Below are 112105 nucleotides of genomic sequence, written 5' to 3'. Positions count from 1 at the left end.
CACGCCCATGCGGCCGGCGTTGCCCGGATCGCGCTCGACCTGGGCCACGACCTCGTTGAGCAGGCGCTTGAGCGGGCGCAGCCGCGCGGGCGCGGCGCCAGCCTCGCGCGCCAGTTCCTCGAACTGGCTGCGGTGATCATAGGCCAGCACGCACAGCGCGGGCCACTGCGGCCGCGCGCGGCTGACGCGGTGCAGGTGGGACAGCTCGGGGTCCTGGTCGGGGCGTGGATGGCGGTGGCCCGAGAACCAGTGCGCCAGCTCGGCCTGGGTGGGCATGGCCGGCGCGCAGCCATGGCGCGAGACCACGATGGCGCCGCAGGCGTTGGCGATCGCCGCCGACTCGGCCAGCGTCTTGCCGCGCAGCAGCCCGGACAGCAGGCCCGAGGCAAAGGCATCGCCCGCGCCCAGCACATTGAGCACTTCGACGCGCTCGCCCAGCACCATGGGCGCATCGCCGATCGCATCGGGCACCTCGCCCTCGATCAGCGAGCAGCCCAGCGGCCCGCGCTTGACCACGAAGACGGCCCGGCTGCAGGCGCGCACGCGGCGCAGGCTGGCGATCAGGTCGCCCTCCACGCCGCCGGCGATCAGCCATTCCTCTTCGGTGCCGATGATGAGTTCGAATTGGCCCAGCTCGGCCTGCAACCGGCGGCTGACCTCGGCGCTGGCGACATACCGCGTCTCGCCATCGCCGCGCGAGGCCAGGCCCCACAGCACGGGCCGGTAGTCGATGTCCAGCACGCGCACCAGGCCGTGGCGGCCCGCGATCTCCAGGGCCTTGCGGCTGGCGGCCAGCACGCCGGGTGCGCTCAGGTGGGTGCCCGTGATGGCCAGGCAGCGGCAGCGGGCCAGGAAGTCCTCGCTGATGGCGTCGGCGTCCAGCGCCATGTCCGCGCAGTTCTCGCGGGCGAACAGCAGGGGAAAGCTCTCCTGGTCCTTGATGCCCAGCAGCACCATGCCGGTCAGGCGCCGCGGATCGACCTGCACCTGGCTGGTGTCGCAGCCCTCGCGGCGCAGCGTCTCCACCAGGAAACGGCCGTTGTGCTCGTCGCCCACGCGCGAGATCATGGCCGAGCGCAGGCCCAGGCGTGCCGTGCCGAAGGCCATGTTGCCCGAGGAGCCGCCCAGGTACTTGGCGAAGCTGCCCGCCTCTTCCAGGCTGCAACCGATCTGCTGGGCGTAGAGGTCCACGGCCAGGCGGCCCAGGCAGGCCACGTCCAGGGGACGGTCGGAGGGAAAGTTCAGCGTGCTCATCGGTGTGCGGCCCTGTCCATAATCGTTGTGTGAGCGCGATCATAGATCGAAATAGAAAAAAATTTCCAATCAAATGAAAAATAGAAAATCACCATCGATGACCGAGGCCGGACCGGCGGCGGGCCCCTTCGCGGACCGCGAGGCCTTTCTTGCCGTGCTGCGCCAGGGCTTCGAGGGCCTGAGTCGCCAGCTCAAGGCCATCGGCAAGCATGTGGAGATGCACGGCGACCGCCTGGCCTTCGACGGCATACAGGCCACGGCCGAGGCCTGCGGCGTGCAGCCATCGGCCGTGGTGCGCTTTGCCAAGCACTTCGGCCTGTCGGGCTATTCGGAGCTGCAGGCACTGTTCCGCGCCGAGGCCGCGCGCCAGCTGTCGGTGGGCCACGACTACCAGGACCGCATCCGCGGCCTGATCGCCACGGGCAGCGAGCCGCGCAGCGGTGTGCGCCTGGCGCACGAGGTGATCGAGGGCAGCATCGAAAGCCTGCAGGCCCTGCAGCGCGGCCTGTCGCCCGCGCAGTTCGAGGCCGCCGTGGACCTGATGCTGGAGGCGCCCGCGCTGTGGCTTGCCGCCTCGCGCCGCGCCTTCCCCGTGGGCGCCTACCTGGCCTATGCGCTGCAGCACACGGACAAGCCCGTGCACTGGCTGCACGGCCTGGGTGCCATGCAAAAGGGCGAGCTGCGCGCGCTGGCGCCCGGCGACGTGATGCTGGCCGTCTCCTTCGAGCCCTATGCGCCCGAGACACTGGAACTGGTGGACACGGCCCTGGCACGCGGCGCGCGCCTGCTGGCGCTGACCGACAGCCAGCTCAGCCCCCTGGCCGCGCGCGCCACCGTCACCTTGCTGGCCCAGGATGGCGCGACCTTCGGCTTTCGCTCGCTGACCAGCACGCTGACCCTGGCGCAGTCGCTGTTCCTGGCGCTGGCGTACCGGCTGGAGCTGGCGTATGAGCCGGTGGTGACGAAGTCCTGACGCTGCCAGCACTTCTCCCGTGCCTGGCTCTCCCATAAGCCAGCCCAATGTGCCGCATTGAAAAACAGAATTTTTCGAATGGGGCACCGGCTTCTATAACTCATGCCATTCCAACCAGATGGGCGCATCCAGCCCGGGGGAGACAGGTATGAGTGGACACACGGCGACAGGGCACCAGCCCGTGCGCGCATCGGCTGCGGCCTTCGTCGGCACCATGATCGAGTGGTACGACTTCTACATCTACGCCACGGCGGCCGCGCTGGTGTTCGGCAAGCTGTTCTTTCCGGCCACCACGGGCTTTTACGGCACGCTGGCGGCGCTGGGCACGTTTGCCGTGGGCTTTTTCGCGCGCCCGCTGGGCGGTGCCATCTTCGGCCATATCGGCGACCGCATCGGCCGCAAGAAGTCGCTGGTCATCACGCTGGTGATGATGGGCGTGGTCACCGTGCTGATCGGCCTGCTGCCGACCTATGCGCAGATCGGCATCTGGGCGCCGGTGCTGCTGGTGCTGCTGCGCATCGTCCAGGGCATTGCCGTGGGTGGCGAGTGGGGCGGCGCGGTGCTGATGGCCGGCGAGCATTCGCCCGAACGCAGCCGGCGCACCTTCTTCGCCTCGTTCGCGCAATTGGGCAGTCCGGCGGGCCTGATCCTGTCGATGCTGATGTTCAAGCTGGTCACGGGGCTGGACGACGCTGATTTCCTGCGCTGGGGCTGGCGTGTGCCATTTCTGTTCTCCGCGCTGCTGCTGGTCGTGGGTTTCGTGATCCGCCTGAGTGTGAACGAGTCGCCCGACTTCGTGCAGGAGCAGCAGGCGCGGGCCCGACAGGCCCGGGCCGCGCAGGTGCCGCTGTGGCAACTGCTGCGCGGCGCGCCCGGCCTGCTGGCGCTGGCCGTGGGATCCAACGTGCTGGGCATCGCGGGGTTCTACTTCACCAGCACCTTCATGATTGCCTACACCACGCAATACGTGGGCCTGAACCGCGCGGTCATCCTCGATTGCCTGCTGGTGGTCTCCATCATGCAGTTCTTCATCACGCCGCTGGCCGCCTGGGTGGCCGGTCGTGTCGGCAACCTGCGCTTTCTGGGGCTGGCCGCCTTTGCATCCATCTTCACCCCTTACGCCATGTTCACGCTGGTCGATGCCGGGTCGCTGGTCAGCATCACCCTGGGCATCGGCCTGGCCGTGCTGTTCATCGGCGCCTATTACGCGGTCATCGCAGGCTATGTCAGCGACAGCTTTCCCACGGGCATCCGCTACACCGGCATTTCCATGGCCTATCAGCTGTCGGGGGCCATCTTCGGCGGACTGACACCGCTGCTGGGCACGGTGCTGGCCGAGAACTTCAAGGGCCAGTGGTGGCCGCTGGCGCTGTTGTTCTCGGCGATTTCGCTGCTGTCGCTGGTGTCGGTGCTGATGCTGGGAAGGCACCGGCGTACCGGCATCTCCACCATGGCCTCAGAGGCGTATTGACATCATGAAAGCCTACTTCCACGCCGATCAGGCGCTGCACCACCCTCAGACCTATCTTTCGCGGGGCCGGATGCGCAAGCCGCAGGAGTTGCCCTCGCGGCTGGACGGGCTGCTGCAGGCCGTCCACGCATCGGGCTTCGACCTGCGGGTCCCCATCGACCATGGCGCAGGCGCCCTGGCCGCCGTGCATTCGCTCGACTATCTGCGCTTTCTGCAGGACGCCCATGCCCGGTGGAAGCAGTTGCCCGAGGATTGGGGGGACGAGGTCATCTCCAACATCTTCGTGCGCGAGCCCAACGCGCTGCGGGGCGTGCTGGCCCAGGCCGCGCGTTACCTGGCTGATGGCAGTTGCCCCGTGGGGCCCCACACCTGGCATTCGGCCTACTGGTCGGCGCAGTGCGCGGTGGCCGGCGCGCAGGCGCTGCTGGCGGGCGAACGCCAGGCCTATGCCCTGTGCCGCCCGCCGGGCCACCACGCCCGGCGCGACGCGGCAGGCGGCTTTTGCTACCTGAACAACGCCGCCATCGCGGCCCAGGAACTGACCGCCAGGTATCCGCGCGTGGCCATCCTGGATACCGACATGCACCATGGCCAGGGTATCCAGGAGATCTTCTACCGGCGCAGCGACGTGCTCTACGTGTCCATCCATGGCGATCCCGAGAATTTCTACCCGGTGGTCGCGGGCTACGAGGACGAACGTGGCGAGGGCCAGGGGGAGGGCTTCAACATCAACCTGCCCATGCCCCACGGCTCGCCGGAGCGGGTATTCTTCGAGCGTCTGGTCCAGGCACGCCGCGCCATCGACCTGTTCCAGCCCGATGCGCTGGTGCTGTCGCTGGGCTTCGACATCTTCGAGAAGGATCCGCAGGCCCAGGTGGCGGTCAGCGAGGCCGGCTTCGAGCGCCTGGGCCGCGAGGTGGGTGCCATGGGACTGCCCACGCTGATCGTGCAGGAGGGTGGCTACCATGTCGAAGGCCTGCAGGCCGTCTCCACCCGCTTTTTCACGGGCCTGGCCCGCGCCTGAAGGCAGCGCCGGGCGATGCGGCCCGCCACCTTTCTGACGCAAAGCCATGGCCCAGACACCTTCCCGCAACCCCACCCGGCTGTCGCTGGCGCCCGAGCGCATGGACTGGAACCTGTTGCGCACCTTCATGTTCGTGGTGCAGGAGCGGGGTGTGGGCCGTGCGGGCGAGGCACTGCATCTGAGCCAGCCGGCGGTCAGCCAGGCGCTCAAGCGGCTGGAGGAGTCGGTCGGCGGGGTGCTGCTGCTGAGGCGCAACGGCGAGTTCCGCCTCACGGCCCTGGGCGAGGAGATCCATGCCATTGCGCGCGACATGTACGGCACCATGGCCCGCATCGAGGGCGCCGCCGTGCACAGCCAGACCGAAGTGGCCGGCACGCTGCGCCTGCTGATGATGAGCAAGGTGCAGAGCACGGCCTATGACGAATTCCTGGCGCAGTTCCACCGGCGCCACCCCATGGTCGAGTTCCATATCGACGTGCAGCAGAGCGCGCACATCCTCGATGCGCTGTCACGGCGCGTCCCGGCGCTGGGCATCTGCCTGTGCCGCCAGCCGGTCGAGGGGCTGCAGCGCCGCCTGTTCCTGCGCCACCGCTATGCGGTGGTATGCGGCCGGCGCCATCCGCTGTTCTCCCGCCGCCGGGTGGGCATGGAGGACCTCTTGCAGCAGAACTTCGTGTGCTTTGCCAGTGACCAGCTCGGCGATACGCTGTCGCCGCTGACCATCTTCCGCGACCAGCAGGGCTTTACCGGCCGCATCGTCGGCACTTCGCCCTCCGTCGAGGAAATCCGCCGCATGGTGGTGGCGGGCCTGGGGCTGAGCTTTCTGCCCGAGCACCTGATCCGCCAGGACGTGATGGAGGGCGAACTGCGCCGCCTGCTGCCCGACGATTGCGTGGCCGAGATCGACGTCTTCCTGACCTGGCACGGCCTGCGCAAGCTGCATCCTGCGGAGCAGGCCTTTCTGAACGCCTTCGAGCGCTTTGCGCGCCGCACGCCGCTGGAGATGCGGGCGGGGTGACGCAGCCATGCCCGAATGATCCCCACCCTGCCTGCTCACCGGGCTGCGTCCACCGGCCCCACCTTGAACGGCCGCTGCATACCGTACAGCGTGGCGGGGCCCAGCCACCGGTCGAAGAGGGCCTGCATCTCGCCCTCGGCCTCCATGGCCTGAAGTGCCTGGTTGACGGCCTGCAACAGCGCGCCTTCCCCCTTGCGCAGGCCCAGGCCCCAGACCTCGCGGCCGATGGCCGGCTGCAGCACGTGGTACTGGCGGCCCGCAGGGCCGAGCTTGTGAAAGAGCTTGCGCAGCACTTCCTCGGAGGTGCTGATGGCCTGCACCTTGCCCTGGACCAGGGCGGTGAAGGCCGTGGGCACGTCTTCGTAGCCCACGGGCGTGGCCGTAGGCAGCGCAGCCTGGAGATAGGTCTCGCTGATGCTGCCTTTCACATAGCTCACGCGCCGGCCAGCGAGGTCCGCCGTGGCCGCATGGCTGCGGGAGGATTTGACCGCCAGCACGTTCTCGCTGACGTAGTAGCCCAGCGAGAAATCCACCTGCCGTGCGCGCAGCGGCGTGTAGGCCAGTCCGGCTGCCAGCAGGTCCATGTGGCCCTGCTGCAGGGCGGGGATGCGCGCCTCGATGGACACGGGCTTGATCTGCGCCTTCACGCCAAGGCGCCGTGCCAGCGCGTGGCAGATGTCCACGTCGTATCCGGTGGTGCTGCGGTTGGCTGGGTCGGTGAAGCCGAAGGGCTCGAACACGTCGAGCACGCCGCAGCGCAGGCTGCCGCGTGCCTGGATGTCGGTCCACTGGTCGGCATGGGCCGGGGCCAGCAGCAGGGCGCAAAAGGCGGTCGCCAGGGCGAAGGTGTTGTGCTTCATATCCATGTCCTCCAGGAGCGCAGGGTCGGTGCGGCTCAACGCACCAGGAAGCCATGGCGCAATGGGTCTCTCTCGTCGATGAGCCACTGGCACAGGCCGCAGACATGGGCCGTGCCGGATACCTCCGCAACGACGGCGCGAAACCCGCCGACCTGCGTTTCGGCCAGGACCCGGGCGCTGAAGCGGCTGCCGATGATGGACTCGTTGACCACGGTCTCGCCCAGTCCGATGTGGCCGCGCAGGTAGAGTTGGGCCACGCGGCCCGCCGTGCCTGAGCCCGTGGGCGACCGGTCCACCTCACGGTCTGCGAAGACGCAGCAGTTGGCCTGGTCCGAGCCTGCGTGCCGGGGTGCGCCGTCGATGATGGTTCCGTAGATATGGTTGATCTCCGGGATCTCGGGATGGACCACGGCAAAGGCCGCGTTGGCCGCCTGCTTGACCTCGGATCCGAAGCGCTTCAATGCCTCGGCCGAGGTCTCGCGTATCTCCAGGCCGTGGGGCACGCCGCTGGTGTAGAAGTAGAAGGCTCCGCCATAGGCGATGTCGCCGCTGACGGCGCCGAATCCGGGCGTGTGCACGGTGACGTCGCGCCGGTAGATGAAGGAGGGGACGTTGATGAAGCGTACGCCGTCCGCGTGGTTGCCGTCCCAGCGCACGAAGGCCTCGATGAAGCCGCAGGGCGTGTCCATGCCCACGCGGGTTTCGGGCATGTGGCGCTGCACCCAGCCCAGTTCCACAGCGGCGGTGGCCAGCGCGATCACGCCATGGCCGCAGTGGTCGCTGTAGCCCTCGTTGTGCATGAAGATCACGCCGAAGTCCGCCCCTGGCGTGACGGGCGCCGTCAGCACGCCGCCATACATGTCGGCATGGCCGCGCGGCTCCAGCATCAGCGACCGGCGGATCTCGTCGGCATGCTCCCCGAGCCAGCGGCGGCGCTCGACGATGGAGTCGCCGGGCAGGCGGCCCAGCCCCGAGGTGACGATGCGAAACGGCTCGCCCGCCGTATGGACTTCGACAGTGCTGATGGTGCGTGATGGCTGCATGCGGGACCTCGGGGCGGTGAAGGGATTCAGGTCAGGCCGGGGGCGTGGGCTGCTTCGTGCAGCCATGGTGGCGCAGTACGGCTCGTGCGGCCATCACAGGCCGCCTGCACGCATTGCGCCAGCCCCGCGAAGTGCACGCTGCGGCCGACCAGCCCTGGCGCGTAGTGGGCGAACTTGGCCGAGTTGGTCATGAGGGTGCGGGCCGTGGGCGCGACCACGGGCTCGCCCAGCATGCACCAGCAGGTGTCGTTGAGCACGGTGGCGCCGAAGCGTTCAAGCTCGGCGACATGCCCCTGGCTTCGCGCCTGCTCGTAGACCGCGCGGCCACAGGTGATGACCAGGGCGGTGGCGGCATGCCTGCGCCGTCCCCGGCACAGCGCGGCCAGCCGTGCGAACTCCTGCAGCGAGAAATGCGGGTTGCCCAGCGAGACCAGGTCCACGGCGTCGTCACGGGCGCTGTTGAGCGTTGCCCAGCTGTGCGCGAGGTCGGCGGCATCGATGTGCAGCGGCTGTGCGCTGCAGTCCTGCCCCATCGCATCCTCGGGACGCAAGGCCTCTGGCGTGATGCCCGCCATGTGGAACATCGGCGCGCCCGAGGTGGTGCCGAAGGCGGCCGAGAAGGCCTTGAGGTCGTCCTGGCTGGGGGCCGCATCTTCCAGGCCGGTGACCAGCGGGATGCGCCGGCCCGCCAGCAGTCCGACGTGGTAGCCGAGCAGCGGATAGAACGCGTCGTCGGCTGACGCGGGCCTGCGCACCACGATGCGCAGCTGCGCCTTGCGGTGGCTGTCCAGGTGGCAGCCCGCCAGCGGGGCGCGCCCGCACAGGGCGATGCACAGGTCCAGGTAGTCGGGGTACTTGAGCGTGCGCGCGGCCAGCACGCTGTTGGCGAAGACGACGGCATTGGACTCGGCCCAGGCGATCTGCTCGCCCGCGGCGGGGGCCGAATCCAGCAGGTAGGGCGCGCAGGTATAGCTCATGCGCGCGCCCATGGCCATGTAGGCCTCGCCCAGCGCGCTGGCCGGTTCGCCCAGTGCGGCGGGCACGCCCAGTTCGCGCCAGCGGCGCTGGTCCACCGAGATCGCGTTGAGCGTCGTGGGCACGGCCACGCGCGCGCCCCACTGCACCCATTGCCGCGCGAATTCGAGGCTGGAGGGACCCGTGTAGATGCAGCCGTCGATATGGACCTGGCTGACGCTGACCAGTTCCCGGGCGCCCTGCAACTGCGCCATGCGCACCACGATGCGCAGGGCCATCTGCGCGGCCTTGCCGTGCCGGCCCGCGAGTATGGCGCGGTCGTGGTCGTCCAGCCGCAGCGCGCCCTGCGGCGCCTCCTCTTCGGGCCCCGGGCTTCTGGCGGAAAAGCCGTCCTGCGGCCTGGCGCTGTGCGCCGTCACGCGGCCCCCGTCGACGCGCACGAATGCGCTGCCGCGCAGCCCGGCGAAGGCCTGCGGGCCGATGCAGACCACGGGCAGCGACTGGCCATGCATCCTCTGCGCCAGCACCACGCCCAGCGTCAGGATGTCGTCGGCCTCGGCCAGCACCAGTGCGGCCGGCGCATGGCCCGAGCGGATCAGCTCCAGCATCACGCTGCTGCCCGTGCACGATCCCCGGCCCGAGGGAATGGCCAGCACACGGCCCGCCAGGCATCGGCCGTGCAGGGGGTGATGGCGGTCGATGACCCGGCCCGTGGCAGGGTCCACGCCACCCCAGAAGCTCAGGCCCGTGTCGGCGTGCAGCAGCTCGCCCTGCGCGGCGCCGTCCACCAGGACGCGGACCGTGCCGCCGCGCATGCCGTCATGGATGCCGCCGCTCATGGGATGGGCCGCACGGTGAAGGTCCGCGACATGCCGTACAGCGTGCCCTGGCCCAGCCAGCGGTCGAAGATGGCCTGCATCTCGCCCGAGGCCTCCATGTCCTGCAGCGCGGTGTTCACGGCAGCCAGCAGGCGCTTTTCTCCCTTTCGCACGCCGATGCTCCACAGCTCGTTGCCGATGGGCGTGCCCAGCACGGCAAAGCGCGCGGCATCGGTGCCCAGGCGGTGGACCAGCCTGCGCACCGCTTCCTCCGAGGTGCTGAAGGCCTCGACCTTGCCTTGCAGCAGGGCGGCGAACGCGGTGGAAACATCGTCGTAGCCCACGGGCCGCGCCGTGGGCAGGGCCGCACGGATGAAGGGCTCGCTGATGGTGCCCTTGACGTAGCTGATGCGCTTGCCAGCCAGCTCGCCCGTGCTGCGGTAGCCGCGCTGGCGGTTGACGGCCAGCACGTTGCGGCTGGTGTAGTAGGCGTGGGAGTAGTCGACCTGCGCGGCGCGTTCGGGCGTATGGGCCAGGCCTGCGGCCAGGAGGTCGGCATGGCCGCGCTGCAGTTCGGGAATGCGCGCCTCGTCGGCCACGGGCCGGATCTCGGCCTTCACGCCCAGCCTTTGGCCGACGGCATGGCAGATGTCCACGTCGTATCCCGCCACGCCGCGGGTCTGGGGATCGGTGTAGCCGAAGGGCTCGAAGATGCCGAGGACGGCGCAGACCAGGCGGCCCCGGGCCTGGATGTCGGCCAACTGGTCGGCGTGGGCATGGGGGCCGAAGGCGGTGAGGGCTGCCATGGCGAAGGTGGGCAGGAGCAACCGGATTCTGGGCGTCATGGTGTCACTCTCCAAGGGGATGCTTGTGGGCTCGGGATTGCAGCTCAGAGGCGGCCACACGGGCGGCGGCGAGGTCCCATGCGCCCGTGCCCACGCTCTTGAACACGAAGGGGGCGGGCGTTCCCGGTCCGTCGCGCAGCAGGCTGGCCAGCGAGCGCAGGCGGTCCCAGGCGATGCCGGCGCGCAGCAGGTCGCCGGCCTCGTGGCGCGCGCCCTGGGGGTCGTCGCAGAACAGCGTGCTGCCGGCCAGTGTCGCGGGGCCGATCTCGGCCATTTCGGGCCGGAAGGCGCCCACGCCGATGACCAGGCGGCCCGCACGGGGTTTGTCGTCGTAGACCGGTTCGGTGCTGGTGGTCACGGTGATCACCACGTCCACGCTGTCGGGGATGGGGCCGTGCAGGGGAACGATGCGGTCATGGACGGCCCCCAGGCTGTCGCAGAACGCCTGGGCCGATGCCGGGCTGCGGCCGCGCACGCGGATGCGCGCCTGCGGGTGCAGGCAGGCCAGCGCCTGCACATGGTGGCGCGCCTGGGTGCCGGTGCCGATCAGGGCAATGTCCTGCGGTGGCCCAGCCGCCAGGGCGCGCAGGGCCAGCAGCGTGATGGCGGCTGTGCGCCGGCCCGTGACCTCGGGGCCGTCCAGCGCGAACAGCGGCCTGCCGGTGCGGGCGTCGCAGGCCGTGACCAGCCCGTGGATGGTGGGCAGACCCAGGCGTGCGTTGCCCGGTTGCACGCAGACCAGCTTGTGCACGCCCAGGTCCGCGGCGGTGGCGGGCATGCTCAGCAGCACGCCGCCCTGGCCCAGGGGCATGGCCGCGCGTTCGGGGCTGAGGATGGAGCCAGCCTCGTACTCGCCGGCCGCCTGGGTCAGCGTCTGCAGGAGGGCCGGATAGCCGAGCAACTGCGCTGTGCGGGCCGCGTCGAAAACCTGGAAGGGACCGGTGCAAGCAAAGGGCGTGGTGTCCATGGGCAAGGTTCCGCAAGGAGGTTCAAACGCGCCGGATGTCCGGCGCCAAGGCCTGTACACGCAGCTGGCGCGCCTCCAGCACGCGTGCCAGCTGCGTGAGCGCGAAACACAGCACGAAATACATGCCGGCCAGCAGCAGGAACACTTCGAAGGGCCGCGTCAGCAGGCTGCTGTTGACCTGGGCGGCGGCATAGGTCAGCTCGTGCACGCCGATCACATAGCCCAGCGAGGTGTCCTTGATGGTGGTGACGAACTGGCCCACCATGCTGGGCCGCATGCGGGTCAGCGCCTGGGGCAGCAGGATGCGGTGCATGCGCAGCCCGTAGCCCATGCCCAGGGCGGCGGCGGCCTCGGCCTGTCCGCGCGGCAGGGCCAGCAGGCCCGCGCGCACGATCTCGGCCAGATAGGCGGACTGGAAGACCACCAGCGTCGCGGCCATGGTGGCAAAGCCTGCCACGGGGCGCCCCAGCAGCAGGGGCGCGATGAAGTAGACGCCGAAGACCAGCATCACCAGCGGAATGCTGCGCAGCAGGTGGCATGCGGCCTGGGCAGGGTGGCGCACTGCGCCGCGCGGGCTCAGTTGTGCCAGCGCCAGCAGCACGCCCAGCGGAAAGGCCAGCCCTATGCCGATCAACGACAGCGCCAGGGTGGCCGCCAGGCCGCCCAGCGGCCCGTGCGGATAGGCCCCGATGAGCAGCAGCAGGCCGTGGTCGCGCAGGATGTCGGCCATGGTTCAGCGCTCCCCGGGCCGCAGGCGGCGCTCCAGCCAGGCGGCCGTGGCCAGCAGGCACAGCGCGACGGCGGCATAGAGCGCGGTGCTGATGCCGTAGGTCTCGAAGATGCGGAAGCTCTGGTTGGCGATCTCCTTGGTGGCATAGGTCAGCTCCATGGCGCCGATGACCATGGCCAGGCTGGTGGTCTTGAGCAGCATCACGCCGGTGCTGGCCAGCGCGGGCAGGGCGGCGCGCAGCGCCTGCGGCAGGATCACGTGGCGCAGTGCGTCCAGGCGCCCCATGCCCAGGGCTAGCGCCGCCTGCATCTGCCCCGGCGCGATGCTGCGCAGTCCGCTGCGCAGGTCTTCCGCGACATAGGCGCCGTAGTACAGGCCGATGGCGATGGCGGAGAAGACGATCTCGCCATGGTGGTCATTGGCCCAGTCCTGCAGTCCCTGGGCCAGCAGGCTGCTGACGCCGAAGTACCACAGGAAGATGTGCACCAGCGGCGGTACGTTGCGCTGGAACTCGATGAAGCCGGTGACGGCGAGCCGCAGGGGCCAGGCTTGTGCCAGCCGCGCCAGGCACAGCGCGAGGCCGCAGGCCAGCGCCAGCATCCAGGCTGCCGCCGCCAGTGCCAGGGTGGCTGCGAGGCCGCGCAGCAGTTGCGGCCCATGCTCGATCAGCAGGGACATGGCGTTCCCGTTCTCCGCGTCGGGGCGACGCACCACATGCAAGCGACCATGGATTGCTTCCTTCGTGATGTCCTGATGCTGGTTAGAAATGGGACCGATTTGGTATGAATTGGTTTTTAAAAATACCAATCAATGAGCACTTTATGATCCGGTTCGACTATTGCAACAGGGTATCCACTGAGGTGTTCCGAGAGGGGGTTCATCATTGGCGCGACGGAAACGCTTGCATGGGCGCTAGACTGGCCGCCATGCCATCCACGAAAGGTGGTCTGGAAAAAGAACCATATGACCAACGAATTCCGCCCCAAGCAGGTCTATGAGCAGGTGGCCGAGCAGATCCGCTCAGGCATCGCGGGCGGCGCGCACCCCCCCGGTTCGCGCCTGCCGTCGGAGCGCGACCTGGCCCAGCGTCTGGGCGTGAGCCGCCCCGCGGTGCGGGAGGCCATCGGTGCCTTGCAAAACGAGGGGCTGGTCGTGACGCGCCCCGGTTCGGGCACCTATGTGGCCGAAGCCCTGCCGACGGCTGCGCCAGGCGTCGGATTGCCGCCGCAGCAGGCGGACTTCAGCCCGCTGAGCATCCTGGAGGCCCGCCTGCTGATCGAGCCTGCCGTGGCCCGCCTGGCCGCGCGCCAGCGCAGGCGCGATGCGCTGGCCGAGCACTACCTGGACCAGATGGGCGCGGTGCAGGACATCGGCGACCCGCAGCAGCAGGCGCTGTGGAGCGAGTGCGACCGCCTGTTCCACCGGCAACTGGCCGTCATGACGGGGCAGGCGCTGATGGCGCGCATCGCCGACGAGATCGCCGCCAGCATGGACCAGCCGCTGTGGCAGCGCCTGCGCGACGATGGCATCTACGAGGCCGAGCGCATCCGGCTGTATGTGGCCGAGCACCGGCTGATCTACGAAGCCATCGTCTCGGGCGACGAGGATGCGGCGGCCTTCTACGTGGAAGGCCACCTCAGGCGCGTGCGCAAGGACATCGCCACGCGCGAGTGAGGCAGGTCTACGCCGCAGCCGCCGCGCGCTGCAGCCGGTCGCGCACGCCTTCCCAGTCGGCGGTGTCGGGCGGGGTCTCGATCCAGATCAGCCGGGCGCCCAGCTCGTCGAAGTCGCGCAGCGTGCCGAACAGCTCGCGTGCGGCGCTGGCGGCATCGGCAGGCATGGCGCGCAGCGTGATGGCCGGCGAGGCGGTGCGCAGCGGCGCGCGGTGGTAGACGGCCAGGTGCTTCGCATCGGCGCCCAGCACGTCCAGGCCGGCCTGCAACTGCTTGGAGTCCATCAGGCGCACCTTGGCATTGGGCGCGTAGTGGGCCAGCAGCGTGCCCGAGGCGCGCGGCGTGTCCTTGAGCATTTCGTCCCTGGACAGCGGGCGCAGTCCGCAGGCGCGCTCGATGTCGTCGCGCGTGATGGCGCCGGGGCGCAGCAGCACGGGCACGCCGCGCGTGCAGTCCACGATGGTCGATTCAATGCCAACCTCGCAGGCACCGCCGTCCAGCACCAGCAGCGTGTCGCCGAACTCGCCGGCCACATGGGCCGCCGTGGTGGGGCTGACGCGGCCGAACTTGTTGGCGCTGGGCGCCGACACGCCCCAGACGGGCGGCTGCAGCTGCTGGCAGGCGGCCAGCACGGCATGGGCGACGGGGTGGGAGGGGCAGCGCAGGCCCACGCTGTCCTGGCCGCCAGTCGAGGCCCGGGCGGCCTGTGGCAGGCGCGGCAGGATCAGGGTCAGCGGACCGGGCCAGAAGGCGTCGATCAGCTGCTGCGCGAACAGCGGCACTTCACGCGCATAGCGTGTGATGGCGCCGCTGTCGGCCACATGCACGATGAGCGGATGGTTGGCTGGCCGGCCCTTGGCCGTGAATATCTGCGCGACGGCCGCGTCGTTGTCGGCATCGGCCGCCAGGCCGTAGACGGTTTCCGTCGGCAGCCCCAGCAGTTCGCCGCGCCCCAGCGCCTGCGCCGCGGCCTGGACGGCGTCCGGCCGGGTTCCATCGAGAATCATCGCGCGGCCTTCAGAACGGTGCGATGCCCAGGATGGCGGCGGCCTGCAGCGCCGTGGCGCGCACGGCCTCGGGCGTGGCGCCCGTGACGTTCAGGTGGCCCATCTTGCGGCCGCGCTTGGCGTCGTGCTTGCCGTACAGGTGCAGGTGGCAGCCGGGCAGGGCCAGGACCTGGTCCCAGGCGGGGGCCTGGGCCTCGCCGCCCTCCTTGAACCACAGGTCGCCCAGCAGGTTCAGCATGATGGAGGGGCTGTGCTGGCGCGGCTGCGTCAGCGGCAGGCCGGTCATGCAGCGCACCTGCAGCTCGAACTGCGAGACGTCGCAGGCGTTCTGGCTGTAGTGGCCGCTGTTGTGCGGGCGCGGCGCGATCTCGTTGACCACGAGCATGCCGTCCTGCAGCACGAAGAATTCCACGCACAGCACGCCCACGTAGCCCAGGCCGTCGGCCACGGACTGGGCGGCGGCCAGGGCCTGCTCGACCTGGGCCTGGGGCAAATTGCCCTCGTAGACCTCGGTGACGGCCAGAATGCCTTCGCGGTGCAGGTTGCGCTGCACGGGCAGGTGGACCATGGCGCCGTCGCGCCCGCGCGCCACGATGACCGAGCATTCGTGGGCCAGTGGCAGCATCTTCTCCAGCACGCAGGCCACGCGGCCCAGCCCGTCCCAGGCAGCGGCCAGCTCGGCGGCATTCTTCACGCGGACCTGGCCCTTGCCGTCATAGCCCATGCGCGCGGTCTTGAGAATGCCGGGCAGCAGGCTGGCGTGCACGGCGGCCAGTTGCTCGGGCGTCTCGATCACGGCATAGGGCGCGCAAGGCACGCCGCAGCGCACGAAGTGGGCCTTTTCCTGGGCGCGGTCCTGGGCGATGGCCACGGACGAGCCGGCCGGCGACACCGGCCGCTGGGCGGCCAGCAGGTTCAGCGCCGCAGCGGGCACGTTCTCGAATTCGGTGGTGACGGCGGCCGACAGGCGCGCCAGCTCGGCCAGGCCCTGGGGGTCTTCGTAGCCGGTGCGGATGTGGTGGTGGCTGACCAGGCCTGCGGGACTGGTCGGGTCGGCATCAAGCACGGCCGTGAAGTAGCCCATTGCCTGGGCCGACTGCACGAACATGCGGCCCAGCTGGCCGCCACCCAGAACGCCCAGCGTGGCGCCGGGCAGGATCACGTCGGCGTTCATGCGGCCACCGGGGGAAGCGTCATGGCGCGCGCCGCAGCGGTCTGCTCGGCGCGGAAGGCTTCGAGCCTGGCGCGCAGGGCCGGGTCCTCATTGGCCAGCAGGGCCACGGCGAAGAGGGCCGCATTGGCCGCACCGGCCGCGCCGATGGCGAAGGTGGCCACGGGCACGCCCTTGGGCATCTGCACGATGGAGTGCAGCGAGTCCACGCCCTGCAGGTGGCGGCTGGCCACGGGCACGCCCAGCACGGGCACCACGGTCTTGGCGGCGATCATGCCGGGCAGGTGGGCAGCGCCCCCCGCACCCGCGATGATGGCCTTCAGGCCCCGGCCGGCGGCGGCCTCGGCGTAGGCGAACATGTCGTCGGGCATGCGGTGGGCCGAGACGACCTGGGCTTCGTGGGCGATGCCGAACTGCTGGAGGATGGCAACTGCGTGCTGCATGGTCTCCCAGTCGCTGCTGGAGCCCATGACCACGCCGATCTGGATGGAGTTCATGTGGAGAGGGCGCCTGCGGCCCGGCCTAGTGGAACCCGCGATTTTACTTTTTTAGTCCGGATCGGCCCGCATCCCCGTCCTAATCACCGCACGGCCGTATGCTGCTCGCGCGCGAAACCGAGCACGCGCTGGCGGAAAACATGGGCCAGCCAGGCCAGGGCCAGTGCCACCTGCACCCCCAGCGACAGCCACAGGCCGGTGCCTGCAGGCCGGGCCAGGCCCGCCGCCAGCGGCTGGGCCAGGGCAGCGGCATCGGCGCCGGCCACGCCGAACACCAGCAGCGGCAGCACGATGTTGACGAGCAGCCAGGTCACGGCAAAGGCCGCCAGTGGCGACTTGATGCGCCCGGCCAGCAGCGAAAACCCCGTGGCCAGCGCCGCATCGCGCAGCAGTTGCGCCGTGGCCAGGGCTGACAGCTGTGCCGATCCGGGCAGGCTGGGCTGGCCGCCTGAGGGCCACAGAAGCCACAGCGCACAGGCCAGCGCGGCCAGCAACCAGCTCACGGGCCACAGCGGCAGGGCTTCGAGCGCACCGCGCCAGCGGCCCTGCAGAACGCACCACTGTACCTGGCGCCAGCTGCGCAGGCCTTCGTCCATGCCATGCAGGCAGACATAGGCGGTGCCGGCCAGCGCCAGCCAGGTGGTCCAGGCGAAGAAGGAGGCCGCCCCCGGGCCCGGTGCCGGGGAAGCTTCCAGGGGAATGCCTCCCAGGGCCAGGGCGGTCACGCACAAGCCCGCCGGCCAGGCCCAGGGCAGGGTGCGCACATCCAGGCGCGCGCACAGCAGCCGCCACAGGGCCAGCAGTCCCAGGCCCAGCGTGATGGCACCGAAGAGGTAGATGGCGCCGCGTCCGCCCAGCGGCAGCGACCACCAGAGCATGGAGCGGCCTTCTTCGTTCCATAGCTGTTCGGTCAGCCGGGCCAGGATGGGGCCTGGCAGCACCAGCACGAACAGCAGCGGGACCAGCACGAAGCGGATGCGCCGCGCGGGCTGCTCCTGCGGGCCCCAGCCCATGAGCACGGAGTGCATGCTCCAGGCCTGCAGTGCCAGCCCCCACAGCACGGCCTGCGCCACCGCGTGCACGCCCCAGGACAGCCCGCCCGGATGGGCGGCGGAGCCTGCCAGCACCGCCAGCGCGCACCACAGCATGTACAGCCATGCCTGCAGCGGTGCGCCCAGCAGCTTGCCCCAGGCCATCTGCCAGGGTGTCAGCGCCGACAGGCGCTGCCAATCCCAGGTGTGCTGGCGCGCTTCCTCGTTGAGGCCGCGCCCGGCCAGCACGCTGCCCAGGCCCGCCGCGGCGATCCACATGCCCACCAGGGAGGCGATCAGCAGCGTGTGCATGCGGTCGGCGGGCTGGACCAGGGCCAGCGGCGTGGCCAGGAGCAAGGCGGTGAGCAGCAGGCTCCATCCCAGTTGGGAGGGGCGCCAGTTGAGCCACAGCTGGCGCTGGAATTCGGGGTTGTGCGTCATGGCTGCTCCTGGGCGGCGGGCTGCGGTTGCGCGCCGCGCGCATAGCGGTCTTGCAGGCGCTCGCGCAAGGGGGTCAGGCTGGCGACCGGCAGGCCGGCCCGCACCAGGCGCGCCAGCAGGTCGGCGCGTTCGCGCGGTTCGCCGGGCAGCCACAGCCGCACGGGCCGGGCTGGCGTGATGGCATCCGGGGGCAGGGCCGCGTCGGGCAGCAGCAGTTGCAGGCGCTGTCGCAGATCGGCGTCCGTGGCGTCCGGCGCGGGTGCCAGCTCCAGCGCGTACAGGGCCAGCGGCGCACCCGCGGGGGCGGTGGGCGCGATGCCGGTATTGCCTTGCAGCGGCTCGTGGCTTTCCACGCGGCCGCCGCGCAGGCTCAGGATATGGGTGCAGTACTCGTCGAGTTCGCTCAGGATGTGGCTGGAGACGATCAGGGTCATGCCCTGGGCCTGCAGCTGGCGAAACAGCTGCGACAGGCTGGCGCGCGCCTCGGGGTCCAGGCCGCTGGCGGGTTCGTCCAGCAGCAGCACGCGCGGCTGGTGGACGATGGCCTGGCCTATGGCCACGCGCTGGCGTTGGCCCCGGGACAGCTCGGTGGGTCGGCGCTCCAGCAGTTCGGCCAGGCCCAGTTTTCCGGCCACATGGGCTGCCCGCTGTGGTGCCTGCGTGGTTTCCACGCCCATGGACAGGGCTGCGTACTGCAGGCAGCGCCGCACGCTCAGGCGGTCGTAGAGCCCGAAGAAGTCCGACAGATAGCCCAGGTGGCGGTGCACCTGGCGCGGCTGCTCCTGCACGGGGATGCCATGTACCTGGATCTGGCCCGACAGAGGCTGCTCCAGCCCGGCGATGCAGCGCATCAGGGTGGATTTGCCCGCGCCATTGGGGCCTACCAGGGCCGTGACGCTGCCCGCGCCGATCTGGACGCTGACACCGTCCAGCGCGCGGTGGCCCGGATATTCGAACACCAGCTGCGAAACCTTGATCACGGCGAGCCCTCTCTCGTTGTGGGCGGCGGCATCGCGCGCTCCAGCGCGCCAATATAGCCGAGCCCCCATCGCCACCGGGTGGCTTGAAATGCAGGCGCCGCACTCCCAACTGGGGTGGCTGCGGTCCATGGCGCCATGGCCATGGAATTGCTGGAGAATCACACCGTCCGCATCGGCGGCTAGCCGCCGCCGACCCCCGAACCGCCAAAAAGTCCGCGCGCCCTGGCCGCGCGCCTTGCCAGAGGGCCTGATCACATGATTGATGTCACCATTGAGAATTTCGAAGCCGAAGTCGTTGCCGCCTCCATGCAGGTGCCGGTGCTCGTCGACTTCTGGGCGCCCTGGTGCGGCCCCTGCAAGACGCTGGGCCCCATTCTCGAAAAGCTGGAAGTCGCCTATGAAGGCCGCTTCAAGCTGGTCAAGATCGACTCGGATCAGGAGCAGCAGCTGGCCGGCATGTTCGGCATCCGTTCCATCCCGACCTGCATCCTGATGATGGGTGGCCGCCCCGTGGACGGCTTCATGGGCGCCCAGCCCGAGAGCAAGCTGCGCGAGTTCCTGGACAAGCACCTGCCTTCCGAAGGCGAGCTGGCCGCCGAGGCCGAGGCCGACGAGGCACATCAGCTGCTCGAGGCCGGCGACACCCACGCCGCCCTGCAAAAGCTGGCCGATGCCCTGGCCGCCGATCCGAACAACGACGATGCCCGCTTCGACTATGTGCGCCTGCTGATCGCCACGGGTGGCTACGAGGAGGCGGGCGCCCTGCTGGTCGAACCGCTCAAGCGCATTCCCCAGCCCACGCGCTTCGAGGCGCTCAACCAGTGGCTGCAGTGCATGCTGTTCGTGCAGAACGACGAGCGCGGCAACTGGGAGTTCGCGCAGTTCGACGCCGCCATCGCGCAGAACAAGCGCGACTTCGACACCCGCTTCGGCAAGGCCCGTGCCCTGGCGGCCGAAGGCCAGTGGGCGGCCAGCATGGACGAGCTGCTGGAGATCATCATGCGCGACAAGGAATGGAACGGCCAGGCCGCGCGCAAGCTCTACGTGGGCATCCTGGAGCTGCTGACCCCTGCGAAGCCCAAGAAGCAGGATGCCATCCCCGGCAAGAGCAGCGGCGGCATCGAGCTGCTGGGCAAGGCCGGCGCCGAGCAGGACGAGGCCACGCAACTGGTCAACGGCTACCGCCGCAAGCTCAGCATGGCGCTGAACTGAGGCGGCAGCGCGCCCGCAATGCACAAGGGAGCCGTGGGCTCCCTTTTTGCATGTCATGCAGCGGCGGTTTCCTGCGCCTGGGCAAAGCGCATCAGCCCCCGCACCACGGCCAGCATGGCCGGATCGTCCCGCCAGGCGCTGCGGCAGGCCAGGCCCAGCGGTCGCGTCAGCGCCGGGCTCAGTTCGCGTTGCTGCAGCGTGCGGCTGATGGCGTCCATGGGCTCTTCGCGCGGCAGCACCGTAGGACCGTGGCCTGCGGCGGCCAGGGCGCGTATGCCTTCGGGAAAGCTCATCTCCATGCGCGGCTGGGGCAGCAGGCCGGCCTGGGCGAACCATTGGGACAGCAGGCGGTGCATCTGGGTGCCGGCGGCGAAGCCTATCCAGGGCTGGGCGTTGAGCCAGTCGGGCGTGATGTGTTCGGGCAAGGTCCAGCGGGGCGGTGCGAACAGCAGCATGGGGTCGTTGCGCCAGGGCAGCATGTCGAGTCCCGGCGGCACGGGCTGGGGCAGGCCGACCAGGGCCAGATCCAGCTGGCCGGCCGCCACGCGCAGCATGGCCTGGGCCGAGCTCACGACTTCCAGCCGCAGCTCCACGCCGGGCGCATGTTCGGCCAGCCACTGCAGCAATTGCGGCAGCAGCAGCGGGCTGACCCCGGCCGAGGCGCCCAGGCGCACGCTGGCGCCAAAGCCCTCGGCGCGCTTGCGCACCTGGCGCAGCAGGGCCTCGCTGTCGGCCAGCAGGCGGCGTCCACCCTCGGCCAGCAGCTCGCCGGCGGCCGTCAACCGTGCCTGGCGCTTGCCGCGTACCAGCAGTGGCGTGTCCAGGCGTGCTTCCAGTTCCTGGATGTGCAGGCTGACGGCCGGCGGGGACAGGTGCAAGGCCTGGGCGGCGGCGGCCAGCGTGCCCAGGTCGGCCACGGCCACCAGGGTCTGAATCTGGTCGAGGTTCAGGCGTCGCATCAGTTTTTCTGAAGATGATGTTCCAAAGATTCGACTTTATCTAATCTGACGGCGAACCCATCATCCCGTCCCGTATCAAGAACGGGACGGAGCCAAGGATGGAACTGAGCAATGCGGTGCTGGCCGCCGCCCTGGGGGCGGCCCTGATGAATGCGGGCTGGAACAGCGCGATCAAGCTGGGCGGCGACAAGATGGTCGCCATGGCGCTGACCACGGGGCTGGCCAGCCTGTGGTCGCTGCTGGTGCTGCCCTGGCTTCCCTGGCCCGCCATGGCGCAGTGGGATGCGGCGGTGTGGTGGTGGCTGGCGGCCTCGGTCGTGGTGCACACGGTCTACCACTTCGTGCTGCCGCATGCCTACCAGCATGGGGAGTTCGGCGTGGTCTATCCCGTGGCGCGTGGCAGCGCCCCGCTGTTCGTGACGCTGGGGGCGGCGCTGCTGGCTGGCGAGATGCCGGGAGCGCTGGGCTTGGCCGGTGTGCTGTGCCTGTCGCTGGGCGTGCTGGCGCTGTCGGTGCGCAGCGGCGCGGCCAGCGGCTTTCGGGGCAGCGGCTATGCGCTGGCGGCCGGAGCCATGATCGCCGGCTATACGGTGATCGACGGCATGGGGGCACGGGCCGCGGGCGCGGCCCTGGTCTATGCGGCGCTGCTCACGCTGGGCGATGGCGTGGCCACCGTGCTGATCCTGGCCTGGCGGCGCGGGCCGGCCGTGCTGCGCGCCGATGCGCGCACCTGGCGCCTGTGCGCGCTGGCCGCCGCCATGCAGGTGTCGGCCAGCTGGATGGCGACATGGGCGCTGTCGCAGGCGCCCATGGGGCTGGTGTCGGCGCTGCGCGAGAGCAGCGTGCTGTTCGCGGGCTGGATCGCCGCCTGGCTGCTGCGCGAGCGCCTGGGCCGCGTGCGCATGCTGGCCTCGGCCCTGGTGTTCGGCGGCATCGTGCTGGTGCGCTGGGGGAACTGAGCCCCCGCTGAGCACCCGATGCTCAACCGTGGCTGATGCGGGTACCCAGCAGCGCCAGGAACTGGGCGATCCAGGCGGGGTGGGCGGGCCAGGCGGGGGCGCTGACCAGGTTGCCTTCGGTGTGCGCCTGGTCCACGCCGATGTCGGCATAGGTGCCGCCGGCCAGCTCGACCTCGGCGCGGCAGGCAGGGTAGGCAGAGCAGGTGCGACCCTTGAGCACGCCGGCGCCGGCCAGCAGCTGGGCACCATGGCAGACGGCGGCCACGGGCTTGTCGTTGTCGAAGAAGTGGCGCACGGCGGCGCGAACGGCGTCGTGGTTGCGCAGGTATTCGGGGCCTCGTCCGCCAGGGATCACCAGGGCGTGGTATTGCTCGGGCTTGATGTCGGAGAAGCTGGCGTTGAGCGTGAAGTTGTGGCCGGGCTTCTCGCTGTAGGTCTGCGCGCCCTCGAAGTCATGGATGGCCGTCTTGATGTGGTCGCCCGCCTTCTTGTCGGGGCAGACCGCATGCACCGTGTGCCCCACGGCCTGCAGGGCCTGGAAGGGAACCATGGTTTCGTAGTCCTCGCAATAGTCTCCGCAGATCATCAGAATCTTCTTGCCGGCCATGTGCCTGCTCCTTCAAAAAAGTCAGAGGGAACAGGCATTGTGGCAGCGTCGGTGACGCCGGCGTGACCGGCGGGCGCGTGCAACGAAAAAGAGAGCCGGAGCTCTCTTTCTTCAGGGAAGGGTGAAGCCCTCTCAGGCTGTCAGGCGCTCCAGCGCCTCGCGGTACTTGGCAGCCGTCTTCTCGGTCACGTCCTGGGGCAGGCGCGGTGCCGGGGCCTTCTTGTCCCAGGGCTTGCCGTTGACCTGGGCCTGCTCCAGCCAGTCGCGCACGAACTGCTTGTCATAGCTGGGCGGATTCTCGCCATGGGCCAGGGCCTGGGCATAGCCTTCCACGGGCCAGTAGCGCGAGCTGTCGGGGGTGAGCACCTCGTCCATGAGCACCAGTTCACCCTTGTCGTCCAGGCCGAACTCGAACTTGGTGTCGGCGATGATCATGCCCTTGTCGAGGGCGATGGCGGCGGCTTCCTTGTAGATGCGGATGGCTGTGTCGCGAATCTGGGCGGCCAGCTTTTCACCGACCATCTCCACGGTGCGCTCGTAGGTGATGTTCTCGTCATGGTCGCCCATCTCGGCCTTGGCGGCCGGGGTGTAGATGGGCTCGGGCAGCTTGGCGGCGTTGGTCAGGCCCTCGGGCAGCGGCACGCCGCACACCGAACGCGATTCCTGGTACTCCTTCCAGCCACTGCCGGCCAGGTAGCCGCGCACCACGGCCTCGATCAGCACGGGCTTGAGGCGCTTGACCAGCATGGAGCGGCCGCGCACCTGGGGCACTTCCGCAGGCGTGACCACGGACTCGGGCGCTTCGCCGGTCAGGTGGTTGGGGCAGATATGGCCCAGCTTGTCGAACCAGAACAGCGCCATCTGCGTGAGCAGCTCGCCCTTGCCGGGAATGGGCTCGCCCATGATCACGTCGAAGGCCGACAGACGGTCCGAGGCCACCATCAGGATGCGGTCGTCACCCACGGCGTAGTTGTCACGCACCTTGCCGCGCGCGAGCAGCGGCAGCGAGGCGATGTTGGAGGTGTGCAGGGCGGAGGGACGGGACTGGGTGGTCATGTGAGGCAAGGGGCAATCTGGCAAGGGGCCGCGGCTGCCTGACGGCTGAAAGGGCTGAAAACGGCGTGCAGGAGCGCGATTCTAACGGGGCCGGAGCGGCAGGTGCCCGGACGGGGCTTGCCGCCCCCGGCGGGCTGCTTCCGGCTGGCGGACTGCTCCGGCAAACCTGCCCATTGTGCGCCCAATCGCAGGGTACGACAAACGCCCCTCCAAGGCCCTGCGCCACCCTGCGCCATCGCCCGGCGGCGTTGCTTTTGGGCGGGGGGCGGCGCATAGTGGGTTCGCAAGCAAACGAATGCGCATTCCAGCCTGCAAGCACCTGTCCCGGCGGATCGTCCTGCCGACGGATCGGGCTGTTCCCATCCAGAGCAAGGAGTGTTTAGATATGAATCTGACGATTAGTGGGCATCACCTGGAGGTCACTCCCTCGCTGCGCAGTTACGTCATGGCCAAGCTCGAACGCATTCTTCGGCACTTTGACCAGGTGGTGGATGTCAAGGTCTTGCTGACCGTCCACAAGCAAAAGGAGAAGGAAAAACGCCAGCGTGCCGGTTGCACGCTGCGCGTCAAGGGCCAGGATCTTTTTGTCGAAACCTCTCACTTCGACCTCTACGCCGCCGTCGATGCGCTGGCCGACAAGCTCGACCGCGTGGTGGTGCGCTACAAGACACGGCAGCAAGGCAGCCGCTACGGCTCGGCCAAGCGCCTGGGCGATGCCCAGCCGGTGATGGCGTCAGTTGGATGACAGGTAAGGCGCCGGCCCTGTGCGGGCGCTTACAATACCCTTCTTCCTGTGGCTGACGCGCCACGTACGACCACCGCCCTTCGGGGCGGTTTTTGATGGGGGTCAGGGTTTCCCCACGGTTTTCGGCACTGCGGTGCATAATTGTTTCCCGAACCATGAACCGTCTCGCCTCCATCCTGCCCGCCGCTCAAGTGCTCGTGAGCGTCGATGTCACCAGCAAAAAGCGCGCTTTCGAAGAAGCAGGCCTGCTTTTCGAGAGCCTGCACGGCCTGTCCCGCGCCCTGATCACCGACAGCCTGTTCGCGCGTGAACGCCTGGGCTCGACAGGACTGGGCCATGGCGTGGCCATTCCTCACGGTCGTATCAAGGGTCTGACGGCCCCCATGGCGGCCGTGTTCCAGCTGGACCGTCCCATCGGTTTCGATGCGCCCGATGAGCAGCCCGTGGGCCTGCTGATCTTCTTGCTGGTGCCCGAGGCCGCGACCCAGAAGCACCTGGAGATCCTTTCGGAAATCGCCGAACTGCTCAGCGACAGCCAGTTGCGCGAGCGGCTGAAGTCCTGCGGCGACGCCGCCCTGCTGCATGGGATGATCGCGGGCTGGCAGTCTTCTGCCGCCCCCCTGGTCTAGCCCTTTCTCCTTTCTTTTTCACGGGCCTTGCCATGAGACCCAGTGCCATCAGCGCCGATGTGCTGTTCGAGGAGTTCCGCTCCAGCCTGCGCTGGGAGTGGGTGGCGGGCCTGGGTGCCTCCGAGCGCCGCTTCGACGAGATGGCCGTGCGCTCGGCGCGCTCGGGTGCCGATCTCGTCGGCTACCTGAACTACATCCATCCCTACCGGCTGCAGGTGCTGGGCGAGCGCGAGATCGCCTACCTGACCAATGCCACGCCCCAGGACTGCCAGCGCCGCGTGGCGCGCATCGTCACGCTGGAGCCGCCGGTGCTGGTATTGGCGGATGGCCAGACGGCGCCCGAGGCACTGCTGTCCATGTGCGAGCGTGCCCACATCCCCATGTTCGCCACGCGCGAGCAGTCGGCCTTCGTGATCGACGTGCTGCGTGCCTACCTGGCCAAGCATTTCGCCGACCGCACGACCATGCATGGCGTGTTCATGGACATCCTGGGCATGGGCGTGCTGATCACGGGCGAGTCGGGCCTGGGCAAGAGCGAGCTGGGGCTGGAGCTGGTGACACGCGGCAACGGCCTGGTGGCCGATGATGCCGTGGACCTGTACCGCATCAACCAGACCACCATCGAAGGCAAGTGCCCCGACCTGCTGCAGAACCTGCTGGAGGTGCGCGGCATCGGTCTGCTGGACATCCGCGCCATCTTTGGCGAGACGGCCGTGCGCCGCAAGATGCGCCTGAAGCTCATCGTGCACCTGGTGCGCAAGGAGACCATGGAGCGTGAGTACGAGCGCCTGCCAGCCGAGCCGCTGACCCAGGACGTGCTGGGCGTGCCCGTGCGCAAGGTCGTGATCCAGGTGGTGGCGGGCCGCAACATCGCCGTGCTGGTCGAGGCGGCGGTGCGCAATGCCATCCTGCAGCTGCGCGGCATCGACACCTACCAGGAATTCGTGCAGCGCCACCGCCGCGCCATGGAACGCGGCGATACCTTCTAGCGACTGCCTGTTGCGCAGCCCCCACTGTTTTTTCGGCGATTGTTTGAGGGCGGTGCGACCACGTTTGCGCGCGGGGCGTTGTTGCTGGAGTGTTAATAAGAATAATTCTCAATTTCTATAATCCGGGCAAACGCCATGTCCGCGTCGCACCGGGCCGGACATGGCGCGTTCATTTCCGTCTCGAAAGCCCTCCCGGATGTCCCGAATCTGCCGCCATGGCCTGCTGCACGCAGGCTCCGTCCACCCGTTCGCCCCCGTGGCCCGAATCCATGCCCTTGGCGCGATCGCCCGGGTCTGCGCCATGGTTGCCGCAGCAGCGCTGCCCGCCGCATCCTGGGCCGCCGACGCCGAACTCGCCGAGGTCACGGTGCGCAGCGCCACCGATCCCCAGGCCCTGCCTGCCGTGGCGCCTGGCGGGCAGGTCGCCAAGGGAGCAGGCCTGGGCGTGCTGGGCCAGCGCGATGTGATGGATACGCCGTTCAACATCACCTCCTACACCGCCGAGGGCATGGCCGACCAGAACGCGACCACGCTGATGTCGGTGCTGGAGAACGACCCCTCGGTGCGCTTCACGACCAATACCGGCCATGCCTATGAGAACTTCACCATCCGCGGCCTGGGCGTGAACTCCACGGAGCTGGGCTTCAACGGCCTGTACGGCCTGGCGCCCGACGGCCATGTGCCCACCGAGATGGTCGAGCGCGTCGAGGTGCTCAAGGGGCCGGGCGCGCTGATGAACGGCATGTCGCCGGGCGGGGCCGTGGGCGGCACCATCAACCTCGTCACCAAGCGCCCGCTGGCCCAGGATCTCACGCGGGTGACCACGATGTTCAGCAGCACCTCGCAACTGGGACTGCAGGCGGACGTATCGCGCCGCTTCGGCCCCGAGCGCCGTCTGGGCATGCGCGTCAACGGCAGCACCTCGTCCGGCGATACCGAGATCGACGGCCAGAGCCGCCGCCACGGACTGGGTGCGCTGGCCTTGGACTACCAGGGCGACGGCTTCACCGTGGGGCTGGACGCCTACAGCTACCGCTCCACCATCCGCGATGGCAGCCCGATGATGGTGAGCCTGCAGAACCTCAAGCAGATGATCGCGGCACCGGATGCCACGACCAACCTGTTCAAGGGCATCCACGCCAGGCAGCAAAGCGATGCACTGATGCTGCGTGGCTCGGTGGACCTGGGGGCGGACTGGACGCTGTTCGGCTCGGTGGGCACGGCCGGGCATGCCTACGACGGCATGCTCAACGGCACGCGCGTGGTGCTGCGTGCCCAGGGCGACGGATCGGCCGTGGGGCAGACCTACAACCAGTACGGCTACACGGACACGACGGCGGCCGAGTTCGGCGTGCGTGGCCGGCTGCGCACGGGTGGCGTGAACCATCTGCTGGTGGCTTCCGTCAACTGGATGAATCAGAAGGGCGGCCGTGCGGCCGTTGCCACCAGCGCCAGCTATATCACCAACATCTACAACCCCGCACCCATCACGCTGGCCGGCCCCTACGGCGCCATCAAGCAGGAGCGCGACGATGTGCTCAGCAGCCTGGCCCTGGCCGACACGCTGAGCTGGGGTGGCGATGCCGTGCAGCTCACCGTGGGCGCGCGCCTGCAGCGCGTGAACCAGAAGATGGCGCGCTACGACGAGCAGGCCGTGTCGCCGGCGCTGGGCCTGGTGGTCAAGCCCTGGGGCGATGCGGTCTCGTTCTATGCCAACCATGTGCAGGGGCTGAGCGCGGGCTCCATCGTCGGCCCCACCTACGCCAATGCCGGCGAGGTGTTCGCTCCGTACAAGACCAAGCAGTTCGAGATCGGTGCCAAGTGGCGCATGGGTGATTTCACGCAGACGGTCTCGTTGTTCCAGATCGAGCGGCCGTCTTCCGTGGTCGAGACCGCGACCAACCGCCTGCGCATGGATGGCGAGCAGCGCAACCGCGGGCTGGAGTGGAATGTGTTCGGCGAGCCGGTGCGCGGCGTGCGCGTGCTCGGCGGCGTTGCCTACACACAGGCCATCCAGAGCAAGACCCAGGGCGGCGCACGCGATGGCTTCGGCGTCTTTGGCGTGCCGCGCTGGACGGCCAACCTCGGCGGCGAATGGGATGTGCCGGCGCTGCCCGGCGCCGCGCTGACGGGTCGCCTGATCTACACGGGCGCGCAGTGGGTGAATTCCGCCAACACGCTGAAGATGCCAGGCTGGACCCGCGTGGACGTGGGCGCGCGCTATGCGACCCGCATCGCGGCCCGGCCCGTGACCTTCCGCGCCACGGTGGAGAACCTGTTCGACAAATCCTACTGGGCCGGCAGCTTCAACGACAACTTCGCGACCACGGGCGGCCCGCGCACGGTGCGCGTCTCGGCCACGGTGGACTTCTGACGCCATGGCGCACGCTGCACGCAAGGGCCTGTGCATGGCCGCATCGCTGATGTACCTTCTGGGAGCCGGTGTCCATGCCGATGACGATGTGAAGAGCACACAGGCACATCGGATCGCTGCCGCGCAGACCGGCCTTCTGGCGCCTGGGCAGGCTGCCAGGGGGCTGCTGCCCGTCGGTGGCGCCCAGGCCTGGCGCGTCGACCTGCCGGCCGGTCACGTGGTCCAGGGCGAGTTCGATGGGCAGGGCGTGGCCCTGGACCTGGAAGATGCCCAGGGCCGCCATCTGCGCCGCCTGGCGCGCCCCGACGGGGGGGCCCAATCGCTGATGTGGGTCACGCAAGGCGCCGGACGGCAAAGGCTGGTGGCGCGCCGCATCGCTTCGGATGCGCTGGTGGCCGACGAGGCGAAGGCCGAGGCCGGCCGCTTCTCGCTGCGGCTGGGCTCCAGTCTGGCACCCGTGGGCGCCAAGGCAGCGCAGACCTCGGACGGGCCCGTGCTGGAAAGCCCGCGCCTGCGGGCCCTGGCGCAGGCGATCCAGCGCGGCGCGGGTTCGGGCGTCGCGGCCGAAGCCTTCTGGCGGCGCGTGCAGCAGGAGGGCTCGCCCATGGTGGAGCCGCTGGCGGATGGGCAGTCGCTGGTCACCTTCCTGTGGCGCGGCCTGCCGCGCGAGGGCATGCAGGGCGTGCGCCTGTTCGGCAGCCCGGCCGGCAACCATGATCCCCTGCAGCACCTGCCGGGCAGCGATGTCTGGTGGGCGAGCTTTCGCATGGCGGACAATGCGCGGCTCAGCTACCGGCTCGCGCCCGATGTGCCGCTGATCCAGGGCTCGGCCATGGAGCAGCGGCGCGCCTTGCTGGCCACGGCGCAGCGCGATCCCCTCAATCCCAAGGTCTTCCCGCAGCCGCCCGAGGGCGGATTCATCGACGCCTTCCAGGGCGCTTCGGTGCTGGAGCTGGCCAAGGCGCCGCCCCAGCCCTGGGTGGCTGCGCGTGCCGGCGTGCCGCAGGGGCAACTGGTGCAGCATCGCCTGCCCAGCCGCGTGCTGGACAACCAGCGCGATGTCTGGACCTACCGCCCGGCCGGCGCCCGAGCGCCCGAGGCGCTGCTGGTGCTGTTCGACGGCAATGCCTACACCAGGCAGGTGTCCACGCCCACGATCATCGACAACCTCATGGCCGATGGCCTGATCCCGCCCACGGCCGTGGTGCTGGTGGACAACGCCAGCCCGCAGGCGCGTGGCAGGGAGCTGCCACCCAACACGGCCTTTGCGCGCTTCCTCGATGAGGAGCTGATGCCCTGGGTACAGGCCCGGGGCCTGGGCCAGCCGGCCGCACGCACGGTGATCGGGGGCTCCAGCTATGGCGGGCTGGCCTCGGCCTATGCGGGCCTGGTCAACGCGCGCTGGTTCGGGAATGTGCTGAGCATGTCGGGCTCGTTCTGGTGGTCGCCGGCCGGCGAGGTGCCGGGCTGGGTGCAGCGCCGCTATGCCGAGGCACCGCGCCAGCCCGTGCGCTTTTATCTGGACGCGGGCCGCCATGAGCGTGCCCGCGGCGGACAGGACGGCATCCTGGAGACCAACCGCCACCTGGCCGATGTGCTGCGCGCCAAGGGCTACGACGTCACCCAGGCCGAGCACGAAACCAGCCACGACTACCTGCAGTGGCAGGGCTCGCTGGGTTGCGGCCTGGTGGCCCTGCTCAATCCCGTGCGCTTCGCCCAGGGCCTGCCGGCCTGCGAGCGCATGCCGGACAGCACGCCGGAGCTGAACTAGGTTTTTTGCCTGAACTTTCCGGCCATACAGCAGTCATTGAAAGCATGAATACCGTGAACGCAAATCATTCTCGTCGCCATCTCCTGGCGAAGATGGGCCAGGGCCTGGGCGTGCTGGTCACGCTGCCGCTGGCGGCGCAGTTGTCCCATGCGCAGACGGCCGCGCCCGGCAAGACCGTGACCGTGCCGCATGCCAAGGGCGAAATCCAGGTGCCCTTCAAGCCTTCGCGCGTGCTGGTGTTCGAGCTGGCGGCACTGGATACCTTGCAGGCCCTGGGCGGCGAGGTACGCGGCGTTCCAGAATTCAAGATGCCGCCGCTGCTGTCGCGCTATGCCGATGCGAAGTACGCGCGCATCGGCAGCCTGTTCGAGCCGGACTACGAGGCCATCAAGGCGCTGTCGCCCGACCTCATCATCGTGGGCGGGCGCTCCGAGGCCAAGTCCAGGGAGCTGCAGCGCTTCGCGCCCGTGCTGGACCTGAGCGTCAGCGACCAGCACCAGATGGCCGACATCTACCGCAACATCCGGACGCTGGGGGCCGTCTGCGGCCTGCAGGACAGGGCCGAGGCCGAGGTCAAGGGGCTTGAGCAGGCCGTCGCCGCGCTGCATGCCAAGGCGCAGTCGGCGGGCAATGGCCTGGTGCTGCTGACCTCGGGCGGCAAGCTCAGCGCCTATGGCCCGGGCTCGCGCTTCGGCATGCTGCACGATGTGTTCGGCGTGAAGCCCGCGGCCGACAAGCTCACCGTGGCGCGCCACGGGCAGGTCGTGTCCTTCGAATACCTGCTCAAGACCAATCCCGACTGGCTGTTCGTCATCGATCGGGACGTGGCCATCGGCCAGGACGGCAAGACCGCCCAGCAGTTGCTGGACAACCCGCTGGTACGCGCCACCAAGGCCTGGCGCAACAAGCATGTGGTCTACCTGAACGCGGCCAACTGGTACATCCTGGCCAATGCGGGCGCAGGCGCGTTGAAGGCCAACATCCAGCAACTGTCGGATGCCTTCGAGCGCGCATGACGCAGGCGCTCTGACGGCGGCGGCAGGGACCGTGCGCTCCCGCCGGGCCTTGGCCTGGCTGGCGGCGCTGGCGGCCCTGCTGGCGCTGTCGCTGGCCAGCCTGATGGTGGGCGCGGGCGACATGCACTGGAGCGTGCTGTGGTCGCGCAGCGAGGACGACCTTGCCTCCCAGGTGCTGGTCTTCAGCCGCGTGCCGCGCACGCTGGCGCTGTTGCTGGCCGGCGCCTCCATGGCGGTCTGCGGCCTGCTCATGCAGATGCTGGCGCGCAACCATTTCGTGGAGCCATCCACCGTGGGCACGGTGGAGTCGGCCAGCCTGGGCATGCTGGCGTCCTTCCTGTTCGTGCCGCATTGGCCGGTGATCGCCAAGATGGGCATTTCGGCCGTGGCGGCGCTGCTGGGCACGGCGCTGTTCCTGGCCGTGCTGTCACGCATACGGTTGCGCTCGTCTTGGATGGTGCCCCTGGTCGGCCTGGTGCTGGCCGGCGTGCTGGACGCGGCGGGCAGCTTCGTGGCCCTGCAGTTCGACATGATGCAGGCGCTGAAATCGTGGTCCAACGGGGACTTCTCCCTGGTGGTGCAGGGGCGCTACGAGCTGCTGTGGCTGTCGCTGGGTGCCACGGCCCTGACCTGCCTGGCGGCGGACCGTTTCACCGTGGCCGGGCTGGGCGAGAGCTTCGCCACCAACCTGGGGCTGAACTACCGGCGCCTGGTCTGGCAGGGCCTGGTGGTGGTGGCCGTGGCCACGTCGGCCGTGGTGGTCACGGCCGGCAGCCTGCCCTTCGTGGGCCTGATCGTGCCCAACGTGGTGCGCCTGGTGCTGGGCGACAACGTGCGCCGCAGCGTGCTGTGGGTGGCGCTGATCGGCGCGGGCCTGACCCTGCTGTGCGACCTGGTCGGGCGGCTGCTGATCGCTCCCTACGAAATCCCCGTGGGTACGGTGCTGGGCGTGCTGGGTAGCGCCCTGTTCCTGGCACTGATCCTGCGTCGCCGCAAGGAGGGTGCATGAGCAGCCTGCCGCAGACTCCGCCCTCTTTCGCTGGCCGGCCGCGCGCCTGGGGTCTGGGGACACGCCTGGCGCTGCTGGGCGTGCTGGCGCTGCTGTGCCTGGCGGCCTTCATGACCGTGGGCGTCAAGACCGACTGGGCCTTCGTGCTGGAGCATCGCGGTACCAAGGTGCTGACCATGGCCCTGGTGGCGTGCGCCATCGGCCTGTCCACCGTGGTGTTCCAGACCGTGTCGCACAACACCATTCTCACGCCCTCGGTGATGGGGCTGGATGCGCTGTACCTGTTCGTGCAGGCCGCCCTGGTGCTGTTGCTGGGGGCGGCTGGCGTCTCCGGCATGGGCGAGATCGGGCGCTACGCGCTCAACATCGCGCTGATGATGGGTTTCAGCGTGCTGCTGATGCGCTGGCTCTTCGTCGGTCACGCGAACAGCCTGCATCTGATGCTGCTGGTGGGCATGGTCGGTGGTATCTTCTTTCGCAGCCTCGCGGGCCTGGCCATGCGCGTGCTCGATCCCAACGAGTTCACGGCGCTGCAGGACCGCCTGTTCGCCAACTTCAATGCCGTGAACCTGCCACTGCTGGCGCCTTCGCTGCTGCTGATCGTGCCGGGCAGTGCCTGGATCTGGTGCCAGCGCCGCGTGCTGGACGTGATCTCGCTGGGGCGCGACGCGGCCATCAGCCTGGGCGTGGACTACGAAGGCCGCGTGCTGCGGCTGCTGGCCGTGGTGGCCTGCCTGGTGGCCGTCTCCACGGCCCTGGTCGGGCCCGTGGTCTTCTTCGGCCTGCTGGTCAGCAACATGGCCTACCACGCCATGGGCACGCGACGCCATGCCTGGGTGCTGCCGGCGGCCGTGCTGTGGGGCTGTGTGTTGCTGCTGGGCGGCCAGGTGCTGCTGGAGCAGCTGTTTCATTTCAATACCGTGCTGAGCATCGTGGTGGAGTTCCTGGGGGGGATCGTCTTCATCGTGCTGCTCATGCGCAAGGGGACCCCATGATCGAGGTGCGTGATCTGCTCAAGCGCCATGGCGGCACGACGGTGCTGCAAGAGCTCAATTTCGAACTGCCCGAGAAGGCGCTGACGGCCATCATCGGGCCCAACGGGGCCGGCAAGTCCACGCTGCTGTCCCTGGTCAGCCGCCTGATGCCGATCACCGCCGGACAGGTGCTGGTGGCCGGCAGCGACGTGGCCACCACGCCCACCGACGCGCTGGCGCGCATCATGGCCATCCTGCGCCAGGACAACCAGAGCGCGCTGCGCCTGACGGTGCGCGACCTGGTGGGCTTCGGCCGCTTTCCGCACAGCAAGGGGCGCCTGGGCCCCGAGGACCTGCGCCATGTGGACGAGGCGCTGGCGTACCTGCAGCTGACGCCGTTGGCCGAGCGGTTTCTCGACGAACTGTCGGGCGGCCAGCGCCAACGCGCCTACATCGCCATGGTGCTGTGCCAGGACACGCCCTACATCCTGCTGGACGAGCCGCTGAACAACCTGGACATGGCCCATGCCGTCAGCATGATGGGCCTGCTGCGCCGCGCCGTGACCGAGCGCGGCAAGACCGTGGTGATGGTGCTGCACGACATCAACTTCGCGTCGTGCTACGCCGACCACATCATCGCCCTCAAGGACGGTCGCCTGGCCATCGCCGGCACCCCCGCCGAAGTCGTGCAGGACGATGTCCTGAGCACCCTCTACGGCATCCCCGTCAGCGTCCACGAGGTCCGGGGCCGCCGGCTCTGCCATTATTTCGGCTGAGGCGGTGAGAGCCGGTTCCGCGCGTGGCGCGTGAAACTGGCGCGGCCCAAGTCAGGGGCACCGAGCAAGGGCCGCCCCGCCGCGAGGGTGTCGTCCCCCTCCCGCGAAGCGAGAGAGGGGGAAGGCGCGTCAGCGCCTCAGGGGGTGACCTTTTTCTCCAGGATCATGGAGTCACCGTAGCTGAAGAACCTGTACTCCTGCGCGATGGCATGGCGGTACAGCGCCATCACGTGCTCATAGCCCGCGAAGGCGCTGACCAGCATCATCAGCGTGCTCTTGGGCAGGTGGAAGTTGGTGATCAGCAGGTCCACCACCTGGTACTGGAAGCCCGGCGTGATGAAGATGCGCGTGTCGCCGCAGATGTGGCCCGTCTGGGCCCAGGACTCGAGCGTGCGCACCGTGGTCGTGCCCACGGCGACGATGCGGCCGCCGCGCTGGCGGCAGCGTTCCAGCGCGGCAAGCGTGGGCAGGGGGATCTCATACCACTCGCTGTGCATCTGGTGGTCGGCGAGGTTCTCGGTCTTCACGGGCTGGAAGGTGCCGGCGCCCACATGCAGCGTGACGCTGGCGCGTTCGATGCCGCGCTCGGCCAGGCGGGCGAGCACCTCGTCGTCGAAGTGCAGGGCGGCCGTGGGCGCTGCCACGGCACCGGGGCGGGCCGCGAAGACGGTCTGGTAGCGTTCGCTGTCCTCGGCGGCATCGGGGTCGTTGCCGCCGTCCTGGTGGCGCTCGATGTAGGGCGGCAGGGGCAGGTGGCCGAAGCGCTCCATCAGCTCATGGGGCGTCTCGCCGCGCGGGCCCTCGAAGCTCAGGTGGAACAGCGGGCCGTTCTCGTCCGGCCAGCGGCCCCGCAGCACGGCATCGAAGCCGCCGCGGTTCTTGCCTCCGCACAGGTGGATGCGCGAACCGGGCAGGGGCTTCTTGCTGACGCGCATGTGGGCCACGACATCGTTGCCTTCGAGCACCCGCTCGACCAGCAGCTCCAGCCGGCCGCCGCTGGCCTTCTCGCCGAAGATGCGCGCCTTGAGCACGCGCGTGTCGTTGAACACCAGCAGGTCGCCGGGCTGCAACAGGTCGGGCAGCTCGCGGAAGATGCGGTCGGTGGGAGAGGCGGCATCGTCACGGCCATCGAGCAGGCGCGAGGCGCTGCGCTGGGCCGCAGGATGCTGGGCGATCAGGTTCTCAGGAAGCTCGAAGTCGAAGTCGCTGAGCGAAAACACACGGGACAGGGAAGACATGCAGTGCTTGAGGGCCGGACAGGGCCCGTTCCAAGTTCGTTGAACGGAAGTCCGCCATTGTCGCAAACCCTGGGGTTGTCCCTGGAATTCTCCCGGGTCACTTGGCCATGCCGGCCTGGGGCTGGCGCTCGAATTCGAGCCACAGCGACTCCAGGTCCGGGAAGTCCCAGTTGGCGGGATCCTCGCGCGAGACGATGCGGTCATTGCCCAGGCTGTCGGACAGGTCCTCGACCTCGGGCGTGATGCGGCATCCCTGGCGCAGCGAGTAGAAGACCTTGACGCGCGGCGCCAGCAGGCTGGTGGGCGAGGCATCGATGACCACCGCCAGGCGCTGCGAGTGCAGGCGCACCAGCGAGCCCAGCGGATAGATGCCCACCGTCTGCACGAACTGTTCGAACAGGCGCTTGTCGAAATGCCTGGGGCTCCATTCGGCCATGCGGCGCAGGGCCTCCGACGGGGGCCAGCCCTTCTTGTAGGGGCGGTCCGAGGTGATGGCGTCGTAGACGTCGCAGATCGCCGTCATGCGGGCCAGCAGGCCGATGTCGTTCTGGCGCAGTCCGTCGGGGTAACCTGTGCCGTCCACCTTCTCGTGGTGGTGCAGGCAGGCATCGATGACCTCGTCGTCCAGGCCCAGCGGGCGCAGCAGCCGCTCGCCATGGCGCGGGTGGGCGCGCATCAGGGCCCACTCCGCATCGTCCAGCGGCCCGGGCTTGTTGAGCACGGCCACCGGGATCGCGGTCTTGCCCAGGTCATGCATGAGGCCGGCCATGCCGGCCTTGCGCAGGCTGTGGTCGTCCAGGCCCATGCGCTTGGCCAGGGCCACCATCAGCGCGCACACGGCCAGGCTGTGCATGTAGGTGTAGTCGTCGGCGGTCTTCAGCCGCGCCAGTCCGATCAGCGCATGCGGATTGCGCGCCACCGAGGCCGTCACATCGTCCACCAGCTGCCCGGCGGCCGCGGCATCGACAGGGCGACCCAGGCGGGCATCGCTGAACAGGCGGCCCAGCAATTGCCTGGCCTGGGCGCAGGTCTGGGCGGCGCGGCGCAGCTCGGTGGCCGTGGAGATCGGGGCCGTGCTCTGCTCGGAGGCCGGCCGCGCGCTGTCAGGGATCTGGTGGCGCAACTCGTCCTGGGGATCGAAGCGCAGGCAGGGGACCTGCACGCCCACATCCAGGCCCTTGCGCACGTCGATCCAGACCTCCTGGATGGAGGTGGCGCGCAGGCGCTGCAGGTCGGCCTCGGAATTGAGCAGGAACCGGGTTCGCCAGAATGGATGCTCCATCCAGGAGCCGCAGAACTCGTGCAGGAACATGCCCAGAGTGACATGCTGGACATTGATACGCTTCAACATGGCATTCGGTGGCGGGTAACACTACGTAACGTTGCCTGCATGGTAGCGGCTTCCCCAGAGACCCGGGGCATCAAGGGTGCATTGGACGGCTGGCGCCGCGGTGAACGTGGCGTGTTGCCTACACCTGTATATTCATACACTATGCTGCATGCTCTGAAACAGGACGGCCCATGCCTTTGAACGCCTCTTCCGCCTTTCCCGACCTCGGGCGCGATGCACCCGGCGCCAAGGCTGCGCGTCCGGGCAAGGCCAAGGCCGCGGACAAGGCCGGCGGCAAGGCGGCCAGCGCCGCACAGCAGGCGCTGCAGAAGATGGGCCTGGTGCGCGACATCGACCTGGCGCTGCACCTGCCGCTGCGCTACGAGGACGAAACCCGCATCACGCCGCTGCGCAACGCGCGCGAGGGCGACACCGTGCAGATCGAGGCCACAGTCACCCACAGCGAGGTGCAACTGCGCCCGCGCCGCATGCTCAAGGTCACCGTGGACGACGGCACGGCCGAATGCGTGCTGACCTTCTTCAGCTTCTATCCCTCGCACCAGAAGACGCTGTCGGTGGGCGCGCGTCTGCGCATACGCGGCGAGGTCAAGGGCGGCTTCTGGGGCCGGCAGATGCTGCACCCGGCCTTTCGCGCGGCCGGCGGCGACCTGCCCACGGCGCTCACGCCCGTCTACCCCACGGCGGCGGGCCTGCCCCAGGCCTACATCCGCCGCGCGGCCGCCACGGCCATGCTGCGCGCCGACCTCTCCGACACCTTGCCGGAGGGGGAGCAGCCGCCCGTGGCCCAGTTCCATGGCAGCGGTGGCCTGCCACCGCTGTTCAGCCTGCGCGATGCGCTGCAGTTCCTGCACCACCCCACGCCCGATGTGGCCCTGGCCACGCTGGAGGACCATTCGCATCCTGCCTGGCAGCGCCTGAAGGCCGAGGAACTGCTGGCCCAGCAGCTGTCCCAGTACGAGGCCAAGCGCGAACGTGCGCGGCTCAAGGCACCCGTGCTGCGCGCCGAATCCTCGCCGCAGGGGTTGACCCGGCAGTTCCTTGGCCAGTTGCCGTTCGGCCTGACGGGCGCCCAGCAGCGCGTGGTCGCGGAGATCCGGGACGACATGGCGCGCAGCATTCCCATGCACCGGCTGCTCCAGGGCGATGTGGGTTCGGGCAAGACCGTGGTGGCGGCGCTTTCGGCCGTGGCCTGCATCGATGCCGGCTGGCAGTGCGCGCTGATGGCGCCCACGGAAATCCTGGCCGAGCAACACTTCGGCAAGCTGGTCGGCTGGCTCGAACCCCTGCTGGCGCCACTGGGCAAGCGCGTGGCCTGGCTGGCCGGCGCCCAGAAGAAGAAGGAGCGCACCGCCATGCTGGAGCTGGTGCGAAGCGGCGAGGCCGCCCTGGTCATCGGCACGCATGCCGTGATCCAGGAGCAGGTGCAGTTCAGGAATCTGGCGCTGGCCGTGATCGACGAGCAGCATCGATTCGGCGTGGCCCAGCGTCTGGCGCTGAGGCAAAAGCTCGCGGCCACGGGAATGGAGCCGCACCTCCTGATGATGAGTGCCACGCCCATCCCGCGCACGCTGGCCATGAGCTACTACGCCGACCTGGACGTCTCCACCATCGACGAGCTGCCGCCGGGCCGCACGCCCATCGTCACCAAGCTCATCGCCGACAGCCGCAAGGACGAGGTCATCGAGCGCATCGGCGCCCAGGTGGAATCGGGGCGTCAGGTCTACTGGGTCTGTCCGCTGATCGAGGAAAGCGAGGCACTGGACCTGTCCAATGCCACGGCCACCCACAGCTATCTCAGCGAGATGCTGCCCGGCGTCATGGTCGGATTGCTGCATTCGCGCATGCCCACGGCGGAGAAGAAGGCGGTGATGGAGCTGTTCTCGGCCGGTGTCATGGGGGTGCTGGTCTCGACGACGGTGATCGAGGTCGGCGTGGACGTGCCCAATGCCTCGCTCATGGTCATCGAGCATGCCGAGCGCTTCGGCCTGTCGCAGCTGCACCAGCTGCGTGGCCGCGTGGGGCGGGGCGCCGCTGCCTCCGCCTGCGTCCTGCTGTATTCGGTGGGCGACAGCGGACGCCTGGGCGAGACGGCCAAGGACCGGCTGCGTGCCATGGCGGAGACCAATGACGGCTTCGAGATCGCCCGGCGCGACCTGGAAATCCGTGGCCCCGGTGAATTCCTGGGGGCGCGGCAGTCGGGCGCGCCCATGCTGCGCTTCGCCGACCTGGAGCAGGACCTGATGCTGCTGGACTGGGCGCGCGAACTGGCCCCGCGCATGCTGGAACAGCACCCGCAGCTGGCACAGCGCCACGTCAGCCGTTGGCTCGGTGGCAAGGCGGAGTTCCTCAAGGCATGAAAGTGCTGGAATGCACTATTTCTGTTACATATTATTACGACTCGGGATTCCTTCTGCCCGCCACCGGCCGTCTGCGCGGGCAAGCCGCGCCAGCCAAGGCTCCCAGGGCGCAGTGGGCCCTTGCGCATGGCGTGTTCCGAGAGGGCGGTGACGTCGTGGCAGCGACAGTGTCGTCCTGCCGATGCATTGAATATTTGTGACCTTTTGGTACATTGAGTCACACATAACAGGGTAGCGCCATCCCGCACGGATGGCTTGCTCCCACCTCCCCCACGGGGAGGGCGGCCGCGATCACGCTTGTGTTGTCCCATCTGTTCTGCAAATGAGGAGCCGTCAACATGAATGAAGCCGTTCCAGCGCATGAGATCGTCGAGACTTCCTACCGCATGGGGCTGGTGGCCCTGTCCTACGGCATTGCCGTGCTGGGGTCCTTCGTGGCCCTGACCGCGGCGCAGCGCATCCGTGGGCGCGAGGGCATCAGCGGACTCAACCTGCTGGCTGCGGGCACGGCGCTGGGCGGCATAGGCGTGTGGTCCATGCATTTCACCGGCATGCTGGCGCTGAACCTGGGCATGGGTTCGGGCTATTCCATGGTCGAGACCCTGGTTTCCCTGTGCGCTGCCGTGGCCGCGACCTCGGTGGCGCTGGCCTTCGTCGCCCGCAGGCCCGACAGTGGTGCGCGGATACTGGGCGCGGGAACGCTGCTGGGCCTGGGCGTGGCCTTCATGCACTACCTGGGCATGCATGGCATGCGCTTTCCCGGATTCATCGTCTGGTCCGTCCCCACCGTGCTGCTGTCCGTGGGCATTGCCGTGGTGGCGGCCAGCGCCGCGCTGTGGCTGTCGTTTCGCACCAGTTCCATCGGCATGCGTGCGCTGGCGGCCGCGGTGATGGGGGCTGCCGTGTGCTCCATGCATTACACCGGCATGGCGGCGGCGGACTTCGTATGTGTTTCCGAAACCCAGCGCTATGCCAGGCCGCAGGGCTTTGCCGTCATCAGCGCGCTGGACCTGCCGGTCTTCACCGTGATCGTGGCCATAGGCCTGGCCGCATTGATAGGCATGGACCAGCTTCTGCAGCAAAGGGACCGGATGCACCGGCCGCTGCCGCGTGGGTGACAATAAAAAACCGGCGAGTCGGGGAGCGCGCAGCGACCGTGCGCGGGTGAGGACTGGCACAATCGAAAATAGGAATTTTCTTAGAGTCAGTGCAGTATCTCTGGTGGTGGCATCCCCAGGGCAAGGCCCCGGGGTCCGGCCATGAGGCAGAAACTGCACGGGCTCCGGCTGCAAAAACATCGTATCCCCGAGGCTCCCTCCCAGACACAGCTCGCCAATGACACTTACCGAACTCAAATACATCGTGGCCGTGGCACGTGAAAAGCATTTTGGCCGCGCCGCCGAAGCCTGTTATGTGTCCCAGCCGACGCTGTCCGTGGCGATCAAGAAGCTGGAGGAGGAGCTGGACGTGAAGCTCTTCGAGCGCAGCGCCGGCGAGGTGTCGGTCACGTCCTTGGGCGAGGAGATCATCCGCCAGGCGCAAAGCGTGCTGGAGCAGGCCGCCGAGATCAAGGAGATCGCCAAGCGCGGCAAGGATCCGCTGTCGGGCGTGCTGACGCTGGGCGTGATCTACACCATCGGCCCCTACCTGCTGCCGGACCTGGTGCGCAACTCCATCCTGCGCACGCCGCAGATGCCGCTGATGCTGCAGGAGAACTACACCATCAAGCTGCTGGAGATGCTGCGCACCGGCGAGATCGACTGCGCCATCGTGGCCGAGCCCTTTCCCGACACCGGCCTGGCGCTGGCGCCGCTGTACGACGAGCCCTTCATGGCCGCCGTGCCCAGCACCCATGCGCTGGCCCAGAAGGACCATGTCTCCACCAGCGACCTCAAGAACGAGACCATGCTGCTGCTGGGCTCGGGCCACTGCTTCCGCGACCATGTGCTCCAGGTCTGCCCCGAGTTCGCGCGCTATGCGAGCAACGCCGAAGGCATACGCCGCACCTTCGAGGGCTCGTCGCTGGAGACCATCAAGCACATGGTGGCCGCCGGCATGGGCGTGACCCTGGTGCCGCGCCTGTCCGTGCCCGCCGATGCACTGGAGACCACCGCTCGCCGCCGAAAGACCGACGAGCCGCATATCCGCTACCTGCCCATCCTCGAGGACGACGGCTCGGCGCCCCCCTCGCGCCGCGTGGTCCTGGCCTGGCGCCGCAGCTTCACGCGCTACGAGGCCATCGCCGCGCTGCGCAACGCGGTCTACGCCTGCGCCTTGCCCGGCGTCAAACGCCTTTCCTGATGACCGCAACGCCACGGCGGCCGCGCCACCGCGCGCGCCGGGCTTGCGTTATCGTTGTCCCTGGTCCGCGGGCGGTCTGCCCGGGACATGTTCCATCCGTACGAAGCTGAAAGGGATCCCATGGCCAAAAATGCCAGCAAAGACAAGTCCGGTGCCAAGAAGCCAGAGGCCGCGCCGGCCGAGATCGCACCTGCGTCCGTGCGCCCCACGGCCATCCACATCGGCATCAGCGACAAGGACCGCGCCGCCATCGCCAAGGGTCTGTCGGCCCTGCTGGCCGACACCTACACGCTGTACCTGACCACGCACAACTTCCACTGGAACGTCACGGGTCCGATGTTCAACACCCTGCACACCATGTTCATGGGGCAGTACACGGAGCTGTGGAACGCCGTCGATCCCATCGCCGAGCGCATCCGTGCGCTGGGCCACTTCGCGCCCGGCTCCTATGCGGACTTCGGCAAGCTCACCAGCCTGGCCGACGTGCCCCACGATCCCCCGAAGGCCCTGGAGATGGTGCGCATCCTGGTGGCCGGCCACGAGGCCGTGGCCCGCACGGCCCGCAGCCTGTTCCCGCTGGCCGACAAGGCCAGCGACGAGCCCACGGCCGACCTGCTCACCCAGCGCCTGACGGTGCACGAGCAGACCGCCTGGATGCTGCGCGCCCTGCTGGAAGACTGATGCGCCTGATCCCGCCACCCCCCATGGAGGCCATGCCCGCGCATGCTCTGGGACTGGATTGACGCACATGCCGCCCTGGGCGGCCTGTGCCTGGTACTGGCCGCCCTGTGCGGCCTTTTTTTCCATCTGCGCAGGCAGGGCGCGGCCACCGGGCTGCGCATGCCCGTGGCCGCCTGGCGCGCGCTGGGCATGGCGGGGGCCATGGCGGCCCTGGCGCTGGCGGTCATGGCGCGCGACATGCTGGGCCTGGCCGATCCCGCAGGCTGTGCTTCCTGCAACGACTGGCCCGCCATGGACGAGGCCCTGCACCAGTGGCTGGCCGGCCATGCCACCGATGCCTGGGTGCGTCCCGTGGCCGCCTTCACGCAGCTCGGCCACGTGGGCTGGATGATCGCCCTGTCATTGCTGGTGATGCTGGTGCTGCTGTGGCGGCGCGACTGGCTGCATGCCGGCGCCTGGCTGGTGGCCACGGCCGGCGTGGGGCTGTGGATCCGCGCCATCAAGACCAGCGTGGGGCGCCCCCGTCCGCAAGGCGGCTGGGTGCCCGAGGGCGGCTTCAGCTTTCCCAGCGGCCACAGCGCGGGCACCTTCGTGCTCTATCTCATGCTGGCCTGGCTGCTGCTGCCGTACCTGCGTCCCGCCTGGCGCTGGCCCGCGGGCCTGGCCGCCCTGACGGTGGCGCTGGGCGTGGGGGGCAGCCGCGTGGTGCTGCGCGTGCACTTCGCCAGCGACGTGCTGGCCGGCTGGCTGCTGGGCCTGGCGTGGATGGCGCTCGTGGTCTGCGCTGTGGAGTGGGCGCAAACCCGCGCTGCCGGCAGGCGCTGCTGAACCGCGCTTGGGGGGCTGGCCATCGTCCGGCGACAATGCGGTCATTCCGAATGCTGTCCGTGGGCGGCGGGTCATGGCCCGCCCCCACCTCCGTCGCCATGTCCACCACGTCCTCGCCCCTGCCCACGCCCGCTCCCCGGCGCAGCAAACTGTCGCTCTACCTCGATCTGGTCCGCTTCAACCGCCCGGCCGGCTGGCTGGTCCTGGTCTGGCCCACGCTGGCCGCCCTGTGGCTGGCATCGGACGGGTTCCCGGGCTGGCATCTGCTGGCGGTCTTCGTGCTGGGCACGGTGCTGATGCGCAGCGCGGGTTGCTGCATCAACGACATCGCCGACCGCGATTTCGACCGCCACGTCAAGCGCACCACGCAGCGCCCCGTCACCTCGGGGCAGGTCTCGGTCAGGGAGGCCGCCCTGCTGGGCGCGGCCCTGGCCCTGGTCTCGCTGGGCCTGGTGCTGACCACGCGCTGGGAGGCCGTGGCCTGGTCCGTGCCTGCCGTGCTGTTCACCATCCTCTACCCGTTCACCAAGCGCTTCTTCGCCATGCCCCAGGCCTTCCTGGGCATTGCCTTCAACTTCGGCATCATCATCGCCTTCGCCGCCGTGCAGGGGCAGGTCCCGGCCACGGCCTGGATCCTGTGGTTCGCCAACATGTTCCTGGTGCTGGCCTATGACACCGAATACGCCATGGTGGACCGCGACGACGACCTGAAGATCGGCATGAAGACCTCGGCCATCACCCTGGGCCGCTTCGACGTGGCCGCCGTCATGGGCTTCTTCGTGCTCTGCGGCCTGCTGACGGTCCGGGCCGTGCAGCCCTGGGCGCTGGGCTGGCCCTTCTGGCTGGGCCTGGCCGGGGCCGCGGCCCAGGTGGTCTGGCACTTCACGCTGATCCGCCACCGCACGCGCGAGGGCTGCTTCACGGCCTTCAGCAAGAGCCACTGGATAGGCGCCAGCCTGTTCGGGGGGGTGGCGCTGGGGTTCGCGTTGCGTTGAGGGAGCGGGGCCGGGCCGGGCGCAGGCCACCCCGCCCCTGGCTCCCTCAGTGCGGAATGCCGCGCCGGCGCAGCCGTATGGCGCCCAGGGCGGCGGCCAGCGCGCCCAGCAGCGCCAGAGGCCAGGCGGAGAGTACGGGGACGGGCGTTACGTGGCCGGAGCCAGGACCGGGGCCGGGACCGGGACCGGGATTAGGCCCGGGCGGCGTGGTCACCACCAGCAGGATGCTCTGCGGCACATCGGCCGCCGCCAGCCACAGCGCATTGCCCGGCTGGCTGGCGACCAGGGTGCAAAGGCCCGCGCCGACCATGGTGACCGTGCTGCCGGACACGGTGCAGAGGCCCGGCGTGGTGCTGGCGTATTGCACCGGCAGGCCGGAACTGGCCGTGGCGGGTGCAACGAGGAGGAAGCTGCCCCCGGCCGTGAAAGGCTGGTCCGGCTGTGCCGGGAAGGCGATGGTCTGGGGCCTCTGGATGCGGACGTCGACGAAGACCCCGCTGGCGGCCAGCCACTGGCCGGGCACGCCTGGCTGCTGGGCCTCCAGCTGGCAGGTGCCTGCGTCCAGCATCGTGACCGTGGCGCCCGCGACCGTGCAGATGGCGGGGGTGTGGCTGACATAGCTCACCGGCAGGCCCGAGCTGGCCGTGGCGGCGGGGCTGATCGTGAAGGTGGCGCCCACGGTGGCGAGGACCTGGTCGGCCTGCGGTGGGAAGCTGATGGTCTGGGGCGAGACGGCGCGCAGGTCGGGAGTCAGGCGGGAGATGAAACCATGAAGCGTGCCTGCCGGCGCGGGCGGGACGGGTCCTGAGGCGGCGGGAAAGTCGGTGGATCCGGTGAAGCCGGCCACCACGACCTCGCCCGACGGCGCGAGGGCCAGCGCGGTGACATCGTCCGGGCCCGCCCCTCCCAGGTAGGTGACTTGCCACGTGCTTCGCAGATCGCCGGCCAGGCGTGCGACAAAACCATCCTGGTCCCCGCCGCTGGCAGCTTGTGCACCGTGGACCGTGCCGAGAAGGTTGTCGGATTGGGCGAAGCCCGCCACCAGGATCTCTCCCGCGCTGTCGATGGACAGGGCTCCGATGTAGTCGTTGAGCACGCCACCCAGGTAGGTGCTCTGTTCCAGCGTGCGCAGATCCAGGGTCAGGCGAGCGATGAAGCCGTCGTTCTGCCCCCGGTTGTCGGGCTGTACGGCCCCCGCCGTGCGGGGAAAGTCCCTGGAATAGGTCTGCCCGGTCACCACCAGTTCGCCCGACGGAGAGAGGGCCAGGGCCGTGACGTTCTCCCACTGGCTGCCGCCCAGATAGGTGGTGCGCACCAGGGAGCGCAGATCGTCGGAAAGGCGTGCCACGAAACCGTCGGCATCGCCACTGTGCCGCGGCCGCGCCGCGCCCGTCGTCTGGGGCAGGTTGGTGGAATAGGTCTGCCCGCCGGCCAGGATCTCCCCGGAGGGCAGGATGGCCAGGGCGGTGACGTAGTCGGACTTCGCGCCTCCCAGGTAGGTGCTTTGCAGCGGGGTGCGCAGGTCGCCGGACAGGCGTGTGATGAAACCATCGACCGCGCCGGAGAAGCTGGCCTGGGCCCCGCCCGCGATTTGGAGCAGGTCCGGGGAAATCGTGTACCCGGCCACGACGATTTCGCCCGAGGGTGCAAAGGCCAGGGCCGTGACAACCTCCCAGCCGCCGTTGCCCAGGTAGGTGCTCTGCACTAGTTGGCGCAGGTTGTCTGACAGCAGCATGACAAAGCCGCTCGGGCTGCTGGTGGAGGCGGGCCGTGCGCCGCCCGCCGTACCGGGGATGTCCCTGGAGTAGGTCTGGCCGGCCACCGCCACTTCCCCGGTGGCCGAGATGGCCAGTGCGTTGACGGGGCTGTAGTCCGAGGTGCCCAGGTAGGTGCTTTGCTGGAGGGCGAGATGGCCGGACAGCCGTGCCACGAAGCCATTGACCCCCGGGTTCGTGGACTGTGCCCCGCCTGCCGTTCCGGGGAAATTGGTGGCAAGCGTGAAGCCGGCTACCAGGATGTCGCCCGACGGCGGGTCGATGGCCATGGTTTCGAGCACGGTGTGCCCCGACCCGCCCAGGTAGGTGCTTTGCAGCAGGGGGTCGATCACCAGCGGCAACGAACGGTCATAGTCGCCCAGCGCAAAGCCGTAGGCGTGGCCCTGGCTGTCGAGTGCGTACCGCACGGGCACGTCCACGCGCCGGCCCGCGACCTCCTGGAATGCGACGGGCGCCGTGTAGGCCACATCGCCATGGCCCGTGGCCGCCACCAGCGTGCCGTCGTCGCCCAGGCGCAGCGACAGCGCCCCGTCGAGCTGCACGCGGATCTGCGCGGTATCGGCATGCGGGGCCACGTGAAAGAGCTTTTCCATGTTGGCGCCGCGCGCGGCCAGTTCCACCCGCACGCCGGGCCAGGCCTGGCCCAGGTGCAGGTTGCGGTAGGTGGCGGGCTGGTAGCTGGCCTGGCCGACGAAGTGGGTGACGCGGCTGGCCGCGACGTCGCCGCCTTCGGGCGCCAGTGGCAGTGCGCCGACCAGGGTTTCGGTGAGACTCCAGCCGGCGGGGGCGGATGGCATGGCCGGCATGGCCGGGGAGATGCGCGCGGCCTTGGACCGGGGCGCCTGCGCGGGGCCCGCCAGGCTGTAGACGATCTGGCCCCGGTGCGTGATGTGGACCGGGCCCGCGAAGGTGCGGCCCACGAAGGCCACGGCCGGGTCGAACTGGCCGCTGTTGGCCTCGAAGGGCATGGCCAGGCCTTGCAGCGCCTGCTGTGCGCGCAGCATCTGTCCTGCCTGGTCGACGGGGGCGGGTGATGCCAGGGTGATGCCGGCGGCGGCTGCGAGCAGGCTTGCCGTGAGCGCAAGCCGCCAGCCACAGGGCAGGGGGCGGGAATGGGACTTCATGCGTTCTCCTCGAATGCAGGCCATCCAAGGCAAGCCTGAAGCGGGAGGAGACGGCGTGGCGTCCCTTGCGGGGCGGATGCTTGGTGGAAACTGCGGTGCCAGGGGCGGACCGGCGCGGGCTCTGCCCGTGCGGGCGGTCACTCCGTGCCTTCTACCCAGCACCGCATGTTTCAACCATCGGAACTATCTGATTTTCAGTCTGAAAATGCGGTGGCGCTGTTCCCCGGCGCCACCTTTGGCCGCAGGCTTATCGGCCGAACTCGGCCGCCAGTTCCTTGGCGCGGGCTTCGGCCGCGCGCATGGCGGCCACGAAATGCCCGGGCACCTGCTGCGCCTGCATGTGGGTGATGGCGGCATGGGTGGTGCCGCCCTTGCTGGTCACGCGCTGGCGCAGCACCTCGGCGGGTTCGGTGGAGCGCGCCGCCAGCTCCGAGGCGCCCTGGAAGGTGGCCACGCCCAGGCGGTAGGACTGCTCGGCCGTCAGGCCCATGTCCACGCCGGCCTGCGTCATGGCTTCGAGGAAGAGGAACACATAGGCGGGGCCCGAGCCGGACAGCGCGGTCACGGCGTCCAGGTGCGCTTCCTGGTCCACCCAGACGAACTGGCCCGTGGTGGCCACGACCTGTTCGATGGCGGCCTTGCCGGTCGCATCGACCTCGGGGCGCGCGAACAGGCCCGTCATGCCCTTGCCGACCAGGGCCGGCGTGTTGGGCATGGCACGCACGATGCGTCCCGTGCCCAGCCAGCCGGCGATGCTGTCCGTGGGGATGCCGGCGGCCACGCTCAGGTGCAGGGCCTGGCCGGTGTGCGGCGCGGCCGCCTGGGCGGCTTCCTTGAAGGTCTGGGGCTTGACGGCCCAGACCACGATGCCGGCGCCGGCCAGCGCGCTGGCGGCCGCCGCCGCGTCGGCATGGGCCTCGATGCCGAAGTTCGAGCGCAGTGCGTCGCGCGCGGCCTCGAACGGCTCGACGACGACGATGCGGTCCGCCGTCTGGCCCTGGCCGATGAGCCCGCCGATGATGGCGCTGGCCATGTTGCCGCCGCCGATGAAGGCGATGGTGCCCAGGGAAGGCGATGCAGGAGTGGAGGTGGTGACAGTCATGGTGCGCAGCGTTCTTGCGGAAGATAGGCGGTGATCAGGACCTGGTTGGCCTGGGACGGATTGAAATTGTCGTCGCTGGCAAAGACCAGCGTGCGCGTGCCGTCGGGCAACGGCGGCCCCCAGGACATGGCTTCCATATTGTCCAGCCGGCCGCGCTGCAGGGTGGAGAGGTCGGCGATCAGCGTCTTGGCTGCCGTCTGTGGCGGCGTGCGGGCGAAGGAGGGCAGGGCCAGCGTGTCGGGCGCATCGTCGGTATCCAGGCCGATGCGGTACAGCCGTGCGCCGAATCCATGGCCGGGGCTGTAGGAGCGCTCCAGCACCAGCAGGTGGCTGGGGCCGTCGGACAGGATCTCGCTGATGCCGTTGACCTCGCGGCGGCGCAGGAGGCCCCGGCTGGCTGCCGGCACGGCATCGGGCTGGTAGGCGATCTGGCGCAGCATGCGGCCGTCGGACAGGTCCACCAGGCTGATGCGCACGGGTGCGCCGGCCGTGTCGGCGCTGGCGCGCGGGCCGTCCTGGCGCAGCGGCGCTTCCAGCGCCAGCCAGGCATGGCGGCCGTCCGCAGTCACGGCCAGGCCTTCGAAGCCGAAGTTCGAACGCACGCCCGGGGTACCGGACTCATCCTCGAACGGGTAGAACCAGCGGGTGCGCTGGCGGCCTTCTGCGTCGGCACGCACCAGCGAAGGGCCGAAGCCGCGTGCCAGGTCACCTTCCTCGGTCCACAGCAGGCTGCCGTCCGGCAGCAGGCGGATGGCTTCGGGGTCGGGGACGGGCTGGGCGGCGGGTGCGGCATGGCGCGGGCGCAGCCACCGGCCCTCGGCATCCCGCAGCGGATGCACTTCGGTGACCTGCGCCTGCCAGGGGTTGGGGCCGGCGCGCCGTTCGGCGGGAACCTGCTCCACGCGCAGCCGCATCCAGCGCGCGGGGCCGTGCGCCGAGCGGTCGTCGCTGATGGCCACGTAGTCGCCGCGACGTGCATCGTAGTCCAGGCCCGAGATGCCTCCGATGGTGCTGCCGTTGACGGGCTCGTCGCGTGCCATGGTGGTACTGCCCAGCCATTGCAGGCGTGTGCATGGCGCAGGCCGCGGAGGCACGGCACAGCCGGCCAGCACCAGGCCGGCCAGCAGGAGGCAGGCGGCCCCGCGCAGGGCCTCAGGCCGCCAGTGCGGTCTGTGCCACGGCATGTTCCCAGCGCGCCATCAATTCATCGGCGCGGGATTGGTCCAGCGTCGGCACGAAGCGGCGCTCGGCCTTCCACAGCGCGGACAGCTCCTCGGTGCTCTGGTAGACGCCGGACGACAGGCCCGCCAGATAGGCCGCGCCCAGCGCCGTGGTCTCCACGCAGGCCGGGCGCACCACGGGGATGCCCAGCAGGTCGGCCTGGAACTGCATGAGCAGGTTGTTGACGCAGGCGCCGCCGTCCACGCGCAGTTCGCTGACCGGCGCGCCGCCGCTGGCCACCGCGTCGCGGCTCATGGCCAGCAGCAGGGCCGCGCTCTGGAAAGCGATGGATTCGAGGGCGGCGCGCGCGATGTGGGCGATGGTGGTGCCGCGCGTCAGCCCGGTGATGGTGCCGCGCGCGTCGGGCTTCCAGTAGGGGGCGCCCAGGCCCGTGAAGGCCGGCACCATCATCACGCCGCCCGAGTCGGGCACGCTCTCGGCCAGTTGCTGGACCTGGCCGCTGTGCTCGATGGCGCGCAGGCCGTCGCGCAGCCACTGGACCACGGCGCCGCCGACGAAGACGCTTCCCTCCATGGCATAGGCCCGTTCGGTGGGCGCTGGCAGTCCGGTGCCGGGCCGCCCCAAGCCGGACTGGGCCCCCTCGGGGGGCAGCGCAGTACGCGAAGCGACAAGCGTGGGGGCCACTTGTGCCGCACTGGTGGTCAGCAGGCCGTTGGCCGAGGTCTGGAAGGTGCCGCCCGTGTGCATCAGCATGAAGCAGCCCGTGCCATAGGTGTTCTTGGCCATGCCCGCCGCAAAGCAGGCCTGTCCGAAGAGGGCGCTTTGCTGGTCGCCGGCCACGCCGCCGATGGCGATCTCGCCGCCCAGGACCTCGGCCGCCGTCCTGCCAAAGTCCGCCGCCGAAGGCAGTACCTCGGGCATCAGTGCACGCGGGATGTCCAGCAGGGCCAGCAGCTCGTCGTCCCACTGGTTGGTGTGGACGTTGAACAGCATGGTCCGGCTGGCGTTGGAGACATCGGTCACATGGCGGCGCCCGCCCGTGAGCTGCCAGATCAGCCAGCTGTCCACGGTGCCGAAGGCCAGCTCGCCACGCTCGGCGGCGGCGCGCGCGCCGTTCACGTTGTCCAGGATCCAGCGCAGCTTGGTGCCCGAGAAATAGGCATCGATCAGCAGGCCGGTCTTGCGCTGGATGGTGTCGGCATGGCCGCCGTCGCGCAGCTGGGCGCACAGCGGCTCGGCGCGGCGGTCCTGCCAGACGATGGCGTGGTGCATGGGCTGGCCCGTGGCACGGTTCCAGACCACGGTGGTCTCGCGCTGGTTGGTGATGCCCAGGGCACGGATATCCGCTGCCGCGAGGCCTGCCTTGGCCAGGGCCTCGCGCGCCGTGGCCAGCTGGGTGCGCCAGATCTCGCGCGGATCGTGCTCGACCCAGCCGGGCCGGGGATAGATCTGCGGCAGCTCCAACTGGGCCGAGGCCACGATGCGACCCTGGGTGTCGAAGACGATGCTGCGGGAGCTGGAGGTGCCCTGGTCCAGGGCAAGCAGATAGGTCATGGTGCGGTATCCAAGAAAAAGCGGAGCGGGTGCGCGCGTCTTCCGGCGAAGGTGCGCAGCGGCTCCAGGGAGCTTATTGCGCCACCACGCATTGCACCTCGGCTTCGCGCAGGAGTGCGTCGAACGGGGCAGGGGGCGCGGTATCGGTGAACAGGCGGTCGATCTGGTCCAGGCGCGCCAGCTCCACCATGGCCTGGCGGCTGAACTTGCTGTGGTCGGCCGCCAGCCAGACCTCGCGCGACTGGGCGATGATGGTCTGGGCCACCTTGACCTCGCGCATGTCGAAGTCGCGCAGGCTGCCGTCGGGCTCGATGGCCGAGATGCCGATCAGCGCGATGTCCACCTTGAACTGGCGGATGAAGTCCACGGCGGCCTCGCCCACGATGCCCCGGTCGCGCGTGCGCACCACGCCGCCGGCCACGATGACCTCGCAGTCGGCGTTGGAGCTGAGGATGGCCGCCACGTTGAGGTTGTTGGTGATCACGCGCAGGCCCCGGTGCTTGAGCAGGGCCTGGGCCACGGCCTCGGTGGTCGTGCCGATGTTGAGGATCAGCGAGCAGCCGTTGGGAATCGCCTCGGCCACGGCGCGCGCGATGCGGGCCTTGCCCTCGGCATGCAGCACCTGGCGCTGGGTGTGGCCCAGGTTCTCCACCGTGGCGCTGGGCACGCGCACGCCGCCATGAAAGCGCACCAGCAGGCCGGCATCGGCCAGCTTCTGGATATCGCGGCGCACGGTCTGCAGGGTCACGCCCAGGATATCGGCCAGTTGCTCCACCGAGGTGGACTGGCGGCTGCGCACTTCATCGAGCAGCTGTAGTTGTCGGGGATTGGTATTCACGGCGATTCCAGGGCTAGGGCGTTCTCGGGCAAACAGGGCGGGGCGACTGGGTTATAGCGCATTTGTCCCGGCGGGCCGTGGATTGGAGAACTTTAAAACGAAGAAAAAAGAACAGCACCTAGGGTATGTGTTGATGGGCTTCGACCCGGAAAGAACAAAAATGAACGCATTCTTGCTTTCGGATGTGGCGCGAGCCGCTGCGCCGAGGCCCGTGTTTCTCCTTGTTCAATCGCTGCCCCTGCAGGCGGCCTCGTCAGTGAGGGCGGTCGTGGAACTGGTGTTGGAGGCAATCAGCAAGCGCGTGGGTGGCCAGACCTGGCTGCACCCCATGCATCTGGAACTGGAAAGCGGCGCGGTGACCGTGCTGCTGGGGGCCACGCAGGCCGGCAAGACCAGCCTGATGCGCATCATGGCCGGGCTGGATGTGCCCTCGGAGGGGCGGGTCCGTGTCGATGGCACCGACGTGACCGGCATGCCGGTGCGCGAGCGCAACGTGGCCATGGTCTACCAGCAATTCATCAACTATCCCTCGCTCACGGTGGCGGACAACATCGCCTCCCCCCTGAAGCTGCGCGGCGACCGGGATGTGGCGCAGCGCGTGCGCACCCTGGCCGAGCGGCTGCACATCGACATGTTCCTGGACCGCCTGCCGGCCGAGCTGTCGGGTGGCCAGCAGCAGCGCGTGGCGCTGGCACGGGCCCTGGCCAAGGGCGCGCCGCTGATGCTGCTGGACGAGCCCCTGGTCAACCTGGACTACAAGCTGCGCGAGGAACTGCGCGAGGAACTGAGCCAGCTGTTCGCCACGGGTGACTCCACCGTGGTCTACGCCACCACGGAACCCGGCGAGGCCCTGCTGCTGGGTGGCTACACCGCCGTGCTGCACGAGGGCGAACTGCTGCAGTACGGGCCTACGGCCGAAGTCTTTCACCAGCCCAACTCGCTGCGCGTGGCGCGGGCCTTCAGCGATCCGCCCATGAACCTGATCGCGGCGCGGGCCGTGGAGGGCGGGCTGGAGCTGCCCGGGGGCGCCCGGCTGCCCGCGGCGCTGGGCGCGCAGGCCGCCGGCATGGAGCGCCTGACGCTGGGCCTGCGCGCCAGCGCCCTGCGGCTGCAGGCACGGCCCGCGGACCTGGCATTGCCCGGCCGTGTCGAGCTGGCCGAGATCTCGGGCTCGGACACCTTCGTTCATGCGACCACGCCCTGGGGCGAACTGGTGGCCCAGGTCACGGGCGTGCACCACCTGGAGCTGGGCAGCGCAGTCACGCTGCACCTGGACCCGGCACAGGCCTATGTGTTCGGCGCGGATGGCGCACTGCTGCGGGCCCCCGCGCGGCCGGGAGGACGCTGAGATGGCCCGCATACAACTCGATCTCGCGCACTCCTACAAGCCCGACCCGCAGCAGGACAGCGATTACGCGCTGCTGCCGCTGGACATGGTCTTCGAGGATGGCGGTGCCTACGCCTTGCTCGGTCCCTCGGGCTGCGGCAAGACCACCATGCTGAACATCATGTCCGGCCTGCTCGTGCCGTCGCAAGGCAAGGTGCTGTTCGACGGCCGCGACATGACGCACGCCACGCCCCAGGAGCGCAACATCGCCCAGGTGTTCCAGTTCCCGGTGATCTACGACACCATGACCGTGGCCGAGAACCTGGCCTTCCCCCTGAAGAACCGCCGCATGCCGGCGGACCGCGTCCGCGAGCGCGTGGGCCAGATCGCCGAGATGCTGGAGATGAGCGGCCAGCTCGACCAGCGCGCCGCCGGCCTGTCGGCCGATGCCAAGCAGAAGATCTCGCTGGGCCGGGGCCTGGTGCGGCCCGATGTCTCGGCCGTGCTGTTCGACGAGCCGCTCACCGTGATCGACCCGCAGCTCAAGTGGCAGCTGCGCCGCAAGCTCAAGCAGATCCACCATGAGTTGCGGCTGACGCTGATCTATGTGACGCACGACCAGGTCGAGGCCCTGACCTTTGCCGACCAGGTCGTCGTCATGACGCGCGGGCGCGCCGTGCAGGTGGGCACGCCGGCCCAGCTGTTCGAGCGGCCCAGCCATGCCTTCGTGGGGCACTTCATCGGCTCGCCCGGCATGAACTTCGTGCCCCTGCTGCGCGAGGACGGCCGGCTGCTGGCCGAGGGCCAGTACCTGCCGCTTCCTGCCGCGCTGGCGCACGTGGCGCCCGGCCTGCCGCTGAGCCTGGGCATACGTCCCGAGTACCTGGCCCTGGCTTCGCCCGATGCGTCCGGCGCCGTGGCCTGCACGGTGGAACGCGTGCAGGACGTGGGCACGCACCAGCTGCTGGTGGCGCGCCTGGGCGCGCGGCTGCTCAAGCTGCGCTGCGGCGCCGATGCCTTCCTGCCCGCCGTGGGCGAGACGGTATGGGTACAGCTGCAGGGCCCCCATACCTGCTATTACCTGAACGAGGAGCTGCAGGCATGAGCCAGACCGTCAAGCCCGTCAACCAGAAGGCCTGGCTGCTGATCCTGCCGGTCATCGTCTGCGTGGCCTTCTCGGCCATCATCCCGCTGATGACGGTGGTGAACTACTCGGTGCAGGACATCATCAGCCCCGACCGGCGCGTGTTCGTCGGCACGGAATGGTTTGCCCAGGTCATGCGCGACGAGGAACTGCACTCGGCCCTGCTGCGCCAGATCACGTTCTCGCTGGCCGTGCTGCTGGTGGAAATCCCGCTGGGCATCGCGCTGGCGCTGTCCATGCCGGCCCAGGGCTGGAAGGCCTCGGCCGTGCTGGTCGTGGTCTCGCTGTCGCTGCTGATTCCGTGGAACGTGGTCGGCACCATCTGGCAGATCTACGGCCGCGCCGACATCGGCCTGCTGGGCGCTGCGCTCAACACCCTGGGCGTGGACTACAACTACACGGGCAATGCCACCGATGCCTGGCTCACGGTGCTGGTGATGGATGTGTGGCACTGGACGCCGCTGGTGGCGCTGCTGTGCTATGCGGGCCTGCGCTCCATCCCCGACGCCTACTACCAGGCAGCGCGCATCGACGGTGCCAGCAAGTTCGCCGTGTTCCGCTACATCCAGCTGCCCAAGATGCGCGGCGTGCTGATGATCGCCGTGCTGCTGCGCTTCATGGACAGCTTCATGATCTACACCGAGCCCTTCGTGCTCACCGGCGGCGGGCCCGGCAATGCGACCACCTTCCTGTCGCAGTACCTCACGCAAAAGGCCGTGGGCCAGTTCGATCTGGGACCGGCGGCGGCCTTCTCGCTGATCTATTTCCTCATCATCCTGCTGCTGTGCTTCATCCTCTACAACTGGATGCAGCGCGTGGGCACCGCCGACAAGGAGGGGGCTGGACATGAATGACGAAGGCCGTTTCCACAAGCGCACGCTGTTCCTCGTCGCCTACCTGCTGTTCGCCGTGCTGCCCATCTACTGGATGGTCAACATGAGCTTCAAGACCAACGAGGAGATCCTGTCCAGCTTCTCGCTGTGGCCCCGGCATTTCACCTGGGCCAACTACCAAACCATCTTCACCGATGCCTCCTGGTACTCGGGCTACATCAACAGCCTGATCTATGTGGCCATCAACACCGTGATCTCGCTGACCGTGGCCCTGCCCGCGGCCTATGCGTTCTCGCGCTACCAGTTCCTGGGCGACAAGCATGTGTTCTTCTGGCTGCTGACCAACCGCATGACGCCGCCGGCCGTGTTCCTGCTGCCCTTCTTCCAGCTCTACACCACGGTGGGGCTGATGGACACGCACATCGCCGTGGCCCTGGCGCACCTGCTGTTCAACGTGCCGCTGGCCGTCTGGATCCTGGAGGGCTTCATGAGCGGCATCCCGCGCGAGATCGACGAGACGGCCTACATCGACGGCTACTCCTTCCCGCGCTTTTTCCTGACCATCTTCCTGCCGCTGATCAAGGCGGGCGTGGGGGTGGCGGCCTTCTTCTGCTTCATGTTCAGCTGGGTGGAGCTGCTGCTGGCGCGCACGCTGACCAGCGTCAATGCCAAGCCCATCGTGGCGACCATGACGCGCACCGTCTCGGCCTCGGGCATGGACTGGGCCACGCTGGCGGCGGCCGGGGTGCTGACCATCGTGCCCGGCGCCATCGTGATCTGGTTCGTGCGGCATTACATCGCCAAGGGCTTTGCCATGGGGAGGGTGTGACATGTGGCTCCCCCTGAGTCGCTTCGCGCCTTCCCCCTCTCTCGCTTCGCGGGAGGGGGGCGTACGGGCAGCCGGCGACACCCTCGGTGCGGGGCGGCGCGGCCGGCATAGGCCCTTCCTCGGTGTCTCTGAGTTGGGCTCTGCCAGTCTCGAAGCTCGGTGGCGCTGACGTTGGATTGCTGAAAGGACTCACTCATGTTTTCCTGGATGGCCTGGACGCTGCCGGTGGCGGTGTTCTTCAGCTGCATCGTGCTGATGCTGGTGGGTATGACGCTGTGGGAGCTGCGCAGTCCCACGGTACTGCGCAAGGGCTGGCTGCCGATGGCGACGACGCGCGGGGACCGGCTGTTCATCGGGCTGCTGCTGGCAGCCTATGTGAATCTGGCCTGGGTGGGCCTGGGCGAGAGGATGGCGCAGTGGTTCTCGCTGGAGGCGGAGCCCTCGGTGTGGATCAGCTTCGTGCTGTCCATGCTGGTCCTGGCCCTGGTCATGCGCAAGGGCTGAAATGACGCACCCCCTGAGTCGCTGCGCGCCTTCCCCCGTTGCACGGCGCCCTCTCTCGCTTCGCGGGAGGGGAACGACAGCCTCGCTGCGGGACGGCGCGGCCGGCTCAGGCCCTTGCTCGCTGCCCCTCGCTTGGGACATGCCTGCTCTATGCGCAGCGCCATGAATATTTGAAGCTTTTCTCAACAGCCGGGCCCGACGCTCCCCCGGGGCCCGCTGGTGCATGTGCAGGTCGGGGAGACAGCAAGAATCTAGGAGACGGCAGATGAAACAGCGACTTCACACCATTGCCCTGGCGGCGGCCCTGCTGGCGGCGGGCCAGGCGGCCTGGGCGGGCGAGGCGGAGGCGAAGAAGTGGATCGATTCCGAGTTCCAGCCCAGCACGCTGTCCAAGGACCAGCAGATGGCCGAGATGAAATGGTTCATCGAGGCGGCCAAGAAGCTGCAGGCCAAGGGCGTCAAGGAAATCTCCGTGGTCTCCGAGACCATCACCACGCACGAGTACGAGAGCAAGACGCTGGCCAAGGCCTTCACCGAGATCACCGGCATCACGGTCAAGCACGACCTGATCCAGGAAGGCGACGTCGTCGAGAAGCTGCAGACCTCGATGCAGTCGGGCAAGTCCATCTACGACGGCTGGATCTCCGACTCCGACCTGATCGGCACGCACTACCGCTATGGCCGCATCATGAACCTGACCGACTACATGGCCGGCGCGGGCAAGGAATTCACCAATCCGGGCCTGGACATCAAGGACTTCATCGGCACCAGCTTCACCACGGCGCCCGACGGCAAGCTCTACCAGCTGCCCGACCAGCAGTTCGCCAACCTCTACTGGTTCCGCGCCGACCTGTTCGAGCGCAAGGACCTCAAGGACAAGTTCAAGGCCAAGTACGGCTATGACCTGGGCGTGCCGCTGAACTGGAGCGCCTACGAGGACATCGCCGAGTTCTTCACCAACGACGTCAAGCAGATCGACGGCAAGCCCATCTACGGACACATGGACTACGGCAAGAAGGACCCATCGCTGGGCTGGCGCTTCACCGATGCCTGGCTGTCCATGGCGGGCGCGGCCGACAAGGGCATTCCCAACGGCATGCCCGTCGATGAGTGGGGCATCCGCGTGGCCGACGACAAGTGCACGCCCGTGGGCGCCTCGGTCTCGCGCGGCGGCGCCACCAACTCGCCGGCCGCCGTGTTCGCGCTGACCAAGTACGTGGACTGGATGAAGAAGTACGCGCCCAAGGAAGCCATGGGCATGACCTTCGGCGAGTCCGGCCCCGTGCCGGCCCAGGGCCAGATCGCCCAGCAGATCTTCTGGTACACGGCCTTCACGGCCGACATGACCAAGCCCGGCCTGCCCGTGGTCAATGCCGACGGCACGCCCAAGTGGCGCATGGCGCCCGGCCCCAACGGACCCTACTGGAAGGACGGCATGCAGAACGGCTACCAGGACGTGGGCAGCTGGACCTTCTTCAAGGACCACGACGCCAACCGCACGGCCGCCGCCTGGCTCTACGCCCAGTTCGTCACGGCCAAGACCGCCAGCCTCAAGAAGACCATCGTCGGCCTGACACCCATCCGCGAAAGCGACATCCGTTCCAAGGCCATGACCGACATGGCGCCCAAGCTCGGCGGCCTGGTGGAGTTCTACCGCAGTCCCGCCCGCGTGGCCTGGACGCCCACCGGCAACAACGTGCCCGACTATCCCAAGCTGGCCCAGCTGTGGTGGAAGAACGTGGCCCAGGCGGTCACGGGCGAGAAGACGCCCCAGGGCGCCATGGACAACCTGGCCGAGGAAATGGACCAGGTCATGGCCCGCCTGCAGCGCGCGGGCATGGCCCAGTGCGCGCCCAAGCTCAATCCCAAGGGCGACCCCGCCAAGTGGCTCAGCGACAAGCAGGCGCCCTGGAAGAAGCTGGCCAACGAGAAGCCCAAGGGCGAGACGATTGCGTATGACACGCTGCTCAACGCCTGGAAAAACGGCAAGGTGCGTTAGCACCCCCTGAGGCGCTTGCGCGCCTTCCCCCTCTCTACCCGCTTCGCGGGGGAGGGGGGCGTACGGGCAGCCGGCGACGCCCTCGCCGCGAGGCGGCTCTTGCTCGGCGTCCCTGAGTTGGGCCGCGTCGGCTTTGGGCGCAATACCCTGCGCTGGCACCACAGTCCATCGTTGGGCGTCCTGGGTCGCCAAAAACACGAAACGAAAGATAGCGAAGAAAAAAATACAAAAACGAGCGAAAATAGCGGAAAACCCGATTCCGTCCCCTTCGCATTGGGCGCAGGCGTGGCGTACCGGGTGCTGACATGGCGGCTACATGGCGCCCTGTTAACTTAGGTTCCATCTCCTCCGTCGAAGATCCATGTCCCTCGCTGCTTCCCCTTTGCCCACCGGCCGCGCTGCCCTGCTGGAACGCCTGGCCCAGCCCGAAACCTTTGACCTGGCCATCATCGGCGGGGGCGCCACCGGGCTGGGTGTGGCCCTGGACGCTGCGGCGCGCGGTTTCAAGGTGGTGCTGGTGGAGTCGCATGACTTTGCCAAGGGCACGTCCTCGCGTGCCACCAAGCTGGTCCACGGCGGCGTGCGCTATCTGGCCCAGGGCAACATCGCGCTGGTGCGTGAAGCCCTGCACGAGCGCACCACGCTGTTGCACAACGCGCCCCATCTGGCCCAGCCGCTGGCCTTCGTGATGCCGTCCTACCGCCTGCTGGACACGCCGTTCTACGGCGTGGGCCTGAAGATGTACGACGCGCTGGCCGGCAAGGCCGGCCTGGGCGCCACCGAATTCCTCTCCCGCTCCAGCACCGTCAAGTGCCTGCCTACCGTGCGCCAGCAAGGCCTCAAGGGCGGCGTGAAGTACTGGGACGGCCAGTTCGACGATGCGCGCCTGGCGCTGGCGCTGGCGCGCACGGCGGCCGCCAGGGGCGCGTTGCTGGTCAACTACTGCCCGGCCCGGGAACTGCTGCACGAGGACGGCAAGGTGGCCGGCCTGGTCTGCGAGGACAGCGAGACCGGCAACCGCTTCACGCTGCGCGCCAGGTGCGTGGTCAACGCCACCGGCCCCTGGGTGGACCTGTTCCGCCAGCAGGATGCCGAGGCCCAGGGCCGTCCCGTCAAGCCCATGGTCGCGCCCAGCCAGGGCGTGCACGTGGTCGTGGACCGCGATTTCCTGCCCGGCGACCATGCGCTGCTCGTTCCCAAGACGGCCGATGGTCGCGTGTTGTTCGCCGTTCCCTGGCTGGGCAAGGTCATCCTGGGGACCACCGACACGCCGCGCAACGACCTGGCGCGCGAACCGCTGCCATTTGCCGAGGAACTGGACTTCATCCTCACCGAGGCCGGCCGCTACCTCACGCGCCAGCCCACGCTGGCCGATGTGCGCAGCATGTGGGTGGGCCTGCGCCCGCTGGTCAAGCCGCAGGACGACGACGGCGAGAACACCAAGAAGATCAGCCGCGAGCACACGGTCATGTCCAGCCGCACCGGCCTGGTCACCGTCACCGGCGGCAAGTGGACCACCTACCGCGCCATGGCCGAGGACGTGCTGTCCGAATGCTTCGCCATCGGCCGCCTGCCGCACCGCCCGGGCGGCGTCACCGTGCACCTGCCTCTGGCGGGTGCGCCGGCCGAGTCTGCCGTCCATCACCGCATGAGCCAGGTGCAGGGCTTGCACTCGTATGGCACGGAGGCGGCGGCCGTCGCTGCGCTGCCGGGTGCCGAGGAATGGCTGGCGGACGGCCTGAGCGAGGCCATGGTGCGTTTCGCCGCGCGCTTCGAATATGCGCGAACGGTGGAGGACGTGCTCGCGCGCCGCAGCCGCCTGCTGTTCCTCGATGCGCGCAAGGCGTCCGAGGTGGCGCCGCGCGTGGCGGCCATTCTCCAGGAGGAACTGGGGCAGGACGCCGCACTTGCAAGCTTCATGGCGCTGGCGAGCCAATACCTGCCGGCCTGAGACGGCTGCAACCGCCGCCGACGGCTGGCTTCGTTGCAAAAGTGCCCTGCATTGCAGGGCACTTTTGCATGGTGCGTCGCGGCGTGCCTTGTTTGTCAAAATTTATCAAAACTTGTCATCGATTGTTTTTATGTATCAAAATCGGGTCTGGATCCCTTGCGGATCCCTTCGGATAACAGCCACTCCAAGGCTGATGAGGGGGGAGAACGATGAGGAAAGCGCTTGCAAGTCCGTTTTCCGTCGGGCGAGGGCTCTGCCCGAGTCCGGGGCGACGGTCCTTCGGGGCCTTCGCGGTGTCTGCATCACGGTGTTGTGGCGGGGCGGCAGCTTCCTGCGTCCACCGCCAACGATTGCGTTGAGTCTGCCACCCTTTGCCGAGCCCGCGTGGCTCGGTTTTTTTATGTGCGGCCAGCATGCGGCAGCCGACCGGCTGGCCCTGGAAGCCCCTGAAGAGGTGGCGATCCTGTGGGGGGCGCGCAACGCTCGTGGCCAGGGGTAGGGAAAGCTGCTAAGGGTTTGACGCGCAAAGGATTTTCTGGGACAATCCCATGCTTCACGTGAAAATCGTGAAGTTATCTGCCCAGTGGAAGCGCCGAGAAATGGTTTTCGGCGTGGACGACGGGCCCAAGACTGACTGGCTGCTCGCGGCCCTTGAGAAGACTCTGGGGCTGTCGAGTGTTTGCTGGAGCAAGTTGGGAATATTGAAATGATCCAAACAGAATCTCGGTTAGAGGTTGCCGACAACACCGGCGCGAAGTCTGTTCAGTGCATCAAGGTGCTGGGCGGTTCTCATCGTCGCTATGCGAGTGTGGGCGACATCATCAAGGTGAGCATCAAGGAAGCTGCTCCGCGTGGCCGCGTCAAGAAGGGCGAGGTCTACAGCGCAGTGGTGGTCCGCACGGCGAAGGGTATTCGCCGCGCCGATGGCTCGCTCGTCAAGTTCGACGGCAATGCCGCCGTTCTGCTGAACGCCAAGCTGGAGCCTATCGGCACCCGCATCTTCGGCCCCGTGACCCGTGAACTGCGTACCGAAAAGTTCATGAAGATCGTGTCCCTGGCACCTGAAGTTCTCTAAAGGAAGCACCATGAACAAGATTCGCAAGGGCGACCAAGTCATCGTGCTGACCGGCCGTGACAAGGGCAAGCAAGGCGTGGTCTCGGCACGCAAGGACGACTCCCACCTGTTGATCGAAGGCATCAACCTGGTGAAGAAGCACGTCAAGCCGAACCCCATGAAGGGCACCACCGGCGGCATCGTGGAAAAGGCCATGCCCATCCACCAGTCCAACGTGGCCATCTTCAATGCAGCGACCGGCAAGGCCGATCGCGTGGGCATCAAGGTGCAAGCCGACGGCACGCGCGTTCGCGTGTTCAAGTCCAACGGCGCCGAAATCAAGGCGGCCTAAGGGGTAACACATGGCACGACTGCAAAAACTGTATCGCGAAAAGATCGCGGCTGAACTCAAGGAAAAGTTCGGCTACACCTCCACCATGGAAGTGCCCCGCCTGACCAAGATCACCCTGAACATGGGTGTGAGCGAAGCCGTGGCCGACAAGAAGGTGATGGACAACGCCGTGGCCGACCTGACCAAGATCGCTGGTCAGAAGCCCGTGGTGACCAAGGCCAAGAAGGCTATCGCCGGCTTCAAGATCCGTGAAGGCCAGGCCATCGGCTGCATGGTGACCCTGCGCGGCGTTCAGATGTACGAATTCCTGGACCGTTTCGTCACCGTGGCTCTGCCCCGCGTGCGTGACTTCCGTGGTATCTCCGGCCGTTCGTTCGACGGTCGCGGCAACTACAACGTCGGCGTCAAGGAACAGATCATCTTCCCCGAAATCGAGTACGACAAGGTGGACGCTCTGCGTGGTCTGAACATCAGCATCACGACCACGGCAAAGACCGACGACGAGTGCAAGGCACTGCTCGCCGCTTTCCGTTTCCCCTTCAAGAACTGAGGTGGCGCATGGCTAAAGTTGCATTGATTCAGCGCGAACTGAAGCGCGAAAAGCTGGCAGCCAAGTACGCTGCCAAGTACGCAGAACTGAAGGCGATCGCCGCTGACGCAAAGCGCAGCGACGAAGAGCGCGAAGCCGCTCGCCTGGGCCTGCAAAAGCTGCCCCGTAACGCGAACCCCACTCGCCAGCGCAACCGCTGCGAGATCACGGGTCGTCCCCGTGGCACCTTCCGTCAATTCGGTCTGGGCCGCGCCAAGATCCGTGAACTGGCCTTCGCCGGCGACATCCCCGGTGTCACCAAGGCCAGCTGGTAAGCAAGCAGGAGAGATTAAACATGAGCATGAGTGATCCCATCGCTGACTTGCTGACCCGCATCCGCAACGCACAAATGGTCTCCAAGGCCACCGTGTCGGCTCCTTCCTCCAAGGTCAAGGTTGCCATCGCCCAGGTGCTGAAGGATGAAGGCTACATCGACGGCTTCCAGGTGAAGACCGACGCTGGCAAGTCCGAACTCGAAATTACCCTGAAGTACTACGCCGGCCGTCCGGTGATCGAGCGCATCGAGCGCGTGAGCCGTCCCGGCCTGCGCGTGTACAAGGGCCGCGACGCAATCCCCCAGGTCATGAACGGCCTGGGCGTGGCCATCGTCACCACTCCCAAGGGCGTGATGACGGATCGCAAGGCACGCGCTACCGGCGTGGGCGGCGAAGTGCTGTGCTACGTGGCCTAAGACATTAAGGAGAAATACTGAAATGTCTCGCGTAGCAAAGACTCCCGTGGCCATCCCCGCAGGCGTGGATGTGTCCATCAAGGCTGACCAGATCAACGTGAAGGGTACCGGCGGTTCGCTGTCGCTGGCCCAGAACGTGCTGGTGAAGATCTCCAACAACGAAGGCAAGCTGTCTTTCGAGCCCGTCAACGACTCGCGCGAAGCCAACGCCATGAGCGGCACCATGCGTCAGCTGGTGAACAACATGGTGGTGGGCGTGAGCAAGGGCTTCGAGAAGAAGCTGTCGCTGGTCGGCGTGGGCTTCAAGGCCGCCGCCTCGGGCAACAAGCTGAACCTCGCGATCGGCTTCTCGCACCCGGTGAACTTCGAAATGCCGGCCGGCATCACCGTCGCCACCCCGACCCCCACGGAAATCGTGGTCAAGGGTGCCGACCGCCAGGTCGTTGGCCAACTGGCTGCTGAGATCCGTGCCGTTCGTCCCCCCGAGCCCTACAAGGGCAAGGGCATCCGTTACTCGGATGAGAAGGTCGTGATCAAAGAGACCAAGAAGAAGTAAGGAGCTGCATTATGTTGACCAAGAAAGAGCAGCGTCTGCGTCGTGCCCGCCAGACCCGTATCCGCATTGCACAGCAAGGCGTGGCGCGTCTGAGCGTGAACCGTACGAACCTCCACATCTACGCCAGCGTGGTGTCGGAAGATGGCACCAAGGTGCTGGCTTCTGCTTCCACTGCCGAAGCCGAAGTGCGCACCCAGCTGGGCGCCATCGGCAAGGGTGGCAACGTGGCTGCCGCCACGCTGATCGGCAAGCGCATTGCCGAGAAGGCCAAGGCTGCCGGCGTGGAGAAAGTGGCTTTCGATCGCGCTGGTTTCGCATACCACGGCCGCGTGAAGGCTTTGGCAGAAGCCGCTCGTGAAGCGGGCCTGCAGTTCTAAGCGGAGCGGATAGAAATGGCAAAGTTTTCTCCCAAGGTGCAAGACGAAGGTCGTGACGACGGTCTGCGCGAAAAAATGATCGCGGTGAACCGCGTCACCAAGGTCGTGAAGGGCGGTCGTATCCTCGGCTTCGCTGCACTGACCGTGGTTGGCGACGGCGATGGCCGCGTTGGCATGGGCAAGGGCAAGTCCAAGGAAGTGCCTGCCGCCGTGCAAAAGGCGATGGAAGAGTCCCGTCGCAACATGATCAAGGTGTCCCTGAAGAACGGCTCGATCCATCACACCGTGATGGGCCAGCATGGCGCAGCATCCGTGATGCTGAACCCCGCTCCCAAGGGTACCGGCATCATCGCTGGCGGCCCGATGCGTGCCGTCTTCGAAGTGCTGGGCATCACCGACATCGTGGCCAAGAGCCATGGCTCGTCGAATCCCTACAACATGGTCCGCGCGACTTTTGACGCTCTGAAGAACTCCACGACCCCCGCGGAAGTGGCAGCCAAGCGCGGCAAGTCGGTTGAAGACATCTTCACCGCCTGATCGGAGTCAATCACATGACAACGCAACAAACCGTGAAGGTGCAACTGGTGCGCAGCCCCATTGGCACCAAGCAATCGCACCGCGCCACCGTCCGTGGCCTGGGTCTGCGCAAGCTCAATAGCGTCAGCGAACTGCAGGACACGCCTGCCGTGCGCGGCATGATCAACAAGATCAGCTATCTGGTCAAAGTCCTCTGAAAGGATTGATGATGGAACTCAATAGCATCAAGCCTGCAGCGGGTGCCAAGCATGCCAAGCGCCGTGTCGGCCGTGGCATCGGCTCCGGCCTGGGCAAGACCGCCGGCCGTGGTCACAAGGGCCAGAAGTCGCGTTCGGGCGGCTACCACAAGGTGGGCTTCGAAGGCGGTCAAATGCCTCTGCAGCGCCGTCTGCCCAAGCGTGGCTTCAAGTCGCATCTGCTGAAGTTCAATGCAGAAGTGACCCTGTCCGCCCTGGAACAGCTCGGCCTGGCCGAAGTCGATCTGGCAGCTCTGAAGCAGGCCGGACTGGTTGGTGAAATCGCCAAGGTGGTCAAGGTCATCAAGAGCGGTGAAATCAGCAAGGCTGTCAAGCTCAGCGGCATCGGCGCCACCGCCGGCGCCAAGGCCGCCATCGAAGCTGCCGGCGGCAGCATCGCCTGATTAAAGTTCTGAAAGAAGACATCCGTGGCTACTAGCGCAGCTCAAATTGCAAAAACCGGAAAATTCGGCGATCTTCGCCGCCGCCTGGTTTTTCTGTTGCTCGCGCTGGTCGTTTACCGCATCGGGGCGCATATCCCCGTGCCGGGCATCGACCCAGCGCAGCTGCAGCAGCTGTTCAATGGCCAGCAGGGCGGCATTCTCAATCTGTTCAACATGTTCTCGGGTGGGGCGCTGTCGCGCTTCACGGTGTTCGCACTGGGGATCATGCCGTACATCTCGGCATCGATCATCATGCAGCTCATGACCTACGTGGTCCCGACATTCGAGCAGCTGAAGAAGGAAGGTGAATCGGGTCGTCGCAAGATCACCCAGTACACCCGCTACGGCACTCTGGGCCTGGCGATTTTTCAGTCCCTGGGAATTGCCGTGGCTCTGGAAAGCTCGGCAGGTCTGGTTCTGAGCCCTGGCTTCGGCTTCCGCCTCACGGCGGTGGTCAGCCTGACGGCCGGCACCATGTTCCTGATGTGGCTCGGTGAACAGATCACGGAACGTGGTCTGGGCAACGGCATCTCGATCCTCATCTTCGGAGGTATCGCCGCAGGTCTGCCGAGTTCCATCGGTGGTCTGCTGGAGCTGGTGCGCACCGGTGCCATGAGCATCCTGGCCGCGATCTTCATCGTCCTCGTGGTGGCAGCCGTGACGTACTTCGTCGTGTTTGTCGAGCGGGGACAGCGCAAGATCCTGGTGAACTATGCGCGTCGTCAGGTGGGTAACAAGGTGTATGGCGGCCAGTCCTCGCACTTGCCGCTGAAGCTGAACATGGCCGGGGTCATCCCTCCCATCTTCGCTTCCTCGATCATCTTGCTGCCGGCGACCGTCGTGAACTGGTTCAGTGCAGGGGAATCCATGCGCTGGCTGAAGGACATTGCCAGTACGCTGACCCCCGGTCAGCCGATCTATGTGATGCTCTATGCCACTGCCATCATCTTCTTCTGCTTCTTCTACACGGCCCTGGTGTTCAACAGCCGGGAAACCGCCGACAACCTGAAGAAGAGTGGTGCCTTCATCCCCGGGATCCGTCCCGGTGACCAGACGGCCCGCTACATTGACAAGATCCTGGTTCGCCTGACCCTGGCTGGCGCGGTGTACATCACCTTCGTGTGCTTGTTGCCCGAGTTCCTGATCCTGAAGTACAACGTCCCGTTCTACTTCGGTGGCACATCACTGCTGATCATCGTGGTGGTGACCATGGACTTCATGGCCCAGGTGCAGAACTACATGATGTCGCAGCAGTACGAATCGCTCCTCAAAAAGGCGAACTTCAAAGCGACACTTGGCAATTGAACTAAGTGATGGGCCTGGCCGGCGGTGCCGGCGGGTCCAGTAAGAGTTAGTAGACGCCCATTCGATCTATCGCGGGCAAGTATCCCGGTCGATAGGCCGCAACGGATGTAGAGTTTTAGGAGAATGAAATGAGAGTTTCGGCTTCGGTCAAAAAAATCTGCCGTAACTGCAAGATCATCCGCCGCAAGGGTGTGGTGCGAGTGATCTGCACGGACCAGCGCCACAAGCAGCGCCAGGGTTGATAGGAAAGTTTGAGGACGAATAATGGCACGTATCGCTGGCATTAACATCCCGCCGCATCAGCACGCTGAAATCGGCCTGACCGCTATCTATGGTATCGGTCGCACCACTGCACGCAAGATCTGCGAAGCCGCTGGCATCGCATATTCCAAGAAGATCAAGGAACTGACTGACGGCGATCTGGAAAAGATCCGTGACCAGCTGGCTTCCCTGACGCTGGAAGGTGATCTGCGTCGCGAAACCACGATGAACATCAAGCGCCTGATGGACATCGGTTGCTATCGCGGTTTCCGTCATCGTCGTGGCCTGCCCATGCGTGGTCAGCGTACCCGCACGAATGCCCGTACCCGCAAGGGTCCGCGCAAGGGTGCCGCGGCTTTGAAGAAATAAAGAGATTGAAAGATCACTATGGCTAAGTCTCCCGCAAACAACGCTGCACAGCGCGTTCGCAAGAAGGTCCGCAAGAACATCTCGGACGGCATTGCCCACGTGCACGCATCGTTCAACAACACGATCATCACCATCACCGACCGCCAAGGCAACGCTCTGTCGTGGGCCTCGTCGGGCGGCCAGGGCTTCAAGGGTTCGCGCAAGTCGACTCCCTTCGCTGCCCAGGTGGCTTCGGAAGTGGCTGGTCGTGCTGCCATCGAACAGGGCATCAAGAACCTGGACGTGGAAATCAAGGGTCCCGGTCCCGGCCGTGAATCCTCGGTCCGCGCCCTGGGCGCCCTCGGCATCCGCATCACGTCCATCGCTGACGTGACGCCGGTTCCCCACAACGGCTGCCGCCCTCAGAAGCGCCGTCGTATCTAAGCTTTTTCACCAAGCCCACCGCCGCCCAGATGTGTAACATCGCGGGCGGCTCCCGTGTTTGCGCACGGTAGATGACACAAAGGAAATCAAGTGGCACGCTATATCGGCCCCAAGGCCAAACTCTCCCGCCGTGAAGGCACCGACCTGTTCCTGAAGAGCGCACGCCGCTCGATCGCCGACAAGTCCAAGTTCGACACCAAGCCCGGCCAGCACGGCCGTACTTCCGGTCAGCGCACTTCCGACTTCGGCCTGCAGCTGCGCGAAAAGCAGAAGGTCAAGCGCATGTACGGCGTGCTGGAGAAGCAATTCCGCCGCTACTTCGAAGCCGCCGACAAGAAGAAGGGCAACACCGGTGCCAATCTGCTGTCGCTGCTGGAGTCGCGTCTGGACAACGTGGTGTACCGCATGGGCTTCGGCTCGACCCGCTCCGAAGCGCGTCAGCTGGTGTCGCACAAGGCGATCACGGTGAACGGCCAATCGGTGAACATCCCCTCCTACATGGTCAAGGTGGGTGACGTGGTTGCCGTGCGTGAAAAGTCCAAGAAGCAGGCTCGTATCGTCGAAGCCCTGCAACTGGCTGGTCAAGTCGGTTTCCCCGCATGGGTGGAAGTGTCTGCCGACAAGGCAGAAGGCACGTTCAAGAAGTCGCCCGACCGCGACGAATTCGGTGCTGACATCAACGAATCCCTGATCGTTGAGTTGTACTCGCGTTAATCCTGAGCAGCGACATTTCTGTAAAACCGTCCCCCAGCCGCGAGGCATCGCGCTGGGGTGCTTCACCAGCCTTACCGGTGTAACGAGCCGGGGGTATTGAGAGGAAGTCTGCATGCAAACGAATTTGCTGAAGCCCAAGACAATCAATGTCGAACAGCTTGGCCACAACCGCGCCAAAGTTGTTCTGGAGCCGTTTGAGCGTGGCTATGGCCATACGCTGGGCAATGCCCTGCGCCGTGTCCTGCTCTCGTCCATGGTGGGTTACGCAGCGACGGAAGTGACGATTGCTGGTGTGCTGCACGAGTACTCGTCCATCGACGGTGTCCAGGAAGATGTGGTCAACATCCTGCTGAACCTCAAGGGCGTGGTGTTCAAGCTGCACAACCGCGACGAGGTGACGCTGTCCCTGCGCAAGGATGGTGAAGGCGTCGTGACGGCGCGCGACATCCAGACGCCCCATGACGTGGAGATCATCAACCCTGATCATGTCATCGCCAACCTGTCGCAAGGCGGCAAGCTGGACATGCAGATCAAGGTCGAGAAGGGCCGTGGCTACGTGCCCGGCAACGTGCGCCGCTATGGCGACGAGTCCACGAAGTCGATCGGCCGCATCGTGCTGGACGCTTCGTTCTCGCCCGTCAAGCGCGTGAGCTATGCCGTCGAGTCGGCCCGCGTGGAACAGCGCACCGACCTGGACAAGCTGGTGGTGGAGATCGAGACCAATGGTGCGATCACCGCCGAGGACGCCGTGCGCGCCTCCGCCAAGATCCTGGTGGAACAGCTGGCCGTGTTCGCACAGCTGGACGGTGGCGACATCGCCAGCGTCTTCGATGCTCCGGCCGGTGGCCGTGGTGCCGCAACCGCCTTTGATCCCATCCTGCTGCGTCCCGTGGACGAGCTGGAACTCACCGTGCGTTCGGCCAACTGCCTCAAGGCAGAGAACATCTACTACATCGGCGACCTGATCCAGCGTACCGAGAACGAGCTGCTCAAGACCCCCAACCTGGGTCGCAAGTCGCTCAACGAGATCAAGGAAGTCCTGGCTTCCCGCGGTCTGACGCTGGGCATGAAGCTCGAGAACTGGCCACCCGCTGGCCTGGAAAAGCGCTAAGCACTATAATTACGGGCTCTCCTTTTTGGAGAGCCTCAGTGCCTCGGGCAGTACCTGATACGGCTGCACGAATTAATCAACAACTTGCGCAAATTCGGTTGAGGCAAGCTGCAGATCCGGTAACGGGTCCAGGCTTGCATCCTTGTTTGCACAAGTCCTAATTACATATCTTAGGAATAAAGCACCATGCGTCACGGTCACGGCCTCCGCAAACTCAATCGCACCTCTTCGCACCGCCTGGCGATGCTGAAGAACATGATGAATTCGCTCATCGAGCATGAAGCCATCAAGACCACCGTTCCCAAGGCCAAGGAACTGCGCCGCGTGATCGAGCCCATGATCACCCTGGCCAAGGTCGACACCGTTGCCAATCGCCGCCTGGCTTTCGACCGCCTGCGCGACCGCGACAGCGTGACCAAGCTCTTCAACGAGCTGGGCCCGCGTTTCGCCAAGCGTCCCGGTGGCTACACCCGTATCCTGAAGATGGGCTTCCGCGTGGGCGACAACGCCCCCATGGCCTTCGTGGAACTGGTGGAACGCGCTGAAGAAGGCGCTGCAGAAGCCAAGGCAGCTGAATAATCTGCTATAATTTTGGAATACCGCGCGATGGAGCAGTCTGGTAGCTCGTTGGGCTCATAACCCAAAGGTCGGAGGTTCAAATCCTTCTCGCGCAACCAAATTGGAAAAGGGCTACGACTGTGTCGTAGCCCTTTTTTCTTGCCTTGCCGACGCAAGGCAAGGCCGCCCGTCCTCAGCCTCCGAGCTGCTGGCCCAGGCGTTGCGCCAGTCGCAGGCGCACGCGGTGGGCGATCTCCTGGGCCGCATCGGGGCTGAGCACCTCACTGATGTGCAGCACTTCGGTGTAGTGCATGTACAAGAGACCGCGCAGCGTCTTGAACGCGGTCTCGTGCCCTGCGCCGCAGACGCTGGCGTCGTCGGCCAGCACGCGTTCCACCACGCCGGCCTGCAGGAGCGGAATCTTGCAGATGACGGCGTGGCGAGCGATCTCCAGGTCGATTTCCTGAAGGCGGCATTCCCATTCCTCGGGCAAGAATCGGTTGGCTGGCATGTCGGCTTTTCTCCTGTTTTACTGCATGGGTACACCGAGGCGAAGCGCGCCCGGTCCGGGAATGCTGGCATGTGCACGGCGCGCGCAGCGGCCTGGGCACCGGCTTTACTGGCATGGGCTTGATGCCTGTCAAACTCCGGTGGAGCGGAACCCGGCGGACCGCCGAGTTCATGCTGCAGTGCATCATGATGTCAATCATGCGGCGCGGCCGCCAATGCCCGTGCAAGCCTGTTGGCTTTTGATCCGGGCAATGCGTGGCCTGTCGGCGCCGCACTGGCAACGCAAAGGATCCACATGCTCGACAAGATTGCCTCGCTGTTTCGCTACTTCAAGGCGGCCGTACCGTTCCGGCTGGTGCCTGCGCTGATCGCCACCCTGGTGCTGTTCGGGCTGTTGCTGCTGCCCGTGCCCGAGGGGCTGACGCCCAAGGGCTGGCAGTTGGTGGCCATCTTCCTGACCACCATCGTGGCCATCATCCTGAAGGTCATGCCCATCGGCGTGATGGCCTTGATGGCCATCGTCATCGTCTCGCTGTCCCAGGTCACATCCGGCTCGTCCAAGGGCGCCATCACCGATGCGCTGAGCAGCTTTTCCAGCCCGCTGATCTGGCTGATCGTGGTGGCCATCCTGATCTCGCGCGGGCTCAAGAAGACGGGCCTGGGCAATCGCATCGGCCTGATGTTCATCGCGCTGATGGGCAAGCGGACCCTGGGCATAGGCTACGGCCTGGCGATCTGCGAGCTGGTGCTGGCACCGTTCACGCCCAGCAACACGGCGCGCGGCGGCGGCATCGTGCACCCGATCATGAAGTCCATCGCCAACGCCTTCGAGTCGGACCCTGCCAAGGGGACGCAAGGCAAGGTGGGCACCTACCTGGCCCTGGTCAACTACCATGCCAATCCCATCACCTCGGCCATGTTCCTGACGGCCACGGCGCCCAACCCGCTGGTGGTGGATTTCGTGGCCAAGGCCACGGGCCAGGCCCTGCACCTGAGCTGGACCACCTGGGCGCTGTACATGCTGCTGCCGGGCCTGCTGTGCCTGCTGCTGATGCCGCTGGCCATCTACCTGCTGTCGCCGCCCGAGCTCAAGGCCACGCCCAACGCTGTGGAATATGCACGCAGCGAGATGGCCCGCATGGGGCCGCTGTCGGGCAGGGAGCGCGTGATGCTGGGCACCTTCGGCATGATGCTGCTGCTGTGGGCCAACGTGCCCCAGATGCTGTTCGGCCCCGCCTTCACGCTGGACCCGACCGTGGTGGCCTTCCTGGGCCTGTTCACGCTGATCATCACCGGCACCATCGACTGGGATGATGTGCTGTCCGAGAAAAGCGCGTGGGACACCCTGGTCTGGTTCGGTGCCCTGGTCATGCTGGCCGAGCAGCTCAACAAGCTGGGCGTGGTCGCCTGGTTCGCAGAGGGCCTGAAGAACGCCATCGTCGCCAGCGGCCTGGACTGGCTGCCCGTGGCCGCCATCCTGGTGGGGGTCTTCGTGTTCTCGCACTACCTGTTCGCCAGCACCACGGCCCACATCAGCGCCATGATGCTGGCCTTCCTGACGGTGGGCGCGCAACTGATCCCGGCGGAGTATGTCGTGCCCTTCATGCTGATGATGACGGCCGGCTCGGCCATCATGATGACGCTGACCCACTATGCCACCGGCACCTCGCCCATCATCTTCGGCAGCGGCTACGTCACGCTGGGCAACTGGTGGCGCGTGGGCGCGGCCATGTGCGTGATAGAGCTGCTGATCTTCGCCGTGGCCGGCAGCGCCTGGTGGAAGTTGCTGGGCCTGTGGTGACGGGGAGCGGCCGATCCGGCCGCTTCGTCGGGACGGCTCAGCCCGGCGCGATGTGCCGCGGCTCGCCCAGCGACAGCATGAGCCGGTTGGCCCAGTTGAAGAAGGCCGTGCCGTGCAGCACGTCGGAGATGGCGGCATCATCCAGGCCGGCGGCGCGCAGCGCATCGATGTGGGCGGGCTCCAGCGCAGGCGGCGTCTGGGTCAGCGCCACGGCGGCCGTGACGATGGCGTTCCAGCGCGGTCCCAGGTCCGTGCCCGGGCCTTCGTCGAGCAGGCGCTGCACGTCGCCGCCCCGGCGCGAGAAGTGCGTGGCAAAGCGCGCATGGACCGAGGCGCAGTAGATGCAGCCATTGGCGCGCGAGGTGGCCGCAGCGGCCAGCTCGCGCTCGGCGCGCGGCAGGCCGGCGTCGGGGTTGTAGAAGATGTCCTTGTCGGTGCGCGTGCGCGCGCCCAGCGTGTCGGGGTCGCGCGCCAGCAGGCGGAAGTAGGGCGACTGCGCGCGTGAGGCATCGACCAGGCCTGCTTGGTGGCGTTCGGTCAGCTCGCTTTCGTCCAGCGGTTCAATCCATGGCAGCCAGTCGAGCGGCTCCTGGGTGAAGACCTGGGGCGCGGCGGAGTTCGTTGAGGTCATGGCTGGGCTTGCAGGGTGGTGGGTTGATGGGCTGCCGGGGGCGCGGGGCGTGCAGCCAGCACGCGCAACCCCGCCACCACGCGGATCTGGAAGGACAGGAAGGACGCCAGCTGGGACAGGATGACGATGTCCGTCTCGCTCCAGCCCGCCTGTTGCAGCGCCTGCAGGGCTCCGGCGCTGGCGTCGCGCGGGTGGTAGGCCAGCAGGTGGGCATGGGCCAGCGCCGCGGCCAGGCGCGGGCCCAGCAGTGCGGCGTGGGCCGGGTCCACGGCATAGGCGGGGCCGGGCTGGTCCTCGCGGCTGAGCGGGCCTGCCGGGTAGCGGCCGTAGGGGCCGTGCGGACCGTTGCCGGCCTGCAGGCTCTGGGCGCGGCCACGCACCACTTCGGACGCCACCACGGCGGCCAGTTCCGCGTCCTCGGTGGCCAGCGCGCGTGCATAGAAGGCGGCGCTGCGCGACTCGCCATGCAGCCCTGCCGTGAAGGCGGCCAGGGCCAGCCGCTCGCGCAGGGAGACCGTGCCGGGCACGGGCTCGGCGGGCGTGAACAGGGCGGCAAAGCTCTGCTGGGCCTGCGTGCGTGCCTCGGTGCGGTGGCGGCGCACGCGGTCCAGGGCGCTGCCGGGGGCGATGTCGGCGAGGTGGTCGATCACGTCGCCGGGAAAGCGGGGCGTTGCGGTGGTGTTCATGGTCATGCGGCTTGCAGCAGTCCGGCCCGGACTGCGGGGAGGGAAGAGGGGGCTTGCAGATCGGCACGGCGCCAGCCCAGGGCCGGTGCTACATGGGCGGCCGTCAGTTCGATGGAGCGCAGGATGGCGGCGTGCGGCGGATCGATGGAGTGCACCTGGAAGACGATGTCGCTCACGCGCGCCAGGGCGGAGTCGGCGCGCAGTGTGGCGATCACCTCGTCGGGTGTGCCCACGTGCACGTCGTAGGCGGCGATCAGCGCGTGCAGCGGCGCCTGCGGGTCGACGCGCGCCGCCCATTGCGAAGGCTGGGCTGCATGGCGCCGGGCCACGCGGCGCAGGCCGGCCTCCGCCCAGCGCAGTGCCTCGTCGCGGCTGTCGGCCACGAACAGCGTGCGCGAGCCCAGGATGCGCGGCACCCGCCCTGCGGGCAGGCGGGCGAGGTAGGCGTCGATGATGGGGTGCTGGATCTCGGACAGCGTGGCCTGCGGCGCGCCTTCGGGCCGTGGCTGGGTGCGCGACAGCATCAGGCCGTCGCCGTTGGCCCCTGCCCGCGCACCGCCCTCGGCCGAGAACGTGGCCTGCCAGACGCGCTCCAGCAGCTGCGGCGCGGCCGGGTACAGGCGCACGCCGCCGGGCAGGGCACGTCCGGCCCAGGCATCCTGGAGCAGGCCGAAATGGCGCGCGAAGACGGCGCCACGCTCGGCTCCCTGCACGCCGAAGGCCTCGAAGGATTCGGCCGTGCCGCCCGTGCCCAGGCCCACTTCCAGCCGGCCGCCGGTCAGCAGATCCAGCACGGCTGCATCCTCGGCCACGCGCAGCGCGTTTTCCAGCGGCAGCGTGACCACGCCCGTGCCCAGGCGGATGCGCCGTGTGCGCGCCGCCACATGGGCCAGGAAAACGAGGGGCGAGGGCAGGCCGCCCTCGCTTTCATGGAAATGGTGCTGGGCCACCCAGGCGGTGTCGAAACCCTGGGCCTCGGCATGGGCGATCTGCTCGGCCACCAGGCGGTAGCGCTCGCCGGCCGGCGCTTCGTCCAGCGGGCGGCTGAAGAAGCCCAGGCGCGGACCGGTGCGGGAGCCGTGACCACGGTTGGTATCAGGCGGGGTGAGGGACAAAATCGATGCTCCTTTTGCCGGGAATGGTGTCCATGAGTTCGCGCGTGTAGTCGCTGGAGGGGCGCAGGAACACGTCCTCGACGCTGCCCGCGTCCACCACCTTGCCCGCGCGCAGCACCGACACCGTGTCGGCGATCTGGCGCACCACGGCAAGGTCGTGCGAGATGAAGAGATAGGTCAGGCCCAGGTCCTGCTGCAGCTGCGTCAGCAGGGCCAGGATCTGGGCCTGCACGGTCACGTCCAGGGCCGAGACGGCCTCGTCCAGCACCACCACCTCGGGCCGCAGCACCAGGGCGCGGGCAATCGCCACGCGCTGGCGCTGGCCACCCGACAGCGCATGCGGGCGCCGCTGCAGCACGGCGGGCGGCAGGCCGACGCGGACCAGCATGTCGTGCACGCGCTGTCGGCGCTCGCTGGCGGGCAGCGGATCGAAGTTCAGAAGCGGCTCTTCGATGATGTCGAACACGCTCTGGCGCGGGTCCAGAGAACTGAACGGGTTCTGGTAGACCAGCTGCACGCGGCGGCGCAGCTGGCGCAGGGCCTCGCCGCGCAGGCCCGTGACCTCGGTGCCCTCGATGCGGATGCGGCCTGCCGTGGGCCGGCCCAGGCCCACGATGTCGCGGATGGTGGTGGTCTTGCCCGAGCCCGATTCGCCCACGATGGCATGGGTGCTGCCCCGGCGCACGCGCAGCGAGACGCCGTCCACGGCACGGAAGATGCCGCGCCCATGGGGCGAGGCATGGCCGGGTGCCTCGAACTCGTGGACCAGGTCCTCGACCTCGATGGCCCAGTCGTCGCCCGCGGCCGGTGGCCGTGCGCGGCGGGGCGCAGGTGTGAGGGAAGGCGCATCCGACAGCAGCCTGCGCGTGTAGGCGCTTTGCGGGTTGCGCAGCAGCTCCAGCGTGGGTCCCTGCTCCTGGATGCGGCCGCCCTGCATGACGATGAGCCGGTGGGCGCGGTCGGCGGCCACGCCCAGGTCGTGGGTGACCAGCAGCACGGCCGTGCCGGTCTCGCGGCGCAGCGTATCGATCAGATCCAGGATGCGCCGCTGCACCGTCACGTCCAGCGCGCTCGTGGGTTCATCGGCAATGATGAGCGCGGGCCGCAGCGCGATGGCAATGGCGATCAGCACGCGCTGGCGCATGCCGCCCGACAGTTCGTGCGGATACTGGCGCGCGCGCAGCGCGGGCTGGGACAGGCCCGCGCGGGCCAGCAGCTCCAGCACGCGCGCCTCCACGGCCGTGCGGTCGCGCAGGCCGTGGATGCGCAGGATTTCGCCCACCTGGTCGCCCACCGTGCGCACGGGGTTCAGCGACATGGTGGGGTCCTGCGGCACCAGGCTGACCACGCGGCCGCGGATGGCGTTCCAGCGTGCGGCCGGCCAGCCCGAGACCTCGGTGCCCTGCAGGCGTATGCTGCCGTGCTCGCGGTGGCCGTTGTCGGCCAAAAGGCCGATCACGGCCTGGGCCGTGGTGGTCTTGCCCGAGCCTGATTCGCCGACCAGGGCCACCACCTCGCCCGGCGCCACGGAAAACGATACGCCGTGCACCACGCGCTGTTCCCGGCCTGCGGCATCACGGTAGGCAATGGCCAGGTCCTGCACTTCGAGCACGGACGTGGCTGCGCTCATCGCCGCCGTGCCGGGGAGCTGCTTTTCGATGACGGCGCTCATGCGGGCCTCCGCGCGAAGGCCGTGCCTATGCGGTTGGCCGCCAGGACCACGGCCACGACGACCAGTCCGGGCGCCGTCGTCAGCCACCATGCGGTGGCGATGTAGTTGCGGCCCTCGGCGATCAGCAGCCCCCATTCGGGCGTGGGCGGCGGCGCGCCGTAGCCCAGGAAGCCCAGCGTGGAGATCGCCAGGATGGCCGAGCCGAACTGCAGCGCCGCCATGGCGATGACCGAGGTCAGCGAGTTCGGCAGCACATGGCGCCACAGCACGGCGGCAAAGCGCCCGCCGCTACCGAAGGCGGCTTCCACGTAGTCGCTGCGGCGCACGCGCACCACCTCGGAACGCACCAGGCGGGCGAAGCTGGCCACCGACACCGCGCCCACGGCGATGGCGGCGTTGATGGTGCCGAAGCCGAGCACGATGATGATGGTCAGCGACAGCAGCAGCGAGGGCACGGCCAGCAGCACATCGACCAGGCGCATCAGCGCCTCCTCGGCGCGCCCGCCCGTGGCACCTGCGACCAGGCCGATCAGCGTGCCCGCGACCAGTCCCACGGACACGGCCACGAAGGCGCCGGAAAGCGAATGCACGGCGCCATGCACCACGCGCGCCCACAGGTCCCGCCCCAGCGCATCCGTGCCCAGCCAGTGCGCGGCGCTCGGCGCCAGCAACTGCTGGCCGGCCTGGCCCGCGATCGGATTCTGGTGGGCGAACCAGCCGGGCGCCAGCGCCCACAGCGCGGCCACGGCGATCACCAGCCAGGCCAGGGCCAGTGTGGGCGGCAGGCGCCGCAGGGCCCGCAGCCGGGTCGGCAGGACGAAGCCGCCACCGGAGGCGGCGGGTACGGGGGCCGGTGGCGGCAGCGATGTGGGCAGGGCCGCTGCGGCCTGTGTGTCGATAGGGGCAGCAGGGATGTTCGAGACGGCGGTATTCATGGCCTGTTTTCCGCGGAAAGGCGCAGGCGTGGATCGAGCAGCGGATACAGCAGGTCCACGGCGAGGTTGATGGTCACGAAGGCCGTGGCCGAGACCATGACCACGGCCTGGAGCACGGCCGTGTCCTGGTTGCCCACGGCCTGCTGGGTCAGCGTGCCCAGGCCGTTGAGGCCGAACACGGCCTCGGTGACCACGGCACCGGCCAGCAGCTCGCCGAACAGCACGCCGGCAATGGTCAGCGTGGGCAGCAGGGCGTTGCGTGCCACGTGGCGCAGCAGCACCCAGGCCCGCGATGCGCCCTTGGCGCGGGCCACCGCCACGAAGGGCTGGGCCAGCACGGCGTCGATGTTGCGCAGCAGCACCTGGGCCAGCGGCGCCGAGATCGGCACGGCCAGCGTCAGCGTGGGCAGCACCAGGCCCTCCCAGGGGCCGGGATTGATCACGGCGATCCAGCCCAGCCGGAAGGACACCACCTGGATCAGCATGATCCCCAGCCAGAACACGGGCACCGAGACAAATACCGAAGGCAGCGAGTGCAGCGCGTGGCGCAGCCAGGCCAGGGGCGCCAGGCTGGCCGCCGCCGCCAGCGCCACGGCCAGCAGCGCGGCTGCGGCAAAGCCCAGGGCCGCGAGCTTGAGCGTGGGCGGCAGACTGGTGGCCAGGCCCTGGCTCACGGGGACCCCGGCCTGCAGCGAATAGCCGAAGTGGCCCGTGAGGAACTGGCCCAGCGTGTGCAGGTACTGCTGCCACACGGGCTGGTCCGAGCCGTAGGCCGCGCGGATGTCGGCGATCTCCTGCGGGCCCAGGCCCAGCTCGGGGTTCAGGAACTTGATCAGCACGGCGTCGCCCGGCAGCAGCTGCAGCAGGATGAACGAGACCGTGAAGGCCGCCCACAGCACCAGGGCGGCCTGGGCGATGCGGCTGAGCAGATAGCGGCGCGGCATGGGAGCGGTTCCTAGGGAGCGTTCCGGTCAGCGCTTGGCCAGCCAGGTGCTGTAGAAGCTGGGCCGGCCCACGGCCTCGAAGCCCACCTCGCGCACCCAGGGCGCACCCGCGAAGGCCTGCGGCTCCTCGAAGATGGGTATGACATAGGCCTGGTCGATCAGGTAGTTCTGCACCTCGCCGGCCAGCGCCAGGCGCCTGGCGGCATCGGTCTCGGCCGCGATGGCGTCGAACAGGCCGTTGAGCTTCGTGTCCTCGAAGGACTTGACCTTCTGGCTCACGCCGCCCTTTTGCAGCAGCACGTTGCGGTTGGTCGGGTAGTAGTTGCTCTTGATCACGTCGGGATCGGCGCGGCCCACCATGCCCGGCAGCACACCGGTCTTGTCGGGGTCCAGCGTGTCCACGGCGCGGCTGCCCGCGTCGCCGGACAGCACGTTGAGCCTGATGCCCAGGCGCGCCCACTGCTGGGCGATGAGCTGCAGCGTCTCCTTGTTCTGCGGCTGGGGCAGGGACTCGTAGGTGGACAGCACGAAGTCCTGCCCGTTCTTCTGGCGCAGGCCGTTGGCGCCCAGCGTCCAGCCGGCCTCGTCCAGCAGCTGCTTCGCCTTGGCCTCGTCATGGGCCAGCTTGGCCGACAGGTCCACGAAGCCGGCCGCCGTGGAGGCAATCACCGAGCGCGCCTGCGGATAGCGCGGCGAGAACAGCGTCTCCACGATCTCCTTGGCATTGGTGCCATGCAGCAGCGCCTTGCGCACCTTGAGGTCGGCCACCAGGGCGTTGTCCGGGCGGATGGCCACGCTGTTGTTCACGCCGCGCGTGGGCGGGGCGTAGATGCTGAACTTCTGGTCCTCGACGCGCTTTTCGTCATAGGCCTGGATCTGGCGGATCAGCCCGGCCTGACCGGCCAGCAGCGCGCCTATGCGCACGCTGTCCTCGGGCGTGACGATGAACTTCACCTCGTCCAGCCGCGCGCGGCCCTGGTGGGCCAGCTTCGCGGGGCCCCAGGCGTAGTCCCTGCGTGCCTTGAGCACCAGTTCCTTGCCCAGCGTCTCGCTGGCCACCACGAAGGGGCCGGAGCCGATGATGCGGGTGGCGTCGCCCAGCTCCTCGAAGGGCCGGTCCAGCGTGGCCGGCGAGACCAGGCCCGAACCGATCACCGAGGTGCCCTGCAGGAAGCCCGGCGAAGGCTTCCTGAAGAAGAACTTCACCGTCAGCGGCTCCACCACCTCGCTGCGCTCGTAGTTGTTGATCACCTCGGACACAGGCTGCTTGAGCGCCTTGTTGCCCAGGCCGTAGGTGTCGAAGTTGCGCGCCACGGCCGCCGCGTCCAGCGGCGTGCCGTCCGAGAAAGTCACACCCGGGCGCAGCTTGAACTGGTACTCGGTGGCATCGGCGTTCACGGTCCAGGACTCGGCGATCCAGGGCTGGATCTCCAGCGTCTTCGGATCCTGGTAGGTCAGCTTGTCGGTGATCTGGTTGAGCACGCCGCCGTTGGGGTAGAAGCCTCCGGCCGGCGGATAGAGGTTGGTGTGGGCCTGCTGCTCCAGATAGACCAGGGTGCCGCCTTGCACCGGACCGGCCGCCGCACCGGCCTGCGCCGTGTCGGCCTGCCGGGAGCAACCGGCCAGCAGCAGGCTGCCACCCGCCAACACCGCTATCGTGGCCTTCCATGCCACCTGACCCGCCTTCGATTGGGAAAACACGTTCTTACCTCGCCGCCGCTGGGGCGCTGAAAACAAGACCGCCGATCCCTGCCGCGAAAGACGGGGCGAGGACCGGCTCCATGCTTTTCATGCTATCGATGGCAAATATTTGCGCTCATATATCGAGTTGCATCGTTATTTGAAAATCGCCTAAGCGGCTTCGGCGCCCCATATCCGGCACACGCATAAGCGCAGACGAATTGCGTCCTTCCCCCGGGGCAGCGGCGGGTTGAACAATGGCCTGGCATGTCCTCCAACGCTGCGCCCGGGCGCAGTCTTTCGAAAGCCAGCTTCCATGAGCCACCTGAACGAATATCTCTCCGAAAAGCGCGCCGCCGTGCTGGCGCGCGGTGCCCGCATCTCGGCCGGAACGGCCCAGCCCGCCCATCTCAAGGCCCATGTGCGTGCCGAGGGACGCAGCGGCGTGCGTCGCCTGCGCATTCGCGAGCACCAGGTCATCAGCGACAGTCCGCACGACTTCGCGGGCTATGACCTGGGTCCCAGCTCGCCCGAGCTGCAGCTGGGCGTGCTGGGCACCTGCGTGACCCACATCTTCCTGATCCAGGCGGCCGAACGCCAGGTGCCCGTGGAGAGCCTGGAGGTCGAGGTCACGGGCATCATCGATCCGCGCGGCGGCAAGCCCGGTCACGAGGCCACGCCCATCTGGCCGCACGAGATCGGCTACACCGTGCACATCGATTCGCCCGCCAGCCGCGCGGAGATCGATGCGCTGTTCGAGGCCGTGGAGCGCACCTGCCCCATCCTCAACCTCCTGCGCAACCCGCAGACCATCCGCGCCGAAGTGCGCCACACCGACTCCAGCGCCACCGAGCGCCTGGCGGCCTGAGCCCCTTCCTGGAAAGCGCATCGCCATGAGCCTGCCACTCGACCACATCGTCATCGCGGTCCAGGACCTGGAACGCACCATCGCCGACTACACCGCCCTGGGCTTCAACGTGCTGCGCGGCGGCGAGCATCCGGGCCGTTCCACGCACAACGCCCTGGTGGTCTTCGCCGATGGCGCCTATTTCGAACTCATCGCCTGGCGCGCACCCGCGCCCGAGGAGCGCTGGTGGCAGCAACTGCAGCGCCACGGCGAAGGCCTGGTCGATTTCGCGCTGCTGCCTTCCGAGACCGGGGCCGTGGTCGCCGCCGCCCAGGCGCGTGGCCTGGCCTACGAGGCACCCTATGAAGGCGGGCGCCTGCGGCCCGACGGCGCGCAGCTGCGCTGGCGCAATGCGCGCGCACGCAGCCAGGACCTGCCCTTTCTCTGCGGCGACCTCACGCCGCGCGTGCTGCGGGTGCCCGAGGGCGATGCGCGCGTGCATGCCAATGGCGCGGCCGGCGTGGCGCGCCTGCATGTGGCCGTGCACGACCTGCGCGCCAGCCTGGCGCGCTGGCGCGCACTGCTGGGCGAGGGCGCCGACATCGGCGAGGCCCGGCTCTCGGACGATGGCGGTGCCTGGCGGGCCTCGCTGCAACTGGGGGCCACCGAACTGGTGCTGGCCGCGCCGGCCCAGGGCGTGGCCACGGGCGCCCTGGGCCACTGGCTGGCCACGCGCGGAGAAGGCCCTTATGCGATCGAGCTGGCGGTGCGCGAGCGTTCGGCTGCACGGGTACTCGATGATGCCGCCACCCATGGCGTGCGCATCGCGCTGGCGCAGGCGGTTGCGGCCGGGGAAACCGTCGCCGCCTAGGCGAAATACGGCGGCGCTAGAATGGCGCCCCGCTGACACCCATGCCCACTTCGGTGGGCGTTTTCGTTGCAGCCGTGGCCGCCCAGCCGGGGCGCCGCGGTGCGGCGCCGCTTGCCATGACGACTGCTTCCTCCCCTGCCACGCTGGGCATAGATTTCGGTACCTCCAACTCCGCCATGGCCTGGCGCGCGCCCGGCCAGTCCGCGCGCCTGCTGCCGCTGGAAGGCGAGGCCTGCGGCATGCCCACGGCCCTGTTCTTCCACACGGACGAGCACAGCACCCACTTCGGCCGCGACGCCATGGCCCAGTACCTGGACGGCGAGCCGGGCCGCCTGATGCGCTCGCTCAAGAGCCTGCTGGGCAGCGCACTGCTGCAGGAAAAGACGGCCGTGCACGACCAGCTCGTGAGCTACCAGGACATCATCGGCCTGTTCCTGCGCCGCGTCGCCGACCGCGCGCGTGCCGCGCTGGACGGCCGTCTGCCAGAGCGCGTGGTACTGGGCCGGCCCGTGCATTTCGTGGATGACCACCCCGAGCGCGACCGCCAGGCCCAGCAGGCGCTGGCCGACGCGGCGCGCGCCGCAGGCCTGGGCGAGGTGGACTTCCAGATGGAGCCCATCGCCGCCGCGCTGGACTACGAGCAGCGCCTCACGCAGGAATCGGTGGTACTGGTGGTGGACATCGGCGGGGGGACCTCCGACTTCACCGTCGTGCGCCTGGGCCCCGAGCAGGCCGGCCGCAGCGACCGCCGCGACGACATCCTGGCCACCAGCGGCGTGCACATCGGCGGCACGGATTTCGACCACCGGCTCAACCTGGCCCAGCTCATGCCGCTGCTGGGCTACCGGCACATCGGCCCCAGCGGCCGCGAAGTGCCCAGCCGCGTGTTCTTCGACCTCTCGACCTGGCACCTGATCCAGTGGCTGTACTCGCCCAAGGCCCTGGCCGAGGCGCGCAACCTGCGCACCGACTACAGCGACCAGCGCCTGCACAAGCGCCTGATGGACGTGCTGGAACTGCGCGAAGGCCACCGCCTGGCCGCCGTGGTGGAACAGGCCAAGATCGAGGCTTCCACGCGCCATGCCGAGTCGCCCATCGAGCTGGGCTGGCTGGAATCGGGCCTGTCCGCCGCCATTTCGCCCGAGGTGCTGCACGCGCAACTGCAGGGCCCGCTGCAGCAGGTCGTGGCCTGCGCCCAGGAGTGCCTGCGCCTGGCCGGCGTGGCGCCCCAGGCGCTGGACGCCATCTACCTCACGGGCGGCTCCTCGGCCCTGCGCACGCTGCGCGATGCGCTGCGCGAAGCCTTCCCGGGCGTGCCTCAGGTCGAGGGTGACCTGTTCGGAGGCGTGGCCACCGGCCTCGCGTATGCCTGATCACTCCGCGTCGCCGTCCTCCTCGGCGGCCTGCTTGATCGCCAGCGCGGCGTCATAGAGCCGGTTGCGCGGTGCGCCCGTGATCTCGGCGGCCAGGCGCACGGCGGTCTTGGTGGGCAGCTCGGCCAGCAGCAGGCGCAGCACGCGCAGGGCATCGCCGTCATCCTCCTGGGCGGCCACGGGATGCAGGACCACGGCGAACTCGCCCTTGCTGCGCTGGGGCGAGGCCTGCAGCCAGGCCGGCAGAGCGCTGGCGGGCATGGTGGCAATGTCCTCGAACTGCTTGGTGATCTCGCGCGCCAGCGTCACCGGGCGATCGCCCAGCGTGGCCAGGGCGGCGGCCAGGTCGGCAATGCGGTGCGGCGCCTCCAGCAGCACGGTGCAGCGCGGCTGCAGTGCCAGCTGCTGCACGGCGGCCAGGCGCTCGGCCGACTTGGTGGGCAGAAAGCCCGCGAAGACGAAACCTCCCTCGCCCTGCGAAGGCGTGACGGCGCCCGCCACGCTGATGGCGGCCGTGATGCTGCTGGCGCCGGGCAGCGGAATCGCGCGCAGGCCGGCCGCCTGCACGGCCGCGCACAGGCGCGCGCCGGGATCGCTGACGCCGGGCGTGCCCGCGTCGCTGACATAGGCGATGCGCTCGCCCTGCTGCAGCCGCGCCACCACCTGCTGGGCGGCCTCGGCCTCGTTGTGCTGGTGCACGGCCAGCAACTGGCTGCCGGGCCGGTCCAGGCCATAGGAGCGCAACAGGCCCTGGGTATGGCGAGTGTCCTCGCAGGCCACGCAGTCCACGGTCTGCAGTACATGCAGGGCGCGCAGGCTGATGTCGGCCAGGTTGCCGATGGGCGTGGCCACCACGTAGAGGGCGCCCTGCGGATAATGCTGGGATGCGGCGGCATCCTTGGCTGCGCCCAGCGCGGCGGCGAAAGAGGTAGTCAATGGGTTTCCTTGGGAAAAAGCCGGCAGGCGCGGGGCCGTCTGCCACCACCACCAGGCACCGGGGCCAACTGGCCGAGGATGCGGCGCTGGCCCATCTGCAGGCGGCCGGGCTGCGCCTGGTCGAGCGCAATTATCGGACGCCGGGGCGGGGCGGTGGCGAGATAGACCTCATCGTGCGGGGGCGCGAGGGCACCCTGGTCTTCGTCGAGGTGCGCAGCCGTGCCTCGCGCGCCTTCGGCGGCGCGGGCGCCAGCATCGGCGCCACCAAGCGCCGGCGCATCGTGCTGGCGGCGCGCCACTACCTGATGCGCTGGCCGGCGCCGCCACCGTGCCGCTTCGACGTGGTGCTCGTCGAGACCTCCGACCCCGGAGCGGCCCCGCTGGTGCAATGGCTCCAGGCCGCATTCGATGCCGATGGCGCCTGACCGTTACGGCTGCAGCACAAATAACGCCTGGCTACGAAAGACTTCAAGGGCCGCAGTTATCATCGGGCCTCCATGCTTGAGCAACGTATCCAACAGCATTTCATCGACAGCGCCGACCTGAAATACCAGGCCGCCCAGGCGCTGAGCCAGCCCATTGCGGCGGCGGTGCAGGCCATGCTGGCCTGCGTGACCAGTGGAGGCAAGGTGCTGGCCTGCGGCGCAGGCGCCTCGGCCAGCGACGCCCAGCTCTTCGCCTCGCTGTGCGTGGCGGGCTTCGAGCGCGACCGGCCCGAACTGGCCGCCGTGGCCCTGGTCTCCGACGGCGGGCTGCTGGGCACCGTGGGCGCCACGGGCTCGGGCGGCAATGCCACCCAGTACCTCGCGCGCCAGGTGCGCGCCCTGGGCCAGCCCGGTGATCTGCTGCTGCTGCTGTCGGCCACCGGCAACGACGCCGCCGTGCTCGAGGCCCTGGATGCCGCCCATGAGCGCGACATGATGGCCGTGGTGCTGACCGGCCGCACGGGCGGCACGCTGGCTTCCCGCGTGCGCGAGACCGACGTGCTCATCTGCGTGCCCCATGACCGCGCCGCGCGCGTGCGCGAAGCCCATACGCTGGTGCTGCACTGCCTGTGCGACGGCGTGGATGCCCAGTTACTTGGCGAACAGGAGATGCCTCTATGAAGTTCCGTTGGTCCCGCGCTGCCTGCGGTGTGCTTGCCGTCGCGTCCCTGGGCGCCACGCTGTCGGGCTGTGTCGCCCTGGTGGGCGGCGGCGCCGTGATGGCCGGCATGTCGGCGGCGGACCGCCGCACCACCGGCACCCAGGTGGAAGACCAGGGCATCGAGTTGCGGGCCGGCAACCGCATCGCGGAAGTGCTGGGCGACAAGGCCCACATCAACGTCACCAGCTACAACCGCCAGGTGCTGGTGACCGGCGAGGCCGGCAACGAGGCCGACCGCCAGACCGTGGAAAGGCTGGTGCGCGAGCAGGCCACGGTGCGCCATGTCTTCAACGAGGTCGTGGTGGCGCCCTTCACCTCCACGCTGGGCCAGCGTTCCAAGGATGCGTTGATCACCACCCAGGTCAAGGCCAGCCTGCTGGACGCCAAGGACATCCAGGCCTCGGCCTTCAAGGTCGTGACCGAGAACAAGGTGGTGTTCCTGATGGGCATCGTCACCCCGCGCGAAGCCAGGCGCGGCGCCGAGATCGCACGCGGCATCAACGACGTGACCAAGGTCGTGCGCGTGGTCGAGGTCATCTCCGAGGACGAGCTGGCCCGCATGCAGCCCCAGTCCGCTCCCGTGACCACCGACGATTCCGGCAGGGCCGCAGCGGCCAGTGCCCCCGCCAGCCCTACGGAAAGCAGCCTGTCCACCCCCGTGGGCGCCACTGTCACGCCGGTGAAATGATCACCGCCGCCTGAAAGCAAAAGCCGGAACATGTTCCGGCTTTTTTCATTGCTGATGGCCGTTCAGCCGCTCAGGGGGTGAGCCTCTTGATGAGGCTCGACGTATCCCAGCGACGTCCACCCATCTGCTGCACATCGGCATAGAACTGGTCGACCAGGGCCGTGACGGGCAGGCGCGCGCCGTTGCGCTGGGCCTCGGCCAGCACCAGGCCCAGGTCCTTGCGCATCCAGTCCACGGCGAAGCCGAAGTCGAATTTGCCTTCGGCCATGGTGCGGCCCCGGTTGTCCATCTGCCAGCTCTGGGCCGCGCCCTTGCCGATGACGTCGAGCACGGCGGGAATGTCCAGGCCCGCGCGCTGGCCGAAGGCGATGGCCTCGGACAGGCCCTGCACCAGGCCCGCGATGCAGATCTGGTTGACCATCTTGGTGAGCTGGCCGGCGCCGCTGTCGCCCATCAGCGTGCAGGCGCGCGAGAAGGCCATGGCCACGGGCTGCAGGGTGGCGAAGGCCGTGGCATCGCCGCCGCACATCACGGTGAGCTGGCCGTTCTGGGCGCCGGCCTGGCCGCCGGAGACGGGGGCGTCGATGAACTGCAGGCCCAGTGCCAGGCCGGCCGCGTGCAGCTCGCGCGCGACCTCGGCCGAGGCCGTCGTGTGGTCGGCGAAGATGGCGCCACGGCGCATGCCGGCGAAGGCGCCATCCGGGCCCAGCACGACCGAGCGCAGGTCATCGTCATTGCCCACGCAGCTGAACACGATGTCGGCGCCGGCTACGGCCTCGCGCGGCGTGGCCGCATGGCCGCCGTTGAACTCCTCGCACCAGGCGCGGGCCTTGGCCTGCGTGCGGTTGTAGACCGTGACGCGGTGGCCCGCCGTGGCCAGGTGGCCGGCCATGGGGTAGCCCATGACGCCCAGTCCCAGGAAGGCGACGGAAAGCGGGGCGGTGTCCGCATAGCTGCGGGCGGCGATGGAGGAGTCGGACATGGGGGATTCCTGAGAGGTGGTGGGAGCGGGTGGCGCAGGGCCGCGTATGGCGCGGCCCTGGAAGGAGCCGGGACCCCGGCTCCGTGCGCGCAAGGCGCGTTCAGAGCGTGCGTGGCACGCCCTCAGACGATGGCGAAATGCTCGGTGCCTGCCGCCAGGTCCAGCGACTTGGCGCGCTGGCTGCCCAGCTTGATCTGCAACCGCAGGTCGTTGACCGAGTCGGCGTTGCGCAGTGCGTCCTCGTAGGTGATCAGGTTGGATTCGAACAGGTCGAACAGCGCCTGGTCGAAGGTCTGCATGCCCAGGTTGCGGCTTTTTTTCATGATCTCCTTGATCTCGGCGACCTCGCCCTTGAAGATCAGGTCGGCGATCAGCGGCGAGTTGAGCATCACCTCGATGGCAGCCACGCGGCCCTTGCTGTCCTGCTTGGGCAGCAGGCGCTGGGAGACCATGGCGCGCAGGTTCAGCGACAGGTCCATCAGCAGCTGCGCGCGACGTTCCTCTGGGAAGAAGTTGACGATGCGGTCCAGCGCCTGGTTGGCGCTGTTGGCGTGCAGCGTGGCCAGGCACAGGTGGCCGGTTTCCGAGAAGGCGATGGCGTGCTCCATGGTCTCGCGGTCGCGGATCTCGCCCATCAGGATCACGTCGGGTGCCTGGCGCAGCGAGTTCTTGAGCGCGGCCTCCCAGCTGTCGGTGTCCAGGCCCACCTCACGCTGCGTGACCACGCAGTTCTTGTGCGGGTGCACGAATTCGATGGGATCCTCCACGGTCACGATGTGGCCGTAGGAGTTCTCGTTGCGCCAGTCCACCATGGCCGCCAGCGTGGTGGACTTGCCCGAGCCCGTGGCGCCGACCAGGATGCACAGGCCGCGCTTGGTCATGGTCACTTCCTTGAGCACCTGGGGCACGCCCAGGCTGTCGATGGTGGGCAGGGCCAGCGGAATCGTCCGCATCACCATGCCCACGCGGCCCTGCTGGATGAAGGCGTTGACGCGAAAGCGCCCGATGCCCGGGGGCGAGATGGCGAAGTTGCATTCCTTGGTGCGCTCGAAGTCGGCGATCTGCTTGTCGCTCATGACCGAGCGCGCCAGCGTCAGCGTGTGCACGGGCGACAGCGGCTGCGGCGACACCTTGGTGATGCGCCCGTCGATCTTGATCGCGGGCGGGAACTCCGCCGTGATGAACAAGTCGCTGCCGTTGCGGCTGACCATGAGCTTGAGCAGGTCGTTGATGAACTTGGTGGCCTGATCTCTTTCCATTGCCGTATTCCCCCAGGCATTGCACACCGCATGGGCGCGCAGGTTGTATTGTTATTTGCAGGTCGTCCGCCCGGGCCCGGCGGGGCCAGGCGTGCGGATTCTTTCGCTAAGTATGCTGCTCCTCGCCCAGGCGCACGCTGATGGCGCGCAGCCGGAACGACAGCTTGCGCGCCAGCAGCGCCATCAGCTTGGCGGCCAGCGCGGCGTCCTTGACCATCATCTCGTCCAGGGCTTCTGCGCTGAGCACGCCGATCTCGCAGTCGGTCAGCGTGGTGCAGCTGGAAAAGCGTGGCCCGCCGTCGAGCAGCGACATCTCGCCGAGGATGTCGCCGGGCCGTGTCTGCGCCAGGCGCATGCGCTCGCCCCAGGGCTGCTGGCGCTCCACGGCGATCTGCCCGGACAGCACCACGGCCATGAAGCTGCCGTTCTCCTCCTGGCGGATCACGTCGCGCTGCGGCGCCACGGCCGCGTAGATGAAGTAGTCGCTCAGCCGCTGCAGGCTGGCGGCATCGAGCTGGCCCAGGTAGCGGTCGCGTGACCACAGCTGCTCCAGCTGGCTGCCGCCGCCGCGGGGCAGCCGCGTGGCACCGACCTCGATGGCGCGCGCCTCCCAGGGAACGGGAGGGGTGTGCGGGTCCAGGAAACCATGCGCCGCCAGCGTGGTCGTGAAGAAAGCCGACTCCGAGGCCGGGCCCGAGGGCTCCTGGCCGTTTCGCAGCATGCGGAAAATGCTTTTCATGGCGCGTGGCAACAGGCGGGCCGGTGGTCGGTCAGCCCGGGAAGTTCTCCGGTATCTTGGCCTTGGCACGGGCTTCGGCCGGGCTGATCAGGTTGCGCCGAACCAGATCGGTCAGGTTCTGGTCCAGCGTCTGCATGCCCACATTCTGACTCGTCTGGATGGTGGAGTACATCTGTGCCACCTTGGCCTCGCGGATCAGGTTGCGGATGGCGCTGGTGCCCAGCATGATCTCGTGGGCGGCGATGCGGCCCTGGCCGTCCTTGGTCTTGCACAGCGTCTGCGAGATCACGGCCTGCAGCGATTCGGAGAGCATGGCGCGCACCATTTCCTTTTCCTCGGCAGGGAAGACGTCGATGATACGGTCGATGGTCTTGGCGGCGCTGGAGGTGTGCAGGGTGCCGAACACCAGGTGGCCCGTCTCGGCGGCCGTCATGGCCAGGCGGATGGTCTCCAGGTCGCGCATTTCACCCACCAGGATGGCGTCCGGGTCCTCGCGCAGCGCCGAGCGCAGCGCGGCCGAGAACGACTGCGTCATCGGGCCGACTTCGCGCTGGTTGATCAGGCACTTCTTGGAGTCGTGCACGAATTCGATGGGGTCCTCCACCGTCAGGATGTGGCCGTACTCGGTCTCGTTGAGGTGGTTGACCATGCCGGCCAGCGTGGTGGACTTGCCCGAGCCCGTGGGGCCGGTCACCAGCACCAGTCCGCGGGGCTTCAGGGCCAGGTCGGCGAAGATGCGGGGCGCATTGAGCTGCTCCAGCGTCAGGATCTTGCTGGGAATGGTCCGGAAGACGGCGGCCGCGCCCCGGTACTGGTTGAAGGCGTTGACGCGAAAGCGCGCCAGGCCTTCGATCTCGAACGAGAAGTCCACCTCCAGGAACTCCTCGTAGGCCTTGCGCTGGGAGTCGCTCATGATGTCGTAGACCATGGCGTGGACGGTCTTGTGGTCCAGCGGATCGACATTGATGCGGCGCACGTCGCCATGCACGCGGATCATCGGGGGCAGCCCCGCAGACAGGTGCAGGTCGGAGGCCTTGTTCTTGACGCTGAATGCCAGCAATTGGGTGATGTCCACGGATCTCGCTCCCTCGTTTGATACGCTGGCGGCAATTATGACGACGATTGAAAACAAGCTTCAACAGATTCACGAGCGGATTGCCTCGGCTTGCGGGCAGTCCGGCAGGGCTGCCGCATCCGTGCAGTTGCTGGCCGTCTCCAAGACCTTCGGCGCCGATGCCGTGCGCGAGGCCGTGCTGGCCGGCCAGCGCAGCTTCGGCGAGAACTACATCCAGGAGGGCGTGGAAAAGATCGCCGCCGTGCGCGCCATGGGCCTGCCGGGCGGCGAGGCCCTGCAGTGGCACTGCATCGGCCCCATCCAGAGCAACAAGACGCGCCTGGTGGCCGAGCATTTCGACTGGGCCCAGACCGTGGACCGCCTGAAGATCGCCGAGCGCCTGTCGGCCCAGCGTCCCGAGGGCATGGCGCCGCTGCAGGTCTGCATCCAGCTGAACGTGGATGGCGGCGAGACCAAGGCCGGCGTGGCCCCGCAGCAGGCGCTGGAGCTGGCCGCCGCCATCGTGCGGCTGCCGCGCCTGGCGCTGCGCGGCGTGATGAGCATTCCCGACGATGCGCCCGGCTTCGAGGCACAGCGCGAGGTGCATGCCCGCGCCGCCGCCGTCTTCGCCCAGATCCGCGCCAGCGGCCTGCCGGGGCTGGAGCGCTTCGACACGGTGTCCATGGGAATGACGGGCGACCTGGAGGCGGCCGTGGCCGCAGGCAGCACGATGGTGCGCGTCGGCAGCGGTATCTTCGGAAAAAGAGTCACCCCCTGAGTCGCTGCGCGCCTTCCCCCTGGAAGGGGGGCATACGGGCAGCCGGCGACACCATCGGTGCGGGGCGGCCCTTCCTCGGTGTCCCTGAGTTAGGCCGTGCCTGTTGAAGACGTCTGCCCTGAAAAGGCATTCCAAGGCGGCCCGCAGTATTTCTTTCTTCGCTCAGCGCGCATTCGGCCGCTTCATCTGGCAGTCCGTGGGCAACTCCACCTGCTCGGGCGTGTAGACGGCATCGGTGCGAAAGCCGTGGTTCGTGCCTTCCCAACCGGTCTTGACCAGTTTGCCGTCCACCGGGGCGATGGTGTTGACCACCTGGGGCAGCAGCAGCTGGTGGTCCTTGCCGCGCATGCGCACGGGGCCGACCACGGTGTCCATCTGCAAATCCTCCAGGGCCAGCGCGATCTTCACGGGCTCGGTGGATCGGGCCTTGGCCATGGCGGCGGCCAGCATGCGCGGCACCAGGTCCATGCGCGGGGCCAGGAAGTCCTTGCCCATGCGGGCCTTGTATTCCTGGGCGCGGGCATCGGCCAATGGGCGGCCGGCCTGGCCCGGGTGCCATTCGGCCACCCAGGTCAGCTGGCCGATGCGGGTCTGGGCGAACGAGGTCACCGTGCCCGGCATGCCGCCCGCGCTGTGGTTGAAGTAGCGCAGGTCATAGCCCGAGTCGGCGGCCGACTTGAGCAGCAGGGTCAGGTCCTGGCCCCAGTTGCCCGTGATCACCGAGTCCGCACCCGTTTCCTTGATCTTGGCCACATAGGGCGCGAAGTCCTTGACCCGGCCGATGGGATGCAGCATCTCGCCCGTGAACTGGATGTCGGGCCGTGCCGCGCCCACCAGCTGGCGCCCGTAGGCGGCCCACTGCTTGCCGTGGGCATAGTCCTGGTTGAGCAGATAGACCTTGCGGATGCCCGGCTGGGTCTTGATGTAGCTGGCAATCGCCTGCATGCGCATGGCGGTGTTGGCATCGAACATGAAGTGCCAGAAGCTGCAGGCCTTGCCTGTCAGCTCGGGGTCGATGGAGGAATGGTTGAGCACCAGCACCTCCTTGCCCGGATTGCGCTGGTTGTGGCGCGAGGCCGCCTGCACCAGCGCCGCCACCACCGACGAGCCCGATCCGCCCGTCACCACCACGCGCGCGCCCTGGTCGATGGCCGCCTGCAGCGCGGCCTGGCTTTCCTGGGCCGAGAGCTTGCTGTCGAACTGCAGCAGCTGCAGCTTTGCGCCGTTGAACAGCCCGCCCTTGGCGTTCACGTCCTCGACGGCGTACTGCACATGGTCGCGCATCAGCTCTCCCGTGCTCACGAAGGGGCCGGACAGCGGGTCGATGAAGGCGATCTTGAAGGGCTCGGGGGCCTGGGCGTGGGCGCTGCCGGCACACAGCAGGACGGCGGCCAAAGAGGCCGGGGAAAGGCGGATGGGCATGTCATGTCTCCAGGAGGATGGGTCAGGCCTTGCTGGGTGGCTCGGCCGGGGGCCGGCTGCGCCGTGCAGGCATCTTTTTCGGGGGGGATGCAGGGGAGGGGGGCGCGGCGCGCAGGCCCAGCACGCGGCTGGCGAGGTCAGTCAGCTCGGCCACCATCTCGGCCGTGCCCAGGCGGCCGCCGGGGCGGTACCAGTTGTAGAGAAAGCCCGGCAGGCTGCAGGCGGCCTGGGCGGTGATGCGCGTCTCGCGGAAGTCGAAATGGCCGCTGGCGCGGCCTTCCTCGAGCAGTGCGCAGAACTGGCGGTAGAACTGGCGCGCCAGCGTGCGCGAGGCCTTCATGTAGGCGGGGCTGAAGGCTTGGGGCTCGCGGTAGGGAAAGAAGGCCGCCGGATAGTGGGCGATGGTGGCGGCGATCAGGCGCTGCAGGCCGTCCACGGCCTTTTCGTGGGCCGGCCGCGCATCGTCGGACGCGAAGTCCAGCACCGTGAAGCAGGCCTCGGTGGGCGCCCAGCACAGGGTCTCGAAGATCTCCTGCTTGTTGCGGAAGTAGTAGTAGACGAAGGGCTTGGTCACGCCCAGGGCCTGGACGATCTGCTCCATCGTGGTGCTGGCATAGCCGTTGCGGTCGAACAGGGCCTCGGCCGCCTTGAGGATGCGTTCGCGCTTTTCGTCGGAGCCGGCCGTGGGAAGGCGCTGGCGGCCGCGCGGTGTGACGGGGGGCTTGGGCATGCGGGAAATCTCGTGTCGCGTCGGTGGCAGTGGTGGTTATACCGATGGGTAGCAATGTTCTACCAGCGGGTATATATTGGCAAGCCACTGGACCCCAAAACAGATCAAGGCAATCCCTTAGGACAGGTCCCGGGATGGCCAGACACCCAGGAGACAAGCCATGGCGGATTCCCCAGCCCTCATCCCCCTGCATGAGGCCCTGCGCCGCAACGCGCGCCAGCATCCCGACCGCGACGCCTACATCTGGTATGGCCGCCACATCAGCTGGGCCGAGGTGGACGCGGCCAGCGATGCCTTTGCCGCGCGGCTGCAGGCACTGGGCGTGGGCCGGGGCGAGCCCGTGGCGCTGTTCATGAACAACTGCCCGCAGTACATCGTGGCCCACTACGGCATCCAGAAGATCGGCGCCATCGTCTGCCCCTGCGGACCGCTGAACAAGGAGCATGAGCTGCAATACCAGCTCGACGATCTCCAGGCCCGCGTGATCGTCGCGGCCGACGTGCTGCTGCCCGTGGTGGACAAGGTGCGCGCCAGCACGGCGCTCAGGCATGTGCTGGCCGTGCGCTACGGGGACTGGCTGCCGGAGTCCCCCACGCTGGCGCTGCCACCCGAACTGCAGGCCCCCGTGCAGCCGCTGCCCGAGGGCGTGGAATCGTTCTGGGATGCCATGCACAGCGGCGCCAAGCCCGTGCCCGTCGATGTCGCCATGGACGATGTATCGCTGATGACCTATACGTCGGGCACCACGGGCCTGCCCAAGGGGGCCATGCTCAGCTACGGCAACGCGGCCAGCAAGACGGCCGGCGCCTGCAGCGCCACGGGCGTGAACGCCGACGACATGCTGCTGGCCGTGGCGCCGCTCTACCACATCGCCGGCATGTCCATGGGCGTGAACATGCCCGTGCACAGCGGCGCCCCCTGCGTGCTGCTGCACCGCTTCGACCCGCTGGCCGTGGCCCAGGCCCTGGAGCGCTACCGCGTGACCTGGTGGTACAGCATCGCCCCCATGAACGTGGCCGTGATGCAGTTGCCGGGCGTGGAGGGCATGGATTTTTCCGCGCTGCGCCGCAACACCGTGACCAGCTTCGGCATCGCCTACACCGAGGAGTTGGCGCGGCAGTGGAAGCGCTTCACGCCGAACTGCGTCTCCAGCGAGGCGGCCTATGGCCTCAGCGAGACCCACACCATGGACACCACCATGCCCGGCGATGCCATCCGCTGGGGCACGCACGGCAAGCCGCTGCCCGGCAACGAGGTGCGCATCGTCGACCCCGAGACCGGCGCGCCGCTGCCGGCCGGCGAGGTGGGCGAGATCACCATCCGCGGCCCCGGCAACTTCAAGGGCTACTGGAACAAGCCCGAGGCCACGGCCAGGACCCTGAAGAACGGCTGGGTGCACACGGGCGACATGGGCCGCATCGACGCCGATGGCTACCTGACCTTCATCGGCCGCTTCAAGGAAATGATCAAGGTCTCGGGCTACAGCGTCTTCCCCGAGGAGGTGGAGGCCATCCTCATCAAGCACCCGGCCGTGGCCCAGGCCGCCGTGATCGGTGTGCCCGATCCGCACAAGGGCGAGACCGTGCGCGCCTTCATCGTCACGCGACCGGGCCAGCAGGTCGCGGCCGAGGACCTGGTGCAGTGGTCGCGCGAGAACATGGCCAGCTACAAGGCGCCGCGCGAGGTGCGCTTCATCGAGGCGCTGCCCGCCACGGGTGCAGGCAAAGTGCTGCGTCGCTTGCTGCGCGATCAATGAGAAAGACCGGAGTCCCATGTTCCAGAAGATCCTGATTGCCAATCGTGGCGAAATCGCGCTGCGCATCGTGCGCGCGCTGCGCGAGCTGGGTGTGCCCAGCCTGGCCGTGTATGCCGCAGACGATGCGCAGGCGCCCCATGTATCCGCTGCCGATGCGGCCATGGCCCTGGGCGCCAGCGGCCCTGCGGCCTACCTTGACGGCGCTCATCTGCTGCGCATCGCGCGCGAGCACGGCTGCGACGGCATTCACCCTGGCTACGGCTTTCTCAGCGAGAACGCGGGCTTCGCCCAGGCCTGTGCCGATGCGGGCCTGCGCTTCATCGGCCCTACGCCGGAGCACCTGGCGCTGCTGGGCGACAAGGCCCGCGCGCGCGATCTGGCGCGCCGCTGCGGCGTGCCGTTGATGCCGGGCAGCAGCGAGGCCGTCACGCTGGAGCAGGCCCAGGCCTTCTTCGAGGCGCAGCAGGCCGGGGGCGCCAGCGGCATCATGGTCAAGGCCATCGGCGGCGGCGGCGGGCGCGGCATGCGCGCCGTGCTGCGCGCCGAGGACCTGCCCGCCGCCTACGAGCGCTGCCGCAGCGAGGCACGCGCCGCCTTCGGCGTGGACGGCGTCTACGTGGAGCGGCTGATGACGGGCGCTCGCCATATCGAGGTGCAGATCCTGGGCGACGGCGGCGCAGGCCCCATCGCGCTGGGCGAGCGCGAGTGCACGCTGCAGCGGCGCTTCCAGAAGCTGGTGGAGATCGCTCCCAGCCCCAGCCTGGCGCAGCCGCTGCGCGAGCGCATCACGCGCGATGCGCTGCGCATGGCGGCCGAGATCGGCTATGAGAGCCTGGGCACCTTCGAATTCCTGGTCGATGCCGCCTCCGACGCCCTGCCCTATGTCTTCATCGAGGCCAACCCGCGCCTGCAGGTCGAGCACACCATCACCGAGGAGGTCTTCGGCATCGACCTCGTGCAGGCCCAGGTCCGCGTGGCCGCCGGCGACCACCTGGGCGAACTGGGCCTGGATGCCAGGACGCCACCCGCGCCGCGCGGCTATGCCATGCAGTGGCGCATCAATGCCGAGACGCTGGATGCCGCAGGCCAGTCGCGCCCCGGCAGTGGGCGCATAGGCACACTGCAGTGGCCGGCCGGGCCCGGCATCCGCATCGACACGCATGCGGTGGCGGGCGCCAGTCCCTCGCCGCACTACGACACGCTGCTGGCCAAGCTCATCGTGCACAGCAGCGGGCCGCGCTTTGAAGATGTGCTGCGCCGCGCACGCCGCGCGCTGGACGAATGCCGCATCGACGGGCTGGCCACCAACCTGCCGCTGCTGCAGGCGCTGGCCCGGCGGCCCGAGATGGCGTCGCAGGCCGTGCACACGCGCTGGCTCGAGGAGGCCCTGCCCGAGCTGGTGGCCGCCGCAGCTGCAGCGCCAGCCCTGGACGACAGCGCAGTCCATGCGCCCGTCCCGCAAGGCGCCATCACGGCCCCCATGCCCGCACGCATCGTGCAGTGGAGCGTGGCCGTGGGCGATGCCGTGGCCGCAGGCGCGGAGCTGGGCGTGCTCGAAGCCATGAAGATGGAGCATGTACTGCTGGCGCCGCAGGCCGGCACCATCACGCAACGGCTGGCCGAGGCCGGTGCCTATGTGGCCCAGGACCAGCCCCTGCTGGTGCTGGCCGCCGCCGAAGGCGTGCAGGCCGACGCGCGCGCGCAGCAGGCCGCCCAGGACCCCGATCACATCCGCTCCGACCTGCAGCGCGTCATCGACCGCCATGCCTTCACGCTCGATGCCGCCCGGCCCGAGGCCATGGCCAAACGCCACGCCCAGGGCAGCCGCAGCGCGCGCGAGAACATCGCCGACCTCTGCGACGCCGGCAGCTTCATCGAATACGGTGCGCTGGCCATTGCCGCGCAGACGCGCCGGCGCAGCATGGACGACCTGATCGCCAACACGCCGGCCGATGGCATGGTCACGGGCATAGGCTCCATCAACGGCGCGCAGTTCGGCGAGGAGCGCTCGCGCGCCGTCGTCATGTCCTATGACGCCACGGTGCTGGCGGGCACCCAGGGCGCGCGCAACCATGCCAAGACCGACCGCATGCTGGGCATTGCGCTGGCGCAGAAGCTCCCCGTGGTGCTGTTCGCAGAAGGCGGGGGCGGGCGCCCCGGCGATACCGACACGCCCGTGGTCGCCGGCCTGCATGTGCACACCTTCGCGGCCTATGCGGCCCTGTCGGGCCAGGTGCCCGTGATCGGCATCACGCACGGCCGCTGCTTCGCGGGCAACGCGGCCCTGCTGGGCTGCAGCGACGTGATCATCGCCACGCGCGCCAGCTGCATCGGCATGGGCGGGCCGGCCATGATCGAGGGCGGCGGGCTGGGCGTCTTCCGGCCCGAACAGATCGGGCCCAGCAGCGTGCAGCACGCCAATGGCGTGATCGACGTGCTGGTCGAGGACGAGTCCGGAGCCGTGGCCGCCGCGCGCCACTACCTGTCGTTCTTCCAGGGCCGCACCACGGACTGGACCGCGCCCGACCCACGCGCCCTGCGCCATGTGGTGCCCGAGAACCGGCTGCGTGCCTACGACACGCGCGCGGCCCTGGCCCACCTCGTGGACGAAGGCAGCCTGCTGATGCTGCGCACGGGCTTCGGCGCCGGCATCCACACGGCGCTGGCGCGCATCGAGGGCCGGCCCGTGGGCCTGATGGCCAACAACCCCTCGCACCTGGGCGGCGCCATCGACGCCGACGCGGCCGACAAGGCCGCGCGCTTCATGCAGCTGTGCAATGCCCACGGCCTGCCCATCGTGAGCCTGGTGGACACGCCCGGCTTCATGGTCGGCCCCGAGATCGAGAAGACCGCCCAGGTGCGCCATGTCAGCCGCCTGTTCGTCACGGCGGCCAAGCTGCGCGTGCCGTATTTCAGCGTGGTGCTGCGCAAGGGCTACGGCCTGGGCGCCATGGGCATGACGGCGGGCAGCTTCCATGCGCCCGTGTTCAACGTGGCCTGGCCCACGGGCGAATTCGGCGCCATGGGCCTGGAGGGCGCCGTGCGCCTGGGCTTTCGCAAGGAACTGGAGGCCCTGCCCGAGGGATCCGAGCGCAACGCCCTGTTCGACCGGCTGCTGGCCCAGCAGTACGCCCACGGCGAGGCCATGCACATGGCCGGCACGCTGGAGATCGACGCCGTCATCGACCCCGCCGACACGCGCGCCTGGCTGGCGCGCGGCCTGGCCGGAGCCCGTGTCGCACCGCCGCAGGCGGGCTTCGTGGACACCTGGTAGGCCCTGAAAGCGCCACGGGCGGCATGCTAAGCTGGCCCTCTTTTCGACGAACACGACGGCGGGCCCGCATGACGCGGGCCCCGCTGCCTCTGGAGACCTTCCCATGCCCGGACTTCTGCCCGATATCGATCCCGACGGCCTGCTCGAATTCTCGGTGGTCTACACCGACCGCGCGCTCAACCACATGTCCAAGCGCTTCGCCGGCGTGATGCAGGACATCCTCACCACGCTGCAGGAGGTCTACCACGCCCATACGGCCGTGCTGGTGCCCGGCAGCGGCACCTTCGGCATGGAGGCCGTGGCGCGCCAGTTCGCCAACCGCGAGAAGGTGCTGATCGTGCGCAACGGCTGGTTCAGCTACCGCTGGACCCAGATCTTCGAGGAAGGGGGCCTCGGCGGTGGCGCCGTGGTCTGCAAGGCGCGCCGCCAGGGCTCCGGTAGCCAGGACCCCTGGGCGCCGTGCCCGGCGGGCGAAGTGGCCGACACCATCCGCGCCGAAAAGCCCAAGGTCGTGTTCGCGCCGCATGTGGAGACGGCCAGCGGCATCATCCTCGGCGACGACTACCTGCGCACCGTGGCCGACGCCGCGCACGAGGTGGGCGCGCTCTTCGTGCTGGACTGCGTGGCCTCGGGCGCCATGTGGGTGGACATGGAAAAGACCGGCGTGGACGTGCTGATCAGCGCGCCGCAAAAGGGCTGGAGCAGCTCGCCGTGCTGCGCCATGGTCATGCTCTCGGCCCGTGCCCGCGAAGCGATCGAGCACACGAAAAGCTCCAGCTTTTCCTGCGACCTCAAGAAGTGGATGCAGATCGCCGAAGGCTACGAAAAGGGCCAGCACGCCTACCACACCACCATGCCCACCGACGCCCTGGTGCGCCTGCGCGACGTGATGCTGGAGACGCGCGCCTACGGCTTCGCCAAGGTGCGCGACGAGCAGATCGCGCTGGGCGCCAAGGTGCGCGCCCTGCTGGAGTCGCGCGGCTTTCCCAGCGTGGCGGCCGAAGGCTGGAAGGCCCCCGGCGTCGTGGTCAGCTACACCACCGACCCCGGCATCCAGAGTGGCAAGAAATTCCTCGAGGCCGGCCTGCAGACCGCGGCCGGCGTGCCGCTGCAGTGCGACGAGGGTCCGGACTTCAAGACCTTCCGCATCGGCCTGTTCGGCCTGGAGAAATGGCACAACGTGGACCGGACGGTGGGTCACCTCGCCAAGGCCCTCGACGATATCGGTGTTCCCGCCAAGGCGTGAACCTGTCGCAAACATTGCATTGAAAGAACCCTGATGAACAAGACCCTCACCACCCTGGCTGCCTCCTGCGGCCTGATGCTGGCCGCACTGACCGGCGTGGCTGCGCATGCGGCCGAACCCGTCACCACGGCCAGCGGTCTGGTCTATGAAAGCCTCAAGGACGGCACGGGTGCCAGCCCCAAGGCCAGCGACACCGTGCGCGTGCACTACCGTGGCTACTTCCCCGACACGGGCAAGGACTTCGACAGCTCCATCGCGCGCGGCCAGCCCATCGAATTCCCGCTCAACGGCGTCATCCCCTGCTGGACCGAAGGCGTGCAGAAGATGAAGGTCGGCGGCAAGGCCAGGCTGACCTGCCCGCCCTCCATCGCCTACGGCAGCCGTGGCGCGGGCAGCGCGATCCCGCCCAACGCCACGCTGAACTTCGAGGTGGAACTGCTGGGTATCAAGTGATGGCGTGCCCGCTGGCCGGGCCTGAACGCGCTTGATGCAAAGCCGGCCCGCGCGCCGGCTTTTTTACGGTCGCTGAAAGGGAAACGTCGTGGACTCTCGCCAACCGCTGGACGCACGCGCCGCCGTGCTGATGCTCATCCTGTGCCTGGTCTGGAGCCTGCAGCAGGTCCTGCTCAAGGCCACGGCCGATGCCATCGCGCCCACGCTGCAGATCGCGCTGCGCTCGGGCGCGGGCGCCGTGCTGGTGTGGCTGTTCATGCGCTGGCGCGGCATGCGCGTGCAGTGGCGCGACGGCAGCTGGCGCGCCGGCCTGCTGGTGGGCGTGCTGTTCGCCGTCGAATACCTGCTGGTGGGCGAGAGCCTGAACCACACCTCGGCCGCCCATGTGGTGGTCTTCCTGTACTCCGCGCCCGCCTTCGCCGCGCTGGGGCTGCACTTCAAGCTGCCCAGCGAAAGGCTGGTGCCGCTGCAGTGGCTGGGGATTGCGCTGGCCTTCGCGGGCATTGCCCTGTCCTTCCTGGGGGGCTCCAAGGCCGGAGGCGGCCCGGTGGCCGCGACGCTGGCGGGTGACCTCATGGCCCTGGGCGCGGGCGCGGCCTGGGGCGCGACCACGGTGGTGATCCGCAGCACCCGGCTGGCGGCCTTGCCGGCCGCACAGACCCTGCTGTACCAGCTGGTGGCCGCCTTCGTGCTGCTGATGCTGGCTGCCTTGCTGCTGGGCCAGACCCGCTTCGAGCCCACGCCCGTGGCCTGGGCGGCGCTGGCCTTCCAGGCCGTGGTGGTCAGCTTCGCGAGCTTTCTCGTCTGGTTCTGGCTGCTGACCCGCTACCTGGCCACGCGCCTGGGCGTGTTCTCGTTCATGACACCGATCTTTGGCGTGCTGCTCGGCGCCTGGCTGCTGCACGAGCCCATCGAGGCGCATTTCCTGGCCGGGGCGCTGATGGTGCTGGCCGGGGTGCTGCTGGTCAGCGGGCATGGCTGGCTGCGCTCGCTGCGGCGTCCTACCTGACCAGTCCCAGCCTTCGCGCCAGCCGCTGCAGGTTGGCGCGGTCCATCTGCAACTCCCGCGCGGCGGCGGCCCAGCTGCCGTTGTGACGCTGCAGGCTGGCTTCGATCAGGCCGCGCTCGTAGCTTTCCACGGCTTCGCGCAGACCCTGGGGGCTGGGGGGTAGCGCCTGCGCAGATGTTGTGGCTGACCGGGCCGCCGCCTCCGAGGCCCGGGGTTCATCCCGGAGGTCGGCGGATGCCAGTGTGACGATGCGGGTCCGGCCGCCTGCGGGGGCGGGCGTGCGGCTCAGGGCGCGCAGCACGCCGCGGCTGACCCGATGCTCCAGCTCCCGCACATTGCCGGGCCAGTCCTGCGCCAGCAGGGCCGATTGCGCGGCCGGATGCAGGCGCAGGCCGCCCAGGCCCAGGCGCGAGCGGTTTTCCTCGAGGAAGAAGCCGGCCAGCATCAGCACATCGCTGTCGCGCTCGCGCAGCGCGGGCACGTGCAGCGGGTAGACGCTCAAGCGGTGAAAGAAGTCGGCGCGCATGCGGCCGGCCGCCACCTCGGCCGCCAGGTCGCGGTTGGTGGCGGCGATCACGCGCACGTCCACATGGTGCTCGCGGTCCGAGCCCAGGCGCTGCAGCTGGCCGCTTTGCAGCACGCGCAGCAGCTTGGCCTGCACGGCCAGGGAGAGTTCACCCACCTCGTCCAGGAACAGCGTGCCCTGGTGCGCCTGCTCGAACTTGCCGCTGCGCTCGGACAGCGCGCCGGTGAAGGCGCCGCGCACATGGCCGAACAGCTCGCTTTCCACCAGGTTGTCGGGCAGGGCCGCGCAATTGATGCTGACCAGCGGCCGGCCCGCGCGCGCCGATTGCGCATGCACGGCCTGGGCCACCAGCTCCTTGCCCGTGCCGGTCTCGCCCGTGATCAGCACGCTCAGGTCGCTGGCCGCGACCAGGGCGATGTCCCTTTGCAGCGCGCGCATGGCCGGGCTCTGGCCGATCAGCGGACGCGATGGCTCCCCCCCGGATGGCGCCCCGTGCGCCGGCAGGGCGCGTGCGCTGCGCGCCAGCTGGCGCAGCCGCTCGGCCGTGGTGACGGTGGCGGCCGCGAGGTTGCTGAAGGCCTGCAGTGCCGCCAGCGCGGCCGGGTCGGCGAAGCGCCCCGTGTCCAGCGCATCCAGCGTCAGCAGGCCCCAGGGCAGGCCGCCGGCCAGCAGCACGCAGCCCATGCAGTCGTGGACTTCCAGGGGGCCATGGCCCTGGGCGATGAGGCCGTCATAGGGGTCGGGCAGCGGGCTGTCGGGGGCGAAGCGCGTGGCCTGGCCAGCGGCCAGCAGGTGGGCGAAGCGCGGGTGCTCGGCAATGCGAAAGCGCCGCCCCAGCGCATCGGGTACCAGGCCGTCGATGGCCACGGGCTTCAGCCATTCGCCCTCCAGGCGCAGCAGGGCGGCGGCATCGGCCGGCAGCACGGCGCGCAGGGCGGCCAGCAGGCGGCGAAAGCGCTCGCGCTCGGGCAGGTCCCGGGCCAGGTCGGCCACCAGGGGCGTCAGGGCATGCAGGGCGATGGATGTCGTCATAAAGACTGCGATAGCTGTCAAAAAGACTCGTTTTGAAGAAGGTCATATTGACGCATGAAACGCCAAACCCTTGTTCTGCAAGGGCTGCAGTCCTGGCACGGCGCTTGCCTTTGTCAAGGCACGCCCGGCATCGCACCGGGCATGTCCGTCCCCGTACCCAAGGAGTTTTCCGTGCTGACCGACCGCCAACGTGCCATCGTCCAATCCACCGTCCCGCTGCTTGAAACCGGCGGCGAGGCGCTGATCACCCACTTCTACCAGACCATGCTCGGCGAGTACCCCGAGGTGCGCGCCCTGTTCAACATGGCCCACCAGCAAAGCGGTGCCCAGCCGCGCGCCCTGGCCTATAGCGTGCTCATGTACGCCAGGCACATCGACCGGCTTGAAGCCCTGGGCGATCTGCCCGCGCAGATCATCAACAAGCACGTCGCGCTGCAGGTGCAGCCCGAGCACTACCCCATCGTCGGCACCTGCCTGCTGCGCGCCATCCGCGAAGTGCTGGGCGCCGAGATCGCCACCGACGAGGTCATAGCTGCCTGGGGCGCCGCCTACCAGCAGCTGGCCGACATCCTGATCGGCGCCGAACGCCAGGCCTATGACCGCACGGCGGCGGCCAAGGGCGGCTGGCGTGGCGAGCGCGCCTTCGTGGTGGAGGACAAGGTGGCGGAAAGCGCCGAGATCACCTCGTTCTACCTGGTGCCGGCCGACGGCGGCCCCGTCATGGCCCACCAGCCCGGCCAGTACATCGGCCTGCGCCTGATGGTGGACGGCCAGGAGCAGCGGCGCAACTACTCGCTGTCCGCCCCGGCCGACGGCCGCAGCCTGCGCATCAGCGTCAAGCGCGAGGCCGGTGGCAAGGTGTCCAACTTCCTGCACGACCAGGTCCGGGTCGGCGACACGCTGGGGCTGTTCCCGCCCGCGGGCCATTTCACGCTGCAGCCCGGCGAGCGTCCGCTGGTGCTGATCAGCGGCGGCGTGGGCATCACGCCCACCCTGCCCATGCTGGATGCGGCCCTGCCCGGCAAGCGGCCCGTGGTCTTCATCCACTGCGCGCGCGAGCGCGGGGTGCATGCGTTCCGCGAGCATGTGGATGCGTTGGCCGCTTCGCATCCGCAGCTGACGCGCTATTACTGCTATGACCGCGTGCAGGAGGGCGATGCGGTGGATGCGCAGGGGCTGCTGACCACCGAGCTGCTGGAACAGTGGCTGCCTTGTGCCGATGCCGACGTTTACTTCCTCGGTCCTCGTGGGTTCATGCGGTCGGTGAAGGCATCCTTGGGGGGGCTGGGGGTGCCGCAGGAGCAGGTGCGGTATGAGTTTTTTGGGCCGGCTGAGGCGCTGGCCTGAGTTTTTTTGTCCTGCCTGCTGGCGATGTTTGAGCTTGTCGCGCCTCTGTCGCCAGAGGCGCGACAGAATCAAAAACCAGAAACGGAATCAGCGGTAGAACGCCTCGACAGCTCCCTTGAGCTTGATCAGCAACGGCCGCCCCTTGCGATCCAGCGTCTTGCCCGCAGGCACCTTGATCCACCCCTCGCTCACGCAATACTCCTCGACATCGAACCGCTCCTTGCCATTGAAGCGGATGCCGATGTCATGCTCGAACACCGCCGCCACATGGTGCGGGCTGCGCGGATCGATGGACAGGTGGTCGGGCAGGGCGGGGCGCTCGGCGGAGGCGTTGGCGTCGGTCATGGTCTTGTTCTCGCAAGAGGGTTCTGAAGAAAGCCGGTATTGTCCGCGCAATCCGAAGGCAGGCGCCGGCTGACAGGCATTGGCGCCAGGGCCGTCATGCCGGTGGCGATGACCGGCGCTATGCTGCGGTCCATGCTGTCGCCGGAACAACGCCAAACGCTGAACGCGGCCAAGCGCCTGCCCCTGGCGCTCTTGCTGTGCGTGGCCCTGGGCTTCGTGGCCTCGTCGGTGGCCGCCGCGCACTGGCAGCATGTGCCGCTGTGGCTGGCCTGCATCAAGGCCGTGACCGAAGCGTCCCTGGTCGGCGCGCTGGCCGACTGGTTCGCGGTGTCGGCGCTGTTCCGCCACATTCCCCTGCCCCTGGTGGGCCGCCACACGGCGATCATCCCGCGCAACAAGGACCGCATCGGCGCCAACCTGGCGAATTTCGTGCGCGACAAATTCCTGGATGGGCCGTCCCTGGTGGCCTTGATCGAGCGCCATGATCCCGCGCGCGTGCTGGCCGGCTGGCTGACCACGCCGGCCAACAGCACCCTGCTGGGGCGGCAGGTGGCGCGCCTGGCGCTGGCGGCGCTGGAGATGGTGCAGGACCGGCAGGTGGAGCGGTTCCTGACCCAGGCATTCAAGGCCTTGCTGGCCCAGGTGGACCTGCCTCGCGCGGCGGCGGATCTGCTGTCGGGGCTGACCAAGGACGGCCGACACCAGGCCGTGCTGGACGATGTGCTGGCCCGCGTCAGCGGCGTGCTGCGCGAGGCCGAGACCCATGTGCTGATCGCCCAGACCATCGTGCTGTGGCTCAAGCGCGAGCATCCGCTCAAGGAAAAGATGCTGCCCACGGACTGGCTCAGCGACAAGGGCGCCAGTGCCATTGCGGGCGCGCTCGACAGCCTGCTGCAGGACATCGCCAGCAATCCCGAGCACCACATGCGCAAGGCCTTCGATGCCTCCGTGGACCGGCTGGTCACGCGGCTGCAGTCCGACCCCGCCATGTCCGAGCGCGCCGGGCGGCTGCGCCACTACCTGCTGCACGACGAAAAGCTGGCCGGCTACCTGCGGGCGCTGTGGCTGGGCCTGCGCGCCAAGCTGCAGGCGGACCTGGCCAACGAGCATTCGCAGGTGGCGCGCAAGACCGCCGCCATGGGCCGCTGGCTGGGCCAGTCGCTGGCGCACGACGAGGCGCTGCGCAGTTCCATGAACGAGCGCCTCAAGCGCTGGGCCCAGGCGCTGGCGCCCGACGTCTCGCAATTCCTGGCCCAGCACATCGCCGACACGGTGCGCCGCTGGGATGCGCGCGAGCTGTCCGAGCTGATCGAACTGCACATCGGCAAGGACCTGCAGTACATCCGCATCAACGGTACCGTGGTCGGCGGCGCCGTGGGCCTGCTGCTGTTCCTGGTCTCCAATGCGGGGCGGCTGTGGGCCTGATCACCGGGCAGGCGTCTGGTCACGGCCCCAGCGCGCGATCACCCGCACATAGGCCAGCTCGGCCAGCAGCTCCACCAGCGTCTGCGTGACGATGACGGCCGGCAGCACGGGAATGGCGCCGGGCACGGCCAGGGCCAGCGGCAGCACGACCAGCGAATTGCGCGTGCCCGCGCTGAACGCCACGGCGCGGCCTGCGGGGGCCGGGAGTTGGAAGGCGCGTGCCACCAGCCAGCCCAGCAGGGGCGCGGCCACGGCGAAGGCCGCATAGACCGGCACCACGCTCCAGGCCGCCTGCGTGGCCGGGCCCAGTTGGGGCAGCACGGAGGCGATCACCACGAACAGCACCAGCGCCGTGGCCGGCACGGGCAGCAGGCCCAGCCATGCCGAGGTGCTGGCGCCGCGCCGGCTGCGCGCCGCCCATAGCTGCGTGGCAGCCGCCAGGATCAGCGGCACGGCGATCAGCCACACGAACGCATGCAGGAAAGGCCCCGCCTGCACCAGCCGCGCCGCATCGTCACCCAGGAACAGGCCCAGGTAGCCGGGCAGGGCCAGCATCTGCGCGATCAGGAGGGCCGGCGTGGCCGCCAGCAGCAGGCGCGCGTCGGCGCGTCCCAGGTGGGAGAAGGTGACCACGTAGTCGATGCAGGGCGCCAGCAGCACCAGCAGCGCGCCCAGGCGCAGCAGGGGGTCGGTGGGCAGGAACTGCAGCAGGGCCCAGACCAGCAGCGGCACCACAATGAAGTTGGCCACCATCAGCGCGGCCAGGAAGCGCACCTGGCCGAAGGCGCGCCGCAGTTCGGCCACGGGCACCTGGAGGAAGGTCACGTACAGCATCAGCGCCAGCGCGGGGTTGATGGCACGCTCCAGCACGCCCGTGCCGGGCAGCGCCCAGGCGGCGGCTGCGGCCAGGGCCACGGCGGCGAAGTAGATGGGGATCTGGCGCTGTTCGAGCGCGTCTCGGGTGTCTTGCATTCGGGGCGCCGGGTGCGGCAGGGGCGGCAGTGGGTACGGGTGCCTAGTATGGCAACGGTGCGGCCAGCCTCTGTCTCGAATTCCCTGCCCTTGGCCCGACAGGCTCAGCCGGGCGATGCCGCGCCCAGCACCTTGTACAGGTAGGAGCGCGAGATGCCCAGCTCCTGCGCGGCCAGCTTCTTGTTGCCGCCGCAGCGCGCGATGGCGTCCAGGATGGCCTGGCGCTCCTGGTCCTTGAGCGGGGCCACGGCGCCGGTGGACGGCATGTCGGCCTCGGCAACGGGCAAAGGTCGCGCGCCGGCCAGCGGGTCCTCGTGGCGCGCGAAGTTGTCCACGCCCAGCAGGTGGCCGTCGCAGAACACCAGGGCCTCTTCCACGCGCTGGCGCAGCTGGCGCACATTGCCGGGCCAGGCCTGGCGGGCCAGGTAGGGCATGACGCCAGGCGCGATGCGCGGCAGCGCAATGCCGTTGCGTTCGCAGAACGACTGGGCAAAGCGCTGCACCAGGGCCGGGATGTCCTCCAGGCGCTGGCGCAGGGCGGGCACATGCAGCACCACGCCGCTGAGGCGGTAGAACAGGTCCAGCCGGAAGCGGCCGCTGTCGATGAGGCCGCGCAGGTCGCGGTGCGTGGCGGCCACGATGCGGAAGTTCACCTGCCGGCCGCTGTGCGCGCCCAGGCGCTGTACCTGGCGGTCCTCCAGCACGCGCAGCAGCTTGACCTGGATTTCCATGGGAATGTCGGCCACTTCGTCGAGGAAGAGCGTGCCGCCCTCGGCCTGCTCCAGCTTGCCGGGCTGGCCCTGCCTGCGCCCGCCCGTGAAGGCGCCGGCCTCGTAGCCGAACAGCTCGGACTCGATCAGCGTCGCCGGCAGGGCCGCGAGGTTGAGGCTGACCAGGGGCGCGTCGGCATCGCGCCCGCGCGCATGCAGGGCCTGGGCCACCAGCTCCTTGCCGCTGCCGCTCTCGCCCAGGATGAGCACGGGCACATCGAGCCGCGCCACGGCGTCGATCTCGCGGGCCAGCCTCTGCATGGGGGCGCTGGCGCCCACCATCTGCGCCGTGGGCGTGCCGCCGCGCAACTGGCTCAGTTCGCGCTTGTAGTGCTGCACCTCGTCATGCAGCTGGTTCAGCCGCTGCTGCATGCGGTTGAGTGCCTCCACGCCGCTGAAGCTGACCTGGCCCACGGCGCCCACCACGGCGCCGCCCTCGTAGACCGGCATGCGGTTGACGATGCGGCTCACGCCCGGCCCCAGCTGCTGCAGGTCGCCGATCTCGGCCCGGCCACTGCGCACCACGTGGGGCAGGCGCGAGTTGGGGATCACGTCCTCGGCGCGCCGGCCTGCGGCCGTGCCGGGCGCCAGGCCGAAGAACTTCTCGTGCACGGGGCTGATGTAGCGCATCAGCCCTTCATGGTCGGCCACCGTGATCGCCTGGTACGGGTTGGTCAGGAACATGTTGAGGATGGCGAAGGCGAAGGGCACGCTGGCCACCATGTCGAACAGCGCCGCCGCCTCGTCGGCCGGGCGCAGCAGGGCGACCTCGCCCTCGGCATCGGCCAGCACCACGGCCACATGGCGGGCCACCGTGCCGCGCGGGCCCGGTGTTTCCACGTGCAGCAGCTGGCCATGGCCGATGGGGTTGTGCCCGTCGCCGTGCGCGCGGGCCAGGGCCTCGGCGACGGCTGCATGCAGCAGCGGCTCCTGCGCCAGGCCCAGCCGCGCCACGGGCTCGGGCGAGTCGCGTCGCCAGACGAGAACGCCGAATCGGTGGTCGGGGGAGCTGGGCATGGGCAGGGCGGGCAGTGGCTGGGGTGAGCGCACTCTAGCGGCGCGCAGGCCACGGGTCTGTCCCCGTGGTGTCTCCATGGAAGACAGTACCCAACCCGTGTCTTCGAGGTTGTCCTTGATGTGGACACGTGCAGGTCGACTGCGAAAAAAGTCCTTTGAATTCAACGCCCTGCGTTCTGGCACGCCTCGTGCATCTCACCAGGCACAAGGAGACACGACGACATGAGCTGGCAACCCGAAGTGGACGAGATCGCATACCGCCGCGCACTGGCGGCCAAACTGGGCGGAGAGGACAAGGTGGCGCGGCACAAGGCCGCCGGCAAGCTCACGGTGCGCGAGCGCATCGAGGCCTGCACGGACACGCAGTCCTTCGTGGAGGTGGGCTCGCTCACCGGCTCGGGCCAGTACGACAGCCTGGGCCGGCTGACGGACTTCACGCCCTCCAACCTCATCATGGGCCGGGCGCGCGTGGGCGGGCGGCCCGTGGTCGTGGTGGGCGACGATTTCACGGTACGCGGCGGAGCCAACGACGGCGCCGTGGGCGACAAGCTGATCTTTGCCGAGAAGATGGCGCACGACCTGCGCCTGCCCATGGTGCGCCTGGTGGATGGCACGGGCGGCGGCGGCTCGGTGCGCAACATCGAGACCAAGGGCTACACCAGCGTGCCCACCATGAAGGTCTGGAGCCAGGTGGTGCAGAACCTGTCCACCGTGCCCGTGGTCTCGCTGGCCCTGGGCTCGGTGGCCGGCATGGGCGCGGCGCGCGTGGCCTCCAGCCATTACTCGGTGATGGTCAAGGAAACCGCCCAGCTGTTCAATGCCGGCCCGCCCGTGGTGGCGCGCATCGGCCAGAACGTGACCAAGAACGAGCTGGGCGGCAGCCAGGTGCACACGCGCAACGGCGTGGTCGATGACGAGGTGGCCACCGAGCAGGAGGCCTTCGAGCGCGTGCGCCGCTTCCTGTCCTACCTGCCCTCTTCGGTGTATGAACTGCCTGCGCGCACCGCGCCGCAGGACGATCCGCGGCGGCGCGACGAATGGCTGCTGTCGGCCATTCCGCGCGATGGCCGCAAGGTCTACAAGATCCGGCCCATTGTCGAATGCCTGGTCGATGAGGGCTCCTTCCTGGAGACGGGCCGCCACTGGGGCCGGGCCATCGTCACCGGGCTGGCGCGCATCGACGGCTGGCCCGTGGCCGTGGTGGCCAGCGACCCGTACTTCTACGGCGGCGGCTGGGACGGCCCCTCGGCCGAGAAGTTCACGCGCTTCGTGGACATGGCCCAGACCTTCCACCTGCCCGTGGTCAACCTGGTGGACATCGCGGGCTTCCAGATCGGCGTGGAGGCCGAGAAGGCCGGCGTCATGCGCTACGGCGTGCGAGCCCTGGCCGCCGTCTACCAGGCGACCGTGCCCTGGTGCAGCATCCTCATCCGCCGCGCCTACGGCGTGGCTGCGGCCGGCCACCAGCACATGGGCCGCTTCAACTTCCGCTATGCCTGGCCCTCGGCCAACTGGGGCTCGCTGCCCATCGAGGGCGGGCTGGAGGTGGCCTACAAGGCCGAGATCGAAGGCGCCGACGACCCCGTGCAAAAGTGCGCCGAGATCGAGCAGCGCGTGCGCAGCCTGACCTCGCCCTTCCGCACGGCCGAGGCCTTCGGCATCGACGAGGTCATCGATCCGCGCGACACGCGCGCCCTGCTCAGCGAATTCGTGGAACTGGCCGCGCCGCTGCGCGAGGCCGGAGCGCCGCAGTTCGGCCTGCGGCCCTGAACGCATAAAAACCCAAGGAGACAAAGCAATGGCAACCAGACAACCGCGCATGCCCTCGCGCCGCACCGCCCTGGCCCTGTGCCTGGCGCCGTGCCTGACCTTGTGCGCCGCAACGGCGGCCCAGGCCCAGGAAGACAAGTGGCCCACGCGCCCCGTGCGCATCGTGGTCGGCTTCCCTGCAGGCTCGTTCACCGACACCATTGCACGCGCGCTGTCCGAGCCGCTGAGCAAGTCGCTGGGCCAGCCCGTGGTGGTGGAGAACAAGCCCGGCGCCAACGGTGCCATCGGCGTGGGCGAGGTGGCGCGCGCCGCGCCCGACGGCTACACCCTGCTGGTCACCAACTCCAGCAGCATCACCATCAACCCCCAGATCTACAGGAAGATCACCTACCGCGCCAAGGACTTCGCGCCCATCACCATGGTGCTGGATGCCCCCTTCATCCTCACCGTCAACCCCGAGTGGGCGCAGAAGCACCAGATCCGCTCGGCCAAGGACGTGATCGCCTTCGCCAAGGGCCACCCCGACAAGCTCAGCTATGGCTCGGCCGGCCCCGGCAACATCGCCCACCTGGCCTATGCGGCCTGGAGCAACCGCACGGCCGTGAAGACCACGCATGTGCCCTACAAGAGCGCATCGCAGGCCCAGATGGCCGTGCTCAGCGGCGAACTGGACACGCAGTTCGACACCTGGAGCGCGCTGCCCCACATCGCCAGCGGCAAGCTCGTGGCGCTGGCCGTCACCGCGCCCCGGCGCATGCAGCAACTGCCCGAGGTGCCCACCATGGCCGAGGCCGGCTATGCCGATTTCGACGTCACCTTCTGGGCCGGCCTGCTGGCGCCGGCCGGCACGCCACCGGCCATCGTCAACCGGCTCTACGAAGCGTCGAAGGGCGTGCTCCAGGATGCACGCATCCGCGCCGTGCTGAGCAGCCAGGGCGAGCCCGTGATGCTGGCGCCTGCGCCATTTGCGCAGCGCATCACCAAGGAAGTCGCTGACTGGGGACAAGTCATCCAGCGCGAAGCCTTGTCACTGGATTGAAGGCCCCCTGAGTCGCTTCGCGCCTTCCCCCTCTCGCTTCGCGGGGGGACGACACCCTCGGTGCGGGGCGGCCCTTCCTCGGTGTCCCTGGGCCGGGCCGCGCCAGTTGCACGTGCCGCAGACCTGTCTGGCGCCCTGATTTCCTGAAAGAACCTTCTGCATGTCTCTGTTGCAAGCACTGAACCCCCGCTCCGTCGCCATCCTCGGCGCCTCCGACAATCCCATCAAGGCCGGTGGCCGGCCCATCGATTACCTGCGCCGCCACGGCTTCGCGGGCCGCATCCTGCCCGTCAACCCCAAGCGCGCCGAGGTCCAGGGCCTGGCGGCCTACCCCACGCTGCGCGAGCTGCCCGAGGCGCCCGATGCCGTGGTCATCAGCCTGCCCGGCGAGGACGTGGCCGCCGCCATCGACGACTGCGTGGCCGTGGGCGCGCGCCTGGCCGTGGTCTATTCCTCGGGCTTTGCCGAGCTGGGCGAGGAGGGTCGCCAGCAGCAGGCCGACCTGGTGGCGCGGGCGCGCAGGGCGCCAGGCGGCGGGCTGCGCCTGTTCGGCCCCAATTGCCAGGGCGTGGCCAACTTCGCCACGGGCGCCATCCTCAACTTCTCGACCATGATCAACGAGAACGCGCCGGCCGACGGCCCCGTGGCCATCGTCAGCCAGAGCGGTGCGGGCGCGGCCATTCTCTACGGCGGCCTGCGCCGCGCGGGCATCGGCGTGCGCTACATGCTGTCCACGGGCAACGAGGCCAATGTCTGCGCAGCCGAGGCCGTGCGCGCCGTGGTCGAGGACGAGGGCATCCGCCTGGTCGTGCTCTACATCGAGACGCTCAGGCAAAGCGGCTGGCTGGCCGAGGCCGCGCGGCTGGCGCATGCGCGCGGCGTCACCATCCTGGCCGTGAAGGCCGGCCGCACGCGCGCAGGCCAGGCCACGGCCAGCTCGCACACGGGCGCGCTGGCGGCCGAGGACGCGCTGGCCGATGCCTTCCTGCGCCAGCACGGCATACCGCGCCTGGCCGACTTCCGCGAGCTGATCGACTACGCGCCGCTGTTCCTGTCCCAGCCTGCGCCGCGCGGTCGCCGCGTGGTCAGCATCAGCAATTCGGGCGCCACCTGCGTGCTGTCGGCCGACGCGGCCGAGGAATACGGCCTGGCCCTGGAGCCGTTCGATGCCGCCACGCTGGACGGCCTGTCCCAGGCCCTGCCGCCGTATGTCACGGCGCGCAATCCCATCGACATGACCACGGCCCTGCTGGGCAGGCCGCAGACCTTTGGCGACACGCTGCAGGCTTTGTCGGGCAGCGGTGCGGCGGACCTCGTCCACGTGGGTTTTCCGATAGGCGGCGAAGGCTATGACTTCGCCGATTTCGCGGGCCAGGCCAGCCGCTTTGCGCGCGACACCGGCGTGCCGATTGCGGTCAGCGTCAATCAGGACTGGGTGGCCCGGGCCTTCCAGGACCAGGGCGTGCCCACCTTCTGGAGCGAGCGCGCCGCCATGCGCGGCCTGGCGCTGCTGGCCGAACAGGCGGGTGGCCGGCAGGCAAAGGTGCCTCCTGCCGAGGCATCGGTGCCGGTGACGGTGGCCCCTTCCCTCACGCTGGACGAGCCCTCCAGCCTGTCCGAGCTGGCGCGCGCGGGCCTGCCGGTGATGCGCCATCTGGTCTGCAGGAGCGTGGACGAGGTGCGCGCCGCCATCGAGTCCCTGCCGCTACCCCTGGTGGCCAAGGGCGTGTCCGCCGATCTCTCGCACAAGTCCGAGCATGGCCTGGTACGGCTGAACATCCGCGAGGCGGAGCAGGCGCTGCAGGCCTTTGGCGACTTCGCCGCCACGCTGCGCCGCCTGGGCGCGGCCGATGGCGGCCTGCTGCTGGGTGCCCAGCACAGGGCCGACTTCGAGCTGGCGCTGGGTGCCCATGTGGATGCCGAATTCGGCGTGGTGGTCATGGTCGGCCAGGGCGGCGTGCTGGTGGAGGCGCTCAGGGACG

106 protein-coding genes and 1 tRNA gene (2 of these 107 running past the window's edge) are annotated in these 112105 nt (G+C 68.5%); 65 read left to right on the top strand and 42 right to left on the bottom strand.

What is annotated here, in order from left to right:
- A protein-coding gene (locus tag L1Z78_RS25920; RefSeq protein ID WP_234639192.1) for a bifunctional 5-dehydro-2-deoxygluconokinase/5-dehydro-2-deoxyphosphogluconate aldolase crosses the window boundary here: on the bottom strand, positions 1 to 1254 show its 5' portion. The gene continues 702 nt to the left of window position 1, outside the view; the window shows 1254 of its 1956 coding nt (coding positions 1–1254); its start codon is at positions 1252 to 1254; its stop codon lies off the left edge, out of view.
- Positions 1255 to 1327: 73 nt separating this feature from the next.
- On the opposite strand from L1Z78_RS25920, the gene L1Z78_RS25915 reads away from it, so the two are divergent.
- The 4 genes from L1Z78_RS25915 (at position 1328) to L1Z78_RS25900 (ending at position 5740) form a co-directional block, all read left to right on the top strand.
- A complete protein-coding gene (locus L1Z78_RS25915; protein WP_234639191.1) occupies positions 1328 to 2227 on the top strand; it encodes a MurR/RpiR family transcriptional regulator in 900 nt (299 codons plus the stop codon).
- Positions 2228 to 2375: 148 nt separating this feature from the next.
- Positions 2376 to 3698 carry an MFS transporter gene (locus L1Z78_RS25910; protein ID WP_234639190.1) on the top strand — a complete coding sequence of 441 codons (1323 nt, stop codon included), beginning with the start codon at positions 2376 to 2378 and terminating at the stop codon, positions 3696 to 3698.
- Positions 3699 to 3702: 4 nt separating this feature from the next.
- Positions 3703 to 4722 carry a histone deacetylase family protein gene (locus L1Z78_RS25905; protein WP_234639189.1) on the top strand — a complete coding sequence of 340 codons (1020 nt, stop codon included), beginning with the start codon at positions 3703 to 3705 and terminating at the stop codon, positions 4720 to 4722.
- 46 nt (positions 4723 to 4768) lie between these two features.
- Positions 4769 to 5740 carry a LysR family transcriptional regulator gene (locus L1Z78_RS25900; RefSeq protein ID WP_234639188.1) on the top strand — a complete coding sequence of 324 codons (972 nt, stop codon included), beginning with the start codon at positions 4769 to 4771 and terminating at the stop codon, positions 5738 to 5740.
- Between the two features lie 35 nt (positions 5741 to 5775).
- Here the strand turns inward: L1Z78_RS25900 and L1Z78_RS25895 are convergent, their stop codons facing one another.
- The 7 genes from L1Z78_RS25895 to L1Z78_RS25865 are packed head-to-tail and all read right to left on the bottom strand — an operon-like array spanning position 5776 to position 12656.
- On the bottom strand, positions 5776 to 6600 hold the full coding sequence (locus L1Z78_RS25895) for an ABC transporter substrate-binding protein (protein ID WP_234639187.1): 825 nt from the start codon (positions 6598 to 6600) through the stop codon (positions 5776 to 5778).
- Between the two features lie 35 nt (positions 6601 to 6635).
- Positions 6636 to 7643 carry a trans-3-hydroxy-L-proline dehydratase gene (lhpH, locus tag L1Z78_RS25890; RefSeq protein WP_234639186.1) on the bottom strand — a complete coding sequence of 336 codons (1008 nt, stop codon included), beginning with the start codon at positions 7641 to 7643 and terminating at the stop codon, positions 6636 to 6638.
- 26 nt (positions 7644 to 7669) lie between these two features.
- Positions 7670 to 9457, bottom strand: coding sequence for an aconitase X (locus L1Z78_RS25885; RefSeq protein WP_234639185.1), 1788 nt, complete (start codon positions 9455 to 9457; stop codon positions 7670 to 7672).
- Positions 9454 to 10281: a transporter substrate-binding domain-containing protein gene (locus L1Z78_RS25880; RefSeq protein WP_234639184.1), complete on the bottom strand. Its 828-nt coding sequence runs from the start codon at positions 10279 to 10281 to the stop codon at positions 9454 to 9456. Before L1Z78_RS25880 ends, L1Z78_RS25885 begins: the two co-directional genes overlap by 4 nt.
- A 4-nt stretch (positions 10282 to 10285) precedes the next feature.
- Positions 10286 to 11248 (bottom strand): bifunctional Delta(1)-pyrroline-2-carboxylate/Delta(1)-piperideine-2-carboxylate reductase, encoded by a 963-nt coding sequence (gene lhpI, locus L1Z78_RS25875; RefSeq protein WP_234639183.1) that lies wholly within the window; start codon positions 11246 to 11248, stop codon positions 10286 to 10288.
- A 22-nt stretch (positions 11249 to 11270) separates the two neighbouring features.
- Positions 11271 to 11978, bottom strand: coding sequence for an amino acid ABC transporter permease (locus tag L1Z78_RS25870; RefSeq protein WP_234639182.1), 708 nt, complete (start codon positions 11976 to 11978; stop codon positions 11271 to 11273).
- Positions 11979 to 11981: 3 nt separating this feature from the next.
- Positions 11982 to 12656 carry an amino acid ABC transporter permease gene (locus tag L1Z78_RS25865; protein WP_234639181.1) on the bottom strand — a complete coding sequence of 225 codons (675 nt, stop codon included), beginning with the start codon at positions 12654 to 12656 and terminating at the stop codon, positions 11982 to 11984.
- Between the two features lie 285 nt (positions 12657 to 12941).
- On the opposite strand from L1Z78_RS25865, the gene L1Z78_RS25860 reads away from it, so the two are divergent.
- Positions 12942 to 13652, top strand: coding sequence for a FadR/GntR family transcriptional regulator (locus tag L1Z78_RS25860; RefSeq protein ID WP_234639180.1), 711 nt, complete (start codon positions 12942 to 12944; stop codon positions 13650 to 13652).
- Positions 13653 to 13659: 7 nt separating this feature from the next.
- Here the strand turns inward: L1Z78_RS25860 and L1Z78_RS25855 are convergent, their stop codons facing one another.
- The 5 genes from L1Z78_RS25855 to L1Z78_RS25835 form a co-directional block, all read right to left on the bottom strand.
- Complete coding sequence (locus tag L1Z78_RS25855) at positions 13660 to 14658, bottom strand: L-threonylcarbamoyladenylate synthase (RefSeq protein ID WP_234639179.1); 999 nt, start codon at positions 14656 to 14658, stop codon at positions 13660 to 13662.
- 10 nt (positions 14659 to 14668) lie between these two features.
- Positions 14669 to 15832 (bottom strand): 5-(carboxyamino)imidazole ribonucleotide synthase, encoded by a 1164-nt coding sequence (locus tag L1Z78_RS25850; RefSeq protein WP_234639178.1) that lies wholly within the window; start codon positions 15830 to 15832, stop codon positions 14669 to 14671.
- A complete protein-coding gene (gene purE, locus L1Z78_RS25845; protein ID WP_234639177.1) occupies positions 15829 to 16326 on the bottom strand; it encodes a 5-(carboxyamino)imidazole ribonucleotide mutase in 498 nt (165 codons plus the stop codon). The genes L1Z78_RS25850 and purE overlap by 4 nt, the downstream gene beginning before the upstream one ends.
- Before the next feature lie 83 nt (positions 16327 to 16409).
- Positions 16410 to 17798 (bottom strand): hypothetical protein, encoded by a 1389-nt coding sequence (locus L1Z78_RS25840; protein ID WP_234639176.1) that lies wholly within the window; start codon positions 17796 to 17798, stop codon positions 16410 to 16412.
- Positions 17795 to 18778, bottom strand: a complete 984-nt coding sequence (locus L1Z78_RS25835) for an ABC transporter ATP-binding protein (RefSeq protein ID WP_234639175.1) — start codon at positions 18776 to 18778, stop codon at positions 17795 to 17797. Before L1Z78_RS25835 ends, L1Z78_RS25840 begins: the two co-directional genes overlap by 4 nt.
- 255 nt (positions 18779 to 19033) lie before the next feature.
- Between L1Z78_RS25835 and trxA the strand changes: the two genes are divergently transcribed.
- Positions 19034 to 19990, top strand: a complete 957-nt coding sequence (gene trxA / locus L1Z78_RS25830; protein ID WP_234639174.1) for a thioredoxin — start codon at positions 19034 to 19036, stop codon at positions 19988 to 19990.
- 53 nt (positions 19991 to 20043) lie between these two features.
- Here trxA and L1Z78_RS25825 read toward each other — a convergent pair whose 3' ends face one another.
- A complete protein-coding gene (locus tag L1Z78_RS25825; RefSeq protein ID WP_234639173.1) occupies positions 20044 to 20949 on the bottom strand; it encodes a LysR family transcriptional regulator in 906 nt (301 codons plus the stop codon).
- A 98-nt stretch (positions 20950 to 21047) separates the two neighbouring features.
- On the opposite strand from L1Z78_RS25825, the gene L1Z78_RS25820 reads away from it, so the two are divergent.
- Entirely contained in the window at positions 21048 to 21908 is an 861-nt protein-coding gene (locus L1Z78_RS25820) for a DMT family transporter (RefSeq protein ID WP_234639172.1), read from the top strand.
- A 22-nt stretch (positions 21909 to 21930) separates the two neighbouring features.
- On the opposite strand, the gene L1Z78_RS25815 is transcribed toward L1Z78_RS25820, so the two are convergent.
- Both L1Z78_RS25815 and L1Z78_RS25810 read right to left on the bottom strand, forming a co-directional pair.
- Positions 21931 to 22515: a DJ-1/PfpI family protein gene (locus L1Z78_RS25815; RefSeq protein WP_234639171.1), complete on the bottom strand. Its 585-nt coding sequence runs from the start codon at positions 22513 to 22515 to the stop codon at positions 21931 to 21933.
- Positions 22516 to 22647: 132 nt separating this feature from the next.
- Positions 22648 to 23571: a phosphoribosylaminoimidazolesuccinocarboxamide synthase gene (locus tag L1Z78_RS25810; protein WP_234639170.1), complete on the bottom strand. Its 924-nt coding sequence runs from the start codon at positions 23569 to 23571 to the stop codon at positions 22648 to 22650.
- Positions 23572 to 23956: 385 nt separating this feature from the next.
- On the opposite strand from L1Z78_RS25810, the gene hpf reads away from it, so the two are divergent.
- The 9 genes from hpf to L1Z78_RS25765 all read left to right on the top strand — a co-directional run bounded on the left by hpf (position 23957) and on the right by L1Z78_RS25765 (position 33854).
- Complete coding sequence (gene hpf, locus L1Z78_RS25805) at positions 23957 to 24316, top strand: ribosome hibernation-promoting factor, HPF/YfiA family (RefSeq protein ID WP_234639169.1); 360 nt, start codon at positions 23957 to 23959, stop codon at positions 24314 to 24316.
- 155 nt (positions 24317 to 24471) lie between these two features.
- Positions 24472 to 24945, top strand: coding sequence for a PTS sugar transporter subunit IIA (locus L1Z78_RS25800; protein WP_234639168.1), 474 nt, complete (start codon positions 24472 to 24474; stop codon positions 24943 to 24945).
- A 32-nt stretch (positions 24946 to 24977) separates the two neighbouring features.
- Complete coding sequence (hprK, locus tag L1Z78_RS25795) at positions 24978 to 25934, top strand: HPr(Ser) kinase/phosphatase (protein WP_234639167.1); 957 nt, start codon at positions 24978 to 24980, stop codon at positions 25932 to 25934.
- A 196-nt stretch (positions 25935 to 26130) separates the two neighbouring features.
- The gene (locus L1Z78_RS25790) at positions 26131 to 28308 is read left to right on the top strand and encodes a TonB-dependent receptor (RefSeq protein WP_234639166.1); all 2178 of its coding nucleotides are present in this window, start codon (positions 26131 to 26133) and stop codon (positions 28306 to 28308) included.
- Between the two features lie 4 nt (positions 28309 to 28312).
- Complete coding sequence (locus tag L1Z78_RS25785) at positions 28313 to 30079, top strand: enterochelin esterase domain-containing protein (protein WP_234639165.1); 1767 nt, start codon at positions 28313 to 28315, stop codon at positions 30077 to 30079.
- Between the two features lie 44 nt (positions 30080 to 30123).
- Positions 30124 to 31095: a siderophore ABC transporter substrate-binding protein gene (locus tag L1Z78_RS25780; RefSeq protein ID WP_234639164.1), complete on the top strand. Its 972-nt coding sequence runs from the start codon at positions 30124 to 30126 to the stop codon at positions 31093 to 31095.
- A complete protein-coding gene (locus L1Z78_RS25775) occupies positions 31076 to 32104 on the top strand; it encodes an ABC transporter permease (protein ID WP_234639163.1) in 1029 nt (342 codons plus the stop codon). Before L1Z78_RS25780 ends, L1Z78_RS25775 begins: the two co-directional genes overlap by 20 nt.
- Positions 32101 to 33099, top strand: a complete 999-nt coding sequence (locus tag L1Z78_RS25770) for an iron chelate uptake ABC transporter family permease subunit (RefSeq protein WP_234639162.1) — start codon at positions 32101 to 32103, stop codon at positions 33097 to 33099. Before L1Z78_RS25775 ends, L1Z78_RS25770 begins: the two co-directional genes overlap by 4 nt.
- On the top strand, positions 33096 to 33854 hold the full coding sequence (locus L1Z78_RS25765; RefSeq protein WP_234639161.1) for an ABC transporter ATP-binding protein: 759 nt from the start codon (positions 33096 to 33098) through the stop codon (positions 33852 to 33854). Before L1Z78_RS25770 ends, L1Z78_RS25765 begins: the two co-directional genes overlap by 4 nt.
- A gap of 137 nt (positions 33855 to 33991) precedes the next feature.
- Here the strand turns inward: L1Z78_RS25765 and queA are convergent, their stop codons facing one another.
- Together queA and L1Z78_RS25755 are read right to left on the bottom strand one after the other, a co-directional pair.
- Positions 33992 to 35092 carry a tRNA preQ1(34) S-adenosylmethionine ribosyltransferase-isomerase QueA gene (queA, locus tag L1Z78_RS25760; protein ID WP_234639160.1) on the bottom strand — a complete coding sequence of 367 codons (1101 nt, stop codon included), beginning with the start codon at positions 35090 to 35092 and terminating at the stop codon, positions 33992 to 33994.
- 97 nt (positions 35093 to 35189) lie between these two features.
- Positions 35190 to 36443 carry an HD-GYP domain-containing protein gene (locus L1Z78_RS25755; RefSeq protein WP_234639159.1) on the bottom strand — a complete coding sequence of 418 codons (1254 nt, stop codon included), beginning with the start codon at positions 36441 to 36443 and terminating at the stop codon, positions 35190 to 35192.
- Positions 36444 to 36613: 170 nt separating this feature from the next.
- On the opposite strand from L1Z78_RS25755, the gene recG reads away from it, so the two are divergent.
- The 6 genes from recG to ubiA all read left to right on the top strand — a co-directional run bounded on the left by recG (position 36614) and on the right by ubiA (position 43605).
- Entirely contained in the window at positions 36614 to 38800 is a 2187-nt protein-coding gene (gene recG / locus L1Z78_RS25750) for an ATP-dependent DNA helicase RecG (protein WP_234639158.1), read from the top strand.
- A gap of 338 nt (positions 38801 to 39138) precedes the next feature.
- Positions 39139 to 39918, top strand: coding sequence for an MHYT domain-containing protein (locus L1Z78_RS25745; protein WP_234639157.1), 780 nt, complete (start codon positions 39139 to 39141; stop codon positions 39916 to 39918).
- A 217-nt stretch (positions 39919 to 40135) separates the two neighbouring features.
- Positions 40136 to 41101: a LysR substrate-binding domain-containing protein gene (locus L1Z78_RS25740; RefSeq protein WP_234639156.1), complete on the top strand. Its 966-nt coding sequence runs from the start codon at positions 40136 to 40138 to the stop codon at positions 41099 to 41101.
- Between the two features lie 120 nt (positions 41102 to 41221).
- Positions 41222 to 41782, top strand: coding sequence for a Dps family protein (locus tag L1Z78_RS25735; RefSeq protein WP_234639155.1), 561 nt, complete (start codon positions 41222 to 41224; stop codon positions 41780 to 41782).
- 42 nt (positions 41783 to 41824) lie between these two features.
- Positions 41825 to 42610, top strand: a complete 786-nt coding sequence (locus L1Z78_RS25730; protein ID WP_234639154.1) for a phosphatase PAP2 family protein — start codon at positions 41825 to 41827, stop codon at positions 42608 to 42610.
- A gap of 98 nt (positions 42611 to 42708) precedes the next feature.
- Positions 42709 to 43605 carry a 4-hydroxybenzoate octaprenyltransferase gene (ubiA, locus tag L1Z78_RS25725; protein ID WP_418921654.1) on the top strand — a complete coding sequence of 299 codons (897 nt, stop codon included), beginning with the start codon at positions 42709 to 42711 and terminating at the stop codon, positions 43603 to 43605.
- 46 nt (positions 43606 to 43651) lie between these two features.
- Here ubiA and L1Z78_RS25720 read toward each other — a convergent pair whose 3' ends face one another.
- From L1Z78_RS25720 to L1Z78_RS25700, 5 genes are all read right to left on the bottom strand, one after another.
- Entirely contained in the window at positions 43652 to 46504 is a 2853-nt protein-coding gene (locus L1Z78_RS25720; protein ID WP_234639153.1) for a hypothetical protein, read from the bottom strand.
- Positions 46505 to 46751: 247 nt separating this feature from the next.
- Complete coding sequence (proC, locus tag L1Z78_RS25715) at positions 46752 to 47606, bottom strand: pyrroline-5-carboxylate reductase (protein ID WP_234639152.1); 855 nt, start codon at positions 47604 to 47606, stop codon at positions 46752 to 46754.
- Positions 47603 to 48790, bottom strand: coding sequence for an esterase-like activity of phytase family protein (locus L1Z78_RS25710; RefSeq protein ID WP_234639151.1), 1188 nt, complete (start codon positions 48788 to 48790; stop codon positions 47603 to 47605). The genes proC and L1Z78_RS25710 overlap by 4 nt, the downstream gene beginning before the upstream one ends.
- Entirely contained in the window at positions 48759 to 50342 is a 1584-nt protein-coding gene (gene glpK / locus L1Z78_RS25705) for a glycerol kinase GlpK (protein ID WP_234639150.1), read from the bottom strand. Before glpK ends, L1Z78_RS25710 begins: the two co-directional genes overlap by 32 nt.
- Before the next feature lie 73 nt (positions 50343 to 50415).
- The gene (locus L1Z78_RS25700; RefSeq protein ID WP_234639149.1) at positions 50416 to 51180 is read right to left on the bottom strand and encodes a DeoR/GlpR family DNA-binding transcription regulator; all 765 of its coding nucleotides are present in this window, start codon (positions 51178 to 51180) and stop codon (positions 50416 to 50418) included.
- Positions 51181 to 51448: 268 nt separating this feature from the next.
- Here L1Z78_RS25700 and L1Z78_RS25695 point away from each other — a divergent pair, with 268 nt between their 5' ends.
- The 25 genes from L1Z78_RS25695 to L1Z78_RS25575 all read left to right on the top strand — a co-directional run bounded on the left by L1Z78_RS25695 (position 51449) and on the right by L1Z78_RS25575 (position 69462).
- Positions 51449 to 52528 carry an ABC transporter ATP-binding protein gene (locus tag L1Z78_RS25695; RefSeq protein ID WP_234639148.1) on the top strand — a complete coding sequence of 360 codons (1080 nt, stop codon included), beginning with the start codon at positions 51449 to 51451 and terminating at the stop codon, positions 52526 to 52528.
- Between the two features lies 1 nt (position 52529).
- Positions 52530 to 53612, top strand: a complete 1083-nt coding sequence (locus L1Z78_RS25690) for an ABC transporter ATP-binding protein (RefSeq protein ID WP_234639147.1) — start codon at positions 52530 to 52532, stop codon at positions 53610 to 53612.
- On the top strand, positions 53609 to 54505 hold the full coding sequence (locus L1Z78_RS25685) for a carbohydrate ABC transporter permease (protein WP_234639146.1): 897 nt from the start codon (positions 53609 to 53611) through the stop codon (positions 54503 to 54505). The genes L1Z78_RS25690 and L1Z78_RS25685 overlap by 4 nt, the downstream gene beginning before the upstream one ends.
- On the top strand, positions 54498 to 55313 hold the full coding sequence (locus L1Z78_RS25680) for a carbohydrate ABC transporter permease (RefSeq protein ID WP_234639145.1): 816 nt from the start codon (positions 54498 to 54500) through the stop codon (positions 55311 to 55313). Before L1Z78_RS25685 ends, L1Z78_RS25680 begins: the two co-directional genes overlap by 8 nt.
- Positions 55314 to 55508: 195 nt before the next feature.
- Positions 55509 to 55817: a DUF2160 domain-containing protein gene (locus L1Z78_RS25675; RefSeq protein ID WP_234639144.1), complete on the top strand. Its 309-nt coding sequence runs from the start codon at positions 55509 to 55511 to the stop codon at positions 55815 to 55817.
- Between the two features lie 265 nt (positions 55818 to 56082).
- Complete coding sequence (locus L1Z78_RS25670) at positions 56083 to 57816, top strand: ABC transporter substrate-binding protein (RefSeq protein ID WP_234639143.1); 1734 nt, start codon at positions 56083 to 56085, stop codon at positions 57814 to 57816.
- 361 nt (positions 57817 to 58177) lie between these two features.
- Complete coding sequence (locus L1Z78_RS25665) at positions 58178 to 59767, top strand: glycerol-3-phosphate dehydrogenase/oxidase (RefSeq protein ID WP_234639142.1); 1590 nt, start codon at positions 58178 to 58180, stop codon at positions 59765 to 59767.
- A 706-nt stretch (positions 59768 to 60473) separates the two neighbouring features.
- Positions 60474 to 60842, top strand: coding sequence for a 50S ribosomal protein L14 (gene rplN, locus L1Z78_RS25660; RefSeq protein ID WP_120971765.1), 369 nt, complete (start codon positions 60474 to 60476; stop codon positions 60840 to 60842).
- 10 nt (positions 60843 to 60852) lie between these two features.
- Positions 60853 to 61173 carry a 50S ribosomal protein L24 gene (rplX, locus tag L1Z78_RS25655; RefSeq protein ID WP_234639141.1) on the top strand — a complete coding sequence of 107 codons (321 nt, stop codon included), beginning with the start codon at positions 60853 to 60855 and terminating at the stop codon, positions 61171 to 61173.
- Between the two features lie 10 nt (positions 61174 to 61183).
- The gene (gene rplE / locus L1Z78_RS25650) at positions 61184 to 61723 is read left to right on the top strand and encodes a 50S ribosomal protein L5 (RefSeq protein WP_016449175.1); all 540 of its coding nucleotides are present in this window, start codon (positions 61184 to 61186) and stop codon (positions 61721 to 61723) included.
- A gap of 8 nt (positions 61724 to 61731) precedes the next feature.
- A complete protein-coding gene (gene rpsN / locus L1Z78_RS25645) occupies positions 61732 to 62037 on the top strand; it encodes a 30S ribosomal protein S14 (protein WP_234639140.1) in 306 nt (101 codons plus the stop codon).
- Positions 62038 to 62057: 20 nt separating this feature from the next.
- Positions 62058 to 62453, top strand: a complete 396-nt coding sequence (rpsH, locus tag L1Z78_RS25640) for a 30S ribosomal protein S8 (protein WP_234639139.1) — start codon at positions 62058 to 62060, stop codon at positions 62451 to 62453.
- A gap of 22 nt (positions 62454 to 62475) precedes the next feature.
- A complete protein-coding gene (rplF, locus tag L1Z78_RS25635; protein WP_234639138.1) occupies positions 62476 to 63009 on the top strand; it encodes a 50S ribosomal protein L6 in 534 nt (177 codons plus the stop codon).
- Between the two features lie 11 nt (positions 63010 to 63020).
- Entirely contained in the window at positions 63021 to 63386 is a 366-nt protein-coding gene (gene rplR, locus L1Z78_RS25630; RefSeq protein ID WP_012202970.1) for a 50S ribosomal protein L18, read from the top strand.
- Between the two features lie 15 nt (positions 63387 to 63401).
- Positions 63402 to 63923, top strand: coding sequence for a 30S ribosomal protein S5 (gene rpsE / locus L1Z78_RS25625; RefSeq protein WP_234639137.1), 522 nt, complete (start codon positions 63402 to 63404; stop codon positions 63921 to 63923).
- Positions 63924 to 63937: 14 nt separating this feature from the next.
- Positions 63938 to 64120 (top strand): 50S ribosomal protein L30, encoded by a 183-nt coding sequence (gene rpmD / locus L1Z78_RS25620; RefSeq protein ID WP_234639136.1) that lies wholly within the window; start codon positions 63938 to 63940, stop codon positions 64118 to 64120.
- A gap of 11 nt (positions 64121 to 64131) precedes the next feature.
- Entirely contained in the window at positions 64132 to 64563 is a 432-nt protein-coding gene (gene rplO, locus L1Z78_RS25615; protein ID WP_234642267.1) for a 50S ribosomal protein L15, read from the top strand.
- Positions 64564 to 64587: 24 nt separating this feature from the next.
- Positions 64588 to 65907, top strand: a complete 1320-nt coding sequence (secY, locus tag L1Z78_RS25610) for a preprotein translocase subunit SecY (protein WP_012202974.1) — start codon at positions 64588 to 64590, stop codon at positions 65905 to 65907.
- Positions 65908 to 66035: 128 nt separating this feature from the next.
- Entirely contained in the window at positions 66036 to 66149 is a 114-nt protein-coding gene (rpmJ, locus tag L1Z78_RS25605; RefSeq protein ID WP_003050535.1) for a 50S ribosomal protein L36, read from the top strand.
- 22 nt (positions 66150 to 66171) lie between these two features.
- Positions 66172 to 66537, top strand: a complete 366-nt coding sequence (rpsM, locus tag L1Z78_RS25600; RefSeq protein WP_234639135.1) for a 30S ribosomal protein S13 — start codon at positions 66172 to 66174, stop codon at positions 66535 to 66537.
- A gap of 18 nt (positions 66538 to 66555) precedes the next feature.
- A complete protein-coding gene (rpsK, locus tag L1Z78_RS25595) occupies positions 66556 to 66960 on the top strand; it encodes a 30S ribosomal protein S11 (RefSeq protein WP_012202976.1) in 405 nt (134 codons plus the stop codon).
- Positions 66961 to 67050: 90 nt separating this feature from the next.
- Positions 67051 to 67674, top strand: coding sequence for a 30S ribosomal protein S4 (gene rpsD, locus L1Z78_RS25590; RefSeq protein WP_012202977.1), 624 nt, complete (start codon positions 67051 to 67053; stop codon positions 67672 to 67674).
- 112 nt (positions 67675 to 67786) lie between these two features.
- A complete protein-coding gene (locus tag L1Z78_RS25585) occupies positions 67787 to 68785 on the top strand; it encodes a DNA-directed RNA polymerase subunit alpha (protein ID WP_012202978.1) in 999 nt (332 codons plus the stop codon).
- Positions 68786 to 68971: 186 nt separating this feature from the next.
- On the top strand, positions 68972 to 69364 hold the full coding sequence (gene rplQ / locus L1Z78_RS25580; protein ID WP_012202979.1) for a 50S ribosomal protein L17: 393 nt from the start codon (positions 68972 to 68974) through the stop codon (positions 69362 to 69364).
- A 21-nt stretch (positions 69365 to 69385) separates the two neighbouring features.
- Positions 69386 to 69462, top strand: a tRNA-Met gene (locus L1Z78_RS25575).
- 74 nt (positions 69463 to 69536) lie between these two features.
- Here the strand turns inward: L1Z78_RS25575 and L1Z78_RS25570 are convergent.
- Positions 69537 to 69854, bottom strand: coding sequence for a hypothetical protein (locus L1Z78_RS25570; RefSeq protein WP_234639134.1), 318 nt, complete (start codon positions 69852 to 69854; stop codon positions 69537 to 69539).
- 294 nt (positions 69855 to 70148) lie between these two features.
- Here L1Z78_RS25570 and L1Z78_RS25565 point away from each other — a divergent pair, with 294 nt between their 5' ends.
- Positions 70149 to 71654: a DASS family sodium-coupled anion symporter gene (locus tag L1Z78_RS25565; protein WP_234639133.1), complete on the top strand. Its 1506-nt coding sequence runs from the start codon at positions 70149 to 70151 to the stop codon at positions 71652 to 71654.
- A gap of 37 nt (positions 71655 to 71691) precedes the next feature.
- Here L1Z78_RS25565 and L1Z78_RS25560 read toward each other — a convergent pair whose 3' ends face one another.
- Genes L1Z78_RS25560 through L1Z78_RS25530 form a run of 7 tightly spaced genes read right to left on the bottom strand, consistent with a single transcriptional unit; the run spans position 71692 to position 79338 of the window.
- Complete coding sequence (locus tag L1Z78_RS25560; RefSeq protein WP_234639132.1) at positions 71692 to 72285, bottom strand: alkylhydroperoxidase domain protein; 594 nt, start codon at positions 72283 to 72285, stop codon at positions 71692 to 71694.
- A complete protein-coding gene (locus tag L1Z78_RS25555) occupies positions 72282 to 72977 on the bottom strand; it encodes a CMD domain protein (protein WP_234639131.1) in 696 nt (231 codons plus the stop codon). The genes L1Z78_RS25560 and L1Z78_RS25555 overlap by 4 nt, the downstream gene beginning before the upstream one ends.
- On the bottom strand, positions 72974 to 74086 hold the full coding sequence (locus L1Z78_RS25550) for a putative FMN-dependent luciferase-like monooxygenase (RefSeq protein ID WP_234639130.1): 1113 nt from the start codon (positions 74084 to 74086) through the stop codon (positions 72974 to 72976). Before L1Z78_RS25550 ends, L1Z78_RS25555 begins: the two co-directional genes overlap by 4 nt.
- Positions 74067 to 75758 carry a dipeptide ABC transporter ATP-binding protein gene (locus L1Z78_RS25545; RefSeq protein ID WP_234639129.1) on the bottom strand — a complete coding sequence of 564 codons (1692 nt, stop codon included), beginning with the start codon at positions 75756 to 75758 and terminating at the stop codon, positions 74067 to 74069. Before L1Z78_RS25545 ends, L1Z78_RS25550 begins: the two co-directional genes overlap by 20 nt.
- Entirely contained in the window at positions 75755 to 76693 is a 939-nt protein-coding gene (locus L1Z78_RS25540) for an ABC transporter permease (RefSeq protein ID WP_234639128.1), read from the bottom strand. The genes L1Z78_RS25545 and L1Z78_RS25540 overlap by 4 nt, the downstream gene beginning before the upstream one ends.
- A complete protein-coding gene (locus L1Z78_RS25535; RefSeq protein ID WP_234639127.1) occupies positions 76690 to 77637 on the bottom strand; it encodes an ABC transporter permease in 948 nt (315 codons plus the stop codon). Before L1Z78_RS25535 ends, L1Z78_RS25540 begins: the two co-directional genes overlap by 4 nt.
- A 27-nt stretch (positions 77638 to 77664) precedes the next feature.
- A complete protein-coding gene (locus L1Z78_RS25530; protein WP_234639126.1) occupies positions 77665 to 79338 on the bottom strand; it encodes a TIGR04028 family ABC transporter substrate-binding protein in 1674 nt (557 codons plus the stop codon).
- Positions 79339 to 79633: 295 nt separating this feature from the next.
- Here L1Z78_RS25530 and L1Z78_RS25525 point away from each other — a divergent pair, with 295 nt between their 5' ends.
- The 3 genes from L1Z78_RS25525 (at position 79634) to L1Z78_RS25515 (ending at position 82408) form a co-directional block, all read left to right on the top strand.
- A complete protein-coding gene (locus L1Z78_RS25525) occupies positions 79634 to 80185 on the top strand; it encodes an OsmC family protein (protein WP_234639125.1) in 552 nt (183 codons plus the stop codon).
- A gap of 25 nt (positions 80186 to 80210) precedes the next feature.
- Positions 80211 to 81035 (top strand): VOC family protein, encoded by an 825-nt coding sequence (locus L1Z78_RS25520; RefSeq protein WP_234639124.1) that lies wholly within the window; start codon positions 80211 to 80213, stop codon positions 81033 to 81035.
- Positions 81036 to 81151: 116 nt separating this feature from the next.
- The gene (locus tag L1Z78_RS25515; protein WP_234639123.1) at positions 81152 to 82408 is read left to right on the top strand and encodes an Hsp70 family protein; all 1257 of its coding nucleotides are present in this window, start codon (positions 81152 to 81154) and stop codon (positions 82406 to 82408) included.
- Here L1Z78_RS25515 and rsmI read toward each other — a convergent pair whose 3' ends face one another.
- Positions 82409 to 83344 (bottom strand): 16S rRNA (cytidine(1402)-2'-O)-methyltransferase, encoded by a 936-nt coding sequence (gene rsmI / locus L1Z78_RS25510; protein ID WP_234639122.1) that lies wholly within the window; start codon positions 83342 to 83344, stop codon positions 82409 to 82411.
- Here rsmI and L1Z78_RS25505 point away from each other — a divergent pair.
- The 3 genes from L1Z78_RS25505 (at position 83344) to L1Z78_RS25495 (ending at position 85178) form a co-directional block, all read left to right on the top strand.
- Positions 83344 to 83769: a YraN family protein gene (locus L1Z78_RS25505; protein ID WP_234639121.1), complete on the top strand. Its 426-nt coding sequence runs from the start codon at positions 83344 to 83346 to the stop codon at positions 83767 to 83769. The genes rsmI and L1Z78_RS25505 overlap by 1 nt on opposite strands.
- A gap of 72 nt (positions 83770 to 83841) precedes the next feature.
- Positions 83842 to 84450, top strand: a complete 609-nt coding sequence (locus tag L1Z78_RS25500) for an SIS domain-containing protein (RefSeq protein ID WP_234639120.1) — start codon at positions 83842 to 83844, stop codon at positions 84448 to 84450.
- Positions 84447 to 85178 (top strand): BON domain-containing protein, encoded by a 732-nt coding sequence (locus L1Z78_RS25495; RefSeq protein ID WP_234639119.1) that lies wholly within the window; start codon positions 84447 to 84449, stop codon positions 85176 to 85178. Before L1Z78_RS25500 ends, L1Z78_RS25495 begins: the two co-directional genes overlap by 4 nt.
- Positions 85179 to 85248: 70 nt before the next feature.
- Here the strand turns inward: L1Z78_RS25495 and L1Z78_RS25490 are convergent, their stop codons facing one another.
- The 4 genes from L1Z78_RS25490 to L1Z78_RS25475 all read right to left on the bottom strand — a co-directional run bounded on the left by L1Z78_RS25490 (position 85249) and on the right by L1Z78_RS25475 (position 89233).
- Positions 85249 to 86160 carry an NAD(P)-dependent oxidoreductase gene (locus L1Z78_RS25490; protein WP_234639118.1) on the bottom strand — a complete coding sequence of 304 codons (912 nt, stop codon included), beginning with the start codon at positions 86158 to 86160 and terminating at the stop codon, positions 85249 to 85251.
- Between the two features lie 122 nt (positions 86161 to 86282).
- Positions 86283 to 87419 carry a PilT/PilU family type 4a pilus ATPase gene (locus L1Z78_RS25485; RefSeq protein WP_234639117.1) on the bottom strand — a complete coding sequence of 379 codons (1137 nt, stop codon included), beginning with the start codon at positions 87417 to 87419 and terminating at the stop codon, positions 86283 to 86285.
- Between the two features lie 106 nt (positions 87420 to 87525).
- Positions 87526 to 88158, bottom strand: coding sequence for a cyclic nucleotide-binding domain-containing protein (locus L1Z78_RS25480; protein WP_234639116.1), 633 nt, complete (start codon positions 88156 to 88158; stop codon positions 87526 to 87528).
- A 31-nt stretch (positions 88159 to 88189) separates the two neighbouring features.
- Positions 88190 to 89233, bottom strand: coding sequence for a type IV pilus twitching motility protein PilT (locus L1Z78_RS25475; RefSeq protein ID WP_234639115.1), 1044 nt, complete (start codon positions 89231 to 89233; stop codon positions 88190 to 88192).
- A gap of 37 nt (positions 89234 to 89270) precedes the next feature.
- On the opposite strand from L1Z78_RS25475, the gene L1Z78_RS25470 reads away from it, so the two are divergent.
- The gene (locus L1Z78_RS25470; RefSeq protein ID WP_234642266.1) at positions 89271 to 89990 is read left to right on the top strand and encodes a YggS family pyridoxal phosphate-dependent enzyme; all 720 of its coding nucleotides are present in this window, start codon (positions 89271 to 89273) and stop codon (positions 89988 to 89990) included.
- 162 nt (positions 89991 to 90152) lie between these two features.
- On the opposite strand, the gene L1Z78_RS25465 is transcribed toward L1Z78_RS25470, so the two are convergent.
- A complete protein-coding gene (locus L1Z78_RS25465; RefSeq protein ID WP_234639114.1) occupies positions 90153 to 91412 on the bottom strand; it encodes a branched-chain amino acid ABC transporter substrate-binding protein in 1260 nt (419 codons plus the stop codon).
- 22 nt (positions 91413 to 91434) lie between these two features.
- Positions 91435 to 92142, bottom strand: a complete 708-nt coding sequence (locus L1Z78_RS25460; RefSeq protein WP_234639113.1) for a TetR/AcrR family transcriptional regulator — start codon at positions 92140 to 92142, stop codon at positions 91435 to 91437.
- Positions 92143 to 92302: 160 nt separating this feature from the next.
- Between L1Z78_RS25460 and L1Z78_RS25455 the strand changes: the two genes are divergently transcribed.
- The 5 genes from L1Z78_RS25455 (at position 92303) to L1Z78_RS25435 (ending at position 99880) form a co-directional block, all read left to right on the top strand.
- The gene (locus L1Z78_RS25455) at positions 92303 to 93898 is read left to right on the top strand and encodes an AMP-binding protein (protein ID WP_234639112.1); all 1596 of its coding nucleotides are present in this window, start codon (positions 92303 to 92305) and stop codon (positions 93896 to 93898) included.
- Between the two features lie 16 nt (positions 93899 to 93914).
- Positions 93915 to 97172: an acetyl-CoA carboxylase family protein gene (locus tag L1Z78_RS25450; protein ID WP_234639111.1), complete on the top strand. Its 3258-nt coding sequence runs from the start codon at positions 93915 to 93917 to the stop codon at positions 97170 to 97172.
- 103 nt (positions 97173 to 97275) lie between these two features.
- Positions 97276 to 98418, top strand: a complete 1143-nt coding sequence (locus tag L1Z78_RS25445) for an aminotransferase class V-fold PLP-dependent enzyme (protein WP_234639110.1) — start codon at positions 97276 to 97278, stop codon at positions 98416 to 98418.
- Between the two features lie 33 nt (positions 98419 to 98451).
- Complete coding sequence (locus L1Z78_RS25440) at positions 98452 to 98871, top strand: FKBP-type peptidyl-prolyl cis-trans isomerase (protein WP_234639109.1); 420 nt, start codon at positions 98452 to 98454, stop codon at positions 98869 to 98871.
- Between the two features lie 88 nt (positions 98872 to 98959).
- Entirely contained in the window at positions 98960 to 99880 is a 921-nt protein-coding gene (locus L1Z78_RS25435; RefSeq protein ID WP_234639108.1) for a DMT family transporter, read from the top strand.
- Here L1Z78_RS25435 and norR read toward each other — a convergent pair.
- Positions 99873 to 101438 (bottom strand): nitric oxide reductase transcriptional regulator NorR, encoded by a 1566-nt coding sequence (gene norR, locus L1Z78_RS25430; RefSeq protein ID WP_234639107.1) that lies wholly within the window; start codon positions 101436 to 101438, stop codon positions 99873 to 99875. The genes L1Z78_RS25435 and norR overlap by 8 nt on opposite strands.
- Before the next feature lie 141 nt (positions 101439 to 101579).
- On the opposite strand from norR, the gene hmpA reads away from it, so the two are divergent.
- Entirely contained in the window at positions 101580 to 102785 is a 1206-nt protein-coding gene (hmpA, locus tag L1Z78_RS25425; RefSeq protein WP_418921653.1) for an NO-inducible flavohemoprotein, read from the top strand.
- An 87-nt stretch (positions 102786 to 102872) separates the two neighbouring features.
- Here the strand turns inward: hmpA and L1Z78_RS25420 are convergent, their stop codons facing one another.
- Complete coding sequence (locus tag L1Z78_RS25420; protein WP_234639106.1) at positions 102873 to 103130, bottom strand: DUF3297 family protein; 258 nt, start codon at positions 103128 to 103130, stop codon at positions 102873 to 102875.
- Between the two features lie 120 nt (positions 103131 to 103250).
- On the opposite strand from L1Z78_RS25420, the gene L1Z78_RS25415 reads away from it, so the two are divergent.
- Positions 103251 to 104555 (top strand): DUF445 domain-containing protein, encoded by a 1305-nt coding sequence (locus tag L1Z78_RS25415; RefSeq protein WP_234639105.1) that lies wholly within the window; start codon positions 103251 to 103253, stop codon positions 104553 to 104555.
- Here L1Z78_RS25415 and L1Z78_RS25410 read toward each other — a convergent pair whose 3' ends face one another.
- Together L1Z78_RS25410 and L1Z78_RS25405 are read right to left on the bottom strand one after the other, a co-directional pair.
- Positions 104556 to 105527, bottom strand: a complete 972-nt coding sequence (locus L1Z78_RS25410) for an arsenic resistance protein (RefSeq protein WP_234639104.1) — start codon at positions 105525 to 105527, stop codon at positions 104556 to 104558.
- Between the two features lie 104 nt (positions 105528 to 105631).
- A complete protein-coding gene (locus L1Z78_RS25405; RefSeq protein WP_234639103.1) occupies positions 105632 to 107314 on the bottom strand; it encodes a sigma-54 interaction domain-containing protein in 1683 nt (560 codons plus the stop codon).
- A 222-nt stretch (positions 107315 to 107536) separates the two neighbouring features.
- On the opposite strand from L1Z78_RS25405, the gene L1Z78_RS25400 reads away from it, so the two are divergent.
- The 3 genes from L1Z78_RS25400 to L1Z78_RS25390 all read left to right on the top strand — a co-directional run.
- Positions 107537 to 109084: an acyl-CoA carboxylase subunit beta gene (locus tag L1Z78_RS25400; protein WP_234639102.1), complete on the top strand. Its 1548-nt coding sequence runs from the start codon at positions 107537 to 107539 to the stop codon at positions 109082 to 109084.
- A gap of 28 nt (positions 109085 to 109112) precedes the next feature.
- Complete coding sequence (locus L1Z78_RS25395) at positions 109113 to 110123, top strand: Bug family tripartite tricarboxylate transporter substrate binding protein (protein ID WP_234639101.1); 1011 nt, start codon at positions 109113 to 109115, stop codon at positions 110121 to 110123.
- A gap of 160 nt (positions 110124 to 110283) precedes the next feature.
- Positions 110284 to 112105, top strand: the 5' portion of a protein-coding gene (locus L1Z78_RS25390) for an acetate--CoA ligase family protein (RefSeq protein WP_234639100.1). Its footprint extends 269 nt past the window's final position; only the first 1822 of its 2091 coding nucleotides appear in the window; it begins with the start codon at positions 110284 to 110286; the stop codon falls past the right edge of the window.

This window comes from Delftia tsuruhatensis, from assembly GCF_903815225.1.
Lineage (GTDB): Bacteria > Pseudomonadota > Gammaproteobacteria > Burkholderiales > Burkholderiaceae_C > Comamonas > Comamonas tsuruhatensis_A.
This window is presented reverse-complemented; position numbering and strand designations above follow the sequence as displayed.

Coding starts and splice junctions, on each gene's coding strand:
- L1Z78_RS25915 (WP_234639191.1), top strand. CDS start 1,328: ATGAAAAATAGAAAATCACCATCGATGACCGAGGCCGGACCGGCGGCG.
- L1Z78_RS25910 (WP_234639190.1), top strand. CDS start 2,376: ATGAGTGGACACACGGCGACAGGGCACCAGCCCGTGCGCGCATCGGCT.
- L1Z78_RS25905 (WP_234639189.1), top strand. CDS start 3,703: ATGAAAGCCTACTTCCACGCCGATCAGGCGCTGCACCACCCTCAGACC.
- L1Z78_RS25900 (WP_234639188.1), top strand. CDS start 4,769: ATGGCCCAGACACCTTCCCGCAACCCCACCCGGCTGTCGCTGGCGCCC.
- L1Z78_RS25895 (WP_234639187.1), bottom strand. CDS start 6,600: ATGAAGCACAACACCTTCGCCCTGGCGACCGCCTTTTGCGCCCTGCTG.
- lhpH (WP_234639186.1), bottom strand. CDS start 7,643: ATGCAGCCATCACGCACCATCAGCACTGTCGAAGTCCATACGGCGGGC.
- L1Z78_RS25885 (WP_234639185.1), bottom strand. CDS start 9,457: ATGAGCGGCGGCATCCATGACGGCATGCGCGGCGGCACGGTCCGCGTC.
- L1Z78_RS25880 (WP_234639184.1), bottom strand. CDS start 10,281: ATGACGCCCAGAATCCGGTTGCTCCTGCCCACCTTCGCCATGGCAGCC.
- lhpI (WP_234639183.1), bottom strand. CDS start 11,248: ATGGACACCACGCCCTTTGCTTGCACCGGTCCCTTCCAGGTTTTCGAC.
- L1Z78_RS25870 (WP_234639182.1), bottom strand. CDS start 11,978: ATGGCCGACATCCTGCGCGACCACGGCCTGCTGCTGCTCATCGGGGCC.
- L1Z78_RS25865 (WP_234639181.1), bottom strand. CDS start 12,656: ATGTCCCTGCTGATCGAGCATGGGCCGCAACTGCTGCGCGGCCTCGCA.
- L1Z78_RS25860 (WP_234639180.1), top strand. CDS start 12,942: ATGACCAACGAATTCCGCCCCAAGCAGGTCTATGAGCAGGTGGCCGAG.
- L1Z78_RS25855 (WP_234639179.1), bottom strand. CDS start 14,658: ATGATTCTCGATGGAACCCGGCCGGACGCCGTCCAGGCCGCGGCGCAG.
- L1Z78_RS25850 (WP_234639178.1), bottom strand. CDS start 15,832: ATGAACGCCGACGTGATCCTGCCCGGCGCCACGCTGGGCGTTCTGGGT.
- purE (WP_234639177.1), bottom strand. CDS start 16,326: ATGAACTCCATCCAGATCGGCGTGGTCATGGGCTCCAGCAGCGACTGG.
- L1Z78_RS25840 (WP_234639176.1), bottom strand. CDS start 17,798: ATGACGCACAACCCCGAATTCCAGCGCCAGCTGTGGCTCAACTGGCGC.
- trxA (WP_234639174.1), top strand. CDS start 19,034: ATGATTGATGTCACCATTGAGAATTTCGAAGCCGAAGTCGTTGCCGCC.
- L1Z78_RS25825 (WP_234639173.1), bottom strand. CDS start 20,949: ATGCGACGCCTGAACCTCGACCAGATTCAGACCCTGGTGGCCGTGGCC.
- L1Z78_RS25820 (WP_234639172.1), top strand. CDS start 21,048: ATGGAACTGAGCAATGCGGTGCTGGCCGCCGCCCTGGGGGCGGCCCTG.
- L1Z78_RS25815 (WP_234639171.1), bottom strand. CDS start 22,515: ATGGCCGGCAAGAAGATTCTGATGATCTGCGGAGACTATTGCGAGGAC.
- L1Z78_RS25810 (WP_234639170.1), bottom strand. CDS start 23,571: ATGACCACCCAGTCCCGTCCCTCCGCCCTGCACACCTCCAACATCGCC.
- hpf (WP_234639169.1), top strand. CDS start 23,957: ATGAATCTGACGATTAGTGGGCATCACCTGGAGGTCACTCCCTCGCTG.
- L1Z78_RS25800 (WP_234639168.1), top strand. CDS start 24,472: ATGAACCGTCTCGCCTCCATCCTGCCCGCCGCTCAAGTGCTCGTGAGC.
- hprK (WP_234639167.1), top strand. CDS start 24,978: ATGAGACCCAGTGCCATCAGCGCCGATGTGCTGTTCGAGGAGTTCCGC.
- L1Z78_RS25790 (WP_234639166.1), top strand. CDS start 26,131: ATGTCCCGAATCTGCCGCCATGGCCTGCTGCACGCAGGCTCCGTCCAC.
- L1Z78_RS25785 (WP_234639165.1), top strand. CDS start 28,313: ATGGCGCACGCTGCACGCAAGGGCCTGTGCATGGCCGCATCGCTGATG.
- L1Z78_RS25780 (WP_234639164.1), top strand. CDS start 30,124: ATGAATACCGTGAACGCAAATCATTCTCGTCGCCATCTCCTGGCGAAG.
- L1Z78_RS25775 (WP_234639163.1), top strand. CDS start 31,076: ATGCCTTCGAGCGCGCATGACGCAGGCGCTCTGACGGCGGCGGCAGGG.
- L1Z78_RS25770 (WP_234639162.1), top strand. CDS start 32,101: ATGAGCAGCCTGCCGCAGACTCCGCCCTCTTTCGCTGGCCGGCCGCGC.
- L1Z78_RS25765 (WP_234639161.1), top strand. CDS start 33,096: ATGATCGAGGTGCGTGATCTGCTCAAGCGCCATGGCGGCACGACGGTG.
- queA (WP_234639160.1), bottom strand. CDS start 35,092: ATGTCTTCCCTGTCCCGTGTGTTTTCGCTCAGCGACTTCGACTTCGAG.
- L1Z78_RS25755 (WP_234639159.1), bottom strand. CDS start 36,443: ATGTTGAAGCGTATCAATGTCCAGCATGTCACTCTGGGCATGTTCCTG.
- recG (WP_234639158.1), top strand. CDS start 36,614: ATGCCTTTGAACGCCTCTTCCGCCTTTCCCGACCTCGGGCGCGATGCA.
- L1Z78_RS25745 (WP_234639157.1), top strand. CDS start 39,139: ATGAATGAAGCCGTTCCAGCGCATGAGATCGTCGAGACTTCCTACCGC.
- L1Z78_RS25740 (WP_234639156.1), top strand. CDS start 40,136: ATGACACTTACCGAACTCAAATACATCGTGGCCGTGGCACGTGAAAAG.
- L1Z78_RS25735 (WP_234639155.1), top strand. CDS start 41,222: ATGGCCAAAAATGCCAGCAAAGACAAGTCCGGTGCCAAGAAGCCAGAG.
- L1Z78_RS25730 (WP_234639154.1), top strand. CDS start 41,825: ATGCTCTGGGACTGGATTGACGCACATGCCGCCCTGGGCGGCCTGTGC.
- ubiA (WP_418921654.1), top strand. CDS start 42,709: ATGTCCACCACGTCCTCGCCCCTGCCCACGCCCGCTCCCCGGCGCAGC.
- L1Z78_RS25720 (WP_234639153.1), bottom strand. CDS start 46,504: ATGAAGTCCCATTCCCGCCCCCTGCCCTGTGGCTGGCGGCTTGCGCTC.
- proC (WP_234639152.1), bottom strand. CDS start 47,606: ATGACTGTCACCACCTCCACTCCTGCATCGCCTTCCCTGGGCACCATC.
- L1Z78_RS25710 (WP_234639151.1), bottom strand. CDS start 48,790: ATGCCGTGGCACAGACCGCACTGGCGGCCTGAGGCCCTGCGCGGGGCC.
- glpK (WP_234639150.1), bottom strand. CDS start 50,342: ATGACCTATCTGCTTGCCCTGGACCAGGGCACCTCCAGCTCCCGCAGC.
- L1Z78_RS25690 (WP_234639147.1), top strand. CDS start 52,530: ATGGCCCGCATACAACTCGATCTCGCGCACTCCTACAAGCCCGACCCG.
- L1Z78_RS25685 (WP_234639146.1), top strand. CDS start 53,609: ATGAGCCAGACCGTCAAGCCCGTCAACCAGAAGGCCTGGCTGCTGATC.
- L1Z78_RS25680 (WP_234639145.1), top strand. CDS start 54,498: ATGAATGACGAAGGCCGTTTCCACAAGCGCACGCTGTTCCTCGTCGCC.
- L1Z78_RS25675 (WP_234639144.1), top strand. CDS start 55,509: ATGTTTTCCTGGATGGCCTGGACGCTGCCGGTGGCGGTGTTCTTCAGC.
- L1Z78_RS25670 (WP_234639143.1), top strand. CDS start 56,083: ATGAAACAGCGACTTCACACCATTGCCCTGGCGGCGGCCCTGCTGGCG.
- L1Z78_RS25665 (WP_234639142.1), top strand. CDS start 58,178: ATGTCCCTCGCTGCTTCCCCTTTGCCCACCGGCCGCGCTGCCCTGCTG.
- rplN (WP_120971765.1), top strand. CDS start 60,474: ATGATCCAAACAGAATCTCGGTTAGAGGTTGCCGACAACACCGGCGCG.
- rplX (WP_234639141.1), top strand. CDS start 60,853: ATGAACAAGATTCGCAAGGGCGACCAAGTCATCGTGCTGACCGGCCGT.
- rplE (WP_016449175.1), top strand. CDS start 61,184: ATGGCACGACTGCAAAAACTGTATCGCGAAAAGATCGCGGCTGAACTC.
- rpsN (WP_234639140.1), top strand. CDS start 61,732: ATGGCTAAAGTTGCATTGATTCAGCGCGAACTGAAGCGCGAAAAGCTG.
- rpsH (WP_234639139.1), top strand. CDS start 62,058: ATGAGCATGAGTGATCCCATCGCTGACTTGCTGACCCGCATCCGCAAC.
- rplF (WP_234639138.1), top strand. CDS start 62,476: ATGTCTCGCGTAGCAAAGACTCCCGTGGCCATCCCCGCAGGCGTGGAT.
- rplR (WP_012202970.1), top strand. CDS start 63,021: ATGTTGACCAAGAAAGAGCAGCGTCTGCGTCGTGCCCGCCAGACCCGT.
- rpsE (WP_234639137.1), top strand. CDS start 63,402: ATGGCAAAGTTTTCTCCCAAGGTGCAAGACGAAGGTCGTGACGACGGT.
- rpmD (WP_234639136.1), top strand. CDS start 63,938: ATGACAACGCAACAAACCGTGAAGGTGCAACTGGTGCGCAGCCCCATT.
- rplO (WP_234642267.1), top strand. CDS start 64,132: ATGGAACTCAATAGCATCAAGCCTGCAGCGGGTGCCAAGCATGCCAAG.
- rpmJ (WP_003050535.1), top strand. CDS start 66,036: ATGAGAGTTTCGGCTTCGGTCAAAAAAATCTGCCGTAACTGCAAGATC.
- rpsM (WP_234639135.1), top strand. CDS start 66,172: ATGGCACGTATCGCTGGCATTAACATCCCGCCGCATCAGCACGCTGAA.
- rpsK (WP_012202976.1), top strand. CDS start 66,556: ATGGCTAAGTCTCCCGCAAACAACGCTGCACAGCGCGTTCGCAAGAAG.
- L1Z78_RS25585 (WP_012202978.1), top strand. CDS start 67,787: ATGCAAACGAATTTGCTGAAGCCCAAGACAATCAATGTCGAACAGCTT.
- rplQ (WP_012202979.1), top strand. CDS start 68,972: ATGCGTCACGGTCACGGCCTCCGCAAACTCAATCGCACCTCTTCGCAC.
- L1Z78_RS25570 (WP_234639134.1), bottom strand. CDS start 69,854: ATGCCAGCCAACCGATTCTTGCCCGAGGAATGGGAATGCCGCCTTCAG.
- L1Z78_RS25565 (WP_234639133.1), top strand. CDS start 70,149: ATGCTCGACAAGATTGCCTCGCTGTTTCGCTACTTCAAGGCGGCCGTA.
- L1Z78_RS25560 (WP_234639132.1), bottom strand. CDS start 72,285: ATGACCTCAACGAACTCCGCCGCGCCCCAGGTCTTCACCCAGGAGCCG.
- L1Z78_RS25555 (WP_234639131.1), bottom strand. CDS start 72,977: ATGACCATGAACACCACCGCAACGCCCCGCTTTCCCGGCGACGTGATC.
- L1Z78_RS25545 (WP_234639129.1), bottom strand. CDS start 75,758: ATGAGCGCCGTCATCGAAAAGCAGCTCCCCGGCACGGCGGCGATGAGC.
- L1Z78_RS25540 (WP_234639128.1), bottom strand. CDS start 76,693: ATGAATACCGCCGTCTCGAACATCCCTGCTGCCCCTATCGACACACAG.
- L1Z78_RS25535 (WP_234639127.1), bottom strand. CDS start 77,637: ATGCCGCGCCGCTATCTGCTCAGCCGCATCGCCCAGGCCGCCCTGGTG.
- L1Z78_RS25525 (WP_234639125.1), top strand. CDS start 79,634: ATGAGCCACCTGAACGAATATCTCTCCGAAAAGCGCGCCGCCGTGCTG.
- L1Z78_RS25520 (WP_234639124.1), top strand. CDS start 80,211: ATGAGCCTGCCACTCGACCACATCGTCATCGCGGTCCAGGACCTGGAA.
- L1Z78_RS25515 (WP_234639123.1), top strand. CDS start 81,152: ATGACGACTGCTTCCTCCCCTGCCACGCTGGGCATAGATTTCGGTACC.
- L1Z78_RS25505 (WP_234639121.1), top strand. CDS start 83,344: ATGGGTTTCCTTGGGAAAAAGCCGGCAGGCGCGGGGCCGTCTGCCACC.
- L1Z78_RS25500 (WP_234639120.1), top strand. CDS start 83,842: ATGCTTGAGCAACGTATCCAACAGCATTTCATCGACAGCGCCGACCTG.
- L1Z78_RS25495 (WP_234639119.1), top strand. CDS start 84,447: ATGAAGTTCCGTTGGTCCCGCGCTGCCTGCGGTGTGCTTGCCGTCGCG.
- L1Z78_RS25490 (WP_234639118.1), bottom strand. CDS start 86,160: ATGTCCGACTCCTCCATCGCCGCCCGCAGCTATGCGGACACCGCCCCG.
- L1Z78_RS25485 (WP_234639117.1), bottom strand. CDS start 87,419: ATGGAAAGAGATCAGGCCACCAAGTTCATCAACGACCTGCTCAAGCTC.
- L1Z78_RS25480 (WP_234639116.1), bottom strand. CDS start 88,158: ATGAAAAGCATTTTCCGCATGCTGCGAAACGGCCAGGAGCCCTCGGGC.
- L1Z78_RS25470 (WP_234642266.1), top strand. CDS start 89,271: ATGACGACGATTGAAAACAAGCTTCAACAGATTCACGAGCGGATTGCC.
- L1Z78_RS25465 (WP_234639114.1), bottom strand. CDS start 91,412: ATGCCCATCCGCCTTTCCCCGGCCTCTTTGGCCGCCGTCCTGCTGTGT.
- L1Z78_RS25460 (WP_234639113.1), bottom strand. CDS start 92,142: ATGCCCAAGCCCCCCGTCACACCGCGCGGCCGCCAGCGCCTTCCCACG.
- L1Z78_RS25455 (WP_234639112.1), top strand. CDS start 92,303: ATGGCGGATTCCCCAGCCCTCATCCCCCTGCATGAGGCCCTGCGCCGC.
- L1Z78_RS25450 (WP_234639111.1), top strand. CDS start 93,915: ATGTTCCAGAAGATCCTGATTGCCAATCGTGGCGAAATCGCGCTGCGC.
- L1Z78_RS25445 (WP_234639110.1), top strand. CDS start 97,276: ATGCCCGGACTTCTGCCCGATATCGATCCCGACGGCCTGCTCGAATTC.
- L1Z78_RS25440 (WP_234639109.1), top strand. CDS start 98,452: ATGAACAAGACCCTCACCACCCTGGCTGCCTCCTGCGGCCTGATGCTG.
- norR (WP_234639107.1), bottom strand. CDS start 101,438: ATGACGACATCCATCGCCCTGCATGCCCTGACGCCCCTGGTGGCCGAC.
- hmpA (WP_418921653.1), top strand. CDS start 101,580: ATGTCCGTCCCCGTACCCAAGGAGTTTTCCGTGCTGACCGACCGCCAA.
- L1Z78_RS25420 (WP_234639106.1), bottom strand. CDS start 103,130: ATGACCGACGCCAACGCCTCCGCCGAGCGCCCCGCCCTGCCCGACCAC.
- L1Z78_RS25415 (WP_234639105.1), top strand. CDS start 103,251: ATGCTGCGGTCCATGCTGTCGCCGGAACAACGCCAAACGCTGAACGCG.
- L1Z78_RS25410 (WP_234639104.1), bottom strand. CDS start 105,527: ATGCAAGACACCCGAGACGCGCTCGAACAGCGCCAGATCCCCATCTAC.
- L1Z78_RS25405 (WP_234639103.1), bottom strand. CDS start 107,314: ATGCCCAGCTCCCCCGACCACCGATTCGGCGTTCTCGTCTGGCGACGC.
- L1Z78_RS25400 (WP_234639102.1), top strand. CDS start 107,537: ATGAGCTGGCAACCCGAAGTGGACGAGATCGCATACCGCCGCGCACTG.
- L1Z78_RS25395 (WP_234639101.1), top strand. CDS start 109,113: ATGGCAACCAGACAACCGCGCATGCCCTCGCGCCGCACCGCCCTGGCC.